The 115,343-nt window shown below is 39.1% G+C and carries 108 protein-coding genes, 5 tRNA genes and 2 pseudogenes (1 of these 115 running past the window's edge); 75 read left to right on the top strand and 40 right to left on the bottom strand.

The window, feature by feature from the left end:
* From mnmG to J2S05_RS19325, 7 genes are all read left to right on the top strand, one after another.
* Positions 1 to 1,632, top strand: partial view of a tRNA uridine-5-carboxymethylaminomethyl(34) synthesis enzyme MnmG gene (mnmG, locus tag J2S05_RS19355; protein WP_306985762.1) — the 3' portion only. 258 nt of this gene lie to the left of the window's left edge; the window shows 1,632 of its 1,890 coding nt (coding positions 259-1,890); its start codon lies off the left edge, out of view; its stop codon occupies positions 1,630 to 1,632.
* A 12-nt stretch (positions 1,633 to 1,644) separates the two neighbouring features.
* A complete protein-coding gene (gene rsmG, locus J2S05_RS19350) occupies positions 1,645 to 2,358 on the top strand; it encodes a 16S rRNA (guanine(527)-N(7))-methyltransferase RsmG (protein WP_306985760.1) in 714 nt (237 codons plus the stop codon).
* Positions 2,359 to 2,541: 183 nt separating this feature from the next.
* Positions 2,542 to 3,393 (top strand): nucleoid occlusion protein, encoded by an 852-nt coding sequence (noc, locus tag J2S05_RS19345; protein WP_306985758.1) that lies wholly within the window; start codon positions 2,542 to 2,544, stop codon positions 3,391 to 3,393.
* Between the two features lie 148 nt (positions 3,394 to 3,541).
* Positions 3,542 to 4,303, top strand: a complete 762-nt coding sequence (locus tag J2S05_RS19340) for a ParA family protein (protein WP_306985756.1) — start codon at positions 3,542 to 3,544, stop codon at positions 4,301 to 4,303.
* The gene (locus tag J2S05_RS19335) at positions 4,296 to 5,147 is read left to right on the top strand and encodes a ParB/RepB/Spo0J family partition protein (RefSeq protein WP_306985754.1); all 852 of its coding nucleotides are present in this window, start codon (positions 4,296 to 4,298) and stop codon (positions 5,145 to 5,147) included. Before J2S05_RS19340 ends, J2S05_RS19335 begins: the two co-directional genes overlap by 8 nt.
* Positions 5,148 to 5,227: 80 nt before the next feature.
* Complete coding sequence (locus J2S05_RS19330) at positions 5,228 to 6,382, top strand: aminotransferase class V-fold PLP-dependent enzyme (RefSeq protein WP_306985752.1); 1,155 nt, start codon at positions 5,228 to 5,230, stop codon at positions 6,380 to 6,382.
* A gap of 27 nt (positions 6,383 to 6,409) precedes the next feature.
* A complete protein-coding gene (locus J2S05_RS19325; protein ID WP_306985750.1) occupies positions 6,410 to 7,120 on the top strand; it encodes a DUF554 domain-containing protein in 711 nt (236 codons plus the stop codon).
* A gap of 52 nt (positions 7,121 to 7,172) precedes the next feature.
* Here the strand turns inward: J2S05_RS19325 and yyaC are convergent, their stop codons facing one another.
* A complete protein-coding gene (gene yyaC, locus J2S05_RS19320) occupies positions 7,173 to 7,814 on the bottom strand; it encodes a spore protease YyaC (protein ID WP_306985748.1) in 642 nt (213 codons plus the stop codon).
* A gap of 84 nt (positions 7,815 to 7,898) precedes the next feature.
* On the opposite strand from yyaC, the gene J2S05_RS19315 reads away from it, so the two are divergent.
* The 33 genes and pseudogenes from J2S05_RS19315 (at position 7,899) to J2S05_RS19155 (ending at position 43,174) form a co-directional block, all read left to right on the top strand.
* The gene (locus tag J2S05_RS19315) at positions 7,899 to 8,936 is read left to right on the top strand and encodes a YkvI family membrane protein (protein ID WP_306985746.1); all 1,038 of its coding nucleotides are present in this window, start codon (positions 7,899 to 7,901) and stop codon (positions 8,934 to 8,936) included.
* A gap of 68 nt (positions 8,937 to 9,004) precedes the next feature.
* Positions 9,005 to 9,208, top strand: coding sequence for a DUF951 domain-containing protein (locus J2S05_RS19310; RefSeq protein ID WP_306985744.1), 204 nt, complete (start codon positions 9,005 to 9,007; stop codon positions 9,206 to 9,208).
* Between the two features lie 80 nt (positions 9,209 to 9,288).
* Entirely contained in the window at positions 9,289 to 10,389 is a 1,101-nt protein-coding gene (ychF, locus tag J2S05_RS19305) for a redox-regulated ATPase YchF (RefSeq protein ID WP_306985742.1), read from the top strand.
* 582 nt (positions 10,390 to 10,971) lie between these two features.
* Positions 10,972 to 11,265, top strand: a complete 294-nt coding sequence (rpsF, locus tag J2S05_RS19300; protein WP_306985740.1) for a 30S ribosomal protein S6 — start codon at positions 10,972 to 10,974, stop codon at positions 11,263 to 11,265.
* 107 nt (positions 11,266 to 11,372) lie between these two features.
* Positions 11,373 to 11,852 carry a single-stranded DNA-binding protein gene (gene ssb, locus J2S05_RS19295; protein ID WP_306985738.1) on the top strand — a complete coding sequence of 160 codons (480 nt, stop codon included), beginning with the start codon at positions 11,373 to 11,375 and terminating at the stop codon, positions 11,850 to 11,852.
* A gap of 47 nt (positions 11,853 to 11,899) precedes the next feature.
* Positions 11,900 to 12,133: a 30S ribosomal protein S18 gene (rpsR, locus tag J2S05_RS19290; protein ID WP_143848023.1), complete on the top strand. Its 234-nt coding sequence runs from the start codon at positions 11,900 to 11,902 to the stop codon at positions 12,131 to 12,133.
* Positions 12,134 to 12,330: 197 nt separating this feature from the next.
* The gene (locus J2S05_RS19285) at positions 12,331 to 13,251 is read left to right on the top strand and encodes a YybS family protein (protein WP_306985733.1); all 921 of its coding nucleotides are present in this window, start codon (positions 12,331 to 12,333) and stop codon (positions 13,249 to 13,251) included.
* Between the two features lie 12 nt (positions 13,252 to 13,263).
* Positions 13,264 to 15,228: a DHH family phosphoesterase gene (locus J2S05_RS19280; protein ID WP_306985731.1), complete on the top strand. Its 1,965-nt coding sequence runs from the start codon at positions 13,264 to 13,266 to the stop codon at positions 15,226 to 15,228.
* Entirely contained in the window at positions 15,228 to 15,671 is a 444-nt protein-coding gene (gene rplI / locus J2S05_RS19275; protein ID WP_306985729.1) for a 50S ribosomal protein L9, read from the top strand. Before J2S05_RS19280 ends, rplI begins: the two co-directional genes overlap by 1 nt.
* An 86-nt stretch (positions 15,672 to 15,757) precedes the next feature.
* Complete coding sequence (gene dnaB, locus J2S05_RS19270; protein ID WP_306985727.1) at positions 15,758 to 17,122, top strand: replicative DNA helicase; 1,365 nt, start codon at positions 15,758 to 15,760, stop codon at positions 17,120 to 17,122.
* Between the two features lie 927 nt (positions 17,123 to 18,049).
* Positions 18,050 to 19,338: pseudogene (locus tag J2S05_RS19265) on the top strand (adenylosuccinate synthase).
* A 321-nt stretch (positions 19,339 to 19,659) separates the two neighbouring features.
* Positions 19,660 to 19,732, top strand: a tRNA-Lys gene (locus tag J2S05_RS19260).
* 26 nt (positions 19,733 to 19,758) lie between these two features.
* Positions 19,759 to 19,833, top strand: a tRNA-Glu gene (locus J2S05_RS19255).
* A gap of 5 nt (positions 19,834 to 19,838) precedes the next feature.
* Positions 19,839 to 19,915, top strand: a tRNA-Asp gene (locus J2S05_RS19250).
* A gap of 23 nt (positions 19,916 to 19,938) precedes the next feature.
* Positions 19,939 to 20,014 (top strand) — tRNA-Phe (locus J2S05_RS19245).
* Positions 20,015 to 20,017: 3 nt separating this feature from the next.
* Positions 20,018 to 20,090 (top strand) — tRNA-Thr (locus J2S05_RS19240).
* 191 nt (positions 20,091 to 20,281) lie between these two features.
* Positions 20,282 to 20,995 carry a response regulator YycF gene (yycF, locus tag J2S05_RS19235; protein WP_306985725.1) on the top strand — a complete coding sequence of 238 codons (714 nt, stop codon included), beginning with the start codon at positions 20,282 to 20,284 and terminating at the stop codon, positions 20,993 to 20,995.
* Positions 20,995 to 22,818 carry a cell wall metabolism sensor histidine kinase WalK gene (gene walK / locus J2S05_RS19230; protein WP_306985723.1) on the top strand — a complete coding sequence of 608 codons (1,824 nt, stop codon included), beginning with the start codon at positions 20,995 to 20,997 and terminating at the stop codon, positions 22,816 to 22,818. The genes yycF and walK overlap by 1 nt, the downstream gene beginning before the upstream one ends.
* Positions 22,815 to 24,158: a YycH family regulatory protein gene (locus J2S05_RS19225; RefSeq protein WP_306985721.1), complete on the top strand. Its 1,344-nt coding sequence runs from the start codon at positions 22,815 to 22,817 to the stop codon at positions 24,156 to 24,158. Before walK ends, J2S05_RS19225 begins: the two co-directional genes overlap by 4 nt.
* On the top strand, positions 24,145 to 25,011 hold the full coding sequence (locus tag J2S05_RS19220; protein WP_306985720.1) for a two-component system regulatory protein YycI: 867 nt from the start codon (positions 24,145 to 24,147) through the stop codon (positions 25,009 to 25,011). The genes J2S05_RS19225 and J2S05_RS19220 overlap by 14 nt, the downstream gene beginning before the upstream one ends.
* 17 nt (positions 25,012 to 25,028) lie before the next feature.
* Positions 25,029 to 25,823, top strand: a complete 795-nt coding sequence (locus J2S05_RS19215) for an MBL fold metallo-hydrolase (protein WP_306985718.1) — start codon at positions 25,029 to 25,031, stop codon at positions 25,821 to 25,823.
* 323 nt (positions 25,824 to 26,146) lie between these two features.
* Complete coding sequence (locus J2S05_RS19210) at positions 26,147 to 27,433, top strand: S1C family serine protease (RefSeq protein WP_306985717.1); 1,287 nt, start codon at positions 26,147 to 26,149, stop codon at positions 27,431 to 27,433.
* A 145-nt stretch (positions 27,434 to 27,578) separates the two neighbouring features.
* The gene (locus J2S05_RS19205; protein WP_306985715.1) at positions 27,579 to 27,737 is read left to right on the top strand and encodes a CxxH/CxxC protein; all 159 of its coding nucleotides are present in this window, start codon (positions 27,579 to 27,581) and stop codon (positions 27,735 to 27,737) included.
* Positions 27,738 to 27,806: 69 nt separating this feature from the next.
* Positions 27,807 to 28,286 (top strand): 23S rRNA (pseudouridine(1915)-N(3))-methyltransferase RlmH, encoded by a 480-nt coding sequence (gene rlmH, locus J2S05_RS19200; RefSeq protein ID WP_306985713.1) that lies wholly within the window; start codon positions 27,807 to 27,809, stop codon positions 28,284 to 28,286.
* A 45-nt stretch (positions 28,287 to 28,331) separates the two neighbouring features.
* Complete coding sequence (locus J2S05_RS19195) at positions 28,332 to 28,727, top strand: hypothetical protein (protein WP_306985711.1); 396 nt, start codon at positions 28,332 to 28,334, stop codon at positions 28,725 to 28,727.
* A 760-nt stretch (positions 28,728 to 29,487) separates the two neighbouring features.
* Entirely contained in the window at positions 29,488 to 31,155 is a 1,668-nt protein-coding gene (locus J2S05_RS19190; protein ID WP_306985710.1) for an N-6 DNA methylase, read from the top strand.
* A gap of 19 nt (positions 31,156 to 31,174) precedes the next feature.
* A complete protein-coding gene (locus J2S05_RS19185; protein WP_306985708.1) occupies positions 31,175 to 31,684 on the top strand; it encodes a hypothetical protein in 510 nt (169 codons plus the stop codon).
* Between the two features lie 502 nt (positions 31,685 to 32,186).
* Complete coding sequence (locus J2S05_RS19180) at positions 32,187 to 34,748, top strand: type I restriction-modification system subunit M (protein WP_306985707.1); 2,562 nt, start codon at positions 32,187 to 32,189, stop codon at positions 34,746 to 34,748.
* On the top strand, positions 34,745 to 35,902 hold the full coding sequence (locus tag J2S05_RS19175) for a restriction endonuclease subunit S (RefSeq protein ID WP_306985705.1): 1,158 nt from the start codon (positions 34,745 to 34,747) through the stop codon (positions 35,900 to 35,902). The genes J2S05_RS19180 and J2S05_RS19175 overlap by 4 nt, the downstream gene beginning before the upstream one ends.
* Before the next feature lie 15 nt (positions 35,903 to 35,917).
* Entirely contained in the window at positions 35,918 to 39,007 is a 3,090-nt protein-coding gene (locus J2S05_RS19170; protein ID WP_306985702.1) for a type I restriction endonuclease subunit R, read from the top strand.
* Between the two features lie 348 nt (positions 39,008 to 39,355).
* Positions 39,356 to 40,213 carry an AraC family transcriptional regulator gene (locus J2S05_RS19165; RefSeq protein ID WP_306985699.1) on the top strand — a complete coding sequence of 286 codons (858 nt, stop codon included), beginning with the start codon at positions 39,356 to 39,358 and terminating at the stop codon, positions 40,211 to 40,213.
* A gap of 247 nt (positions 40,214 to 40,460) precedes the next feature.
* The gene (locus tag J2S05_RS19160; RefSeq protein ID WP_306985696.1) at positions 40,461 to 42,185 is read left to right on the top strand and encodes a glycoside hydrolase family 35 protein; all 1,725 of its coding nucleotides are present in this window, start codon (positions 40,461 to 40,463) and stop codon (positions 42,183 to 42,185) included.
* Positions 42,186 to 42,520: 335 nt separating this feature from the next.
* Entirely contained in the window at positions 42,521 to 43,174 is a 654-nt protein-coding gene (locus J2S05_RS19155; protein WP_306985694.1) for a hypothetical protein, read from the top strand.
* 18 nt (positions 43,175 to 43,192) lie between these two features.
* On the opposite strand, the gene J2S05_RS19150 is transcribed toward J2S05_RS19155, so the two are convergent.
* Both J2S05_RS19150 and J2S05_RS19145 read right to left on the bottom strand, forming a co-directional pair.
* On the bottom strand, positions 43,193 to 43,558 hold the full coding sequence (locus J2S05_RS19150) for a DinB family protein (protein ID WP_306985692.1): 366 nt from the start codon (positions 43,556 to 43,558) through the stop codon (positions 43,193 to 43,195).
* 69 nt (positions 43,559 to 43,627) lie between these two features.
* On the bottom strand, positions 43,628 to 44,233 hold the full coding sequence (locus tag J2S05_RS19145) for a TetR/AcrR family transcriptional regulator (RefSeq protein ID WP_306985690.1): 606 nt from the start codon (positions 44,231 to 44,233) through the stop codon (positions 43,628 to 43,630).
* Positions 44,234 to 44,431: 198 nt separating this feature from the next.
* On the opposite strand from J2S05_RS19145, the gene J2S05_RS19140 reads away from it, so the two are divergent.
* From J2S05_RS19140 to J2S05_RS19130, 3 genes are all read left to right on the top strand, one after another.
* Positions 44,432 to 45,169: an SDR family NAD(P)-dependent oxidoreductase gene (locus J2S05_RS19140; RefSeq protein ID WP_306985687.1), complete on the top strand. Its 738-nt coding sequence runs from the start codon at positions 44,432 to 44,434 to the stop codon at positions 45,167 to 45,169.
* 239 nt (positions 45,170 to 45,408) lie between these two features.
* The gene (locus J2S05_RS19135; RefSeq protein WP_306985686.1) at positions 45,409 to 46,176 is read left to right on the top strand and encodes an FRG domain-containing protein; all 768 of its coding nucleotides are present in this window, start codon (positions 45,409 to 45,411) and stop codon (positions 46,174 to 46,176) included.
* Between the two features lies 1 nt (position 46,177).
* Positions 46,178 to 47,347 (top strand): DUF262 domain-containing protein, encoded by a 1,170-nt coding sequence (locus J2S05_RS19130; RefSeq protein WP_306985684.1) that lies wholly within the window; start codon positions 46,178 to 46,180, stop codon positions 47,345 to 47,347.
* A gap of 86 nt (positions 47,348 to 47,433) precedes the next feature.
* On the opposite strand, the gene J2S05_RS19125 is transcribed toward J2S05_RS19130, so the two are convergent.
* Together J2S05_RS19125 and J2S05_RS19120 are read right to left on the bottom strand one after the other, a co-directional pair.
* Positions 47,434 to 48,636, bottom strand: coding sequence for a hypothetical protein (locus J2S05_RS19125; RefSeq protein WP_306985682.1), 1,203 nt, complete (start codon positions 48,634 to 48,636; stop codon positions 47,434 to 47,436).
* A 729-nt stretch (positions 48,637 to 49,365) separates the two neighbouring features.
* Positions 49,366 to 49,908 (bottom strand): phosphotransferase, encoded by a 543-nt coding sequence (locus tag J2S05_RS19120; protein WP_306985680.1) that lies wholly within the window; start codon positions 49,906 to 49,908, stop codon positions 49,366 to 49,368.
* Between the two features lie 300 nt (positions 49,909 to 50,208).
* Here J2S05_RS19120 and J2S05_RS19115 point away from each other — a divergent pair, with 300 nt between their 5' ends.
* From J2S05_RS19115 to J2S05_RS19095, 5 genes are all read left to right on the top strand, one after another.
* Complete coding sequence (locus tag J2S05_RS19115) at positions 50,209 to 51,840, top strand: thiamine pyrophosphate-binding protein (protein ID WP_306985678.1); 1,632 nt, start codon at positions 50,209 to 50,211, stop codon at positions 51,838 to 51,840.
* Positions 51,841 to 51,856: 16 nt separating this feature from the next.
* Positions 51,857 to 52,237: a carboxymuconolactone decarboxylase family protein gene (locus J2S05_RS19110; protein WP_306985676.1), complete on the top strand. Its 381-nt coding sequence runs from the start codon at positions 51,857 to 51,859 to the stop codon at positions 52,235 to 52,237.
* Positions 52,238 to 52,240: 3 nt separating this feature from the next.
* Complete coding sequence (locus tag J2S05_RS19105; protein ID WP_306985674.1) at positions 52,241 to 52,621, top strand: hypothetical protein; 381 nt, start codon at positions 52,241 to 52,243, stop codon at positions 52,619 to 52,621.
* 14 nt (positions 52,622 to 52,635) lie between these two features.
* A complete protein-coding gene (locus tag J2S05_RS19100) occupies positions 52,636 to 53,919 on the top strand; it encodes a methyl-accepting chemotaxis protein (protein ID WP_306985672.1) in 1,284 nt (427 codons plus the stop codon).
* 226 nt (positions 53,920 to 54,145) lie between these two features.
* Entirely contained in the window at positions 54,146 to 54,598 is a 453-nt protein-coding gene (locus J2S05_RS19095; RefSeq protein ID WP_306985670.1) for a helix-turn-helix domain-containing protein, read from the top strand.
* A gap of 75 nt (positions 54,599 to 54,673) precedes the next feature.
* Here the strand turns inward: J2S05_RS19095 and J2S05_RS19090 are convergent, their stop codons facing one another.
* Complete coding sequence (locus J2S05_RS19090; protein WP_306985668.1) at positions 54,674 to 54,862, bottom strand: hypothetical protein; 189 nt, start codon at positions 54,860 to 54,862, stop codon at positions 54,674 to 54,676.
* 69 nt (positions 54,863 to 54,931) lie between these two features.
* Positions 54,932 to 55,807, bottom strand: a complete 876-nt coding sequence (locus J2S05_RS19085; RefSeq protein WP_306985666.1) for a LysR family transcriptional regulator — start codon at positions 55,805 to 55,807, stop codon at positions 54,932 to 54,934.
* Between the two features lie 120 nt (positions 55,808 to 55,927).
* On the opposite strand from J2S05_RS19085, the gene J2S05_RS19080 reads away from it, so the two are divergent.
* The 3 genes from J2S05_RS19080 (at position 55,928) to J2S05_RS19070 (ending at position 58,908) form a co-directional block, all read left to right on the top strand.
* Positions 55,928 to 57,145 (top strand): amidohydrolase, encoded by a 1,218-nt coding sequence (locus tag J2S05_RS19080; RefSeq protein ID WP_306985664.1) that lies wholly within the window; start codon positions 55,928 to 55,930, stop codon positions 57,143 to 57,145.
* 18 nt (positions 57,146 to 57,163) lie between these two features.
* Positions 57,164 to 58,375: an amidohydrolase gene (locus tag J2S05_RS19075; protein WP_306985662.1), complete on the top strand. Its 1,212-nt coding sequence runs from the start codon at positions 57,164 to 57,166 to the stop codon at positions 58,373 to 58,375.
* A 110-nt stretch (positions 58,376 to 58,485) separates the two neighbouring features.
* Entirely contained in the window at positions 58,486 to 58,908 is a 423-nt protein-coding gene (locus J2S05_RS19070) for a WapI family immunity protein (protein ID WP_306985660.1), read from the top strand.
* Here the strand turns inward: J2S05_RS19070 and J2S05_RS19065 are convergent.
* The 4 genes from J2S05_RS19065 to J2S05_RS19050 form a co-directional block, all read right to left on the bottom strand.
* A complete protein-coding gene (locus J2S05_RS19065; protein WP_306985659.1) occupies positions 58,901 to 59,290 on the bottom strand; it encodes a hypothetical protein in 390 nt (129 codons plus the stop codon). The genes J2S05_RS19070 and J2S05_RS19065 overlap by 8 nt on opposite strands.
* A 135-nt stretch (positions 59,291 to 59,425) precedes the next feature.
* Entirely contained in the window at positions 59,426 to 60,724 is a 1,299-nt protein-coding gene (locus tag J2S05_RS19060; RefSeq protein WP_306985657.1) for a helix-turn-helix domain-containing protein, read from the bottom strand.
* Positions 60,714 to 61,979 carry a M20 family metallo-hydrolase gene (locus J2S05_RS19055; RefSeq protein WP_306985655.1) on the bottom strand — a complete coding sequence of 422 codons (1,266 nt, stop codon included), beginning with the start codon at positions 61,977 to 61,979 and terminating at the stop codon, positions 60,714 to 60,716. Before J2S05_RS19055 ends, J2S05_RS19060 begins: the two co-directional genes overlap by 11 nt.
* Before the next feature lie 104 nt (positions 61,980 to 62,083).
* On the bottom strand, positions 62,084 to 63,592 hold the full coding sequence (locus J2S05_RS19050) for an AbgT family transporter (protein WP_306985788.1): 1,509 nt from the start codon (positions 63,590 to 63,592) through the stop codon (positions 62,084 to 62,086).
* A 357-nt stretch (positions 63,593 to 63,949) separates the two neighbouring features.
* Here J2S05_RS19050 and J2S05_RS19045 point away from each other — a divergent pair, with 357 nt between their 5' ends.
* Positions 63,950 to 66,598, top strand: coding sequence for a cation-transporting P-type ATPase (locus J2S05_RS19045; protein WP_306985653.1), 2,649 nt, complete (start codon positions 63,950 to 63,952; stop codon positions 66,596 to 66,598).
* Between the two features lie 48 nt (positions 66,599 to 66,646).
* Here J2S05_RS19045 and J2S05_RS19040 read toward each other — a convergent pair whose 3' ends face one another.
* Positions 66,647 to 67,342: a hypothetical protein gene (locus J2S05_RS19040; protein WP_306985651.1), complete on the bottom strand. Its 696-nt coding sequence runs from the start codon at positions 67,340 to 67,342 to the stop codon at positions 66,647 to 66,649.
* 98 nt (positions 67,343 to 67,440) lie between these two features.
* On the opposite strand from J2S05_RS19040, the gene J2S05_RS19035 reads away from it, so the two are divergent.
* The 6 genes from J2S05_RS19035 (at position 67,441) to J2S05_RS19010 (ending at position 71,241) form a co-directional block, all read left to right on the top strand.
* Positions 67,441 to 67,692 carry a hypothetical protein gene (locus J2S05_RS19035; RefSeq protein ID WP_306985649.1) on the top strand — a complete coding sequence of 84 codons (252 nt, stop codon included), beginning with the start codon at positions 67,441 to 67,443 and terminating at the stop codon, positions 67,690 to 67,692.
* Positions 67,693 to 67,826: 134 nt separating this feature from the next.
* On the top strand, positions 67,827 to 68,024 hold the full coding sequence (locus J2S05_RS19030) for a hypothetical protein (RefSeq protein ID WP_306985647.1): 198 nt from the start codon (positions 67,827 to 67,829) through the stop codon (positions 68,022 to 68,024).
* Between the two features lie 462 nt (positions 68,025 to 68,486).
* Positions 68,487 to 68,915 (top strand): hypothetical protein, encoded by a 429-nt coding sequence (locus J2S05_RS19025; RefSeq protein ID WP_306985645.1) that lies wholly within the window; start codon positions 68,487 to 68,489, stop codon positions 68,913 to 68,915.
* Complete coding sequence (locus J2S05_RS19020) at positions 68,905 to 69,789, top strand: beta-keto acid cleavage family enzyme (RefSeq protein ID WP_306985643.1); 885 nt, start codon at positions 68,905 to 68,907, stop codon at positions 69,787 to 69,789. Before J2S05_RS19025 ends, J2S05_RS19020 begins: the two co-directional genes overlap by 11 nt.
* A 16-nt stretch (positions 69,790 to 69,805) precedes the next feature.
* Entirely contained in the window at positions 69,806 to 70,765 is a 960-nt protein-coding gene (locus J2S05_RS19015) for a 3-hydroxyacyl-CoA dehydrogenase NAD-binding domain-containing protein (RefSeq protein WP_306985640.1), read from the top strand.
* Positions 70,762 to 71,241 (top strand): thioesterase family protein, encoded by a 480-nt coding sequence (locus J2S05_RS19010; protein ID WP_306985637.1) that lies wholly within the window; start codon positions 70,762 to 70,764, stop codon positions 71,239 to 71,241. Before J2S05_RS19015 ends, J2S05_RS19010 begins: the two co-directional genes overlap by 4 nt.
* Positions 71,242 to 71,280: 39 nt before the next feature.
* Here J2S05_RS19010 and J2S05_RS19005 read toward each other — a convergent pair whose 3' ends face one another.
* Positions 71,281 to 71,898 carry an SdpI family protein gene (locus tag J2S05_RS19005; RefSeq protein WP_306985635.1) on the bottom strand — a complete coding sequence of 206 codons (618 nt, stop codon included), beginning with the start codon at positions 71,896 to 71,898 and terminating at the stop codon, positions 71,281 to 71,283.
* Between the two features lie 148 nt (positions 71,899 to 72,046).
* On the opposite strand from J2S05_RS19005, the gene J2S05_RS19000 reads away from it, so the two are divergent.
* The gene (locus J2S05_RS19000) at positions 72,047 to 72,244 is read left to right on the top strand and encodes a hypothetical protein (RefSeq protein WP_306985633.1); all 198 of its coding nucleotides are present in this window, start codon (positions 72,047 to 72,049) and stop codon (positions 72,242 to 72,244) included.
* Here J2S05_RS19000 and J2S05_RS18995 read toward each other — a convergent pair.
* Positions 72,224 to 72,481, bottom strand: coding sequence for a hypothetical protein (locus tag J2S05_RS18995; protein WP_306985631.1), 258 nt, complete (start codon positions 72,479 to 72,481; stop codon positions 72,224 to 72,226). The genes J2S05_RS19000 and J2S05_RS18995 overlap by 21 nt on opposite strands.
* A 35-nt stretch (positions 72,482 to 72,516) precedes the next feature.
* Entirely contained in the window at positions 72,517 to 73,059 is a 543-nt protein-coding gene (locus J2S05_RS18990; RefSeq protein WP_306985629.1) for a hypothetical protein, read from the bottom strand.
* A gap of 326 nt (positions 73,060 to 73,385) precedes the next feature.
* Here J2S05_RS18990 and licT point away from each other — a divergent pair, with 326 nt between their 5' ends.
* From licT to J2S05_RS18975, 3 genes are all read left to right on the top strand, one after another.
* Complete coding sequence (gene licT / locus J2S05_RS18985; protein WP_306985628.1) at positions 73,386 to 74,255, top strand: BglG family transcription antiterminator LicT; 870 nt, start codon at positions 73,386 to 73,388, stop codon at positions 74,253 to 74,255.
* A 112-nt stretch (positions 74,256 to 74,367) separates the two neighbouring features.
* Positions 74,368 to 76,248 (top strand): beta-glucoside-specific PTS transporter subunit IIABC, encoded by a 1,881-nt coding sequence (locus tag J2S05_RS18980; RefSeq protein ID WP_306985626.1) that lies wholly within the window; start codon positions 74,368 to 74,370, stop codon positions 76,246 to 76,248.
* 23 nt (positions 76,249 to 76,271) lie between these two features.
* The gene (locus J2S05_RS18975; protein ID WP_306985624.1) at positions 76,272 to 77,681 is read left to right on the top strand and encodes a glycoside hydrolase family 1 protein; all 1,410 of its coding nucleotides are present in this window, start codon (positions 76,272 to 76,274) and stop codon (positions 77,679 to 77,681) included.
* Positions 77,682 to 77,851: 170 nt separating this feature from the next.
* Here J2S05_RS18975 and J2S05_RS18970 read toward each other — a convergent pair whose 3' ends face one another.
* Positions 77,852 to 78,451, bottom strand: coding sequence for an ATP-dependent DNA ligase (locus J2S05_RS18970; protein ID WP_306985623.1), 600 nt, complete (start codon positions 78,449 to 78,451; stop codon positions 77,852 to 77,854).
* A gap of 138 nt (positions 78,452 to 78,589) precedes the next feature.
* Here J2S05_RS18970 and J2S05_RS18965 point away from each other — a divergent pair, with 138 nt between their 5' ends.
* Positions 78,590 to 79,123 carry a GNAT family N-acetyltransferase gene (locus tag J2S05_RS18965; protein ID WP_306985622.1) on the top strand — a complete coding sequence of 178 codons (534 nt, stop codon included), beginning with the start codon at positions 78,590 to 78,592 and terminating at the stop codon, positions 79,121 to 79,123.
* A 133-nt stretch (positions 79,124 to 79,256) separates the two neighbouring features.
* On the opposite strand, the gene J2S05_RS18960 is transcribed toward J2S05_RS18965, so the two are convergent.
* The 5 genes from J2S05_RS18960 to J2S05_RS18945 all read right to left on the bottom strand — a co-directional run bounded on the left by J2S05_RS18960 (position 79,257) and on the right by J2S05_RS18945 (position 81,491).
* Positions 79,257 to 79,466, bottom strand: coding sequence for a hypothetical protein (locus J2S05_RS18960; protein WP_306985621.1), 210 nt, complete (start codon positions 79,464 to 79,466; stop codon positions 79,257 to 79,259).
* A gap of 40 nt (positions 79,467 to 79,506) precedes the next feature.
* Positions 79,507 to 79,989, bottom strand: coding sequence for a tyrosine-type recombinase/integrase (locus tag J2S05_RS18955; RefSeq protein WP_306985620.1), 483 nt, complete (start codon positions 79,987 to 79,989; stop codon positions 79,507 to 79,509).
* A 125-nt stretch (positions 79,990 to 80,114) separates the two neighbouring features.
* Positions 80,115 to 80,363, bottom strand: coding sequence for a serine aminopeptidase domain-containing protein (locus J2S05_RS20500; protein WP_370873663.1), 249 nt, complete (start codon positions 80,361 to 80,363; stop codon positions 80,115 to 80,117).
* The gene (locus J2S05_RS18950) at positions 80,363 to 81,124 is read right to left on the bottom strand and encodes an alpha/beta fold hydrolase (protein WP_306985619.1); all 762 of its coding nucleotides are present in this window, start codon (positions 81,122 to 81,124) and stop codon (positions 80,363 to 80,365) included. Before J2S05_RS18950 ends, J2S05_RS20500 begins: the two co-directional genes overlap by 1 nt.
* 145 nt (positions 81,125 to 81,269) lie before the next feature.
* Positions 81,270 to 81,491: a hypothetical protein gene (locus tag J2S05_RS18945; RefSeq protein ID WP_306985618.1), complete on the bottom strand. Its 222-nt coding sequence runs from the start codon at positions 81,489 to 81,491 to the stop codon at positions 81,270 to 81,272.
* A gap of 208 nt (positions 81,492 to 81,699) precedes the next feature.
* Between J2S05_RS18945 and J2S05_RS18940 the strand changes: the two genes are divergently transcribed.
* Both J2S05_RS18940 and J2S05_RS18935 read left to right on the top strand, forming a co-directional pair.
* Entirely contained in the window at positions 81,700 to 82,530 is an 831-nt protein-coding gene (locus J2S05_RS18940) for a carbonic anhydrase (protein WP_306985617.1), read from the top strand.
* Positions 82,531 to 82,850: 320 nt separating this feature from the next.
* Positions 82,851 to 83,858 (top strand): glycoside hydrolase family 5 protein, encoded by a 1,008-nt coding sequence (locus J2S05_RS18935; protein WP_306985616.1) that lies wholly within the window; start codon positions 82,851 to 82,853, stop codon positions 83,856 to 83,858.
* Between the two features lie 568 nt (positions 83,859 to 84,426).
* Here the strand turns inward: J2S05_RS18935 and J2S05_RS18930 are convergent.
* Complete coding sequence (locus tag J2S05_RS18930; RefSeq protein ID WP_306985615.1) at positions 84,427 to 86,583, bottom strand: alpha-galactosidase; 2,157 nt, start codon at positions 86,581 to 86,583, stop codon at positions 84,427 to 84,429.
* A 77-nt stretch (positions 86,584 to 86,660) separates the two neighbouring features.
* Here J2S05_RS18930 and J2S05_RS18925 point away from each other — a divergent pair, with 77 nt between their 5' ends.
* Positions 86,661 to 87,503 (top strand): AraC family transcriptional regulator, encoded by an 843-nt coding sequence (locus J2S05_RS18925; protein WP_306985613.1) that lies wholly within the window; start codon positions 86,661 to 86,663, stop codon positions 87,501 to 87,503.
* A gap of 16 nt (positions 87,504 to 87,519) precedes the next feature.
* On the opposite strand, the gene J2S05_RS18920 is transcribed toward J2S05_RS18925, so the two are convergent.
* From J2S05_RS18920 to J2S05_RS18905, 4 genes are all read right to left on the bottom strand, one after another.
* Entirely contained in the window at positions 87,520 to 88,782 is a 1,263-nt protein-coding gene (locus tag J2S05_RS18920) for an ABC transporter substrate-binding protein (RefSeq protein ID WP_306985611.1), read from the bottom strand.
* 19 nt (positions 88,783 to 88,801) lie between these two features.
* Complete coding sequence (locus J2S05_RS18915; protein WP_306985609.1) at positions 88,802 to 89,677, bottom strand: carbohydrate ABC transporter permease; 876 nt, start codon at positions 89,675 to 89,677, stop codon at positions 88,802 to 88,804.
* A gap of 17 nt (positions 89,678 to 89,694) precedes the next feature.
* Positions 89,695 to 90,591: a carbohydrate ABC transporter permease gene (locus J2S05_RS18910; protein ID WP_306985607.1), complete on the bottom strand. Its 897-nt coding sequence runs from the start codon at positions 90,589 to 90,591 to the stop codon at positions 89,695 to 89,697.
* Between the two features lie 241 nt (positions 90,592 to 90,832).
* Positions 90,833 to 91,057 carry a hypothetical protein gene (locus J2S05_RS18905; protein ID WP_306985605.1) on the bottom strand — a complete coding sequence of 75 codons (225 nt, stop codon included), beginning with the start codon at positions 91,055 to 91,057 and terminating at the stop codon, positions 90,833 to 90,835.
* Between the two features lie 22 nt (positions 91,058 to 91,079).
* Here J2S05_RS18905 and J2S05_RS18900 point away from each other — a divergent pair, with 22 nt between their 5' ends.
* The 3 genes from J2S05_RS18900 to J2S05_RS18890 all read left to right on the top strand — a co-directional run bounded on the left by J2S05_RS18900 (position 91,080) and on the right by J2S05_RS18890 (position 92,818).
* Positions 91,080 to 91,364, top strand: coding sequence for a hypothetical protein (locus tag J2S05_RS18900; protein ID WP_306985603.1), 285 nt, complete (start codon positions 91,080 to 91,082; stop codon positions 91,362 to 91,364).
* Between the two features lie 689 nt (positions 91,365 to 92,053).
* On the top strand, positions 92,054 to 92,185 hold the full coding sequence (locus J2S05_RS18895) for a hypothetical protein (RefSeq protein ID WP_306985601.1): 132 nt from the start codon (positions 92,054 to 92,056) through the stop codon (positions 92,183 to 92,185).
* Between the two features lie 507 nt (positions 92,186 to 92,692).
* Positions 92,693 to 92,818, top strand: a complete 126-nt coding sequence (locus J2S05_RS18890) for a hypothetical protein (RefSeq protein WP_306985600.1) — start codon at positions 92,693 to 92,695, stop codon at positions 92,816 to 92,818.
* A 207-nt stretch (positions 92,819 to 93,025) separates the two neighbouring features.
* Here the strand turns inward: J2S05_RS18890 and J2S05_RS18885 are convergent, their stop codons facing one another.
* The 8 genes from J2S05_RS18885 to J2S05_RS18850 form a co-directional block, all read right to left on the bottom strand.
* A complete protein-coding gene (locus tag J2S05_RS18885) occupies positions 93,026 to 94,618 on the bottom strand; it encodes a DUF262 domain-containing protein (protein ID WP_306985598.1) in 1,593 nt (530 codons plus the stop codon).
* A 384-nt stretch (positions 94,619 to 95,002) separates the two neighbouring features.
* A complete protein-coding gene (locus tag J2S05_RS18880; RefSeq protein WP_306985596.1) occupies positions 95,003 to 95,722 on the bottom strand; it encodes a hypothetical protein in 720 nt (239 codons plus the stop codon).
* 123 nt (positions 95,723 to 95,845) lie between these two features.
* Positions 95,846 to 96,403 (bottom strand): recombinase family protein, encoded by a 558-nt coding sequence (locus tag J2S05_RS18875; RefSeq protein ID WP_306985594.1) that lies wholly within the window; start codon positions 96,401 to 96,403, stop codon positions 95,846 to 95,848.
* Positions 96,404 to 96,613: 210 nt separating this feature from the next.
* A complete protein-coding gene (locus J2S05_RS18870) occupies positions 96,614 to 97,408 on the bottom strand; it encodes a hypothetical protein (RefSeq protein WP_306985592.1) in 795 nt (264 codons plus the stop codon).
* Positions 97,395 to 98,480 carry an MBL fold metallo-hydrolase gene (locus tag J2S05_RS18865; RefSeq protein WP_306985589.1) on the bottom strand — a complete coding sequence of 362 codons (1,086 nt, stop codon included), beginning with the start codon at positions 98,478 to 98,480 and terminating at the stop codon, positions 97,395 to 97,397. Before J2S05_RS18865 ends, J2S05_RS18870 begins: the two co-directional genes overlap by 14 nt.
* Entirely contained in the window at positions 98,477 to 100,132 is a 1,656-nt protein-coding gene (locus J2S05_RS18860) for an ABC transporter permease (protein ID WP_306985587.1), read from the bottom strand. The genes J2S05_RS18865 and J2S05_RS18860 overlap by 4 nt, the downstream gene beginning before the upstream one ends.
* Positions 100,133 to 100,162: 30 nt before the next feature.
* A complete protein-coding gene (locus J2S05_RS18855) occupies positions 100,163 to 101,203 on the bottom strand; it encodes an ABC transporter substrate-binding protein (RefSeq protein WP_306985585.1) in 1,041 nt (346 codons plus the stop codon).
* Between the two features lie 2 nt (positions 101,204 to 101,205).
* Positions 101,206 to 102,174, bottom strand: a complete 969-nt coding sequence (locus tag J2S05_RS18850) for an ABC transporter ATP-binding protein (protein WP_306985583.1) — start codon at positions 102,172 to 102,174, stop codon at positions 101,206 to 101,208.
* Between the two features lie 148 nt (positions 102,175 to 102,322).
* On the opposite strand from J2S05_RS18850, the gene J2S05_RS18845 reads away from it, so the two are divergent.
* The gene (locus tag J2S05_RS18845) at positions 102,323 to 103,216 is read left to right on the top strand and encodes a LysR family transcriptional regulator (RefSeq protein ID WP_306985581.1); all 894 of its coding nucleotides are present in this window, start codon (positions 102,323 to 102,325) and stop codon (positions 103,214 to 103,216) included.
* 585 nt (positions 103,217 to 103,801) lie between these two features.
* Positions 103,802 to 105,811 (top strand): methyl-accepting chemotaxis protein, encoded by a 2,010-nt coding sequence (locus J2S05_RS18840; RefSeq protein ID WP_306985579.1) that lies wholly within the window; start codon positions 103,802 to 103,804, stop codon positions 105,809 to 105,811.
* Positions 105,812 to 106,176: 365 nt separating this feature from the next.
* Here J2S05_RS18840 and J2S05_RS18835 read toward each other — a convergent pair whose 3' ends face one another.
* The 3 genes from J2S05_RS18835 to J2S05_RS18825 all read right to left on the bottom strand — a co-directional run bounded on the left by J2S05_RS18835 (position 106,177) and on the right by J2S05_RS18825 (position 108,841).
* Positions 106,177 to 106,878, bottom strand: a complete 702-nt coding sequence (locus J2S05_RS18835; RefSeq protein ID WP_306985577.1) for an ABC transporter permease — start codon at positions 106,876 to 106,878, stop codon at positions 106,177 to 106,179.
* Positions 106,878 to 107,726 (bottom strand): ABC transporter ATP-binding protein, encoded by an 849-nt coding sequence (locus J2S05_RS18830; protein WP_306985576.1) that lies wholly within the window; start codon positions 107,724 to 107,726, stop codon positions 106,878 to 106,880. The genes J2S05_RS18835 and J2S05_RS18830 overlap by 1 nt, the downstream gene beginning before the upstream one ends.
* 164 nt (positions 107,727 to 107,890) lie before the next feature.
* The gene (locus tag J2S05_RS18825; RefSeq protein WP_306985574.1) at positions 107,891 to 108,841 is read right to left on the bottom strand and encodes a response regulator transcription factor; all 951 of its coding nucleotides are present in this window, start codon (positions 108,839 to 108,841) and stop codon (positions 107,891 to 107,893) included.
* 247 nt (positions 108,842 to 109,088) lie between these two features.
* Here J2S05_RS18825 and J2S05_RS18820 point away from each other — a divergent pair, with 247 nt between their 5' ends.
* Both J2S05_RS18820 and J2S05_RS18815 read left to right on the top strand, forming a co-directional pair.
* A complete protein-coding gene (locus J2S05_RS18820; protein ID WP_306985572.1) occupies positions 109,089 to 110,282 on the top strand; it encodes a NupC/NupG family nucleoside CNT transporter in 1,194 nt (397 codons plus the stop codon).
* Between the two features lie 142 nt (positions 110,283 to 110,424).
* Positions 110,425 to 111,018 (top strand): hypothetical protein, encoded by a 594-nt coding sequence (locus tag J2S05_RS18815; protein WP_306985570.1) that lies wholly within the window; start codon positions 110,425 to 110,427, stop codon positions 111,016 to 111,018.
* 19 nt (positions 111,019 to 111,037) lie between these two features.
* On the opposite strand, the gene J2S05_RS18810 is transcribed toward J2S05_RS18815, so the two are convergent.
* The 3 genes from J2S05_RS18810 to J2S05_RS18800 all read right to left on the bottom strand — a co-directional run bounded on the left by J2S05_RS18810 (position 111,038) and on the right by J2S05_RS18800 (position 113,730).
* Positions 111,038 to 111,553 carry a GNAT family N-acetyltransferase gene (locus J2S05_RS18810; RefSeq protein ID WP_306985569.1) on the bottom strand — a complete coding sequence of 172 codons (516 nt, stop codon included), beginning with the start codon at positions 111,551 to 111,553 and terminating at the stop codon, positions 111,038 to 111,040.
* 29 nt (positions 111,554 to 111,582) lie between these two features.
* Positions 111,583 to 112,566, bottom strand: coding sequence for a glutathione S-transferase family protein (locus J2S05_RS18805; protein WP_306985567.1), 984 nt, complete (start codon positions 112,564 to 112,566; stop codon positions 111,583 to 111,585).
* 387 nt (positions 112,567 to 112,953) lie between these two features.
* Positions 112,954 to 113,730 (bottom strand): SDR family oxidoreductase, encoded by a 777-nt coding sequence (locus J2S05_RS18800; RefSeq protein WP_306985565.1) that lies wholly within the window; start codon positions 113,728 to 113,730, stop codon positions 112,954 to 112,956.
* Positions 113,731 to 113,926: 196 nt separating this feature from the next.
* Between J2S05_RS18800 and J2S05_RS18795 the strand changes: the two genes are divergently transcribed.
* The gene (locus J2S05_RS18795) at positions 113,927 to 114,781 is read left to right on the top strand and encodes a hypothetical protein (RefSeq protein WP_306985562.1); all 855 of its coding nucleotides are present in this window, start codon (positions 113,927 to 113,929) and stop codon (positions 114,779 to 114,781) included.
* A 290-nt stretch (positions 114,782 to 115,071) separates the two neighbouring features.
* Positions 115,072 to 115,343, top strand: a pseudogene (locus tag J2S05_RS18790) (copper amine oxidase); the annotation flags it as partial.

Genomic DNA, 115,343 nt, shown 5'->3' with positions numbered 1-115,343 from the left:
ACAGGAAAAGGTCCAGCTGTACGTGCTTTGCGTGCGCAGGCCGATAAGTTTATGTATCAGCATGAAATGAAGAAAACCATCGAGGAGCAAGAGAATTTACTATTGCGCCAAGGTATGGTGGAGAAGTTGATTGTAGAAGATGGTGTCTGCAAAGGTGTTATTACGAATACAGGTGCAGAGTACCGCAGTACAGCTGTGGTCATCACAACGGGTACGTATCTTCGTGGAAAGATTATTCTTGGAGAACTTGCTTATGAGAGTGGTCCTAACAACATGCAGCCATCTGTACAGTTGTCTTATCACTTGCAGGAGCTTGGTTTTGATATGGTTCGCTTCAAGACCGGAACACCTCCTCGTGTAAATGGAAATACGATTGATTATGATAAAACAGAGATCCAGCCTGGGGACGATGTTCCACGAGCTTTTTCATATGAAACAACGAAGTATATTACGGATCAGCTTCCATGCTGGCTAACGTATACATCAACAAATACGCACCTAATTATTAACGAGAACTTAACACGTTCTCCAATGTATTCAGGTATGATTGAAGGAACGGGTCCACGTTACTGCCCATCGATTGAAGATAAAATTGTCCGCTTTAATGATAAGCCAAGACATCAAATCTTCTTAGAACCAGAAGGGCGTAATACAACAGAAGTTTACGTGCAGGGGCTTTCTACAAGCCTGCCTGAAGATGTTCAGCTTAGTATGCTGAAGACTATTCCAGGGCTGGAAAACGTGAAAATGATGCGTCCTGGCTATGCCATTGAATATGATGCCATTGTGCCTACACAGCTTTGGCCAACACTAGAAACCAAAAAGGTGAACGGGTTGTTTACAGCTGGCCAAATTAATGGAACATCAGGATATGAAGAAGCCGCAGGACAAGGTGTTATGGCTGGAATTAATGCTGCATTAAAAGCTCGTGGAGAAGAAGGATTAATTCTTGATCGCTCACAAGCCTATATTGGCGTTCTCATCGATGATTTGGTGACGAAGGGTACAAATGAACCTTATAGACTTCTGACCTCTAGAGCGGAATTCAGGCTGCTTTTACGCCATGATAACGCAGATCTTAGGTTGACTGAGATTGGTCATCAGATTGGCTTAATTAAAGATGATCGTTTTAATCGTTTTCTCGAAAAGAAAGAGCAAATTATCTCGGAGAAAAAACGAATCGAAAAAATCGTCATAAAACCATCAGCGGAAGTGGATGAGATGCTGATAGAAGCAGGGTCTTCACCTTTAGCTGAGGCGATGCATGCAGCAGCCCTTTTACGTCGCCCGGAGCTGACGTATCAACACGTTGCTTCGATTATTCCTTCAGCTGATTCTCTTATCCAAGAGGGTGTAGCAGAGCAGGTAGAAATCCAAGTGAAGTATGAAGGCTATATTACGAAGCAGTTACAACAGGTTGAACGATCAAAGAAAATGGAAAACAAAAAGCTACCAGAGGACCTTGATTACATGGCCATTAATGGGCTAGCTACCGAAGCGAAACAGAAGCTTTCAGAGGTGCGTCCGATCTCATTAGGGCAGGCATCACGCGTATCTGGTGTAAACCCTGCTGATATCTCTATCTTACTTGTTTATATGGAACAAGGACGTTTAGCGAAAGTGAAGCCATAGAAAGAGGGACATATGAATAAAAGTGAATTTGTTCTATTTTTATCAAAAAAAGGAATTGAATTAAGCGAGCATCAGCAATGGCAGTTTGAACGTTATTTTGAAATTTTGGTTGAATGGAATCAAAAAATGAATCTAACAGCCTTAACGTCTGAAAGCGATGTGTATCTAAAACATTTTTATGACTCCATAAGCGCTGGCTTTTATTATTCATTTGATGAGCCAAAGCGAGTTCTGGATGTAGGTGCAGGAGCAGGATTTCCTAGCCTTCCTATGAAAATCATTTTTCCGAATATGCATGTTACGATTATTGATTCATTAAAAAAACGAATCGGATTTCTTGAACATCTTGCTACTGAATTAGGATTAAAAGGTGTGGAGTTTCATCACAATCGTGCTGAAATTGCAGGGCAGGATCCGGCATATCGTGAAAACTTTGATGTTGTTACAGCTAGAGCAGTCGCTCGACTGTCTGTTTTATCTGAGTTGTGTCTACCGTTTGCCAAAAAAGGTGGAGACTTCTTAGCAATGAAAGGTGCTGGGGCAGAAGAAGAGCTGAAGGATGCTGGAAAAGCAATTCAAACCTTAGGTGGTGCCTTTGGCGAAACCTATACGTTTACATTACCAGAAGAGCAAAGCGAACGAACAATTTATTTGCTTCACAAAGAACGAGCCACACCTAAGAAATATCCTCGAAAAGCAGGGGTTCCTGCTAAGCAGCCTCTCTAATAAGATAAGGCAGCGTTTCACGTGAAACGCTGCCCACTTGTACATAACTTGTAGTTAATCAATGCTTGACGCTTACACGTTGTTTGGATATAAAGGAGTTAGAGATAAAAAGGGATTATAGGCTCTTATGTCGAATAGATAGATAAGACATAGAGGTTTATAAACAGAAGGTGGTGTCAGGCGATGAAGCAGCCGTTTTCACGCCTATTTGGCTTTAGTGACAAACAGGATGAAACAGCAGAGATAAAAGGAAACGAAGAAGTACAACAAATTTCTCTTGAGGAAATTGTACCGAACCGTTTTCAGCCTAGGACCGTATTTGACGAAGAAAAAATTGAAGAACTTGCTCAAACCATTCGTACACACGGAGTGATTCAACCGATCGTTGTTCGCCTACGTGATGACAAATACGAAATTATTGCCGGTGAAAGACGTTGGAGAGCGGTTACTCATCTTGGATGGGATAAGATTCCTGCTCTCGTAAAGGAATTTAATGATTCACAAACTGCTTCCATTGCTCTAATTGAGAACCTTCAACGCGAAGGCTTGACCTCAATTGAAGAAGCGGTGGCGTATGCAAAGCTTATTGAGATTCATGGATTAACACAAGAAAGTCTAGCTCAACGTCTTGGAAGAGGGCAATCAACAATCGCCAATAAGTTAAGGCTGCTTCATTTACCTGAGCCAGTGCAGCAGGCTATTTTGGACAGGAAGATCTCTGAACGACATGCAAGAGCTTTGCTTAGTTTAAAGGATGCCGACAAGCAACATATCATCTTGGCCGAAATTATTGAACATCAGTTAAATGTCAAACAGACTGAAGAACGAGTGAAGAACCTGTTAGAAGCTGGTCAAGCTCCTGAAGAAAAGAAAAAGAAACCTACAAGAAAAGCCTATTCGAAGGACATGCGTATTGCGATGAATACGATTAGGCAATCTGTAGACATGGTTCTGCAAAGCGGACTTAATATAGACACAAATGAAGAAGAAAATGATGAATTCTATCAATTTACGATTCGAATTCCTAAAAAGTAATCTATCTTTTATCAGATAGGTTATTTTTTTACCAACCTTTTTAAGGGATTTTTTGATCTCACACAACTTTCTAAAATCATTTCCCTTAAACTATGATAGAATAAGAACGACTTATGTTAGTTCTTTTTGAGGGAAAGTAGGTGGCTTAGTGGCCAAGATAATTTCAATTGCCAATCAAAAAGGGGGAGTGGGTAAAACCACCACTGCCGTAAACTTAAGCGCATGTCTTGCAATTCTTGGGCATCGAGTCCTTTTGGTTGATATAGACCCGCAAGGAAATGCATCCAGTGGGGTAGGGGTAGAAAAAGGAGACGTAGACGAGTGTGTATACGATCTGCTTGTAGAAGATATTGAAACCAAGTCCGTTATACGTGAAACAACGGTTGAAAATTTATCTGTTATTCCATCTACCATTCAATTGTCTGGTGCAGAAATTGAACTTGTATCAACAATTTCCAGAGAGGTTCGTTTAAAGCGAGCTTTGTCGGAGGTTGCTGATGAGTACGAGTATATTTTTATTGATTGTCCGCCATCTCTTGGTTTGTTAACAATTAACGCATTAACAGCGTCAGATTCTGTATTAATTCCGGTACAATGTGAGTATTACGCATTAGAAGGATTAAGTCAGTTATTGAATACCGTTCGTCTTGTTCAAAAGCATTTGAATACCGATCTTGCTATTGAAGGTGTCTTACTAACGATGCTTGATGCAAGAACAAACTTAGGTATTCAAGTCATCGATGAAGTGAAAAAATACTTTAGAGAAAAGGTATTTGATACCATTATTCCTCGTAATGTTCGTCTTGGAGAGGCACCAAGTCATGGGAAACCAATCATTGTGTATGATGCAAAGTCACGTGGAGCAGAGGTTTACGTAGATTTAGCGAAGGAAGTGGTAACAAATGGCTAAAGGATTAGGTAAAGGTCTTCAAGCATTTTTTCCAGAGCACTCTGACGAAAAGCAGGATCAGATTGAAGAAATTTCGCTTAAACAAATCCGCCCAAATCCATATCAGCCACGAAAAACATTTACGGAAGAAGCGATTAGCGAACTGTCTCATTCTATTCAGACACACGGAGTTCTACAGCCGATCACGCTTCGTAAAAGCATAAAAGGGTATGAGATTGTTGTAGGTGAGCGTCGTTTTCGTGCTGCACAACATGCCAAAATGGACTCTATTCCAGCGATCATCAAGGATTATAATGAAGATGAAATGATGGAACTGGCTCTAATTGAGAATTTGCAACGTGAAGACTTAAACCCAATTGAAGAAGGGACGGCTTATCAGAAACTGATTAGTCACCTTGATGTCACCCAGGAGCAATTAGCCAAACGTCTAGGTAAAAGTCGACCGCATATTGCAAATCATATTCGTTTGTTACAGCTGCCGACCGTTGTTCAACAATTTATCTCGGATGGAAAACTCTCTATGGGCCACGGACGTGCGCTACTAGGGTTGGCTGACAAAAAGAAGCTTTCTTCTTTGTTGGAAAAGGTTCTTCATGATAAACTAAGTGTTAGAGAATTAGAATTACTCATTCAGCAATTAAATGATCGTGTTTCACGTGAAACGAAACGTCGTAAAATTAACCTGACACCATTTCTTAAGGAACGTCAGGACATCTTGCGCTCAACACTCGGAACATCGGTTGCTATTAAACCAGGTAAGAAAAAAGGGAAAATTGAGATTGACTATTTCTCTGAGGACGACTTAGAGCGTATTCTACAAATACTTTCAGTTGAAGAAAAATAATATGATTGTACATGTTTAAATTAGATAAGGTGAGGTCATCCATCAGGTGACTTCATTTTTTTAATGGAGGGAAACGCTACATGCTTTATTTTGATCATGCTGCATCCTCCTTCCCTAAGCCGAAAGAAGTAGGGGAGGCCATGAAAGAGGCTGTGGATCTATTTGCCGCAAATCCTGGTAGAGGTGGACATGCTCTATCTCAACAGGCTGCGAGTGTTGTAAAACGCACACGAGCAGAACTTGCTAGCCTATTTGAAGCCCCCGGTGAGAAGCATGTTTGGTTTTATCAGAATGCTACTATGGCATTAAACCAAGCCATTTTAGGATTTCCTTTTGAAGAAGGAGACCATATACTGAGTACAGCCTATGAACATAACTCAGTCCTGCGACCATTAAAGGTACTTGAGGATGAAGTTGGAGTTAAGATTAGCTATGTGGAACCAAACGAACAACACCAATTTGAAATACATGATGTATTAACGCATCTGACGGATAAAACGCGTATGGTGATTGTTTCACATGCATCCAATGTAACGGGTGCTCTATTTCCAATACAGGAGCTTGCAGAGAAACTCAAGAATCATTCAGCCATTTTATTAGTCGATGCATCACAAACAGCTGGCAAAGTAGATATCCAGATGCAGCGAGATGGGATTGATTTACTTGCATTTGCTGGACATAAAGGACTCATGGGACCACAGGGTACAGGGGTTTTGATAAGTGATAAAGATTATTTACTAAAACCACTTATTCACGGTGGGACGGGGACAAGCTCTGAACAAGACTATCAGCCTGAGAGTTGGCCGGAGCGTTACGAAGCAGGCACGTTAAATACACCAGGCATTGCAGGGTTACATGCTGGAGTGCAAGCAGTGAAACAAATGGGAATCACAAGCATTAGAGAGCACGAAGAAGGCTTAATGCAGCAATTCCTCGAAGGTGTTTCGGAGCTAGAGAGCGTTCATTGTTATGGTCCTGAAGCATTAGGTGATCGAGTTGCGGTGATCTCGTTTCACGTGAAACATAGTAGTAGCCATGAAGTGGCTATGATTTTAGATAGTAGTTACCAAATGGCAGTAAGAGCAGGTTTGCACTGTGCCCCAAAGACGCATCTTCATTTAGGCACAATACAAGATGGATTAGTTCGGGTTAGTTTTGGTCCATACAATACGTCAAAAGAAGTAGACGAACTAATTGGTGCTATTAAAGAAATAGAGGAAGCTTTTACAGACTAAAATATTGTCAGAATAGGAAATAGAAAAATGGTTCTTACTGGAACACTAATTAACGGAGCAGCGATTATCGTTGCCGGATGTATTGGTCTAATGATTCAGAACATCCCTGAAAAAATGAAAACAACTGTATTGCAGGCCATTGCTTTGGCCATTATCCTACTAGGTATACAAATGGGGCTGCAAACTGAACAGTTTCTATTGGTTATTGGAAGTTTAGCCGTAGGCGGCGTGATAGGGGAGTGGATTGGAATCGATTCGTATCTTAATAAATTTGGGATGTGGATTGAAACTAAGCTCAAACCAGCAAAATCAGGCGAGTCAGGCAAGGTTGCTCAAGCCTTTGTCACCACAACACTAATCTATGTCGTTGGAGCAATGGCTGTACTCGGTTCGATTGATAGTGGACTTCGAGGAGACCATTCACTTCTTTATACTAAAGCGATGTTAGATGGGCTTTCAGCGATTATTTTTGCTTCTACTCTTGGTTTTGGCGTCTTACTATCTGCTATACCGGTTGTTCTCTATCAAGGGGGGATCGCCTTGATGGCAACCTACATTGCAGCGTTTGTTCCAGATGTACTGCTGGAACAATTTATCCTTGAGATGAGCGCTGTTGGTGGAATTATGGTTGTTGCCATTGGTCTAAATATACTTGGTGTGACAAGTGTACGCGTTGCTAATTTATTACCTGCCTTACCTATTTTAGCTTTACTCATTTGGATTTTATCCATGTTTTAAAATTAAAAGGTCTCTGCCTCGTTTGGGTAGAGACCTTTTTGTGTATCTAATTCTAGACCTTATTGATATCTGTTGGGGAATAATGAACAATCGCTTGTATAGCAGAAGAAACAATCGAATGTTCAGATAATTTCTGGTCTGCTAAATAAATGGATTGGGCTATACTTTCCGCCATGGACATGACAATATGAAGCCTTGTATTTTGCAGGACATAAAATTCCATCGCACCACCGATGTTCACGGTTCCTGTGATATGGATATCTCCTACTTTCGGTAAATCCTTATGAACAGCTGCCCCAGGATGTAGTGGGCCATCTTGTAAGGTCACAGAGCCAACGTTCACTTGTTGACCAAGACAGGCATCAATCGCAATGATATACGGATTGCTGTGGTTACTCTGGACCTCGTTAAGTCGTTCTGTGAGATTCATAGCGTGTACAGGGAACTCAAGGGTGCCATAGACAGTGAATCGACCTAGAGATAGACCTTCAAGCTTAGAGCCGACTAATGGCCCGAGAGAATCACCTGTAGAGCGATCTGTTCCTACACAAAGAATGACAAGATCACGACCGTTTAGTTTCTGGCAATATGAAAGGATGTGTTCGGCGAATGGTGTATGTTCACGAATCTCTTCAAACGGAACTCGAAATGGTTGAGCTTTCTTTTTATTAAAACGCCATAGGTTTGGACTCATAACTTGTACTCCTTTGCCATAGTAGTAACAGTATAGTAGTTCAGGGACGTTTTTATACATGTGAACAAAAAGGGAGAGAGCAGGATGTGGGCAAACGGGCTGAAATGGATGTTCTTAATTGTTGGGACGTTGATAGGGGCAGGATATGCATCAGGCCGAGAGCTGTGGCAGTTCTTTGGAGCAGAAAGTAATGTGGCGATCTTCTTATTTACCGCTTTGTTTACGATAAGCTGCTTTGTCATTATGAATCTGGCATTTACGCAAAAGACTACACAGTATGTGCCTCTATTAACAACGCTTGTGGGGCCAAAGCTTGCCCGTGCGTATGATTGGATTATCCTATCTTATTTATTCTCTACTACGACCATTATGCTTGCTGGAGCAGGGGCTACTCTTGAAGTATATAATATTCCCTTTTGGTTAGGCATGACAGGAACGGCTGCGATGGTTGTTCTTTTATTTCTCAAAGATACACAAGGTATGACAACAATAAATGCCTATCTGATCCCAGTCTTAATTCTCTCGTTAGTTAGTATTCTATTAGTCTTTCAATATTCACTTGGGTTTACATTTAGCTTAGATTTGTCGCATCAACAAAATTGGCCCTCAGCGATAACCTTCACGTCTTTGAATATCTTGCCTGTTGTTGCGGTTGTATCTGCTATTGGAAATCAAATGAAGCACAAAGGAGAAATCTGGATTGCTGCAATTGGTAGTGGAGTCCTTATGGGGTCAATTTCGTATCTCTACAATGAATCCCTGCTTCAAATAGCTGGAGAAATTATGTTTTACGAGATTCCTTTGTTTGTAATTCTAAAACAATATCCCTCTATCATGGTCATAGCGATGTCCGTGTTATTATGGTTGGCTATTTATACGACAGCTGGGGCTGGAATCTTTGGTTTGATCTCAAGGTTGAGGGGTTATCTGAGAGGGGAGAGCTGGCTCATTGCGATGTTTTTACTCGCTATTATGGCCCCGCTTACAACCTTTGGATTCTCTTCAATGATCGCTGTTTTATATCCGTTATATGGAGCTGTTAATCTCTACATCTTAGTCTGCATTATTCTCTACCCATTTTTTCACCATCCCTCCTTAAATCGAAATAAAAAAGCGGACTAGACGGTTTCCCTTTTCATAGATGAATCGTGTATAATGGGAACGAGTATGCTTCAAGGAGGTCGAATTGAATGGCAGATAAGGAATTCTTCCTGAATGACATCGTGGAGATGAGGAAGCCGCATCCTTGTGGAGCCAATCAGTGGAAGATTATTCGTGTTGGGATGGATGTACGTATTAAGTGTATAGGCTGTCAGCACAGTGTGATGCTTCCACGCAAGGAATTCACCCGCAAGCTAAAAAAGATAGTAGAACATGCAAATCCCGCTGAGTAAAACAAGGTAAAGGGAGCTAGTAGCTGCTGCCTTGTTTTCTTATGCCAAAAATATAAGACTGAAAAAAGGACGTGACTTCATTGGCTTTAACAACTGGAATTGTAGGTCTGCCGAATGTCGGTAAATCTACGTTATTTAATGCAATAACACAAGCAGGAGCAGAATCGGCTAACTATCCTTTCTGTACGATTGATCCAAACGTAGGAATCGTAGAAGTACCAGATGAGCGACTACGTGTACTTACTACTTTAGTTGAACCAAAGAAAACAATCCCAACAGCATTTGAATTCACCGACATCGCCGGCATCGTAGAAGGAGCAAGCAAAGGGGAAGGACTTGGTAACAAATTCCTTTCGCATATTCGTCAAGTTGACGCGATTTCTCACGTGGTTCGTTGCTTTGCCGACGATAACATCACGCACGTTTCTGGTAGTGTGGATCCAATCCGTGATATTCAGGTCATTAACTTAGAGCTTATCCTGGCTGACTTTGAAACAGTGGACAAGCGTGTAGCACGTGTATCAAAGCTTGCTCGTACAAAAGATAAGGATGCTCTAGCAGAACTAGTTGTTCTTGAAAAGCTACGTGTTGCATTTGAAGACGAGAAGCCAGCACGAAGCATAGACTTCACTGAAGATGAAGAGAAGCTTGTTAAAGGCATGCATCTTCTAACAAGCAAACCTGTTTTATATGCAGCGAATGTTAGTGAAGATGACATCATGGACCCAGAACAAAATGAATATGTGGCAAAAGTAAAAGCCTTTGCTGATGAAGAAAACAGTAAGGTGATTGTTGTTTGTGCCAAAATTGAAGAGGAAATTGCAGAGCTTGAAGGAGACGAAAAGCAAGAGTTTCTTGATGATTTAGGCATCGCTGAATCAGGATTAGATCAATTAATTCGCGCAGCTTACGACCTACTTGGTTTGCAAACCTACTTTACAGCAGGCGTACAAGAGGTTCGTGCGTGGACATTTAAGAAGGGGATCAAGGCTCCTCAAGCAGCAGGAATTATCCATACTGACTTTGAGCGTGGCTTTATCCGTGCAGAGATCGTTTCGTATGAAGACCTTGTCGATGCCCAATCAATGGCAGTAGCCAAAGAGCGTGGAAAGGTTCGCCTTGAAGGAAAAGAATACATCGTCCTAGATGGCGATGTCATCCATTTCCGTTTTAATGTATAAGATAGTCTTTGAGTAATAGAGCTCAGTGCCACAAGGCGCTGAGCTCTATTTGTGTAAAGAGGAACCTAACGGAAGAGACGGGGCCGACTCCTAGTCGATTAAAAGGGAGGGAACTCGTACGCATTGATTTTGAAAGATTGGTGTTTTTAAACTATCTTCATTATCAATAATGAAGAATCAAAGGTAAAGGGATAGGCAACCCAAATAACGACTTAAAAAGAACGATCGTCAGTTGGTTAATCAGAAAAGTAGCGGAAGGAGAAACCGAAGACTCCAACGGAACAGAACGAGTCTGAAGACATTGAAGGGGTGCTCTTCCACTTCAAGGGCTAAGGCCGTTCCCGTGGAAAGCGTAGGTTTCTCCTGGAGCGGTGCCAATGAGCTTAGTTCAACGCCCTCCACAGGAATGCGTGCCCAGCCTCTGAAGTGGAGCCGAAGCGCCAGAGATTGAACTTAATATTCCCTTGCCTAAGCTTGGTTTATCTGTTATCATTAATTGTTGTGAGTAAAATGACTCTGTCGATGAGTTTTGCTCCTTGCTCTGTTAAACGGAGCCGCTTAGACCAAAAGGAGGTGGCCGGAATGCGTAAGTACGAAGTTATGTACATTATCGCTCCAAACCTGGAAGAATCAGCTTATAAAGAGATTGTTGAACGTTACAACAACGTTTTAACAACGAATGGTGCTGAGATCGAAAAGGTTAATGAAATGGGTAAACGTCGTTTAGCTTATGAAATCAATGATTTCACTGAAGGTTTCTATGTACTGCTAAACGTAAACGCTGCTGCTGATTCTGATGCGCTTAATGAATTTAATCGCTTAATCAAAATCAACGACAACGTTATTCGTGTCCTAGTAACAAAAGAAGCAGAATAATTTAACGAAAGATTGCTAAGAAAATGCGTGAGCGTTTAATTTCAATCTAGCTTTGGACATCCTCTCGGGGACCGTCTTAATACTTTTAGAAGCGGGAGGGATTTGGATTGCTAAATCGTGTTGTCCTAGTTGGTCGCCTAACAAAAGACCCTGAGTTACGTTATACACCAAACGGAGTGGCTGTTGCTAACTTTACACTCGCTGTGAATCGTCCATTTTCGAATCAACAGGGAGATCGTGAAGCTGACTTCATCAACTGCGTTGTATGGCGTAAACCAGCTGAAAATGTAGCTAACTTTCTTACTAAAGGCAGCTTAGCAGGCGTCGATGGCCGAGTACAAACAAGAAGCTATGACAACAATGAAGGCCGTCGCGTCTATGTGACCGAAATCGTTGCCGACAGCGTCCAGTTCCTGGAACCGCGTAATAGTCAGAACAACCAATCAAACAACAGTTCAAATTCGCAAGCTGCAGGTGGTTATGATTCTAACCAGAATTCAAACCGTCAGCAGGGTGGATACAATGATGACCCGTTTGCAAATGATGGGAAACCAATTGATATCTCAGATGATGATCTGCCGTTTTAATAGGTAACTGACACACTTATAAATCGTATGAAAGGAGTTGTTCCGTTATGGCTCGTCGTGGTCGTCCTAAACGCCGGAAGGTTTGTTTCTTCACGGTAAACAAAATTACGCACATTGACTATAAGGATACTGAGCTTCTTAAACGTTTCATCTCAGAACGTGGCAAAATCTTGCCTCGTCGTGTGACTGGAACTTCTGCTAAGTACCAACGCAAACTGACTATCGCTATCAAGCGTTCACGTCAAATTGCTTTGCTTCCTTATGTAAATGAAGTGAACTAAGAAATGATAAAATAAGTCGACGGGGAATAGGTATTCCTCGTCGATTTATTTTTTTGGAAAAAAGAGTGTACACTAAAAGCAAACCTTTAATTTTTAAAGCAATTAAGATAAAATAGACAGGTATATCTGGATTGGTAAAAGGCCTTTCATACATGAAAAAAAGGGCCATTTTGTTTCTGGTAAAAAGAGGTGACTGCGTGAATCGAAAGAGTGCTTGGAAAGACGGCATTTTCATTGTTGGTATTTATTTAATGCTACTACTAGCGGTACTTCTGGTACCAGTTCTTAACATAGTAGCGATTTGGGTCCTGCCCCTGCCGGTTGTGTACTTTGCAGTGAAACATGGTATTAAATCAACGCTTATCCTCTATTTGATCCTCTGTTTAATCGCGTGGCCAATACATGTTATTGCCCTTGTGCTAACCTTTGTATTCGCAATGGTCGGTGGTGTAATAGGTGAGCTTCATCGCAGAAAAGCAGATGGATTTGCAGTATTAATAGGCGCAAGCTTAGCGTATATCTTCCATTTACTAAGTGCGTATGTTGTTTTCACATTAGGGTTTGAGATGAGTATGCGACAGGTCATTCGCAGCCAGCATGAACAAGTGACCGAGTTATTAGAACAAACAGGCCGATCAACCGATCAAATTTCAATCTTACTTGAAGGTTTAGATATGATGGTGTACATGGTGCCATTCATGATGGTGCTTGTTGGAGCCTCTTTGGGACTACTAACCGTGTGGCTAGCTGGTATCATGTTAAGACGTTTTAACATTGAAACAAATAGACTTCCTGCATTGCGAAACTGGGGTTTTCCAAAGGCTTTTATTTGGTACTACTTAATTGCATTTGTTGTGATGTTAACTGGTCCTGAAGAAGGAAGTACACTCTTCCTAGCGATAACAAATGTTTTTATCTTAATTGAGACCATAATGACCATTCAAGGTTTATCCTTTATCTTATTCTTTTTCCATCACAAAAAACTTCCTAAGATACTTGGAATTCTAGTGGTTGTTATGTGCATCATTATAGCGCCGCTTCAACAAATTATAAGACTTGTAGGGATTGCCGACTTGGTTCTTGATTTGAAAAGCAGGCTTGGAAGTCAGAGAAAGTAGGAGTTGACAAGAATGCCGAAGTCTATAATGAAACGATGGCACGGCTATCATGTGATCACGTTGTTTGCTGTGTCTATACTTTTGAGCTCTGTGATTACCTTTTGGCATTGGCAGATGGGACTCGTAAGCTTTGCTGCCGTAATTCTTGTTGCCCTTTATTCTGTTCAAGCACAGCAAGCTTTCCAGCGAGATTTGGAAACGTATATTTCTACGCTGTCATATCGGGTGAACAAAGCAGGAGAAGGTGCTGTAGCAAACCTCCCAGTTGGAATTATCCTGTATAATGAAGACTTGAAAATCCAATGGGTGAACCCGTTTATTTTAAATAGAATAGACGGAGATCTGATTGGTAAGGATCTTTCGAACATTAGTGAAGAGCTGCTTACCATGATTGATGAAAGCAGCACATCAGAAACGATTCAGATGAACATGGCTTTCTATCATGTTGAATTTGAACGGAATGAGCGTTTAATCTATTTGACGGATGTTACTGAAAAAGAAGAAACAAAAGAGCTTTATGAGGACACACAAACGGTTGTTTCTTTAATCTATCTTGATAATTATGATGAAGTCACGCAAGGTATGGAAGATCAAGTACGAAGCCGAATGATGAGTGAGATCACCTCAACCTTAAACCACTGGGCGAACGAATATGATATCTTTCTTAGACGAACCGCATCTGATCGGTTTCTCGCCGTTATGAATTATAAATCACTTCTCCTTTTAGAAGAGAATAAATTTGCGATTGTAGATGAAATAAGAGAAGTAACAAGCAAGGAAAAAGCATCGATTACGTTGAGTATTGGTGTAGGTACTGAAGAAGCATCCTTGCGAGACCTTGGGAATGTGGCACAATCAAGCTTGGATCTTGCGCTAGGACGCGGAGGCGATCAAGTAGCAATCAAACGAAAAAATGGTCGAGTTCGTTTCTATGGCGGTAAAACCAATGCGATGGAAAAACGTACGCGTGTGCGTGCACGAGTAATTTCTCACGCATTGCGAGACTTTGTGACAGAAAGTGAACGTGTGATAGTGATGGGGCACTCGCGTCCGGATATGGATGCAATTGGAGCCTCTATCGGTGTACTGAAGATTGCAGATGTAAATGATCGGGAAGGGTATATTGTCCTTGATCAAAGTGATATGAATGCGGACGTACAGAGATTAATGGAAGAAGTTGAAACACACGATCACCTTTGGTCACAATTTATATCACCAGAAGAAGCCACTTCATTGATTGATAAAGAAACACTTCTAGTGATAGTGGACACACACAAACCATCCATGGTCATTGAGCCAAAGTTACTTGAGATGGTAGATCGAGTGGTTGTGTTGGACCATCATAGGCGTGGAGAAGAGTTTATTAGTGACCCAGTGCTTGTCTATATGGAACCTTATGCCTCATCAACAGCAGAGCTTGTAACCGAATTGCTGGAATATCAGCCTAAGCAATTGAATATGGACCGACTTGAAGCAACGGCCTTGCTTGCAGGGATCATCGTTGATACAAAAAGCTTTGCCGTACGAACAGGAGCAAGAACCTTTGATGCAGCTTCCTTTTTGCGCTCAAACGGTGCGGATACGGTCCTTGTACAAATGCTCTTAAAAGAAGACTTAGATCACTATAAGAAACGGGCGAAGCTGGTAGAATCAGCAGAGATATACCGTGATGGATATATGATTGCAACAGCCGATGACTCTGAGACCTATACACAACTGATTATCGCCCAAGCAGCCGATACACTTTTGACCATGAAAAAGGTCGTTGCTTCCTTTGTCATCTCGCTACGTGCGGATGGACTTGTAAGTATTAGTGCGAGATCGTTGGGTGAAGTCAATGTTCAGGTTATAATGGAGAGACTTAATGGCGGAGGACACTTATCCAACGCTGCTACTCAACTGGAGGATGTATCAGTTGAAGAAGCAAAAGAACAACTTCAGCAAGCCATCGATGAAGTTATTGGAGGAGAAGCATAATGGATGTTATCTTTTTAGAAGATGTAAAAGGAAAAGGAAAAAAAGGCGAACACAAAAATGTATCAGAGGGTTATGCCCGTAATTACCTACTTCCTAACAAGCTAGCGGTTGAAGCAACAAAGGGAAACCTTAAAGATCTTCAAGCAAAGCAAAAGAGTGCAGATAAGAAAAAAGAGGAAGAGCTTGAAGACGCTCAAGCCTACAAAGCTGAGTTGGAAGCTCTGACGGTTGAAATTAAGGCGAAGTCAGGTGAAGGCGGACGATTGTTTGGCGCCATTTCAACGAAACAAATTGCCGAGACTCTTAAGAAAATGAAGAAAAAAGTGGATAAACGTAAAATTGGACTAGATGAGCCAATTCGTTCCCTTGGTTTTACGGATGTTCCGATTAAGATTCATCCTGAAGTGACAGCAACCGTTAAAGTACACGTGGTTGAAGAATAAGAGAGACCTGACGAAACAGCTGTCCTCCGTGCTTTTTTGAGATTAAGCTGGAGGAGGCTGTTTTTTTGCGAAAGGAAGATTGAAGCATGAGTGAGTTGTTAACGGACCGGACCCCCCCACAAAATATTGAAGCAGAACAAGCCGTTTTAGGTGCCATCTTTTTGTCCGATACTGCCTTAATCACATCCACTGAGCGGCTTATTCCCGAAGACTTTTACCGGGCAGCCCATCAGCGGATTTATCAAGTGATGGTTGAACTGGCTGAAAAAGGTGAGCCTGTTGATTTAGTAACGGTAACCGCGGATCTTCAGGACCGTAAATGGCTTGAGGAAATTGGCGGGGTCTCCTACCTTGGGGATATCGCGAACGCTGTTCCTACAGCCGCAAACGTGGAGTATTATAGCCGCATCGTAGAAGAAAAATCCGTTTTAAGACGACTCATTCGTGTCGCCACGGATATTGCGGCAGAGGGCTATGCCAGTGAAGAAGAAGTCGACACGATTCTAAACGAAGCAGAAAAGACGATTCTTGAGGTTTCACATCGTCAGAACAGCAGCGCCTTCATATCGATAAAAGATGTTTTGGTGGAGACGTATGACCGAATCGAGATGCTTCAGAACCAGACTGGAGACATTACAGGGATAGCGACTGGCTTCTCTGAGCTCGATAAGATGACGGCTGGTTTCCAACGAAATGACCTGATTATTGTTGCAGCCCGTCCTTCCGTAGGTAAAACCGCCTTTGCCCTGAACATCGCGCAAAACGTGGCAACAAAAACAGAAGAAAATGTAGCGATCTTCAGTCTGGAGATGGGTGCCAGTCAGCTTGTCCAGCGGATGCTATGTGCAGAGGGCAACATTGACGCCCAACGTATGAGAACCGGTGCTTTAAACGACGAAGACTGGCAGAAGCTAACGATGGCGATGGGTTCCCTATCAAAAGCTGGTATCTACATTGATGATACCCCAGGCGTAAAGGTCAATGACATTCGCGCCAAATGTCGCCGCCTGAAGCAAGAGGGTGGCCTCGGCATGATTATGATTGATTATCTTCAACTGATCCAAGGAAATGGCCGGAGCGGCGAGAACCGTCAGCAAGAGGTATCAGAAATCTCTCGTACGCTAAAAGCCATTGCCAGAGAACTTGAAGTCCCAGTCATTGCGCTCTCCCAGCTATCTCGTGGTGTAGAGCAACGACAAGATAAACGACCAATGATGTCAGATATCCGGGAGTCAGGAAGTATCGAGCAGGATGCCGATATCGTCGCTTTCCTCTACCGTGATGACTACTACGATAAAGAATCAGAGAACCAAAACATCATTGAAATCATCATCGCCAAACAACGGAACGGCCCGGTCGGCACCGTCGAGCTCGCCTTTGTGAAAGAATACAACAAATTCGTGAACCTCGACAGGCGCCACGACGAACGAGATATCCCACCCGGAGCTTAATGATCAAGAGCAGAATGCATATGTGCATTCTGTTTTTTTGTGGTGGGGATTGAGGCGTGAGCAAGAGGTCAGGACTATACACCAAGAAGGATAAGGATTTAGTAAGAGGAGAAGGTCGATGTCAAGAGGGATTACGCTGTGATCAAAATAGAAGTGGAAAGACTAAGAGCGAGTGGAGGATACCAAGAGCCAGAGAGGCAGTACAAAGAGGAAAGCAGACATTATCAAGATTAAGAAGAGACCTAGGGAGATAAGGAACAAAAATGATCATTTTTATAAACCGGATTGAGTGTGTGGGCGTGAGCAAGAGGCAGGGGCAAAAAACCAAGCGGGATGAGGATTTACCAAGAGGAGAAGGTCGACATCAAGAGGGAACGCAGAATCATCAAGACAGAACAGAAAAGACTAAGAGCGAGTGGAGGATACCAAGAGCCAGAGAGGCAGTACAAAGAGGAAAGCAGACACTATCAAGATCAAGAAGAGATCTGAGGGAGATAAGGAACAAAAATGATCATTTTTATAAATCGGATTGAGTGTGTGGACGTGAGCAAGAGGCAGGGGCAAAAAACCAAGTGGAATGAGGATTTACCAAGAGGAGAAGGTCGACATCAAGAGGGAACGCAGAATCATCAAGACAGAACATGAACCACCAAGAACCACTCATCTATATCAAGAGACAGTATGTTCTTACTAAGAGGCACGAACATGATACCAAGACTCAGTCCCATTTTCAGACTGTTAACCCATGCTAAACAGAGAAAGTACATAAATAGTTAGCCTTCTTCTTGTCTGTATTCACTCAATGTTTCATTTATACGAACAAATATAGTTTCATACATTCATATTGTTCGGATTTAGTTTGACGCTGGTGGTTTTAGCTGATATACTTATCAAGGGTTTTTTAGAAGAGAGTTGGAGGTGCAACAAATGTCATCAGTTGTTGTTGTAGGAACACAGTGGGGCGACGAAGGGAAAGGGAAAATTACCGATTACCTTTCAGAAAAAGCAGAAGTTGTCGCACGTTACCAAGGTGGAAATAACGCAGGACATACAATTGTGTTTGGTGGAACGAAGTATAAGCTTCACCTCATTCCGTCCGGGATCTTCTATAAAGAGAAGGATTGTGTGATTGGCAATGGGATGGTTATTGATCCTAAGGCGCTTCTTGAAGAGCTAGCCTATCTACATGAACGTAATGTTGATACAAGCAACTTAAAAATCAGTAATCGTGCACATGTTATTCTTCCGTATCACTTAAAGCTTGATATTGTGGAAGAAGAGCGTAAAGGCGCAAATAAAATTGGGACAACCAAAAAAGGGATTGGCCCAGCATATATGGATAAAGCAGCGAGAATCGGTATTCGTATCGCTGATTTACTTGATAAAGAAACGTTTGAAGAAAAATTAGAGATGAATCTTAAAGAGAAAAACCGGATGTTTGAGAAGTTTTTTGAAACGGAAGGTTTTACTAAAGAGGAAATCTTTGAAGAGTATTACGAGTATGGTCAGCAAATCGCTAAATATGTTTGTGACACATCCGTTGTGTTAAATGATGCGCTCTTGATGATGGTCGTCGTGTGTTATTTGAAGGGGCTCAAGGGGTTATGCTTGATATTGATCAAGGTACGTACCCATTTGTAACGTCTTCAAATCCAATCGCAGGTGGAGTGACAATTGGTTCTGGTGTAGGTCCATCTAAGATTAATCATGTTGTTGGTGTGTCTAAAGCTTATACAACTCGTGTAGGGGATGGTCCATTTCCAACTGAGCTTCATGATGAGACGGGTGATTTGATCCGTGATGTAGGAAATGAGTACGGAACAACAACGGGTCGTCCACGTCGTGTGGGATGGTTTGATAGTGTTGTGGTTCGTCATGCTCGTCGTGTAAGTGGGATTACAGATCTTTCTCTTAATTCCATTGATGTACTCACTGGAATTGAGACGTTAAAGATTTGTACGTCTTACATGTATCGTGGAGAAGTAATGGAAGAGTTTCCTGCAAGCCTAAAAGTATTGGCAGAGTGTGAGCCAGTATTTGAAGAGCTTCCAGGCTGGACTGAGGATATTACGGGAGTGAAATCACTAAGTGAGCTTCCTGTGAATGCTCGTCATTATATTGAGCGTATTTCTCAGCTAACAGGTATTCCGTTAACGATTTTCTCTGTCGGTCCGGATCGTGAGCAAACGAATCTTGTCCGTGGAGTTTTTGCTTAATCTACCTAAGGATAAACAGGCAATGCAAGGGCTAAATTGCTCCTTGCATTCCTTTGTTTAATCCGATATTCTTGGTAGAGAGAAAAAAGAACAAGAAATTACAAGTTTTTTTAGAAAAACATTGCACAGGACAAGCATGTATGCTAAGATAAATCTTGTCGCAAAGACAACATGACTTAAATCATGAGCCATTAGCTCAGTTGGTAGAGACGAGCAATACATCTCTGAATGAGCATCGAGTTGTTTCGACGGACCTACTTCGAAGCGTATGCTTTTAGAGGAAGAAACACGGAAACATAGTAAGGCACCACTTATAAGCATGAGCCATTAGCTCAGTTGGTAGAGCATCTGACTTTTAATCAGAGGGTCGAAGGTTCGAATCCTTCATGGCTCACTTTTACTTTTAATTTTTACAATAATGGCCCGTTGGTCAAGCGGTTAAGACACCGCCCTTTCACGGCGGTATCACGGGTTCGATTCCCGTACGGGTCACCATTATTGGTCTGGTAGTTCAGTTGGTTAGAATGCCTGCCTGTCACGCAGGAGGTCGCGGGTTCGAGTCCCGTCCAGACCGCCATTTTTATTTGAATAAGATAGTGTGGCTTAGTAGCTCAGTTGGTAGAGCAACGGACTGAAAATCCGTGTGTCGGCAGTTCGATTCTGTCCTGAGCCACCATTTGCCGGCCTAGCTCAATTGGTAGAGCAACTGACTTGTAATCAGTAGGTTGGGGGTTCAAGTCCTCTGGCCGGCATTCATTCGATCGTAAGAACCCTCATCATGAATATCTGATTGAGGGTTCTTTTTGTACGGATGTTACTAATTTTAAAGTATAATGAGTATATATAAATGCTTTTCCCTGTGCAACGTACATACGGATGTCGTTTTGTCACAGGTTCTTTGTGTTAAACTAAAATGAGTTAGAATAGATAGGAGAGAAATGGAATGGATAAGCGAATTCTCGTTGTTGATGACGAACGTCCCATTGCAGATATCCTGAAATTTAATCTTGAAAAAGAAGGATTTGAGGTCGTCTGTGCGTATGACGGCGTAGAAGCAATGGAACAGGTGAAACAGGAAAAACCTGATTTGATATTATTAGATATCATGCTCCCCCACAAAGATGGGATGGAAGTATGTAAAGAAGTTCGTAAAAACTACGATATTCCGATCATTATGCTGACGGCAAAGGATTCGGAAATAGATAAAGTTCTTGGTCTTGAACTAGGAGCAGATGATTATGTAACGAAGCCATTTAGCACAAGAGAGCTGTTGGCTCGCGTAAAGGCAAACCTACGTAGGCAAAAAACGACGGAAGAAGCTCCGGCTCATAAGGAGCTTGTGATAGGCAATCTAGTAATCTATCCAGAAGCCTATCAAGTAAAAAGACGTGGTGAGCCCATCGAGTTAACACATAGAGAGTTTGAATTGATTCATTACTTGGCCAAGCATTTAGGACAGGTTATGACTCGAGAGCACCTTCTTCAAGCTGTGTGGGGCTATGACTATTTTGGTGATGTGCGTACAGTAGATGTAACCGTTCGCCGTCTTCGTGAGAAGGTGGAAGATAATCCAAGCTTCCCGGCATGGATTATCACTCGTCGTGGTGTTGGTTATTTCTTGAATGAACCAGAAGTTCAGGAGCAGGAGAAGTCCTAATGGATAGAAAGATTGGTTTCTTTAAGTCGATTCAGTTTAAGCTGATTATCGCCTATGTTCTACTAATCCTGGTTGCTGTTCAGGTTATTGGCGTTTATTTTACCAGGCAGCTTGAGCAGGATCTCTTAACGAATCATTTTGAGCTACTTGATGAACGCTCCAACCTGCTTCAGTCGCAATTGCCTGATGTTATGGGTGCGTCACCTGATGATCGAGACGAACTGACAGCGGAGATTAATTCATTGTTGCAGGATTTCTTTCGCATTGATAACGCGACAGCTCAGGTGATTGATAAGAATGAGGTCATTCTTGGTACCTCTAATATAGGGGATCGTAACCAAATTGGGATGCGTAATAATGAAATTCGGGTGAAGCGGGCTTTGCTTGGTTCTACGGAAGAGGGCGAAGTGCAAAACCCCCAAAATAAAGAGCGTTTTCGTGTCATGGCTGTTCCGATCACCGAAAATGATGGAACGGTTCTAGGTGTCATCTATATTCAAGCTTCTTTAGAGGAAATCTATGATCAAATACAAGAGATAAATAGTATCTTATTTAAAGGGACATCCATTGCACTTGTGATATCAGCAATCCTCGTTATTTTGCTAGCACGTACAATCATTGTTCCGATCCTTGAGATGAGAAAGCAAGCGTTACGCATGAGTCACGGTGATTTCTCGAGGCAGGTAAAGGTGTATAGTACGGATGAGATTGGCCAACTGGCTACATCTTTTAACCAGCTGACGATGAAGTTGCATGACGCAACTCTAACGCGTGATCGTGAGCAGAAGCGTCTAAGCTCGGTGCTCTCGAACATGACAGATGGTGTGATCGCGACCGACCAGAATGGACGAGTCATTCTTTTAAATAAACGAGCGGAAGAACTGCTGGGTGTCTCCAGTAAACAGGTCATGCGTCAACCACTTACCGACGTCCTTCATGTAACAGAAACCTTTGGAGTATACGATTTGTATGATCACTCTGAGTCTGTGTTGTTGGATTTCAGTAATGAGGATGGACAATACCTGCTTGAGGCGAATTTCTCAGTCATTCAAGAGGATGAGGGGCCAATTAATGGTCTAATTACAGTTCTTCATGATGTGACGGAGAAAGAGAAGATTGAACAGGAACGTCGTGAGTTTGTTGCGAATGTCTCACATGAACTACGTACACCTCTTACCACCATGAAAAGCTATTTAGAAGCACTGGAAGATGGTGTGATGCAGGATGTCGATATGGGGCCACGTTTTCTGAAGGTGACTCAAAATGAAACGGAACGAATGATTCGTTTGGTTAATGATTTGCTACAGCTTTCAAAAATCGACAGCGACGACTATCAATTTGTCCTTCAATGGATCGATTTCGGACAATTTTTGCATGAGGTATTAGATCGATTCGAAATTATTGCCCAGGAAAAGAACATTAATCTCCATCGACATATTTCGAAAAAGCCGAGTTATGTCGAAATGGATCAAGATAAACTGATTCAAGTATTAGACAATATTATTTCTAATGCGTTAAAATACTCGGCTGAAGGTGCTAATATTACAACAACCTTACTTCATCAAGGGAACCATGTTCGTGTCAGCATTGCGGATCAAGGCATGGGTATTCCCCGGGAAAGTCAGCTGCGGATTTTCGACAGATTTTATCGTGTTGACCGCGCGAGAGCCCGTAGTGTTGGTGGAACAGGATTGGGACTGGCTATTGCAAAAGAACTGGTTCAAGCTCACGGCGGAGATATTTGGGTGCACAGTGAGTATGGAGAAGGAACAACGATTTACTTCACATTACCCTATTCAGCATTTAAGGAGGGAGACGTGTGAGAGTGAGAGGTCTTTATTACGATCGAATGAAAACCTGGTTATTGGTCGTTTTGGTTATTCTCAGTTTAATTTTGACCTGGAAGCTCTGGACGTACCAGCCTGAAATCGCAGATCAAGAATCTGAAGCGGTTGAATTGAACCCGATTGGTGAAGAGAAGTCTATTCAAGACGTGATTCAACCAAGTAAAATTGTGAAGCATCAGTTTGGAGAGACCTATATGGTCCTTGAAAGTGATCCTTTATTTAAACAGATCTATGACTCGCTGTTACAGTCAGATCTTCAGGACATGACGGCGTTTGCTCCAATAGATGTAGAAACGGGTATAGAAATTATATTCCCTGATCGATTACCTATTAGTATGTTTACTAGTCTCTTTTCACAGAATCAAGAGCAGGATAACTTACCTCTTGAAGGTGTTGATCGTGTCCTTATCTATGAAGATAGTAATGGAGATGGTGTGAAGCTTCAAGTCTATTCATCTACAGAGAATAGTTCATTTGAGATTGGAATGAATTTTTCATCAAATGAATTAGAAGAATTTTTGGCTGAGGATAACGCTGTACCGGCCATGACAGTGAATGAACCGGACACGACTGAATTTATTCTTGATCAGCAAAATATCTATGTACCAACTAATTCAACGGAGTATATGCGAGGACAGTATCCAACGGAGCGTGTCCAAGCAAATGATTTTACACAGGCGTTATTTCCTGATCCTGATTCGGTAAGAAGCTATCGTCAAAGCAATGGAGAATTAACATATACAGATGGTACTCGAATCCTTAATTTAAGAGATAACGAGAACTTTATGACCTATCGTAATTCTTCATCTTCTTCGACTTCAGAGTCATCAAGTACACAGACCAATAGTATCCCGCAAAGCAGCTATGATTATATAAACGGACATTATGGCTGGACCAATGACTATATCTTAAGCTGGTGGAGAGAAACGGATGATCGAGAATTGGCAGTATATCGTCTGTACATGAATAACTTGCCCGTCTTAAACTTTAAAAACAACAAGGATAGTATGGCGTTGAGTGTCGAAAAAACAGGCACGCAAACCACAAGATATGATAGGCCACTGTTAACACTAGATAGCACACCAATTGATGAGATGTCGATGGAGCTGCAGTCAGGTACAGATTTGGTCGAGAGACTTAAAACAGCCAAACGCCTTGATTTTGATCAGGTGAGAGATGTTCGAGTGGGATATGAAATGACGGATGAGGACAATCAACGTGGATTAGTCACGCTTGAACCAGCTTGGTTTGTCCTTGCGCAAAACGGCTGGCAAAGGGTTCCGTTTACAGAGGGGGATACAAATGAATTGGAGTAGAACCAAAACGGTATTCATTATGACCTTTCTGTTCTTGAACATCTTTCTCGGCTGGCAGCTCTATAAAGTGAATGTGGAGAATCAATATAGCTTAATTAGTGGGAATACCATTCAAGATAAGCTACGACAGAATCAAATTAGTATTGATGTTGAACTACCAGAGGATATGCAAGAAGCCGAATATATTGTTGGACAAAAGCAGCGCATTACAACAGAAATGGTTGAATCTCTTTCTAACCAAACAGCTGAATTACAGGATGAAGATACCATCCTTTCTACTTTGGAAGAACCTTTTGAGCTTGGAGAGGACAATACGAATGTAACACAATTCCTTTCTACCTATGTGCTAAATGGAGAGGAATACCGTGTTGTTCGTGAGGTAGACAATATCATTTATTTGGATCAGGTATTTGCTGATAAAGTGGTGTATACCAACCATAATGAACCGTTACGAATAACGACTAATAATGAGCGCGAAATTATTAGTTATGAACAAGATTATTCTGTGTATGAAAAGCAGGGCAATCCAAAGGATACGCTGATCAACCTGCGAGCGATTGAGACTTTATTTAATCAGCAATATATCACATTGAACCAAAGCATCGTTGGCTTTGAATTAGGATATTACAGCTTCTTTAGGGAATCACACGTGTTCGCACCCATCTTTAAAATTGATGTCGACAAGGGTGATGAGCAAGTGACATACCTGGTGAATGCATTTGAAGGCATCGTTCAGGAACAAGGAATTCTGGATGATGAGGACGAGCAAGTAAGTCCTCAAATACAGGATAACCCCGTTGAAGAAGACGACGAGGACGATGAGTCAGAAGAGGATATAAGGGAAGAGGATTAGAGGAAAGGAGGCCGATCATGGCCTTACGATTTAGCGTGTTGGCAAGCGGTAGCACCGGCAATGCCATGTATGTGGAGACACCAACAAAACGTCTCTTAGTGGATGCAGGATTGAGTGGGAAAAAGATGGACGAGCTGTTTCAAGAGATTAACCGTGACCCAAAAGAACTCGATGGGATTCTGGTGACTCATGAACATAGCGATCATATCAAAGGCGTGGGAATTTTTGCTCGTCGCCACAAGCTGCCGATCTATGCCAACGAAAAAACCTGGAATGCCATGGACAAACAGCTTGGTACTATTCCTTTAGATCAGAAATTTCATTTCGATATGGAAACGGTCCGCGACTTCGGTGACCTTGAAGTGGAATCCTTTGGCGTCTCTCATGATGCTGCCCAGCCGATGTTTTACGTCTTTCGTCACAACGGTCGAAAGCTCGTCATTGCAACCGACATGGGCTACGTCAGTGACCGTATCAAAGGAACCATCAAAGACGCAGATATGTTTGTCTTTGAATCGAACCATGATTTGAACATGCTGCGTATTGGTCGCTATCCATGGAACGTCAAACGTCGTATTCTAAGTGACGTCGGTCACGTATCCAATGAAGATGCGGCGATGGCCCTAACAGATGTGATTGGAGACAATACCTCCCGCATCTACCTTGCGCACCTTAGCTTAGACAACAACATGAAGGACCTCGCCCGACTGACCGTCGAGCAAAGTCTCAAAGCGCAAGGCATGAACGTAGGCGAACAATTTCAACTCTATGACACCGATCCACTGAAACCAACGGCTATGTCCGTTGTATAAGTGAAATATGGAAACCCAGCGGATGCTGGGTTTTTTTGATGGAGCAAAGTGCATGGCTTCATCATCAACGATCTTTCTTGTTTAGGTTTAAACCTTCCACTTATGTGGGAATATGAGTATAGGTTGAAAACAATTTTAGTCCTAAAGCCCCACCACGACTTTGCGTCTATTTACATGATTTCGCGTCAATATTGTTGCAAATTATCTGATCATTATCAAAGATTTACAAAAAGCGGTCTTTCTACTAGACCACGCGTTTACAAGCGCTATAATAGGTCTTGTAAGACACTATGCTCCAAGGAGACAGAGAGGGGTAAGAACAGATGGGCTATTACGATTCTCAAGACCCAAATAACAGACCAACACAGCAAGGAAGCTATTCTAATTATCCTAGACATACAGAACCACAAGAAAGGTACAAAAAACCTAAAGGTAGAAAGCGCGCAGCAGGCTTCTCAGCATTTGGCGGAGCCATACTCGGCGGACTGATTGTGGTATTTACGACCCCTGCACTCTCAAACATTGGCTGGTTACCATATGAGATCGAGTCAAACAATCCACCAACTGAAGAAGTAGGTGGTACACAAATTGATAATAGCGATGGAAGCTCTCAAGCGATTAATCTGAATGTGAGCTCTGGTGTGACGGATGCAGTCGAAAAAGTATCCGATGCCGTGGTCGGTGTCACCAACATGCAACGATCGGACTTCCTGAGTGAAGAAGCCGCTGAAGGAACAGGCTCAGGTGTTATTTACAAGGTAGATGGCGACAAAGCTTATGTTGTTACGAATAACCATGTCATTGAAGGAGCCAATGATTTAGCGGTGACTTTAACTGACGGTACAGATGTTCCTGCACAGCTATTAGGGGCAGATGCCATTACTGACTTAGCAGTACTTGAGATTGACGCAGAGCATGTAGATACTGTCGCTACATTTGGTAACTCTGAAAATCTTCGTGCCGGTGAACCAGCTATTGCTATTGGGAATCCGCTCGGACAAAGCTTTGCCAGTTCTGTTACACAAGGCATTATCAGTGCAACAGAGCGTAGCATCCCCGTTGATATAGATGGAGACGGCCAGCCTGACTGGAATGCAGAGGTCTTGCAGACGGATGCAGCCATTAACCCAGGTAATAGTGGTGGAGCTCTTATTAATATCAATGGTGAAGTCATTGGGATTAACTCAATGAAAATTGCCCAAAGCGCTGTTGAAGGAATTGGTTTTGCCATTCCAACAGCTGTAGCAGAACCAATTATTAATGATCTAGAAACGTTCGGCGAAGTGAAACGCCCTCAGCTGGGTGTTGGTATTCGCTCGCTTAGTGAAATTCCAGCGCAGCACCGCTCAGGTACATTGAACCTACCTGAAGATGTGGAAGACGGAGTGGTGATTACCAGTGTGGCACCGAACTCTTCAGCGGACCAAGCCGGATTACAAGAGTATGATGTCATCACGTCTATAGACGGAGAAGACATTGTAGAAGGCGCAGATCTACGCAGATTCCTCTACAGTGACAAATCAATAGGTGACACAGTTACGATTACATTATACCGTAACGGAGATGAGCAAGAGATCGAAGTACAGCTCCAAGAACAACAAAGCTTCTAATCATAGACTATCCACAAAAAGCAGTGCCTCTATCAACAGGCACTGCTTTTTTCTGTGTAAAACGTTATCCACACTCATCCACAACGCGTTGGATGGGACCAAAGTCTATGGTATAATGAGGCAGTTAAGAAAGGACGGATTCTCAATGTATTACGCATGTGACGAGCATATTGAGCTCGCATTAGATGTGGTTGTCGATGAAAATGAGGTGTTTCCGGTAATGGAAAAGCTTACATCGGAACAAGCCTTATCCACAACCTGCAGCTTCTGCAAAAAGCAACCCATTTACTCTGTGACGAAATAATCAGATACCCACAATGTTGATATGTGGATAAGTTCTGTGGATAACATTTAAAAAGGAGTTCTACACACTGTGAATATCTCCATCGTAACCGTTGGCAAGCTAAAAGAAAAATACCTCAAACAAGGCATCGACGAATATACCAAACGTCTCGGTGCCTACGCCAAAATCACCATCACCGAAGTCCCCGACGAAAAAGCACCCGAGAACCTCAGCCCAGAAGACATGCGCATCATCAAAGAAAAAGAAGGCGACCGCATCCTCGCCAAAATCCCACAAGACGCTCACGTCATCGCCCTTGCGATAAATGGGAAGATGCAAACCTCCGAGGAACTAGCAGCAAACTTGAACCAGCTTGCATTGCATGGGAAGAGTAAGATTTGTTATGTCATTGGAGGATCGTTAGGATTGTCCGATAAAGTATTAGAGAGAGCAAATGAGAAGTTATCGTTTTCTAAGATGACGTTTCCTCATCAATTGATGCGGTTGATATTGGTGGAGCAGGTGTATCGGGGGTTTAGGATTATGAGGGGGGAACCTTATCATAAGTAAATGAGGTTAAAGGGTAATAAAAAAATGTGACAGGTGGTCTTAAGTTTGAAAGAAACAAATATGAATATTAACATTGAATTTTTTCAGGGAAATTTAATAAAGGCGATTGGTTCTGGAGTATATGAAATTAGTGTGGAAAAGAACAACAAAATTAAGGCACTATACATAGGCGAATCAGTTTTTGTATTAGTTAGGTGTGCAGCACATTTGTTTGAACTATATAAGAATCCAAAATACTTTGGATTCTATAAAGAACAAATTGAAGATTCAAGCGTAACGTTGAGATTTAGTCTAATTGAGAGCAATGACGATAAAGTTTCAAGGAAAAAACGAGAACTTGAACTAATCAAGCAGAAGGAACCTTTGAGTCAAAGTGGGATAAGTGATAATCAAAAAAAAATAGAAGATAAAATTTCAGCACTTAAGAATTTTTTAAATTAAATACTTAAGATGGTACTTTATCAACGATGCGAGTGCAAGAAGCGGATTTCAAGAGTTATATTAGCTAGTAAAAGTTGAAAGAGTTGTTTATTCTTATCTCTAGTTGATTGTTGGTATACTTGCACAATCTTTTCTAATAAGTGTCTTATAACATCTGGTGGAATGACTTTCTAATTTAATGAACTTAGATTATTGCTGAGTTCATTTTTCTTTTGTTCTAAGTTGCTCTTCCGTTTAGATACTTTCTGTAATCGTTCCTGAAGAATGGAAACTGGAAAGAGGTTTTGTTCAACTGCTTCCATATATGAAATTAACTTCTTTAAGCTCTATTTCAATGCTATCTATCTGTAGTTTTAGTTGTACATTTAATTTAAACGTGTCTTAATTAATATTTTCTATAGTCTGATTAAAGCAAACCCTATCTTAAGAATTCTATTAAATATTTGAGTACAGCGTCTTCTGCATCGTAAGCTTTAATTGAATTCGTAATCTGGCATGAGAGGCTATTCCCATCTTAAAGGGAATAGCCTCTTTTCTTTAGGGCATGTAATTGCATGATGTTAAACTTATATAATTTTCTGTTATCGCTTAAAATTGGTGATCATTATTTAATTTATGTAACAATATTTTAGAACAATAAATATCTTAAAAATACCGATATCGTATTTTGGTATATATAAACCATTGGCGAAAACAAGCGAATATGGTATATTTAAACCAAGATTAAATGTGGTATGTAAAAATCATGGAGGTGTTTTTGTTGGAGAACAAAATCAATGATTTATTAAGAGTAGTTAGTGAAACAAGAGGAGATGGCAAACAGGAACCTTACTCACAGTTTATTGCTTTATATTTAAGTCAAAAGTTGCGAAAAACGGGATTCGAGGAGATACTCACGAATATTGAAGATGAAAAAGTAAAATGGGCCTTAAAAGATTTTTATGAGGATAATCGTAATCTAATAGAAAAATTCAAACAGATATCAATATTATCAGATAAGGAATGGCTAGAGATTGTAGAACAAACATCAATATTTGATAATAGTGAGAACACTATACAAAAAACGCCTATCAGTATTATAAAATTAGTAGATCGACTACTTGATATTCATAATAAAGATTCAGTACTTGATATTTGCTCAGGATTAGGTTTTACATTGGCGCAATTGTCGATGGAAAAAGATGTAGCACTAATGGGTGTAGAAATTAATCCACAGGCGTATATTCATTCAAAACTATTACTAGACATGCTGAATAAAGATACATCAAATATTATTTTAGGTAATGCACTCAAAACTGATATCAGTGTATTCGAAGCAAACAAGGTATTTATAAATGGACCACTCGGACTTAGGGTGTCAAAAGATATATATGATGAGGTACTTAATAAAAAATTTTGTGGGACAGCATACGAAGAATTAATTCCTAATTATGATAGTGCTTGGTTATTCGTATTAGATGCGGTTTTACATTCAAACTTTGAAAAAGTAGTAGTTGTAATGAATGAAGCTCCAATGGTTAATAATCGTGATGTCCAAATTCGAAAACAATTATTGAAAGATGGTTTAATTGAAGCAGTCATAGATCTCCCAGGGGGTTTATTGGATTATTCAGGCATACCAGTAAGTTTGCTTGTTTTAAGTAAAAATAATTCGAGTGTTTCATTTGTCGATGCGACAAAAATGGGCACTAAAACAGGATATAAAACAGTTTTAAAAGATGATGATATTAAAAAAATCATCAAAGCAATTGAGGTTATTGGACCATTAAGTAAAAATTGTAAATTTGAAGTTATAGAAAACGAAGATTTCATATTATCTTCAAAACGCTATTTATTTCCAGATATACCTTATGAAAATACAGTACAATTAAAAGATGTTGTCAAAACAATTAATCGTGGTGCAATGATTTCTAATAATAATTTAAAGGAAATAGAGTCGGAAATACCTACTCTATACCAATATTTAGCTTTGAACAGTTTTACAAATGGTATAGTGGATAAAATGTTGCCATTTATAAAGAAAATTGGTCCATCATTAGAAAAACATGTAATAAAAAACGATTCATTAATTATATCTAAAATGTCTCCATTTAAAGTGACATCTATTGAACAAAAAGAAAAACAAATATTAGTTAACGGTAACTTATACTTTTTAGAAATTGATGAAAATAAAATCAATACAAAGTACCTTGAAGCTTATTTACAAAGTGAATTAGGTATGAGAGAACTACAGAAATACGAAAAAGGAACCGTGATGAAGACTTTAAGTATTAGAGATATAGAAAAAATTATGATTCCAGTGCTGACAGAAGAGGAACAAAACAAAATTGGAAAAGCATATGATTTATTGAAGAGAGAACAAAAAGTTACTTTAGAGAGAATTAAGCGAATTGAAGAAGAAAAGAATAATATTATGGAGGTGAGGTAGGACGCAAGTAGACCAAGAGTTGCTATTTGACATCGCTACTGAAGCCTCATCTATTTTAACTCGAAAAATTATACAAGCTACTGACGAAAGAACGTTAAGAATAACGTTAAATGAGTATAATTTAATTGATTTGCTAACAGAACAAGAAAACAGCTTTACTTATCCAAACGGAAATATACTTCTTTTTGGAGAGAGTAATGTTAAAGAACATGTTATCTATCAGATATTTAAAAATCAAGGAATTGACAAAGATAGAATGAAACTGCATTTAGGATTTAATGAATATAAAAAATTTTATTTTAAACGATTAAGTCATAGACCAGAGAATAGACTTATTCTATTTGGTCCAATTCCACACTCAACTCGTGATAAAGGGAATTACTCGAGTGTTATTAATATGATGGGAAATGAAGACGGCTTTCCTAAAGTAGTTAGGTTAACAGCAAATCAAAGCTTGAAAATAACAAGAAACAGTTTAACAGAAGTGATTGAGGAAGAAGTTAAAACAGGATTTTTAAAAGTAGATTAAACTGCTATCTTATAGGGACGCAGGGACACGAATAATGGGCCGGCAAGTATGTATTTGGCTATGTGGGACAAGGTTCCTGTTCCTAAGTTTCTAAATAGTTAAAGGGTCTAGTAAATCTTCTAAATAAAAAACTTGGACAAGTGATTGATGTTGAACTGCTAACAAGAATGTCGTAGCCTAGATTATAAAAGAAATGATTGTTACAAACGACTGCTATTTTCAATAATAGCTAAGAGATGAAAAACAATTAAATGAAATCATCACGTTTATGGATAGCCTAAGATATAATTGTCAATTATAAATCGGGATAAAAGTCTTAGTTTATAAATTAAGAAAAACCATAACCACCGATTATTTACAAAAGCGAGTAACTTTTTGGAAGCATGACGATAGGGATGCGTTGAGATGGTATATCACTTTAAAAAGTATTGTATGAAATTGTAAAATACTTCCTTATCGGGTGGTCTGATTGAAAAATAAATATAATTGAGGGAGAAAGAACATGATTACATCAGATGATATTAAAAGAAGACTATGGGACGGTGCAAATGACCTTCGTGGTTCTATGGATGCGAGTCGTTATAAAGATTATATGTTAGGGTTAATGTTCTATAAGTTCCTTAGTGATAAAACACTTGAAACTTTTGTCAAAACAAGTGGTGCTAAAGGGAATGAGGGAGACATTGTCCAAGCTTATGAAGAGGCTTATGCAAGTTATGGGAACAATCTCATCAATATGATTCAAAATGTCCTTGGATATTATGTTTTACCTAAACACTTATACCAGACATGGTTAAAAGATATTCGTGAAGGCACATTTGAATTAGAGAAGGTAACAGAGAGCTTACAAAGTTTTGAACGTACGGTAGCTACAACTGGAGATATCGATGATTTTAAAGGCCTTTTTTCTAGTTCTACTATTGATCTAACAGACACTGCTTTAGGAAGTAACTTGAACGCTCGAAGTAAAAATATCCGTAAATTAATTGAATTATTCGCCGATCTAAATATGGTTGCACTTCAAAAAGGTGATGTGTTAGGAGATGCTTACGAATATTTAATCGGTCAGTTTGCGATGGAATCGGGAAAAAAAGCTGGAGAGTTCTATACGCCACGTCAAGTAAGTGAAGTCATGGCACAAATTGTTGCCAAAACGACGGAAGTAAAATCGATTTATGACCCTACTGTTGGTTCGGGTTCATTACTTTTAACGGTTAGTCGATATTTAACAGAAGATAACCGAAAAGATCTCCATTATTATGGGCAAGAAAAAAATACGGCTACATATAACTTAACACGAATGAATCTATTATTACATGGAGTTCGACCAGAAAAAATGACGGTGAAAAATGGCGATACACTAGGGCAAAATTGGCCTGAAGATCCAGAACGCCCAAATGAAGGTGTTCAGTTTGAGGCGGTTGTGATGAACCCACCATATTCAGTTAAAAATTGGAATCAAGAAGACTTAAAAGTAACAGACCCGCGATTTGAAGTTGCAGGAGTGTTACCACCAGATTCTAAAGGTGATTATGCCTTTTTATTACACGGTTTATTCCATTTAGGTCAAGAAGGTACGATGGCAATTGTACTTCCACATGGTGTATTATTCCGTGGAGGGGCAGAAGGGGAAATTCGTAAACGACTATTAGAGAAAAACTATATTGATACAGTCATTGGCTTGCCAGATAAACTGTTTACCAATACAGGCATTCCTGTAACGGTGATGATTTTGAAAAAGAACCGAAAGTTAGATGACCCTGTTCTTATGATTGATGCTTCTAAATCGTTTGTAAAAGAAGGAAAGCAACACGTCTTACAAGAGAAGGATATCGCTAAAATTGTTGATACATATATCGAACGGACGAGTGAACCAGGGTATAGTTATCTTGCAACAAAAAAAGACATCATAGAAAATGAATATAACTTAAATATCCCACGTTATATTGAAGCGGTCGAAGAAGATATTGCCCATGATGTAGATGCACATTTGTATGGCGGTATTCCATTAAGCCAGATTAAAAAACTAACTATGCTAAACGAGATGACAAAAGATGTTTTATATAATGCACTAACTGAAGTACGTCCAGGCTATATGGAATTAACACAATCCGTTCAAGATTTAACAGAAGAAGTGTTAACAAATGAAAATGTACAAAAACAAATCAACGCATTAACAGAAGTAACGAAAGTCTATATGGATACATATTGGGAAAAGTTAAAAACTGTGGCTGATGTGAATTATATTGAACCGTTAAAAGAAGAAATGTTATCGGAAATTAAACAGCTATTAAAACAATTTAATCACGTTAGCACGTATGATAGTTATCAAATTATTGCAGAGTTATGGGAATATGTAATATCCCAAGATATAGAAAAAATTGCGATAAGTGACTTTTATACAGTAGGAAAAACACATGAAGTGAATATGGTTAAAAAAGGTTCTGGTAAAATGAAGCGAACAGAACAAGATGGTTGGGTTGGAGCAATTGTACCGAATGAACTTATATTAAAGGAACTCTATACAGAAGAACTACTTGCTGTGGAAACACAAAAAGAAACTTTAGCAGCTATTAATGATGAAATAAATAAACTCGTTGAAGCAGCAAAAGAAGAAGAAAGTGAAGAAGCGCAAATCTTAGAAGATGCATTGAATGCTAGAGAAGACGACTTTACTTTATCAGCGGTAAAAGCAGAATTAAAGAAAGTTGCAAATGATACGGATGAATATGCTTTATTAGACAAGGTTAGAAAACTATTAGACGAAAGATCATCTTTAACCAAAGCTATTAGACAAAAAGAGAAAACATTAACTGAACAAGTGGAAGAAAGAATTGAAAATTTAACGAATGAAGAAATTGATCAACTCATGTATAAAAAGTGGTTTGGTCAATTAACAGGTGACATCACAAAACTTGTAGAAGTACCTCTTGAAAATGAACTGGATACATTGAAGGATTTAAAGGAAAGATATGCTGATACGTTGGAAACCATTGAAGCAGAAAGTAAATCACTAAAAGAACAATTTGAGGCAATGCTGGAAGAATTGGTGGTGACGGAATGAAAGAAAAGAAGTTAGTGCCGAAGCGAAGATTTAGAGAGTTTGGTGGTCGTTGGAATCCAAAAAGGATTGAAGATTTTTTGGAAGTTAAATCTGGAAGAGACTACAAACATTTACAAAAAGGGAGTATTCCTGTTTATGGAACAGGTGGATATATGCTGTCAGTAAATGATCAACTTTCTAAGGAAGACGGAATTGGTATTGGTAGGAAAGGTACCATTGATAAACCACAATATTTAAAAGCTCCATTTTGGACTGTTGATACTTTGTTTTATATGGTCCCGAAGGAAAATATTGACTTATATTATTTTTATTCAAAAAGTAAGAATATAAAATGGAAATATTTGGATGAGTCAACAGGAGTACCGAGTTTATCGAAAAAAACCATTTATAATATTAGTTTATATATGCCAACATATCAAGAACAACACAAAATCGGCGAGTTTTTTAAGGTTTTAGATGAAAGAATTGCAAATCAGGAACGGAAGATTGCTAAAGTAAAAGCATTAAAGTCTGCTTATTTAACCGAAATGTTTCCACAAGAAGGCGAAACTGTGCCAAGAAGAAGATTTATAGGGTTTGAAGGGGAATGGAAAAAGGGGAAAATATCCAATGTCGCAAACTATCGGCGAGGATCTTTTCCTCAGCCGTATGGGGAAGATAAGTGGTACGACGAAATATATGGAATGCCATTTGTTCAAGTTGTAGATGTAGCCAATAATTTAAAACTAGTTAATAATACAAAACAGAAGATAAGTAAGTTAGCTCAACCCAGTAGTGTTTATGTTGAAAAAGGGAAAGTATTAGTTACCTTACAGGGAAGTATTGGTAGAGTTGCTATTACGCAGTATTCATCTTATGTAGATAGGACTTTGCTTATTTTTGAAAGCTATAAATTTAAGGTTGATACTTATTATTTTGCGTATATTATTCAGTTATTATTTGATATTGAGAAACAAAAAGCACCTGGTGGGACAATTAAAACGATAACTAAAGAGGCATTAAGTGAATTCATAGTTAAGATTCCATGTTATAAAGAACAACAAAAAATCGGAGAATTTTTCAAGAACTTAGATGACCAAATCACTACTGAAGAAAAAAAGCTGGAAAAGCTAAAGAAAATGAAAGAGGCTTATTTAGAAGAAATGCTTGTCTAGAGAGGAGGCTATTCAATGAGTAATGGGCGAAAAAATGTGGCAGAGAAAGCTTTTCAAGATAAGTTCGTTGCAAAACTAAAACAATATAAATGGAAAGCACTAGATTTTCTTAATGGAAATAAACAAAAGGTTACTGTAAAAGATTTAGTCAATAATTGGCGCAAGGAACTAAACCGAATGAATGCGGATGTCTTGGAAAGTGTTCCTTTAACGGATAATGAATTTGCACAAGTGATGGCAAAAGTATCGCAAATTGAAAACAGCTATGAAGCAGCAAAGTTATTAGCAATGGAACAATCGACTGGGAAAATTGATGGCATTTATCGAGATTCTCATCCAGACATTACACGCGAACAAATTACATTAACTATCTTTAAAAAGGCACAAGTGCGCGGTGGAGATTCAAGCTATACTATCGCAAGAGAAGTAGAAACACCGAATGGAAATCGTTTTGATATTGTTTTACTCATTAATGGTCTACCACTCATTAACATTGAACAAAAGCGTACAGATAAGTCGTTAGACGAAGCATTTAATCAGTTTAAACGGTATTATGCTGATGGTGAATATGTGAACAATTTCATGGCGTTTTCTCAAATGATGGTGATGACTTCGGAAGTAGCTACACGTTACTTTGCAACACCAAAGTCCATTAAAGTCTTTAATCTAAGTTTTGTATTTCATTGGGCAGACAAATATAATAAACCGATTAATCATTGGGAAGATGTCATTGGTCATTTCTTAATGATTCCGATGGCACACCAAATGGTTGGCGATTATTTAGTCATTGATGAAGCAAGAGAAGAGGAAAACCGTAAACATATGTTATTACGGTCTTATCAAGTACATGCCTTGCAAGCTGTCGAAGGTGCTGCCCTAGGGTGGGATAATGATGATAAAATTCCTCATGGGGGATTTGTTTGGCATACAACAGGTTCTGGTAAAACGATTACGAGTTTTAAAACAGCTTTATTTTTATCAACTAGAGCAGGATTTGATAACGTTGTATTTTTAGTAGACCGGAAGGAACTCGACAGTCGTACGAGTGATAATTTCAAAGCGTATGCACAATATGAGTCAGTAACCGTTGATGATACAGCGCACACTTTTCAACTACGTAAACTTTTATCATCTGCTAGTACTGGTATCGTTGTAACGACCACGTTTAAGTTAAATAATCTTGTAAAAGATTTAGTTGAAGCGAAGGATGAAAGTTTAGCAATTAAGAAAATCGTCTTCATTATTGATGAAGCTCATCGAACGACAATGGGTGAAATGATGGTAACCATTAAAAATTACTTCCTAAAAAATGGTCTGTTCTATGGTTTTACTGGTACACCCTTATTTGATGAGAATAAGATTAAAGGAATGATCAATGAGAAGAGTGAACTCATCGATACAACAGAAAAGCTGTTCGGACTACTATTGCATCAATATACGATAGATGAAGCAATTGCAGATAAAAACGTTTTAGGATTTCATGTTGACTACATAAATACTGGAGAATTTGAAAGTTACGATACATTACGCGAGCAAATTGTGGCATATAAACTGGAGGAGCAACCTGACACACCTAAAAGAAAACTCGAACGAGAAGTATATGAATTTTCTGAGTTAGAAGTAGAAAAGGAAGCAAAAAAACGGAAAATATTATTCTATCATGATGAGACTCATATTCCAAGAGTGGTAGAGGAAATATTAAAACATTGGGAAGAACAGTCACAACATAAGGTTTTCAATGCCATTTTAACGGTGGCATTTAAACATCGAGTAATAGCATATTATGGAGAGTTTAAAAAGCAATTAGCTGAACGAGATGATATTGCTATTAACGTAGCAATGACATTTAGTTTTGGAACAGATGCAGATAAAGAAACTACCGATCCAGAATTAATTAAAACGATGTTCAAAGATTATGCAGCTATCACTGGGATTGAATATGCATACGGTGATAAACGACGAGGAGAAGATGCATATTATGAAGATGTCGTTGAACGAGCAACACGCGGTGGAAGTGGCCGGAATCCGAAAAACATTGACCTTGTTATTGTTGCAGATCAGTTACTAACAGGTTATGATTCTAAATTTATTAACACGTTATATGTGGATCGTGCACTTGCACTACAAGGATTAATTCAAGCCTATTCACGAACAAACCGAATTTATGGGAAGGAAAAGGAATTTGGTACAATTGTCAACTTCCAGTACCCAAGAATAACGGAAGAAACAGTAAATGACGCATTAATTTTATATGGAAGTGGTGGAAAGAGTAGTAAAGCAATTGTAGAACCTTATCCTGTAGCAGTAGAGGAATTTGTAAAATACTCACAAGAAGTGATGGGGATTTTACAAGATCCAACGGGATGGCAAGCCTTAGAAAGAGATGAAGAGGCAAAGGAAATCTTCGTAAAAGCTTTTAAAAAGGCAAACAGTCAACTAAATACGATTCAGCAATATTATGAATTTGCTTGGGTAGATGAAGCATTCGGTATAACAGAACATGAGTGGATGCGTTATGTCGGTGCATATCGTAACGTAACGAGAGATGATAATCAGGACGACGATCCAGAAGATTTACCTGTATTACCTTTAGGTGAAGCAAAGCTAGCTGGTACACAAAAAATAGATGCATATTATATAATTCAATTAATCGGAGATAAAGCCACATCGACGAATGGAAAACAAACAGTGGATGCAGAGACATTACGTATTATTTATCAACATATTGAAGAATTAAGTAATATGGGTGATTTTGATCAAGCAGAGCTACTGAAGCAATTTGTTGAAGTGGAATTAGAACCTGGGAATGTAGCAAGTGATGTTAACTTTGATGAAGCATATGAAGAATGGAAGCGGAACAAATTAAAAGATGAAATTTATAAAGTGTCCCGAGAGTGGGGACTTAATGAAATAATTTTTGAAAAATCGGTAGAAGCTTATTCAACAGCAAATCCAAAGGAAATTCCTTATATCGATGAATTAACAAGTAATATTGTTCATGATTCGATTAATAACCAAAAAACTAGTAACCTATTGGAACATAATATGGAGCTCTTGAAAGCATTACCGGAGATTGTACCGAAAATTAAAAGGAAGTATAAATAGAGAGAGCTATATAGCCGTAAACCCAAATTAAACACTTTCTGCTCATTAACGCTCAACACTTTTAGTCCTTAAAAACCTTATGCAGAAGATAAATGAGGTTGTTTAAAAAATATTAAACAAAACCTCATTTAGATGCACCACGGAGAGGCTTATAATAAATAGTATGTTAACTAACGCAAGGTTAACATTCTGCTAAAGTCATTAAATAAATAAACTAGAATGAGATAAACAGCGCAATACTCTTATCCCTCTTAGGGAAGCTTTGTCTTACCGAGCGTGGTACTATTTATTTATAAAGGTTTTCCAAGCAAGCAGTATATAAGCTAAATATGGAGAAAGGGCTAAAATATGCATGATGAAAAGATGCGGTATACGTATACGACGATTGTCGATACGTTTCCATTGTATATTGAGAGTGTAGGGTATAATCCGCGGGAGCATGATTGGTCGCGGCCGGATGGATATCCGCACTATCATTGGCTGCAGACCATTGAAGGAGAAGGAACGTTTTCATTTAATGGGCAGGAGCATAGGTTGACTCGTGGGCGTGGTGTGTTGTTAAAGCCGTATACACCACATGAGTATATTACCATGGGGAAGAAGTGGTCTACGGTTTATGTGACGTTTGGGGGAACATCGGTTGTTTCCATTCTAGATGCGTTAAAGCTAAATGATTCCTCCCTGTATACAGATTTGGAGAACCAGCGATTTGCTTCAATGATTGCGGAGATGCTCGAGAAGATTAAAGAGGATGCGGAGTTTTCGAAGTTAGATTTATCTAGTTATTTATACAACTTTCTTATTCATTTACGGAAATATGGGAAGGTCAATAATCAGCCCTCGTTGTCAAATTATTACGACAAGCTTCGCCCTATGGTGGAGTGGCTTGAGTGGGCCTATGCGGAGGATATTGGACTGAACGATATGGCCGCTTATTTGAATGTGAGTTCGCAACATTTGAATCGGTTATTTCATCATTCGTTTAATATGAGTCCCTATTCCTTTTTGATTCAACTTCGTATTCGGAAAGCGAAAGAAATTTTGATTCAGAATGCGGATGTCCCGTTAAAAAATATTGCTTTCCTTGTGGGCTTTAATGATGTGAGTAATTTTGTTGCTACCTTTAAAAAGCTCGAAGGTATGACACCGAAAAACTACCGCAATCGCTATCTTCTTAAAACAGGAAGACTGCCGAGTGAAGGATAGATAGAAGCTCAGGATGTTCATATTTTCATATAAATGTGGAAGATATTAATATAAATAATATATGAAAGCGGTTAAAATGAAGCCGTGTAATCACTTCTGAAGTCAGAATAAGTGGATTCTCTTACGCTATGAATGTTGATTTATTTAAATATGACAATTGAAAAAGGTCAGACTCCTGTTAAGTGGTGAGTCTGACTCTTTTCTTAAAAGCGATATGTTGAGAGGTATATAGGAGGTTATTGTAACGATGTTAAAAGCAGAAAACGGAGAATTTCTATTAGATGGCAAGCCTTTTCAAGTGTTGTCCGGTGCCATTCATTACTTTAGGACGGTGCCAGAATATTGGGAGGACCGTCTTCGAAAGTTAAAGGCACTCGGCCTAAATACGGTGGAAACTTATGTGCCATGGAATGTCCATGAGCCAAAAAAAGGGGAATTTCATTTTTCAGATCTCGCAGATATTGAGACATTTATTAAAAAGGCTCAGATGCTGGATTTATACGTCATTGTGCGCCCCGCTCCGTATATTTGTGCAGAGTGGGAAATGGGCGGGTTACCTGCGTGGCTATTAGCAGAACAGGATATGGTGCTTCGATCAAGCCATCCGGGGTTTTTACGTCATATTTCAGATTACTTTGACGTACTGCTTCCGAAAATTGAGAAATATTTAAGTAAGCATGGCGGACCGATTATTGCCATGCAAATTGAAAATGAGTATGGTGCGTATGGCAATGATCATGCTTACCTAGAATTATTCAAAGAGCAATATCAAAAGCATGGGATCGATACGTTTCTGTTCACTTCGGATGGGCCTGATTTTATTGAACAAGGCTCGTTACCAAATGTGACAACGACACTGAATTTTGGATCCCGCGTTGAGGAAGCTTTTGGGAAGCTGGAAGAGTATAAGCCTGGCTCTCCGAAGATGGTCGCTGAATTTTGGATTGGCTGGTTTGACCACTGGGGAGGCGAGCATCATACGAGAGATCCGAAAGATGTTGCGAATGTGTTCGAAGATTTATTGAAGATTAATGCCTCATTGAATGTGTACATGTTCCATGGCGGTACGAATTTTGGCTTTATGAATGGTGCTAATCATTATGACGAATATTATCCAACCATCACAAGCTATGATTATGACAGTTTGTTGTCGGAGAGCGGGGAAATTACCCAAAAGTACAGAGAAGTGAAAAACGTTTTACGGAGATATGTGGATGTTCCAGAAGACGTAGAGCATGAGATTCCAACGAAAACCTATGGCTCCGTAAAGCTGGAGGAATCGGTCAGTTTATTTGATACCTTGCAGGAAATTAGTACTGTGAAGGAGAATTTAGTTCCGCTATCCATGGAGGACGCTGGACAGGCGTACGGGTTTATTTTATATAGCACAGAAGTGAACCGGAAAGGGGAACTCAATCTAGACACAGAGCCTTTCCGTGATCGTGCCTATGTGTATGTAAATGGAAAACTTGAGAAAACGATTTATATTAACGATCAAGAAAAAACGGTACAGATCAACTTTCCTGATGATGTGAACACATTAGAGATCCTTGTTGAAAATATGGGACGAGCCAATTACGGTCAGCACTTGACGGACAAAAAAGGGTTAATTCGTAACATTTGGTTAGGGGAGCAATATTGGTTTCATTGGACGATGAATCTAATTGAACTCAATGTGCTGCCAAGTGATTATGCTGGAGGGAAAGAAGAGCGCTTTCCAAAGTTTTTTCAAGGAACCTTTGATGCGAATGAATGTCATGACACGTTCGTGGACACAAAAGGGTTTAGAAAAGGAAATGTGTTCATTAACGGGTTCAACTTAGGAAGGTATTGGAATGAGATGGGGCCGCAGCGAACATTATACTTACCAGGTCCGTTACTAAAGGAAAAAGGCAATACGATCACTGTATTAGAGCTGGAAGGAACAACGACGGAGGATATTACATTAGTCGATCGACCGAACCTAGGATAATACCAAAACTTACGGGATATAAATCAGAGGTGTAGGCTGGGGTTTACCTGCAACGAGAAAGAAAATATTCTCACTAAGACATTCTAAACCAGACAGGGAAACATTTATCCTGTCTGGTTTTTGTCTCTTAAATAACTACAATACGGAAAATGTAATCCTTGTTATTGTTTAGAAAGTTGGTTTGCTTTAAGTTTTTTGAAGAATGAAAGGATACGAAGCTTATATACATATTTTCTCAAATAGTATACAAATCTAATAAGGTTTAATGATAAAATAAGGTTATGTACTTATTAGGTATGACCTTTTCTATTTAATATTTTGTTGGGAGGATGACAATGAAGTTTATTGTTAATAAACTATTATTAATTGGATCTTTAGGAGTGGTGCTGGGTGCTTGTTCTGCAGCAACTGACACGGAAGGGAGCTTAGAGAATACAGCAGAAGAGGACGTAGAAGAGGCCTTAGAAGAGGCCTTAGAAGCAGTTGAAGAAAGAAGTATTGTAGCCGATGAAATGACAACAACCTTCTATCCAGAAGTAACTAAATTAAGAGATCTTACCGAAGAAGACCTTGAGTGGTACGATCTAATTATGACAAGATTAAATGATATAGATGATTTCTTAGGTGATAAGGAAACTGTATACGAGATAGCTGAAGAATATGGAGAAGATCCTGAAGAGCTATGGTTTGATTGGTTAGAAATTGTTGACGCAAGATGGTACGGAGATAATGGTGATTATGCTATTTTGCCAGATGCATTTAACAAATTAAATGATGAAATTCTTGAGAAAAATATTGTAGGAGAGAAGATAGAACAATCTAGTAGCGAATCTAATTTTGTCGAGAAGAATTTGACTACCTTTTTACGTCACCAATTGCATGTAGACGGTGAACCTTACGAAGTTAGTTACTTAATTGAACATAGAGATGATTATAAAATTGCTGAAATCATTGAGTTTAGTGTTAACGGGGAAAAAGTAGAGTTATAGATATAATTTTAATTTAATCTACTCAAACAATTGTACGTTAGGCTCCCGCTTTAATACGTGAACAAGCTCAGCTTCTTGTAATCTCCCTATGCCCTCTTTAAGATAAGAGTAATTGCAAATAAGGGAATCTTTAATTGCCTCTCGATTGGCATCTGGCTCAGCTTCTTCATAGAAGTGGTCTAAATCTGCCTCAGATGCTCCAGCTCCAATAAGAAAATCCGCTTTACATAGAACTGACATGTGTGAGAGCAATTCACCAACTGCCCATTTTCCTTCTGTCGGCCTGCTTTTCAGGTCTTCTTCGCTCAAGGTGTTTATTAGTTTAATAATAGAGTCCACTGCTAAATCCATTTCTTTGAAAACACCAGTACAATAAACGTTCATATCTTCACCTTCTCTTTATTGAAATGATTGTACCTTATTTTATGTAATTGTTATGAAAAAACGCACCCTTCAAATACGATCTCCCCCAACATACCTCACCGAATGCATATGCGTCCTCGACAACTCAATTACTTCCTTTATAAAAACCTCCGGACTCTCCTTAAAATCATCTCGAATCCAATACTTCAACAACCCATAAAATCCATAAGCCGTATACTTCTTAAAGTAATCCATGTTCACAGGCGCATGATCAATCGTCTCAAATTCAAATTGCTCCTGATAGATCTTCAGAATGGTTTGTGGAAAACGAGTGTGTAAGCCGGGTAAGGTGTCCTCGTATTTAATTAACGTGAAGAAGTCTCGATTGGTATAGATGTAGGAAACGATGTTAAAGGATGGGCTTTTTAAGTTAGCTGTGTACACTTTTTGTCCTGGTATATAAGGATTGCCCACTGACTGTTCGAGTCCTCCAAGCATAGTAATGAGTGTATCCTCAGCTAAATCCATTTTATCTTTGTAGTGAATATAGAACGTACTACGATTATAGGCAGCATAATCGACGATATCTTTCACCGACACGTGATGGTAGCCCATTTTTTTTGTGAGTTCGATTAAAGCATGTCTGAAGTGTGTTTTGGTTCGATTTTGTCGTTGGGTGGTATGTTCATGATTCATAAAAAATCTCCTTCAATCTAGACAGTTTTCGTCTAAGTGTCTATGTAGTAGACATTTGGAGAAAACCTACTGATTGTTAATTGTGAACAAAATAGTACAATTTAAATGCATGAGTAGGGCACAAGTAATAGTTTAGATAGTTTCTATTATACATGTCTAAAAAGTGCTAATAAAGTTTTGATCTCAGGGGGAATTATGATGGGGAAATTACAAGATAAAGTAGCAGTGATTACTGGTGGTGCATCTGGTATTGGTGCAGCAACGGCGAAATTATTCGTTTCTGAAGGAGCCAAAGTGGTTCTAGTTGATTTAAATGAAGAGAAGGGCAAAGCTTTTGAAGAAGAATTGAAAACGCTTAATGCAGAAGCTCTTTTTATAAAAGCAAATATTACAAGTGAAGAAGACGTTGCCAATGTCTTCAAACAAACAGTTGAAACGTTTGGCACGGTTGATGTCGTGTTCAACAATGCGGGAATCGGACGTGTTCATCCAACGCACGAATTAGAATACTCCGAGTGGCGCAACACGGTTAATGTTGATTTAGATGGTGTCTTCTTAGTTGCTCGTGAATCGATCCGTGAAATGATGAAGTCAGGTGGCGGTTCGATTGTGAACACGGCTTCTATGTACGGTTGGGTTGGATCACCTGGTTCAGCAGCATACAACGCAGCAAAAGGTGGGGTTGTTAATTTAACTCGTTCTCTTGCTCTTGAGTATGCAGATCAAAACATTCGTGTGAACGCACTATGCCCAGGCTTTATTGATACACCAATTATTCCAGAAGAAAACAAACAAGTTTTATCTGAAATGACACCTATGAAACGTCTTGGTCAAGCTGAAGAAATGGCAAAAGCCGTATTATTCATGGCTTCTGATGATTCTTCTTATATGACTGGGAATAGTTTGATTGTTGATGGCGGGTATACAGCGCAGTAATTGAATATCATTTTTTCAAAGATCTGTCCTTGGACAGGTCTTTTTTGTGTTTCAATGAACTATATGAGTGAACACAGGCCATTACATCACAATTAACTGCTTCTAAATTTATCAAATGTAGGATAGTTTTTTTTCCTAATCATAATTGAGTAAATAAGATTTTTATTTATGTATATTTATATTTGGAAAATATGGTATATTTCTAGTGTGCTATATAACAGGTGGTGAAAGGAACTTATATGAATACTACTGAACCCATAGAGAAGTTAAGTCAATTTACTGAATTCGTTGAGTCATTACCAAATGAATTTATGTTATCAAGGGGACAAGGCGGTGAATATGAATTACTACCAAGTTCTCTTAGATTAGATAAAAGTAATATAAGAAAATTTTCCAGAACAGCGATACAATATTTTTTAAATGAATTTAAAATAAGCTCTCATAACTATATGAAATTCCCTACGGATTTAAATAGTGATTATGAGTGGATGGTCTATGCACAACACTATGGTATACCTACAAGGTTATTAGATTTCACTTTTTCTCATGTTGTATCCTTAATGTTTGCAGTAGAAAATGCATTTGAAGATGAAGAGAACAAAAATGCAGAAGTATGGTTTTTAAATCCAATAAAGTTAAATAATAAGTTTGCTCATCGTTCAGAAATATTAAATATTGCAAATGGTGAAAGTCTAAACTTGGAATCATATGAAGGACCTGTAGCGATTAAATCAAGAAAGTTAAATGAAAGAATTAATGCTCAAAATGGTTTGTTTGTTTATTTTCAAGATATAATTGACCCCTTAAAATCTCCTCTCAATAAAATTGTAGATGATAATATATTAAGAAGGTTAGTTATTAAAGGTGAATATAAACGAGATATTCTTTCTTCTTTATATTCCATGGGAATAGGATTTACTACTCTATATCCAGAGTTACAATCTGTGTCAAAAGATATAATAATGAAACAAAGTATTTTAGAATATTTGAGAGCAGGTGATGAATAAGATGGAAGAGTTTTCTGCAGCAACTCATAAACCACAGAATATAGCTATAAAAGATATAATAAAACAAATCTCTAATGGTTTTACATTACAAAACGTGGAAGACATAACGTTATTGGAAGAGGAATTAAAGTTAGAGCTATCGGATTCGATAATTATAGCACCAGATTATCAAAGAGATTATAGATCGTCTATTATAGATGAGAGCTCATTAATAGAATCATTATTAGTGGGTATACCTATCCCTCCAGTTTTTTTAGCAAATGATCGATTTGAGGGATTACAAGTTTTAAATGTAGTAGATGGACAACACAGGCTAAGGGCTTTTTATAGATTTAAGGAAAATAAATTCAGCTTGTCTGGCCTGAAACTGTTAAATAGTTTGAATGGAAGTAAATTTAATGACTTAGATTTTGACACAAAACAAAAAATATTAACACATAAACTTGCAGCGATTGTATTCACTGACTTTCCGGGACTTGATTTTGAGCTAGAGATATTTAATAGATACAACAAAGGGACTAAACCATTAACACCTCAAGAAATTAGACATGCAGTTTATAATTCTAATCTAAACAACTATGTTAATAAATTCGCAAAAGACATGGTTGATAATAAAACTTCTAAAGAGCTTCAGAATGCTTATAATGCAACTAAAGATAGATATCAAAAAAAGAAAGTGCAAGAGAGTATCTTTGTACTAATGAATATCCTTGAGAGCGGTATTAATGAGAGTTATTCTAAATCTTCTATATATGCAGAGGAGTACATGAAGCAAAAATCTCAATTGGAAAAAAATGAATCGATTTATGCACATGACAATTTCTTATTTGTAAAAGACAGCTTTGAAAATTTTAATAAAATAATTGAATTAATAGGAAAGAGAGTAGAATTTCCATTTTCTAAAGAAATTTACGGTATATCTAGCAGAAATTATAAATTCCAGGTATCAATCGGTATGTTATTGGCAGGGATTTTCCATAGAATGATTTCTTACGGGATTTCATTAGAGGTTCTTGATGACGAATTTGCCTTAGAAAAATTTCTTGATTACGTGTCAAATCTATTTAAGCATTCATATCTCGAAGATCCCGAATACAATGCATCTTCAACCAATCCAAAAAAAATGAGAGAATTGATCAACATAATTGATTTAGAAGAGTTATTTAATTAATCTTTTTTTACAAATTGACTGCGAATTGTATATACATTAAATAAAAGACCACTATTTATGATAAGTGGTCTTTTTTAAAATATAAATTAGATACTAACATCTATAATTTTTGTTTCTTCTCTATTTACTATCAATTCATTTTTATTTACTAGTGTAGTATATCCTTCAAATATTCTTTTTCTAGTATCAATCAAGTTTTGCTTTATATAGGGATTAGTAATGTTTTGTATTTGATCTAGACCTTCTTTTTTAAGAAGAAGCTCCATCTTACTTTGTACTTCTAATTGTTTATTAAGTTTTTCAAGTTCTAATGTTTGTAATTCAATATTAGTTTTTTTCCTCTCCCACTCATGTTTTTCTTTTTCTAGCTTTAACCTTTCTTGTTCAATGGACAGTTGACCAAGCCCGAGTCCTGCTTCAAATAACGCTGATAGGGGGCTGTTATGAGTTATGGACTTTGTGTCAAAGAACAACTCGTCTTGTATTTTTTTGTTTATATGAGATTTACCAATAATTTTGATTTTTCTTTCTTCTTCTAAATGTATGCCTACAACTGGTCTTGAAACTTTAGAGAAATAGTATAAGAATTTATTGAAATATTTGTTTTTAAGTACCTCGAAATTTTTAGATTCGATTTTAATATCTGAGTCACTCATTAGGTATTCGGTTAATGAGTTGATATTAATTTTATTTGATTCATAATCATTAAAAGTATTAAGATATCCAGAGATTATTTTTGATATTTGATTTAATTTTGTTTCACATAGGTTTTTGTCTTGTATAGTTTTATGAGGAACTTTATAGAGTAAATCCTTTGTTTGCAAAAAAATAAATTTAGTAACGTTCTTAAAATCTTGATCGTAACTTTTAAATATTTCTATCATGATATTGTTATGTAATCTTAATCTAGGTTTATTATTATATAATGTTTTATTTATAGTTCTAACCATATTAAAGAGAAGATTTAAAGTAAATAGTTCTCTATTTGGAAAAAGGCTAATAGGATCACCAATATAGTAAAGCTGAAGCAAATCATCGGGAATATTTAGTATATCAATCTTTTCATATGTCTTATTTAGACTAAAAGATTCACTTAAAATAAAGATATTTTCAGCAGATATATTATTATTTAATGCATGTGAAATAGCATTAATTAGCTCATTTTTATAATAATAACTTGTCAACTGATTAATGAAATTAGAGATTTCCCAAGAGTTTAAAGGGGTTTCAGAATCTCTATCTAATTTTAATTGAAATCTTTTAGTATACATTGGGTTTTCTTCAATCATGTTTACACCCCTGAATTTTAGATATTTAGGTCGGTCAATTAATATTATATAACAAAAATCATTATTTTACATAAAGTATTTAATTTAACTATTTCTCTTTATATAAAAGGTTCATCATAAAATAAAATATAATTTGATATAGAATTAGGACAATAAATAGTAAAAAATACTTAAGTTGTAATGATTTTGTTCTTTATGATTAGTTGTGGCGGGTTAACTAATTATATCCTATTGATAATGGTACTTTTAAGGGGGAGAAATCAAATAATGATAAGAAGAGCTTTATGACAAATTAAGTTGTAGAACAAAGATATTTTTTAATCAATCCACCCTTAATAAGAGTTTGTAATGCTAATTTAACTTTTATCTACCTAGAACTACTTTATTATGATAAAATCTTTGAGCCAATCCCCCAAAACAATCATTTTCATATTTTTAAAACTCCCCTTATTTCATACCTATACACATGAATTCTTCTATTTCTCCATAAATCCTATATTGCGAACGTTCTCTTGCACTTAATATAGAATAATACTAGAAAGATTAAGAACAAATGCCGATAAAAAAGAAGATTCATCATGAAATATTGATGACAAGTGGCTAAGATTGCCATGCATTTTGAATAATGGAGGACAACAATGCCAAAAGTTTCATCAATGATAGTTCAATTTATAAAAGAAAAAGGATGTACCAAGGTTTTTTGTATTCCTGGTAAGCCCATTTCCCCGCTTATTTTAGCGACGGTAATTCGGACTTTTGCAAAAGAGTTTGTGTGTGTATATATTTCTTCAACTCTCCCTCTAAAAAAGCCACATCTATCGTTGAATCTACTTTTTTTGAGTGACTACTAATTTTCTCGATATGTTCTTCTACTTCTTCAGTATTGAAATCAAACACATCATACATGGGTAAGTTAAACTCATTTTCTTTTGGAGATAAGGAATGAATACGTCCTAATAGCTCACCAGATTGTTTTAACGAAAGTAAACTTGGCTCATAATCGGATCCGGCTATGAATGGATATACGACATAGCTTTTTCCTTCAATAGATTGTGGGTTCTCTACATGTAAGTTCACTGGAGTGACAATCGGAACATGATGTTCCTTTAGATAGGTTGTATAGTTCATCAAATTAAGTGCTTTTTGAAGGGGTGATTGCGTTCGTTTTATTATGTAATGACCTACTTTATATACGGGAGAATATTCGTAAATACTTTCTACATCTTGATTTAGATTAAATCCAAATGTATTAATGATATCTTTACTACCCATTAGCAGAGCCCCCAATTGTGTAAAGTGAATTCTGAAACATTATTTTACATTATATACTACTTTATATGTATTTTTATCCCTCTTTTTAATCTTTTCCTATCAACCTATCTCTTATTGTCAAACTCCCCTTCATTAATACCTACACAAATGCCGATATAAAGATCATTACATCTATTATAAAACCAAAATAATACATACTCCTACTAAATCCCTATAAAAAACTAGAAACTTTCTTCCTGCCTGCCGATATATAAAAAGGAAGTTTTATTAGGATTAAGAAAAAAAGCAAGGAGGGCTATAATGCCAAAGGTTTCGACTATATTGGTTCAATTTATAAAAGAAAAAGGATGTACCAAGGTTTTTGGTATTCCTGGTAAGCCCATTTCCCCGCTTATTTTAGCGATGGAAGCAGAGGGTGTTGACTTTGTCCTTGCACGTCATGAGGGTGGAGCTGGATATATGGCGACAGGCTATGCGATGCAAAATCAATCGCTTGGTGTAGCTATTGGGACATCGGGTCCTGGTGGAACGAACATGATCACGGCTGCGGCTCAGGCTGCTGCGTTTCATGCTCCTGTGTTGTTCATTACGGGACATCCGCCACTTGCAATGTCTGGGAAGGCGCTTGGTCAGGATTCAAGTATGTTTGGTACGGATCTGGTTGAGTTGTTTAAGCCGGTGACGAAGTTTAGTGCGAAGGTTGAGAGCAAAGAGATGTTAAGGCAGCTTCTGCAACATGCGGAGGAGCAGGCGTTAACAGGATCCAAAGGACCTGTGCATCTCTCAATTCCATTAGATATTTTAATGAGTGAGGTTGAGCCGTTTGAGTTTGCTGTTCCTGCTCATGATGATGTGATTTCTGGTAACATCGGCCGCGCGATTGAAGCGTTAGATGAGGCAGAGAGACCACTTATGCTACTTGGAAAAGGGGCTCACCTATCTCAAAGCTATGATTCGATTCAAGAGCTTGCTGAGCGCTGGCAGATTCCTGTTATAACAACGCCAGGAGGAAAAGCAGCGTTTGTTGAGACACACCCGCTTTCTTTAGGAGCACTTGGATTAGGTGGGACTGAAGCGTCTGCTGCCTATGTGAAAGACAGAGAAAGTGACCTGTTGGTTGTCGTTGGCTCAAAGCTAAGTGATATGTCGACAGTTGGATTAACGGCAGGTGGAGAACCGAGAAAAGTCATTCATTTTGACTGGCATGCAGATTTTGTCGGAAAAACACTTGAAAGTGACACAATTTTTGTGCAGGGAGATGCGAAGGTAAACTTGAAGTATCTCTTAGAGCAAGCGAACCACCCGGAGGTTCCTGCTCTTGATTTACGTGCGTATACCGAAAAGGAAACGGCCCAGCCAGCTGAGCCAGAGCCTGGTCGATTATCGGCCGTACGTACAGTAAAAGTTTTGCGTGATCTTTTGCCTCATGAGGCGGTTGTGTATGGAGACGATGGCAGTCACTCCTTTTATACCATTAAGCACTTCACCACGCATGTGGCTGGAACGTTCCGATTTGATGATGTGTTTGGAGCAATGGGTAATGGAATTGGTCTTGCGATTGGTGCGAAAGTGGCGCGACCAGATGAGTCCATTGTTTGTTTCACAGGGGACGGATGTCTCTTTATGCATGGGACAGAGATAGGCACAGCTGTAGACGAAGGGGCGAACATGCTCTTTGTTGTCTTTAACAATGAAATGCTCGACATGGTCGATAAAGGGATGAAGAATAACCTAGGTTTCTCCGCTGGATCTCGTTATACAAAAGGGGTCAATGTCACTCAGTTTGCTGAGTCGATGGGAGCCACTGGCTTCTGTTGTTCGACTGAAGCAGAGATTGCAGAGGCGTACGCTGCATCTAAAAAGGTAACAGGACCTGTTGTCATTGAAGTGTTAGTGAACAAAGAAGAATGGCCACCTACGATTGGACGTTAGGTGAGAGGAGGATCTTATGAGTGAGAAAGCAGCAGCAGGTTGGAAGATGATTGATGAGTTAGCTGGTGAGCGAGGCATTCAAGCGATGAAGACAGTGGAGGAATTCTCTCCAAGACTTGCTAAGCTTGCTCTGGAGTTTGGGTATGGCGATGTGTATCTTGACGATGCGCTTGATAAAAAGCAACGTGCCCTTATTACGCTCTCTTCATTAATTACGCAAGGTGATAATGGTAGAGGTTTAACGTACCATTTTAATGCAGCGCTACGCGTTGGTGTGTCAAAGGAAGAAATTTTAGAGTTAATTAATCACTGTAGTGCGTATGCTGGGTTTCCAAAAGCGATCCATGCCGTACACGTGTTTAAAGATTTTTTAGAAAACCAACAACAGGGGGAATAGAAAATGGCAAATTATGAATACAAAATCGAAGGTGACGTGTTTTACTTTAAATATCTAGAAATGGCTACTACGCCGGCAGAAGCTCAAGAGCAGGCTGACTTTGTTCGTAGCCAAATTAGTAAACCAGGCATCAAGAAATTTCTGAATGACAACCGTAATGTGACAACTGTTGCATCACCTGAAGTGAGTGCTGTGTGGGGAGAACTAATGGGATGGCTATCTACTAGAATTGAGAAGAATGCAACGATTACTCCAAGTGCTTCACTAAAAATGCAGTTAAACCGTCTATCTAAAACATCGGGTTCGTATGACAGTGTACGTGCGTTCACAGACATTAATCAGGCGCTTGAATTTGTGGATTTAACGAACGCAAAGATTAGCTAGGAGGAATGTTCGGTTTGAAAAGACTTCATAAAAAACTACAAAATAGTATGTTTATAGCAGTTATTAGTGTCATGCTCATCTCTCTTGGAACCGTGCTTCTTGGCGGAGGACTTGATGGAAACATCACTTTATGGGTTGGACTTGCACTCATTTGGGCGCTAGTAGGAACGGTTGCCTTTCTTTTTAACAGCAAGCTCATTCATGCATTACGAGAAGCTGAAGAAGGTCTAGAGGCAGAGGATGACATTCTTATAAGTGAAGAAGACACGCAGAATAATAGGTTTGCCCAGTTTTTGAATGCTCTCTATACTAAATCGAGCGCACATCAAGTTGAGTCGCCGACTAGTCATGATCATCAACAAGAAGATTGGAAAGTTCAATCTGCAGAAGCTGCGAATCATCTACAAGTATCGGCAAGCGAAACAAGTGCTGGAGTAGAGGATATTGCAAAAATGATGCAGGAATTGGCGTCCAATAATAATGATCAAGTCGATGCGATTAAATCAATTGATGAGACGGTTTCATTTATTTTCTTTAACTTAAAAGAGATAAGTGAAAGTACACAATTCGTTGCTGAAGCATCAAGTACAACCTATACAAATGCAAAAAAAGGGAATACATCGGTTCAACAATCGATCGAGCAAATGAATTTAATTGGACAAGATGTGGAATCTTCTAAAGAACGAATTGAAGCACTTGGACAAAAAACAGCAGAAATCGAAAAGATCTTAATGCTGATTACAGGCATCTCTAACCAAACGAACCTACTTGCATTAAATGCTGCGATTGAAGCAGCGCGAGCAGGGGAGCACGGTCGTGGCTTCTCCATTGTGGCCGATGAAGTCCGCAAGCTTGCTGAACAAACAAATGAAGCAACAGCGAACATTCAAAAGCTTATTGTTGAAGTGCAAGAAGGAAGCCAAGATGCAATTAAAGCGATTCAGCAAGGTGCTGATTCAGTTGAAGTTGGTATTGGCTTAAATCGCGAAATGGGAACTGTTTTTCATACCATCAATGAGAACGCGCAAGAAGTCGATGAGTTTATTCAAGACTTATCAGAATCAATTGGCGAACTGACGGAGAGCATGGAAGACGTTTCAAATACCATGAAGGAAGTATCATCAGTAGCCGTTCAATCAAACGGAGCTGTACAAAACGCAGCGGCCGTTACAGAAGAACTAAGTGCCTCTATGGAAGAGATTTCTGCTTCAGCTGAAACATTGGCTGGAGTGACAAATGCGCAGTTGAAAGATGCACATCTTTCAAGCGAAGACGAAGAAGAGAAAGTCTCTGCGTGACCGAGCCATCTATAACCATAAAAAGCATCGCCATCTGGCGGTGCTTTTTAATTTGTAGAATCCAAGCTGAAAATCGGATAAATGGAAAAATGCTGAATGATAGCGATAGTAATGGGGCATTTTATGGTGGCAACTAGAGGTTGCGCCTTGATGCGCCTAGAACTAGCTTTACGTGAACAGCTCGATTCTTTCATACTGATAGTGTAATGGAAAGGCGATGAGATACATGATTTTTAGTGAACGACTGAAACAAGAAAGAGAAAAGAAGGGCTGGTCCCAAGCAGAGCTTGCTGAAAAAATGCATGTAAGTCGTCAGTCTGTGTCTAAATGGGAGACCGGAAAAAACTATCCAAACATCGAAGTGATTATGAGTTTGAGTGATTTATTTGGGATTACGATAGATGAATTGTTGAGGAGTGATGAAGAGTTGAAAGAGAAAGTGATTCAAGATAGTAAGCAACTGGCCTACCCAAAGTGGAAGGTTTTCTTTGATACAGTCTTTCTATTAGGTGTCTTTTTATTGATATCAAAACTAATCATTTTTGCTTTAAATTATTTCTTCCATACAAACATTCTTATCTTAGAAGGACGATCGAATCTTATCATTAACTTTCTGCCACTCTTTATGATGGCGTTTGGTGGCTTTGGCAGTGATCAACTAAAGGAGAAGTATAGATAAGTAAGTTTAATCCAACTAAAAAAAGGAGCTAAATGGCTCCTTTTTTCTTCTACTTATTCCATCTAGTTAATTCCGTCACAGATCAAATACCTCTTCAATTAAATCCTCCACAAAGTCGGACTCTTTTTTATAGATCTGAAACATAAAATAAAAAAGCGATAGGATCGGTAAGTAGAAGTCTTGATTGGCTTCATTAAAAACATCGATTTTTGCGCCTTTTCTAATAGAGTATTGTCCTTTTTTTATCATTGAAAAAAAAGCCATTAGCTAGTCGCCTCTCTATTGTGTGTGATAGATCTTTATACGACATGAAGGGAACGTTGGTTTCTTATGCTAAATCAATCCCCTTAACTCATCCAAAAACCTCTCTGCTGGCTTTGATAGGTTATGATTCTTTAACCAAATCAATCCTACAGGTGAGATAAAAGGTTCTTCGTCTACTATTCGTACTGCTTTTATAGATGGATGGGTGTTCTGCTTCACAAAGGCTTCTGGAACAATGGCGTTTGTCATATTCTGAGCAACCATTTGGGTAAGCAACTGAATGTCGGAGCATTCTCCTACGAGTGTAGATTCTATTCCTCGTTTGGCCAGACGTTCACGGATCAATGAGTATACGCCAAGTCCCTCTGAACTTGGTAGCATTAACGGATACTCGTTTATGTGCGGCCACGTGATGGTATGGTTTAATGGCGTTTGATTAGAAGTTACATAATAAAAGGGTTCATCCTTTACATGAAGTACTTCAAACTCACTTAGGTGTAGAGGGAGTCTAATTAGAGCCATTTCAATGGTGCGATCCTTTACTAACTGACAAAGGTGACTGGATTCATTCTGCTGAATCTTTAGATGAACGTTTGGATATAGCTCATAAAATTGTTGAATGCTAGTCAGTAATTCAGTCGATGAAAATGTGTTAATACCAACGCTTAATGTGCCTGTTAACCCCGCTCCTATATCTTTTACGTTCTGTTTGGCCTCTTCTGTCAGCTGCAGAATTTCTAAGGTGTATTGATAGAGAGAACGTCCAGCTTCTGTTAATTCAAGTTTTCGCCCGTGTCGATGAAATAGTAGTGTATCTAGTTCCTGTTCCAACGAACGTAATTGCTGGCTCAGTGGAGGCTGTGACATATATAGCTTCTCAGCTGCAGCCGAGATGTTTCCTTGCTCGACAATCTCTTTGAAGTAGCGTAATTGCTTAATATCCATCCGTATTCATCCTCTACCATGGTTACTATATGATAAACCTTACTTTACTCCATTTTATTCATATAATGAAATCTCTATAGGGTGTGCTACCATTTGATAAAGGCAATATAGGAGGGAAAAATGAATACGTCTACATTTTGGATCTTTAATGTTTCACTTGAAACAGGTTTTATCTATCAAGGTGATGAAGTCGTTGGCACTGAGACAAAGCATTACTTTCTTCAAATTGAATCAGGATCTATTGTGACGATTCAAGAAGAACAACCAGAAGAGAATGTGCCCTATATTGATGCAAAAGGTTTATTACTCATGCCGTCTTTTAGAGATATGCACATTCATTTAGATAAGACGTTTTATGGTGGTCCATGGAAGGCACCTTCAAGCGCGCCAGGTGGGATTTTTACTCGGTTACAGGAAGAAGAACGATTACTGCCAGAATTGAGACCCTATACAAAGGATCGTGCTGAAAAGCTCATAGATTTATTGACCCAGTCAGGAACAACAACCATTCGTACTCACTGTAATGTCGGATCGATTGAAGGGCTTCATCAGTTAGAAGCAACGGTTGAGGCGAGAGAGACGTACAAAGATAAAGCGGATATTGAGATTGTCGCCTTCCCGCAGCAAGGCTTGATTAGAGGACAAGCACGAAGTTATGTGCAGGAAGCATTAAAAAATGGAGCTTCATTCGTCGGTGGTGTGGACCCCGCAACCATCGATACAGACATTGAACATTCCTTGCAGACCATGATGGAATTAGCTGTGCAGGCGGATGCAGGGATCGACTTACACCTTCATGATAGCGGTCATCTAGGTTTGTTTACTATGAAGCGTCTGGCTGCTCTAACAGAAGAAGCAAAGATGCAAGGACGCGTGACCATTAGTCACGCTCTAGCACTAGCAGATAGTCGCGAGGGGGAGCTGACTGAGATGGCTCAGATATTACATGAACAGAAAATAGACATCACCTCTACCGTCTCTCTTGGTAAAACGATCCCGATCCCTTTTCTTCACAAACAGGGAGTGAGGGTCTCATTAGGTGCAGATAGCATTACTGATCATTGGTCTCCATTTGGCACTGGCGATAGCTTGGACAAGGCGACTGTATACGCTGAACGGTTTGGAAAAAAGGATGAGGTCTCTTTACACCAGGCTCTTGCGTTTATTACGGGACATATCACGCCTCTTGATCAGGAAGGAAAGAGAGTCTGGCCAACACTTGGTTCACCAGCTGATTTTGTATTAGTTGATGCGACTTGTAGTGCACAGGCTGTGGCAAGACGAGCAGAAAGAAGAGCTGTGTTTTATAAAGGGAAGATGATCGTCAATAAGCTGTAAGTAAAGGAGGGCATACCAATGACCGATTCATATTGGCTCAAAAATGTAAGAATCGAAACAGGGTTTCATCAGGAGGAAGGACAATACGTTGGAACAAAGACGGACTCCATCCACGTGAAGATCGTCGATGGGTTGGTGGAAGAGGTGCTTCCGACTAGCGATCATCTGGATGAGGCAGAGACACAGATGGAAGGAAAAGGACTGCTTTTATTACCTTCCTTAGTTGAAAAGCACTGTCATCTTGATAAGACCTTACTTGGAGAGAAATGGCGCCCGGTGAAAAAAGTGACGTCTATTTTTGAGCGCTTTGAAATGGAGAAGAGCATCCTCCCACAGTTGGACACAACAACACAGGAACGAGCAGAACGACTGCTTGAAATGTATGCTCAAGATGGTGTGACTCATGTAAGATCACATGTTGATATTTATCCAGAGGTCGGACTATCTAATCTAGAGGAAGTCATAAAAGCGACCCAAACGTTTGAGCATAAACTAGACGTAGAAATCGTGGCCTTTCCTCAGCATGGACTCTTAAAAGACGAAACCATCGAGCTTTTACGGAAAGCTTTGGCATATAATCAGGTTCGCTATATAGGTGGTGTGGATCCAGCCTCTGTAGACGGTGACATCGAAAAATCGTTGCAGACCATGGTCCAATTGGCAAAGGAATTTCAAGTAGGGATCGATCTGCATTTACATGATGCTGATTATTTGGGAACCTTCACGATGAAACGCCTTGCTCAACTAGTAATAGAAGCGGACCTGAAGCAGGATGTATTCATTAGTCATGCCTTTGGTTTAGCAGATATTCCACTAAACCAACTTAAGGAGACAACCAATTGGTTAGCAAAAGCAGGAATCACGATTATCACAAGTGTGCCGATCAGTAGGCCATTTCCTCCTGTAGCGTTTCTGGAAGAGCAAGGAGTAAAGGTTTCGGTTGGTTGTGATAACATCTTTGACCTATGGTCCCCATTTGGTAACGGTGATCTCATCGAAAGAGTGAGCCGTCTAGCAGAAGCTTCTAGATGGAGTGATGAATGGGAGTTAGCCCAAAGCCTAAACTACATTACACGTCGCAAGGCATCCATCACAAAAGCAGGAAGGCAAGAGTGGTTGATAAAAGGAGAGGAAGCCAGCTTCATACTCGTTCATGCTGAGTCTTCTGCTGAAGTAGTAGCGAGGCGTATTAAGCCAGAGAAGACGGTGTTTAAAGGGCGAATGGTCTAACAAGCTGCATAGATAATGACGATAAATAAAGGAAGTTCTGAAGCGAACAAATTCGGAACTTCTATTTTAGGTTGATTACCTGTGAAAGAGTAGGAGGTTCAGAATTAGACATGCATACATTTAAAATAGGCGATAGCCCATACTTTATAGAGATGCGCTTTGCTCCTCATGAGAGAGACATAGGAGATGATTTTGATGAGATTGAGAGTGAAATAACCATTCAAAGTGGGAAGTATAGTGTACGTGATGCAGAAGTTTGGATTTCAACCAATCAATTGTATCAACTATTCCAGGGGCTTACTGAGGGCTATCAAAAGCTAAAGGGCAAGGTCATTTTCTCAAATCGTGAGGACTCAATCTATATTGAAATGACCCTACACTCACTCGGACAACTGGATGTGAAAGGGCATATTCAAGACATACCAAGTGAGACCAATACATTAGACTTCGAATTTCAATTAGATCAAAGCTACTTGCCGAAAACGATCGATCAATTAAAAGAGATCATGCAACAGCTTGGAAAGCTTAAGTAAGTCGTTTAAAAGGACGTAATATGAATGTTCTTAGTTTGTGTGGACCCTTTTTATCTAGTATCCGAAGTAATTCATCTGTTAGAAAGAAAATGAAAAAGACAATCATCGAATAGAAAAAAAGAAAGAATAAGAAAAAAATAGTTAGAAATCCGAAAAGGATATGCAAGTAAAATGATAACGCGAATCGAGCAAAACTAGCTTTGCGTGTTATCCATTCAATCAAGAATGTGACCGGCAACAGATAGAATAAAACACCCCATAAAACAATTAATCCGCTAACGCGTAAGTCCTCTATTAGATTAGGTGTAGGAGATATTAATGCAATACAAAGTGTAGACAGTATAAACGTGATCAAAGCGGCAATTAATTTTCTTTTTAACAATGGTGTCACCTCTTTAAGAAGATGTTTTTTATTATAAGGCTATAGATCTATCTATGCATCTTCAGGAAAAATAACTTTACACATAATTAAAGCTAGAGGCCATGTTCGCTTCTAGCTTTTTTCGCTTGCTCAGTTTTATTGAATCTCCAACCGATACACTCTCCTTGGCCTTCCCCTTTGCCCGGATTGCTCTCCGCCTGTTTGGGTGGCGAGGTTCATTTCCTCTAGCTTGGCGAGGATGCGGTTGGCGTTGCGCAGGGAGCTATTAAGCCAATTGGAGATGTCTTGGGCGGTGACGAGGTCTTGGCCGTAGTGTCGACTAAGGGATTGGACCTTATTGATGATGGCTGGGCTGAGTGACGTTTCAGTAGAGCCATCTTGGCCGATTCTCCTTGTGTCATAGGATAGGGATTGTTCATTTGGTTGATGTTCGGTTCTTCGTTTGTCTTCGTCTACGTAGATGATGACACTGTTGGTTTTGTCCTGGGCTTCTTTTAGGGCGCTTCGTGCATTGCCCTCTGCTTCTAAGGCTGTTCTGCCATAGCCTACAACAACATTGGTTTGTAGGGTGGTTTGGGCTTCGGCGTCTTTCATGAACTGGAACCATAGCTTGTCCCCATGCCATTCGAGTTCGCCTCTTGTGGTGTAAATAAAGAAGGTGCCATCGCCGATCTGCATGTAAGAGCCGCCTACCTTTTCGGCATAGTGCAGAAGCCATCGTTTTAGATCAAGCTCTTGGTATTTTCTTTTCATTGAATAGGAGCTAGTATCCTTTTTTTCGTTATAGTTTCGGATTTCAATCGCAACGATCGCAATCTGCGCCTTTTTGTAGAGCTGAGATTGCGCACGTTCCTTGATATACTTTAATGCTTGTTGAATAGATAGCTTGGTCGGAGTGACTCGATAACAAGGAATCCCTTGCTTTTTTAACTCGCTGTATACTTCTCGTATGCAGGTAAAAGCTGCGTCAATTTGCTTCTGTTTGTAGAGCTCTTTATGGAACGCGATAATTTCTTCGGCAGGCTTATACCCTGGATAGAAAAGCGTGTGAATAGTGAGCTCTGGGGGTAAAAAGGCCTGTTTCACTTCATCTAATTCTTTTTCTTGGATGGTATCAAGGCTAACAGATTGAAATAGCTTGCCTTCTTGATATTGACCTTGGACGAGACGACCAAGCAGACTAGCCCCATATAACGGAGGATAGACTGCGTTGCGACTGTCTACTAATTGATTAGAGACAGCTACATCATAGGGCGCCTGACCAGAAAACAACCAGTATGCGATCTCGGTTTGGTCTTTGCTGATGAGCTCTTTTAGTTCATTTGTTTGTTTATAGCAAAATGGTACCGCTTCAAATTCTTCATATTTTTTAACTTCTTCCATTAGAAGTTCCACGGAATCCTCTGGTCCTACGGTGCCGATCTTAATCTTCAAGGCTGGATCCGCCTGCTTCTTTTTTGGCGTAATGTGTCATAATTGTTACTCCCTTTTCTAAATCCTCAATGCTTGCATGTTCAGATGGGTGATGACTGACTCCGTCTCTGCATGGAATGAATATAAGACCCGAAGGCCATTTTGATGCCATGTTCATGATATCATGTCCTGCGCCGCTGTTCATAGAATAAGAAAGGTAGCCTGCTTCTTCTATTGATTCCAGGAGTGATTGGTGAACGTCAGTGTCCAGTAAAACGGAGGGGTTATTAACTAGCTCTTGGACCTTGGTTGTTACACCGAATTCCTGCTCTACACTGATCAGTTCATCCCGAATGGCATGTGCCATTTTTTCTTTTGATGTATCATCTACACTTCTAATATCAATGCCTAGCTCTATCCTTCCAGGGATGACAGTTATGGCATTTGGTGAACAATCTATTGAGCTAACGGTTGCTACTAAAGGAACGCCTGCTTCATCTGCTAATTCAATTGCTTTAGCAGAAGTGAAGCTAATAATGGGGGCAGCTGCTAGCAAAGCGTCCTGTCTATTATGCATAGGAGTTGTACCGGTGTGACCGCTTTTTCCATCAATTGTTACGATTAAACGAACTGGGCAAGCTATGGCCTGAACAGCTGCCGCTTCTTTGCCGGCTACTTCAATTTGTGTTCCTTGTTCAATATGCAATTCTATGACTCTGTGATAGCTAGTTTTGCTTTTCTCTGCTTGATCAAAATGATCCCAGCTTAGCCCTGTCGACTCTACAGCTTCCCGGATCGACACTCCATTTTTATCTATTAAACTGGCTAGAGATTCTTTTAGGTCGTTTTTAATTTTTCCCGCTACCGCTTTACTTCCAAGAGTAGAAACGCCAAACCGATCAGACTCTTCTGAAGCAAAACAGATGATGGAAATTGGCCTTACAGGCTTAAACTTTTCGTCCTGTAGACGTTTGATTACCCCCAGACCACAGAGAATACCAGCCAATCCGTCGTATCCGCCTCCATTTGTTACTGTGTCGAGATGTGAAACAAACGCTAAAGGTGATTTGTCACTTCCTGCGGGGTTCCATACTGCATGAATGTTTCCAGCCTCATCGCGCTCAGTGGTCATATTAAGAGACTTAGCAATGTTTTGAAATGCCTGCATAGCCTTTACTTCATCCTGCGAATAGCCCAATCGTGTAAATCCCTCTAGTTGATTCATCGTTTCTGTTGTATTTAATTGAAGTAAATGTTGATACAACCATTCTTTCATAAATTAACGCCCCGTTTCTCTATATTTGAGTAAGTGTTTAAAGGCTTTAGACATGCTCTAACAGTGGTCTAAAGCCTTTATTTTGCTCAATAATTCCTATAAGTTTATGAGTTTAAATACATGTCTACTCCCGGACCAATTGGTAATCCAATTAACGTCCATATGATGAAAATGGCTATCCAAATTCCTAAAAAGATTAATGCGTAAGGGAGCATAATCGAGAATAATGTTCCAAAACCTGAACGAGAATCATATCGCTTCATTAATGCTAGAACCATTGGAACATAGGGATTTAACGGTGTAATAACATTAGTTGATGAATCGGCAATTCTATATGCTAGCTGTACAAATGCAGGATTGTAATCCAAATACATAAACATTGGTATAAAGATAGGGGCCATTAATGCCCATTGCGCAGAGCCACTGAAAATAAACAGATTTAGTACGGCAGCTAAAAGAATAAATCCTACAAGAACGGGTAAGCCTGTAAAGTCGGCAGAGATTAGAGTTTCCGCTCCTGCCACGGCCAGAAAGGAAGATAAATTGGTCCATCCAAAATAAGAAATAAACTGTGAGGCTGCAAAGATTAGAACAATATATCCGGCCATATCCTTCATCGCTGAGGCCATAAAGTCTGGAACATCACCGGGCTTTTTGATAGCCTTTACCGTTACACCATAGGCAATGGCTACGGTTATGAAAAAGAATAAGATGATAGGTATTATATTGCTAAGAAAAGGTGAATTTAGAACACCACCATCTTCTCCTCTTAAAATTCCGTTGCTAGGGACAATTAAAATAGCTGCTATAGCCGCATAGATCAGACCGAATATTCCGGCATTTCTAAGTGCTCTATTTTTTTCAGGTGTGATTTTCTCGACTGTTTCTGTTGTAACGGAACTATCTCCAAGCTTAGGGTCATATGTGCCTAATCTAGGTTCAATAATACGCTCTGTGATCCAGGCCCCAATTATCATAAGCATTAACACAGAGAACAGCATAAAATACCAATTATCAACGGGAGAAACAGTGATGTCCGGATTAACGGTTTGGGCAACCTCCGTTGAGATTCCTGAGAGCAATGCATCTGTTCCAGTTATCATCACATTCGCTGTAAAGCCCGCACCTACACCTGCAAACCCAGCAGCAATTCCCACAAGTGGATGCCTGCCTAGCGCATAAAAGACCATCGCAGCCAATGGAGGAATAATTACAAATGCCGCATCTGAAGCCAGGTTTCCAAGGATACCAGTGCCGATGACTGCGTATGTGACAAATCGTTTTGGAGCCTGAAGGATGGTTTTCTTCATAAAGGTCTCCATTAAACCTACCTTTTGAGCTAGACCAATTCCAAACATCATAACTAAGACAAGTCCAAGCGGCGCAAAGCCGGTGAAATTATCAAGCATCGATGAAAGTATATATTCTAGACCAGATACAGATAGCAAAGGTCGAATAGCAACCGTTTCTCCAGATTGCGGGTCCTCAAAGCTCACACCAAACCAACCTATGATGGAGGATATCAGGATGACCGCTAGTGCTAAATAGACAAAAAGCATAAAAGGGTGGGGGAGCTTGTTTCCCATCTTTTCGATCCAGTCCAATATCTTCATAAAAAACGTTGATTTTCTTGTATCTTCACTATTATTCAAATCACACACCTCTTTTTCCGCAAATGTCTTTAATTGTTCTTTAAATAAAGGTAGCATAACTAATCGCGGTTTCCAATTGAAAAATCTAATAATTTAAAATTTTATAAGTAGATTTTCTGACATAACTTCTCGCATTATAGTTCTTATAAAAATTCAGTTTTTAGAAATACACCTTAGAGATGATAAGCAAATGTATCTAAATATCAGAAATCTTAGTAAGAGTATGGATAAATGCATTATCAAACTTTTCTCTGTGTATAATAGAAACTGATTGAACTGTGAAACGGGGTGAGCGATCTGGACAGAAAGTGGTTTAACATGGATGTGAATGAAACGGAAGAAGCGTTGAATACGCATAAAGAGTCAGGGTTAACCACTGAGGAAGCACAGCAGCGTTTAGAAAAGGACGGGCGCAATGAACTTCCCGAGAAACAAGCAGAATCCAAAATCAAGAAATTCCTAAGCCATTTTAATGATGTCCTTATTTATGTACTACTTGGGGCAGCTGTAATTACTGCTCTGTTAGGTCATTACATAGATACTAGCGTTATCTTGCTCGTAACCATAATTAATGCGTTTATTGGCTATTTCCAAGAGAATCAAGCGGAAAAAGCGTTAAATGGGATCAAAGCGCTACTTAGTATAACGGCAAATGTGAGAAGAAATAATGAACGTCTGGAAGTTGATGCAGCCGAAGTGGTTGTTGGAGATGTGGTTATTTTGAGTGCCGGCGACAAGGTACCGGCTGATCTAAGGCTTGTAGATGCTCATAACTTACGGGTTGAAGAATCCGCACTCACTGGAGAATCAACGGCTGTAGACAAAGAACTGAACGTGCTTGAACCAGATACAGTCTTAAATGATCGACTTAACATGGTGTTCTCAGGAACATCGATCGCCGCGGGTAGTGGCGTCGGTATTGTGACAGCGATCGGGGCAGATACAGAGCTCGGCAAGATAAACCAAGCCATCACAGATGTAGAGGATATGCAGACACCATTGTTACGACAGATTGGTGCATTTGGAAAAACAATCGCTCTCTTTGTCGTCGGTGTTGCAGTCCTCATGTTTTTATTCGGTTACTTTATCCGGGACTTCCCAGCAGGCGAACTACTGCTTTCTGTTATCGCGTTAGCAGTGGCTGCTATTCCAGAGGGACTACCGGCTGTTCTCTCAATTATTCTTGCTGTGGGTGTACAACGCATGGCGAAACGTAATGCCATTATTCGTAGTTTACCGTCTGTCGAAACACTTGGTTCAGTTTCAGTGATTTGCTCCGATAAAACAGGAACACTGACAAAAAATGAGATGACGGTGACCAATGTCGAGACAACAGCCGCGCAATATGATGTTTCTGGCACCGGTTATGCTCCTGATGGTGACATTACGTTAAAAGGTGACCAGCGTACGGAAGATGCAGATGAAGTGCTGAGGCGCTTCCTGGCCAGCGTTCAGATATGTAATGATGCCAATTTACGTCAGAATGAAGCAGGGCATTGGACAATCGATGGCGACCCGACAGATGGCTGCTTTTTAACACTTGCCCGCAAGTCTGATATGGAGCTACCTAGCTACAAAATCATATCTAAGATTCCATTTGATTCTGAGTATAAGTACATGGCTGTGCTCGCCGAAGTAGATCAGGAACGTTTTCTCTTTGTGAAAGGGGCTCCTGACCGCGTTTTTGAAATGGTTCAGAAAAACACACAAGCCGATTTCAACCTTTCTTATTGGGAAGGTCAGATGTCCCTTCGAGCAAAAGAAGGAGAGCGGGTCATTGGTGCCGCCTTCAAAAAGGTTTCTGCAGAGATGGATTCCATTGGTCATCATGATCTAGATGAAGGCATGAACTTCCTTGGTATCGCAGGAATTATTGATCCACCTAGGGAAGAAGCCATGCAAGCTGTTAAGACGTGTACAAAAGCAGGTATTCAAGTAAAAATGATTACCGGGGACCATGCAGATACGGCTAAAGCCATTGGGAAGCAACTAGGCATTGGTGATGGAAAACGCGCATTAACTGGTCGCGAATTAGATAAAATGACCGACGAAGAGCTAGAGGTAGCTGCAGAGTCTACCCATATCTTTGCAAGAACCAGCCCAGAGAATAAGCTGCGCCTCGTAAAAGCGTTGCAGAAGCTAGGTCACATTTGTGCGATGACAGGAGATGGCGTGAATGATGCCGCTGCTCTTAAGCGTGCAGACATTGGGGTAGCGATGGGTATTAAAGGAACAGAGGTAACTAAGGATGCTGCGAAGATGGTTTTGGCCGATGATAACTTCCAAACAATTGTTCATGCGGTGGAGGAAGGTAGAAGGGTCTATGATAATGTAAAGAAAACGATCCTCTTTATCCTGCCAACAAATGGTGCGGGAGGTATTCTCATTATCGCAAGTATCTTTTTAGGAATGACGATGCCGCTTACTCCCGTTCAAATTCTATGGGTGAACATGGTTGTGGCCATTACCGTCTCCCTCGGACTTGCCTTTGAACATCTGGAAAAAGGCTCTATGGACCGGCCGCCTCGTGATCCTAAATCATCATTACTGTCAAAATATTATTTGTTTAGAATCTCATACGTTTCCATCATGATCGGTATCGGAACGTTGTGGATGAACACCTTTATGCAAAACCAAGGCTACAGCGGCAGTGACCTGCAAACAGTTATCTTACAAATGTTTGTGATGGCACAACTGTTTTATTTGTTTAACTGCCGAAGTGAACTCGGTTTTGCCTTCAACAAGGATTTCTTTAAGAATAAAGCGGTGTTCTTAGTTGCAGGTATTCTCATTGTGCTGCAGCTGGGACTCACGTACATTCCATTTATGAATACGGTGTTCCAAACGACGCCACTAGCACTGACACAATGGACGATTCCCTTACTGATGGGGCTGATTGTTTTTGTCATTGTAGAGATTGAGAAGCTACTAACTAAAAACATTCTGAAGAGACGTGTGGCGAGCTAAGTGTCATCAATACAAAAATGGAACTAGACGAGGTTGTCTAGTTCCATTTTAGTATGCGCTCCTTTTTCTCCAAAGAATTAGAGAAAACAAAACCGCTACCCCTATACCAACTGAAGAATAGAGCACGATTGATTGCGATTGGTGTTGAGCGGGTTCACTTCCACCAAGTCCGTTACTTTCTTTTAAAATTAACTGAAATTCTTCTACGGATATCCCTTCAACTAGTTCATCATCCGGTTGCGCCGCTCTAACCTCTTCTTCTAGAAGTCTAAGGCTGTTACTCTCAGGATTAAACGCATAATAATATCCAGTTGGAAACTCATACATGAGTACTTCACTTTCATTAAGTTCTGCAACGTCAGCAGCCAATGTTATTGGATAGCCAAAGCCAGATACGTTTAATGTCCCATCAGGATACTCTCTAAGTTTTAATCCATTTATCGGAATCTCGTTCTCATAAATAATAGAGATCCACTCTTCGATATCTTCCTGGAGTAATGTATCGCTTTCTCCAAAAGCAAAGGATGGATTGAGGTTATAAATCGCAACAGGCTCACCAAAAGACAGCTGATTACGATCTTCCGTGGTAAAACCATATTCAGTATAATCATCAGCTCCGAAAAACTCGTCTAGATAATCCCGTAATTCCTTTTCATCAAAGTCAGGATTTGAAGCAGCTGCAATAGCTGAAGAATAGACTGTACATAAAACCAGTAAGACGATGAAACCAGACACCTTTTTCACTCATTTCACCCCTACTTATGGCTATCGTTTTATACGGTTATTTATTCAATAACAATATATAAAAGTCCTTCTTATGAAGTCCCTTAGCAGTCATAGCTATGGATGTAGATGGAAGTACTGATATAAGATCAGCTGTCCCAAATGGAATTGAACGTGTAGACACTTCATTTGAAGATGACATTGCAACCGTTCAATTTACGATTGATGAAGAATTTTACTCTGAGGAAAACCACATTGTATTTGAACGTGGCATGCAGCTACTTGCGCTTGATTTCAAGGCAGATGAACTGCATTTAGTGAATGAAACGGAAAAGGTCAGGTCGGTTTTTCCGTTGTTGGGTGAAGGGTAAGAGTATTTGCTACCTCTAGTATTAGTGAGCAAACTAATACCACTAAAGATATCGCTGTACTTTCAGGTTGATGGTGCTTTAAATACAGTGTTAAAATAGTTTAATTACTTGTAAGTATTTGGAGAGGTGATTAGATGAACAAGATTTTGGCTGCCACAATTTTAGGAATGGGTTTAACTGGTGCCATTTTAATAAGCTCGATTCCAATGTTATTTGAATCTCCAATAGGAAATGTGTGGAAGATAGTTACCGTTTCTTCAGCAGGAGCTTTTGGTGTGCTCGCTGTCTTAGCTTTTGTATTTCGTAGGCGATTAAATGAAAAAAGTGAGTAATGAATTACACTCTTAATCTTCATTAAATATCAGAAAAGCCGGATCTTCTTAATGTATAGGAATTCGGCTTTTTTTTGTTCATCAGTATATATTTGAAATTTACTGACGACAAAGTTTAACCCAAAAAGCTTGTTCATCAAGCTTTTTGGGTTATTTGTTTAAATACTATTTTCATTCTTATCAATGGAATCTATCGCTTCTGTCCAGATAGATAGTTTCGAATTCTTTCACGCTCAGAGGTAAAAGGATCAAGTCTAGGTTCAGATCATTGCTCTGTAAATGATAAAAGTTGAAAAATAGAGAGCAATTTGATAAAATCTGTGCAATAATAACTTTACAAACTGCATGGATTTTTTATTGTGCGTTACGACTATTTCCTCTCTTAAATAGCTAGATTTGAATTAGATCAATGTAATGTCAAGGTAAGGAATAGCTATTGCTCTTGTGGAGAGGAGATGCTTTTTGAACTCGAAATCAAATGAGCAAGTTTTGGAAAGAATAAAGCAGATAGAAAAAGAAATGGCTAATCGCACGTCAGATGGTATGGAAACATCTGAATTTTCGTCAGGCGGTCATAAGCAACATGATGTACAAACCTTTCTTTCTCTTTTTACAACTAGTTGGAAAGAGGTCGCAGAGAAAAATGTGACCCTCGAACGTGAGTTACGTGAGCGTATAAGGGGGCTGGAACAGTCAATTGATGCTGAACCGACTCCTGATGTGCAGGAGAAAATCGATTCATTAAATCAACAGCTAGATGATTGTGTTGCCTATTACAATTGGGTCTGGAGTTTGGTTGATTTTTTTGATAGTGGTGAAGTGTTAAAGGTAGTTCCTTTTAAAGAAACAAATTTGGATAATGACGCAGGGGGTAAACATAATGAAAAATAAACGAATGATCACAGCAGCGGTCACAGGGGCCGGAGATACAACCGCAAAAAGCTCGCACGTGCCAGTCACACCAAAGGAAATAGCAGAGGCGGCTATTGAGTCTGCAAAGGCAGGAGCAGCGATTGCACATATTCATGTCCGTGATCCAAAGACAGGTATTGTCAGTCACGATCTCGCGTTGTTTCGTGAAGTAGTGGAACGCATCCGAGAACATGAAACAGACGTCATTATTAATATCACAGCAGGTGGTGGAGGAGACTTCGTACCTGATTCAGAGAATCCGTATCAAGCAGGAGAAGGTAGTGATATTCAGACCCCTGCAGAGAGGCATGAACCTGTAGGAACCTTACTTCCTGAGATCTGTACATTGGACTGTGGGAGCTTAAACTTCGGCGACCAAATTTATCTTGGGCCAGCAGGTTGGTTACGTGAGCATGCGAAACTAATTCAACAAAGCGGAGTGAAGCCTGAGTTGGAGATCTTTGATACGGGCCAAATTCGATTAGCAGAGCAGTTAATTAATGAAGGACTTATTGATGGGAATCCTATGTACCAATTCTGCTTAGGTATTCCTTGGGGTGCAGCAGCAGATGCTGAAACGATCGAGTATATGAGAAATCGAATCGTAGAAGGTGCTTCATGGTCTGCGTTTGGTATTGGACGGATGCAGCTACCAATTGTGACTGAAGCCGCAAAGCTTGACGGGAATGTTCGTGTTGGTCTAGAGGATAACCTATATCTTGAAAAAGGTGTACTTGGAACCAATGCTCAGCTAGTAGATAAGGCTGTCGGTGCTCTTAAAGAGGTAGATCTTGAGCCAATGACTCCTCAAGAAGCACGTGAAGTACTAAATCTTAAAAAGTTTAATCAATAGAAAGAGGTTTCCTACTATGACACAAAAAACAATGGCGGTTATTGGTACCGGCGTGATCGGAAACGGGTGGATTGCGCGATTCCTAGCTAACGGGCATAAAGTGCGCGCATTTGATCCAGCTCCCGGTGCAGAAGAAAAGACAATCGAGTATTTGACCGGGGTGTGGGATAGCTTAACTGACTACGGCATGGCAGATAACGCCTCAATGGATAACGTTACGTTTGTCGAGACGCTGGAAGAAGCAGTGCAGGACGCGGATCTTGTTCAAGAAAACGTACCTGAACGAGAAGAGCTAAAGAAACAAGTGCTCTCTTTGGCAGACGAGCATGCGCCAGCAACGGCCATAATTGCCTCTAGTACATCGGGTTATATGCCGTCAGTCCTGCAAGAAAACTGTCACCATCATCCTGAGAGAATCATCGTAGCGCATCCGTTTAACCCAGTTTATCTGATCCCTCTAGTTGAATTAGCGGGGGGCAAAAAGACAGTTCGCTCAGTATTAGAAAAAGCGCGTGAGATCTATGATGGTATGAAGATGAAACCACTTGTCATGTCTGGTGAAATCGATGGTCATATCGGTGATCGACTAATGGAAGCCATATGGAGAGAGGCTCTTCATATCGTCAATGACGGTGTAGCCACAACAGAAGAAGTGGATGCGGCGATAGTATACGGACCAGGACTTCGTTGGGCTCTCATGGGGCCTTTCTTAACGCTGCATTTGGCCGGTGGAGAAAAAGGCATGGCGCATATGCTTGAACAATTCGGACCTGCTTTGAAGCTTCCATGGACAAGACTCGTTGCTCCTGAACTTACGGAAGAATTAAGAGGTAAGGTCATTGAAGGCACTGCCACACAAAGTGGAGACAGCAATATTCAAGAGCTAGAAGAGCGCAGAGATCGCTTCTTAATTAAATTAATGGGACTCCTTGATGAAGAAGGCTTCTGGCCTTCTGAAAAGTTGGTGCGCAAATGAGTAACATGAGTGAGCTAAACGTGTGGACAGGCAACGTCCAAAAAGAATGGGTCGATTACAATGGACATATGAATGATGCCGCTTATGCAAAAGTATTCAGTCTCTCTCTCGATGCCCTCATGGAGCACATCGGATTGGACGAGGCAGGTAGAGCCGAACTGGCATACACCATATTCACACTAGAGGCTCATCTAAAATATGTGTCAGAAGTACATGAGAGTCAAACCCTACACGTCGCCATCAAACTCCTGGATGCCGATGCCAAACGCATGCATCTTTGGTTTGAGATGAAAGAAGGCGAAGGAAACACCGTGGCTACAAGCGAGCAAATGGTCATGGGTATGGATGAAAGCATAGGACGTCCAGCACCATTCCCAACAACGGTTCATGAGAAGATATCGAAGCTTCCGTTGCTAGAGAAGGAAGAATGGCCAGAGGGTGCAAATCAGCCGATGGGGATTCGACGGAAGAAATGAATGAAATAGAAGCACCAACCATGGATGTGGTTGGTGCTTCTATTTTTTCGTTTTGCCTTCACCAGTAACCTCTTGATAAACGTGATATGTATAAATGAGGGAGACAACGACATGAATCACCATCAAAACAAAGGAACTGAGAAGCACGATTTCTGTTATGGAACTAGAACGATAAAGCATGGTGACAATGAGGCTTGCAGCGATCGTTAAAAGACCTACAAAGACGAAGCCTATTCCTGCAAACAGATTGGCTCTTCGCCAAACTTCCTCATTCCGTAACGTCCAGCTCACCCGTAATCCAAATCCAGCGTTTTGCTTTACAAAAGTAGAAAGGTAGCCAAGCCACACATAAAGAAAACCCATTCCGAAAGATACAAATAGAAAAATATTTGTATCAAGATCAAGCTCTCCAGAGATCGAGCGGTACAAAAGGACCCAATGCACTAATGCTAGAACCGTTATGATTAGAATCATTAACCGATTTAGACGCCAAAGACAAAGCACAGCTAGGCTGAAGGGTAGAAAAAATAACACTATCCACTTCGATACAAATCCGATCAAAGGCAAACGTACTTCATTCGGGAGATTTGAATAAAACCACAAACTAATCAAAAAGGCAGTAAAAGTTATCGAACCGGACAACCACTTTCTACTCATAGGCAATATTCCCTTTATAATTTTGTCGTGAACGCAAAAAAATGTAGCCTCACTTTGATAAAATACATTGAACCATAGCATTAAGCTTCTGGTACAGTTAAAATACAGGATGAAGTGGATTCAAATGAATGTAAGAGGAGGGACTTCATTGATAAATGTATTAGGAAAACAGTTCCGATTAGACAAAATAATCTTCTCTATTCTATTTCTATTGAGTATAGGCATTATCTGTTTAAATCTTGTTTATGCTCTCGCTTTTGGGACGGAAATAGTGAATATGAACATGGGCATTGGTGTCGCTCTAATTATTTATTCTGGCTTTAATTTATTTAAAAGACAGGATTAATGATAAAGACTCGGGTAAATAATGCTTATACATCTCAATAGCATTCGTATGATTTTCTAATACAGCTAACGTTTTAGGATGCGGTCTTGGATAGATAATGGAATACTCTTTTTCACCACATTCCTCTTGTACGTGAAAAGCCAATGGTTCTTTATCTGTATAAAACTGTGAATCAATTTCTTCTTTATTCCCTCGCGCATCTAACCTGACCCAGCTAGTAAGTTCTTTTAAATACACGGCATTTAAAGCATGGATTTCGTAATGCCATGGAGTTAAGCAAACCCAATATACAAATACATCCCAACATAACTTAGCAATAGACCCAGGATAAATAAAACCGTTTTAATAGGCGCAAATTGAAAGGCGGCACTCGTATCTCCAACCGGAATTCGTTTCCACATGTAGATAATTAAATCCGCAAAAATATAAATAAGATTAAAAACAAAGGACCCACCTATCACAAAATTAGCGAGTACAGTACTTCCTATTACAGCGTACATAAAAAAAGCAAGACAGAGTAAAACAATCGTTTGTAGAAGAAACCCACCCATGACGAATAAAAAGGACTTCTTTCCCTCTGGATCATAGGTGAAATAGGCTCGAACGTAGTGACCTTCTTTATCACCAGGTATGAGCCATTGGTTATCTTGATCTCTTAAAGCCACGTGGGGTGGATTATGAAAAATTCGTATTTTCAAATTTTCTTTCGGAATATGTACAAAAAGTCTTCCTACTGTATAGTGACCTAGTTCATGGAAGCTAATGTGAATAAGGAGTAAGAGGTAACCGTATGACACCCATATTAAGATATCCATGCTATCCCTCCTTTGGTTTTGTCTGTATATATCATATCAAACATGCGATTTATGTATAGGGATGTGGGTGAATCGTTTGAATTAATATATTATTTTTTCTTTATTTGAACCTATTTCCACCCTGCCGTGTAAGCCCTCAACAAGTATAATTTTACCATCACAAAAAGGTTTGACAAATAAAATTGTAGCGTTTACAATTACCTCAAATAATAGATTAGGATTGTAACTGCATCGAGCAGGCAACACCTAGGTAGCCGTATGTAAAAGTATTTTTTCTGAGATACTTCTATGGTTATTTGGGTGTTTTTTATTTAGGAGGGGGCATCGTGCGTATAAAAAAAGTCTTTAACAATAATGTTATTTTGGCTCACGATGAAAAGTTTGTAGAGAAAGTGTTACTTGGCAGAGGCCTTGCCTTTGGAAAGAAAGAGGGAGATGAGGTAGACCAAGATAAAGTAGACAAGATCTTCACCTTAGAATCGAAAGAACTAGTGGATAGCTTTGTTCACCTGGTAGGAGAGATTCCAATTAATCATTTGGAGTTAACTAATAGCATTGTGAAGGAAGCGGAGAAGGAACTGGAGATTACCTTTAATGATAGTATCTATATTGGCTTAACCGACCACATTAATTATGCGCTCCATCGTCATAGACAAGGAGAACTTATGAGAAATGCATTCTTATGGGAGATTAAAAAGTTCTACCCCAGAGAATTTAAGGTTGCATTAAAAGCACTGGATACGATTTATTATTATGAGAAAGTCAGGTTAACAGAGGATGAGGCTAGCTTTATTGCACTTCATTTTGTGAACGGACAAAATCTCGATTCCACTTTAGATATGAAAGCAAATAGTGAAAATGCAGTGATTCTCGACATCCTAAATATTATTAAGTTTCATTTTAACATTGAGATCGAAGAAGATTCGATTAACTATAGTCGTTTTGTAACGCATGTCCGATACTTCTTGCAGCGAATACATGGACAAGTTCGTTATGATTCTGAAGACGATAACCAGCTATTCCTTCAAGTGAAAACGAAATATGCAAAAACCTATCAATGTATTTTAAAAATAGATGCGTACTTTACGTCGAAGATGAATGTATCGATGACATCGGAAGAGCAATTATATTTTATTCTTCATATTAATCGTTTAACAATGAGAGAAAACCAAATAAGATCTGATCATGGATTGTAACTGTTAGGCAGGCAACACCTAGATGATCTGTATGGATTAGCATTTTGTAATGCTTCTTCATGCATGATTATATAGGTGTTTTTTTTATACCAATTATTCTGGAGGGAAGACCATGAAGTATACAGAACTCGCAAAAAAGATACTTGAGCAAGTGGGTGGGGAGAAGAACGTATCGAACTTAAGCCACTGTGTCACGCGTCTACGATTTAACTTAAGAAACGATAGCTTAGCTGATATTGAGAAAATAAAGCAATTGGACGGTGTTGTTGGGTGCGTACAAAAGGGAGGACAAACTCAGGTCATCGTGGGTCCTCACGTAAAAGACGTGTTCGATGAAGTGAATAAGCTAGGCAACATGACAAGTGATGAGAAACCAGAGAAAGACGATAAGAATGCCTTTGCTAAGCTCCTTGATGTGATTGCAGCGATTTTTATCCCGATTGTCGGTGCTTTAGCTGGTTCTGGGATGGTTAAAGCGATTCTCGCGTTAAGCACAAACTTTGGATGGATGTCTACAGAGTCTCAGACCTACTATATTCTGAATCTGATGGGCGACGCCGTCTTTTACTTTCTACCATTCTTAATAGCTACCACGGCAGCGAAGAAATTTAACACAAGTCCTTTGCTTGCTCTAGTGTTTGCAGGGATTCTTCTTCACCCTGACCTAACAGCACTTAGAACGGAAGGTATGGAAGCGGCATTTCTAGGAATACCCATTAAATTAGCTGTATACTCATCATCTGTTATCCCGATTATTTTAATTGTATTGCTTCAGTCTTATGTGGAGAGATTCATGCAAAAGATTACTCCAAACGTTGTCAAAATCTTTGTGGTACCAATGATTGTTATTCTTGTTGTCGGACCAATCGGATTAATTGTACTTGGACCAATCGGTGCTGTTATTGGGGAGTATCTAGCTCAAGGCTTTACGTTCTTAGATGAAAGAGCAAGCTGGTTAGTACCATTTTTAGTTGCAACCTTTGCACCATTCCTAGTTATGACTGGAATGCATTATAGTCTTGGTGCCGTTCAAGCAACACAACGTGCAGCTGTAGGGTATGGTTCCATTCTTACACCTGCCACACTTTCATATAACATGGCTCAAGGTGGAGCGGTAATCGCATTTGCTGTTAGAACGAAGAATAAAAAGTTAAAAACACTTGCAACATCAACAGGCCTATCTTGTTTCATGGGAGTTACCGAACCTGCGTTATACGGAATTACCTTGCAACATAAAAGAACACTAGCCGCTACCATGATTGGGGCTGGGGTTGCTGGACTATACGCTGGTATTACAGGAATCAAAACGTACTCAGCTGGTACTTCAAATATTTTCTCACTCCCAATTTATATGGGTGGAGAGACAATGTGGAACTTCTACAACGCAGTGATTACACTAATTATCGCGATTATTGTTGGATTTATTGCTTCTCTTATCTTATTTAAAGAGGATTCACAAAAAGCAAAGCAAGATGGAGACGATCAAGTAAAGAAAGCAGACGAGAAACCAAGCGTGACTATTAACGATAAAATGAATCAAAGAACAGTGGTATTCAGCCCATTAAACGGTAGTGTAATTCAACTGTCAGATGTGAATGATGATGCCTTTGCAACAGAAGCCATGGGTAAAGGGATTGCGATCCTTCCGACTGAAGGGAAAGTAGTCGCTCCATTTGATGGAGAAGTCGCGATGGTCTTTAAAACAAAACATGCGATTGGTTTAGTTAGCGAGGACGGGTTAGAAATTTTAATTCATGTTGGAATTGACACAGTTAAGCTAGATGGACAGTTCTATACAGCCTTTGTCAAAGAAGGAGATCAAGTGAAAAAAGGAGAGACGCTTCTTACGTTTGAAGCGGACAAGATCGCAAAAGCCGGCTACGAACTGACGACTCCTATTATCGTAACAAATACCGGTCAATATCTTGATGTAGTTGAAGGACAAACGAATGAAGCAACAAATGATACGGTCATTTTAACAGCTGTAAAATAATAGTATGAAGGGGTTTGAGAAGCATGAGTGTATTTCCAAAAGACTTCTTATGGGGCGGCGCAACAGCCGCCAACCAATGTGAAGGGGCTTATAACGTGGACGGGAAAGGATTATCCGTCCAGGATGTCCTACCAAAAGGCATATTTGGTCCAGTCACAGACGGACCAACAGAAGACAACCTGAAACTAGAAGGAATTGACTTCTATAACCGGTACGAAGAGGATATCAAGCTCATGGCTGAAATGGGTTTTAAGGTCTTTCGGATGTCGATTGCGTGGACACGCATCTACCCAACAGGAGAAGAAGATGCTCCAAATGAAGCAGGTCTTGCATTCTATGACCGTGTCTTTGATACGTGTCATAAGTACAATATCGAGCCGTTGGTTACCCTCTCACACTATGAGTCACCGTTACATCTGAGTAAAGCCTATGATGGTTGGAGAAGTAGAAGGCTCATTGACTTGTTTGCGAAATACGCGGAAACGGTATTCAGACGTTACAAGGACAAAGTGACATACTGGGTGACGTTCAACGAAATCAATGTCACCTCTCACGTGCCTTTACTTGGTGGAGGTGTGCTCACACCAAGGGACCAACTAAGCAAGCAAGACATGTACCAAGCCGCTCACCATCAGCTCGTCGCAAGCGGCTTAGTGACAAAAATTGCACGGGACATCAACCCAAACTTCAAAATCGGATGTATGGTTGCATCGGCACCACGCTATCCAATGACGTGTCATCCGGATGATGTAACGTATGCAATGGAAGAACAACAGGAGCTCACACTCTTTGTACACGTACATGCCAAAGGAGAGTATCCGTACTATACAAAACGCCTATTCGATCGTGACAACATCAAGCTAGAGATAACAGAAGATGATAAGCAAAGCTTAACGCACACAGTCGACTTTATCTCATTCAGCTACTACAATAGCAAAACAGTAGCTAAGGATCCAACTAAATACGAGTTAGCTCAAGGAAACCTCTATCGTGGATTGAAAAATCCATACCTTGAGTACTCAGAATGGAACTACCCAATCGATCCACAAGGATTGAGGTACATCCTGAACTTCTATTATGAGCGCTATGAGCTCCCAATGTTCGTCTCTGAAAATGGCATGGGTGCACTGGACCATCCAATCGAAGAAAACGGAACACTAACGATTAATGACGACTACCGAATTGATTTTCATAAAGGCCATTTAAGAGAAGTTGGTCGTGCGATTGAAGACGGAGTCGATGTATTCGGCTACACTTCTTGGGGATGCATTGATTTAATTAGTGCTGCTTCGGCTCAAATGGAAAAACGCTATGGCTTTGTCTATGTAGACCGTGATAAGGACGGGAACGGCACGCTTGAGCGGTACCGGAAGAAGTCGTTTTATTGGTATAAGGATGTCATAGGGAGTAACGGGGAATCGCTTTTTGAGTAAGGAAATTGTTCATAATAATTAAACCCTCACAGATTTAACTGTGGGGGTTTAGGTTTTAAAAGGGTAGAAAGTATTCGATTCGATTTATTCACTTTGAGGTGTATTGTTTCCCTTCTTAGGTCAAGGTCGGTAAAAACGAATATATCTGTGGCCACTAATCCAACCTTTTTTCATATCTTCTTCACCGAGGCATCACGGTACGAATAGTTAATGATTTTATGCCATGCCTTACTTCTTGTATTGATTTTATAGACCGAATTAGGGTCCTTTACAACAATACCTTCCAAGTCCATTTCTTTCACTAATTGAAAGTAATTTTGAGCTTGTCCAATGACAAAGTTATGAGCGACAAGGGTTGGCTGATTTTGAGGAAGAGATACGCCCACTTTTTCTTTGCGTTCATGCAGTGGTTTAGAGGTAATGCGTTTATGCTGGTGGTAAAGACTATCAAACGCAACAAATTGAAGGGGTACTTGATCAATCAATTTCTTTGATCGGGAGCGCAGCTGCAACGCTTCAAAGTCCGGCTTCCCTTCATCATCCAGGGCAACGAGTTCCCCATCGAGCATGGTTCCCTCTTCAATCTCATGTTCTAGGAGTTCCGGGTACATCGTTGAAACCTCGTTTCGATGCCTGGTGAAAAGTCTTGTTTTTCCTTCAAAGCGGCTCATGATCATTCTATGGCCATCGAGCTTTAATTCTGTGATGCACTCTATATCGTTATCCGGTGGTTCCGGTAAGGATTGTAATAGCATAGGAGATTTAAACAATGATTTTCACCTTCCTTCATATATTATATAATAAATACATAAGAAGAACGGTTGTAAGTAATTCCATTTAAAGAGTAGAAAGTAGAAAGTTTATAATGGTGATGTGAAGATTATTAATAACTTAGGGGTGAAATGACCTTGGAAATAGAAACAGCAAGATTAATAATAAGACCTCCAAGTATAGAAGATTTTGACGAGTATTGGGAGATGAATAACAATCCAGAGGCAAAGAAATATACAGGAGGTGTTATTACATTAAGTTACGATGAAGCATTATTTACTCATAAACAAGCGTGCGGTAAGTTTGAATCAAGTGATAATAAAGTTTTTTCTGTCATCGAAAAGTCAACAGGTAAGTATCTCGGGTATTGTGGATTTAAGTATTGTGAAATACTCACCGGCACTGAAATTTGTTACGGATATACCCAAAGTGCGTGGGGAAAAGGTTATGGGCAAGAAGCAGCAAGGGCTACTTTACCATATGCCTTTGAGAAACTGAAACTTAAAACACTTGTTTCTGCGGTAAATCCTAAGAACATTGCATCCGAAAGAATTTTACAAAAAATTGGTATGCAATACGATGGACAAATTGAATGGAAAGAACAAGGTTTGGTAAACAAATATAGTTTGACATCAGATAAATATTTCAACATAGTTGCCAGCTCCCTTTAAGTAATAGAATGTTAAGAGTATATAGAGTGAATAAATTTGGTTTATATTAATAGATTGCGGGAACATAAAACTTACCCTCTGTACATTGATATAGATAAGCCACTCGAATTTAATAGCGAGTGGCCTTTTTATCTTATTCAAACTGTCGGCTTCTTGAAATCTTCCTATAAAGCGCAATTATTTTTTTATTTTTTCTCTCCCACTCTTCATTACGTTGCATCGGAATAGAGAAAGCCCCTTCCATGTAAGTCATTAACATAGAAAGCTGATTTGTTTTAATTTCCTCCGGCCGATTTGAATGGATAATTTCTTCATATCTATTGTTAAGTTCCTTTAAATCCATTGTAACTCCCCTTTTTCTTCTATTTACAACATGAATGATTTTAAATTGTTTCAACCTCTTCTTCCAGGATACCGATATAGGTCAGTGTTACTTTCGGGTGAGAATGATTAAAGATCATTTGCAGCTCGGCCACATCTTTAAATTGCTTATAATGCCAATAGCCAAACGTCTTTCTCATCGTGTGAGTGCCAATGCCTTCCGGAATGTCGGCCATATCCCCGGCTTTAATGAGTTGCCGATACGCTTGGACCCTTGAAATCGGGTTCTCCCCTTTTCGACTAGGGAACAACCAGGAAGAATCCGGAAGAGACTCAACATACATAGCCAACTCGTCATACACATTCGATAAATAGATCGTTCGTTGCTTTCTCGTTTTTCCTTCCCGGATAACAACCTTTTGTTTTCCTCGAACGTCGGCCACTTTTAACCGCAGTAAGTCCCCCACTCGTAAACCCGTATTAATGCCTAAAAGGAAAAGGATATAATTAGGCTCTGAACAGTGGCTCTTAAGCGACTTTTTCAATAATTAGAATGTATGAAAGAAGATAAACTTTAAATAATCAGTTATATGTATAAGAATTAATTAATACTGTTCAGTATTAATTAATCCTTATACAAAAGGACAATGAAATACATATTTCATTAAGACTATTGCGGGTTAATTTGATTAAGAAAATGCTGCTTTTCAACCTCTACCGGTATCTTCCTCAACTCTTGAAGGAACCTCTCTTGCTCATCAATAAAAGGACAATGTGATGAATCCTCAAATGTAACGAACGCTTTATGGGGAGCTTTGACATGATCATAAAATGTAAGTGCTTGATGATGTGATGTTAGGTGGTCATGTTTTCCTTGGAGTATATACACAGGTGTGTCTATGTAATGGATACTGTCCATTAAGTTGGATTTGCCATTGTTTCACCAAGTGCTTGATAAGAGTAAAATGCACCTCTGAGAATGTTTATTCTTTCCTTTAGTGTATATAGTGGTGTTCTTAAAATATCTTTCAAGCTTTCAAAATTTGAGTACCCATCTCTCAAGAAACCCGCTCCGAATTTTTCTGTATACTTACTTCGTATGGTATTGTATTTCTGATTTTTATAATATTGATCATCAAAAGGATAACCTTCAATTTCTGTGATCCACTTCTTATTCCCAACCTCTTTAGCCTTTGCTAAAACATAATTAAATGTTTCTCTTTCTGACTCTTGAGGTGTCCCCACTTGACCTATTCCAATGTATGCATGAAACAAATGTGGCTCGACCTTAGCGGCTAGGCTTGCTACTATGGTTCCCCATGAATGCCCTAATAAGTATAGTTTATCTACATCAAACTTATTAATTATGTACTTACTAATTTCTATGGAATCACTAACGACTTGTTCAATATTTAAACTGCCGTCTGACACATACGACATTCCGGTCCCACGTTGATCATAATAACAAACAGTAAAATACTTATAGAATTCTACATTTTTGGCTTTTGCTATGGGGTATAAAGGAAATCCAGGTCCTCCATGAACCACTAAAAGAACGGGCAAGGAATCATCTATTGTTTCTCTAATTAGTCCGTGTTTAACACCATTTATCTCAACGTAATCCTTAGTAGATACTAACTTAGTACCGCTTTTAGCACCCGAATGACTATTAGTAGACACTCTCTCAACTCCTAAATTTTAATGATATACCATCAAATATGAAGAAAACTAACTATAAATAAATCATACTACAATAAACATATTATTCCATCAAAGAAGCACTTGCTGCAGGCAAGTGCTTCTTTGATTTTGATTCATTCACTTATTAGGTAGTTACAAATGCTTTTAAAACAGTTTCTATCTTTTCAAATAATCCTATGTTATCTATAATTTTTACTTCCTCTCCATAAATCAATTCATGATCTAGTTTAGGAAAACCACTTTCGTCTATGGTAAATTGAAAACGTACATTTGGTAACCCACTTAAATAGAAAGTTCCCCAGTTCTTCTTTTGTTTAATCTTCAACTCTGTTATAAACATATCCATGATGTTCATCCACCTAACCGGTTAATAGAGTATATTAAAATTATAGCAGATATGAGAAAAAAATTAATTTCGGTCATAGTATTTTTTAAGTGAGTATCTATACATGTCGAACGATTGTTAGTTGGGAAATAGAATGATCTACTAGTTTTCAAATCATTTTCTCATATAATTAAAAGTAGAAACTATTACATTAATTGGAGTGATGATGATGAAAAAACCAAACGTTCTACTTAAATCCACTATGATTACGACACTATTACTATCAAGTACGCTACTAGTAACCACTCCGATCTATGCACACACTGAAAATCAGCAACTATCCTACAAGACTCTTAATGATTTGCTAACGGATGATGGGCACAGCGGATGGTCTTATTCCGGTCTAACCGGTCCTGAGTATTGGGGAGAGTTAAGTAAAGACTACAAGGCCTGCTCTAAAGGGGAGGAACAGTCCCCTATCGCTTTACACAATGAAGATACCTCAAATGAAAAGTGGTCTTTCGATCTGGACTATGAAGAAACCGAGTTTTCAATTGAAAACAATGGCCATACCATTCAAGCGAATGTAGAAGGGTCATCATCTAATACATTACATTTAAATAATACTGAATATAACCTTGTCCAATTTCATTTCCATTCACCAAGCGAACACACCTTAGATGACGAATACTTTGAGATGGAAGTTCATTTGGTACACCAAGACCATAATGCAAATTTAGCTGTCCTAGGTGTTTTAATTGAAGAAGGCGAACAGAATGAAACGCTTGCAGGTATGTGGGACTTAATGCCGGAGGATCAAGGAGAAGCAACTGAAACGATTACTCTTAACCCATCTGAATTAGTACCTAGTGATTTATCAACGTTCCAATATGATGGTTCTCTTACTACTCCACCTTGCTCAGAAGATGTGAAATGGAGTGTGAGTGATTCTACAATTAGTCTATCTTCTGAACAACTTCAGGCTTTTCAAGATCTATACCCAAATAACTATCGTCCGATTCAAGACTTAGGTAATAGAGAAGTTGGATTTCACTATTAAGATATGAAAAAGACCAGCAGACATAGCGTTTGGTGGTTTTATTTGTTGTGAAATTAAAGCGGGGCGCTTAATATTCACTCGTCTAGAAATTGCTACACCGTAATGGGTAAATCCAAATAATATTAATACATTTAGTTATGGAAATACACAGCCGCTTGAAAAAATTTCTGAACTTCATCCCCAAAAATTCAAATAATCGTATTGGGAAATTGACTAAATTCGACCAAAAACAAAGTAGTGCTGTTATCATGATTGTAAGCGTTATCTTAAAATGGTTTTGTTTTTAAAAAGATTTATAAAACGAATAGGAGAGTGATTGTATGACTGTTTTAAAGAAGTCGTCAATATTATTGTTAAGCTTTGTCTTGTTAGTCTTAACGTATTTAGTATTTGCTAGTTCCGAAGCGAAAGCAGCTAATGGATTTCAAGTGAGTGGTAACACTCTTTATGATGCGACAGGTAATGAATTTGTTATGCGTGGAATTAATCACGGTCACTCTTGGTTTAAGGATGATTCAGCTACAGCGATTCCAGCTATTGCTGAAACAGGAGCTAATACCATCAGAATTGTTCTTTCAGATGGAAGTGAATCTACAATAGATGATATCACTTCAGTAAGCAATGTTATTTCGTTAGCTGAAAGTAATAACCTGATTACTGTTCTAGAAGTCCACGATGCAACGGGTAAGGATGATCTTGAATCTTTGAATAGCGCTGTGAATTATTGGATTGATATTAAAGAAGCTTTAATTGGTAAAGAAGATACGGTTATTATTAATATCGCTAACGAGTGGTATGGATCTTGGGATAGTGTTCCGTGGGCAGATGGATATAAACAGGCTATACCTAAGCTCAGGGAAGCAGGACTTGAACATACGATAATGGTTGATGCTGCTGGTTGGGGGCAGTATCCAGCATCCATTCATAATTATGGAAAAGAAGTTTTTGATTCAGACCCAGCCAAAAATACGATGTTTTCTATTCACATGTATGAATATGCGGGAGGGGACGCTGAAACAATTAGAGCAAACATTGATGGTGTTTTGGATGAAGGATTAGCGGTAGTCGTAGGAGAGTTTGGACATCGCCATCACGACGGGGATGTAGATGAAGAAACAATCATGAGTTATTCGGAAGAAAAACGAGTCGGATGGTTAGCGTGGTCTTGGAAAGGAAACAGTCAAGATGTTGAATATTTGGATCTATCCTATGATTGGGCGGGTAATAATTTGACAAATTGGGGAGATACCATCATTAACGGGCGAAATGGAATTAAAGAAACGTCTGAACCAAGTGGAATCTATTCATTCTCTAATTTGGTCAAGTGAACTCCATAGAAGGCCTTTCTGAACTTAAAGGGTTATGTCCTAGGATCTTGCTTAGAAAACAGATACAACCGTTAACAAAGGTTATGTTGGATTGTTACTTATGTAAGATTCACTTGAACAAATTCATTTATATGTACAGAAAAAAGAGGCTTAAATAGCCTTTTTTTCTTGATCATCATATTAATTCCACGTACCTTACTATGTTAACTAAAACAACATTTAGGTATTAGGATTAGTAGGGGCTTGCTGCGGTTAAAGGTCGGTGTAAAAGGAAAGAAAACGAGAGCCAATTACAATCTACTTAACCAATGTCTATTAAGTTGGTGCCCTGATTTTTGCTCGTGTGAACTTCTAATAATCCAATTAGAAAGAGGCTTAGGGTATAGAGAAGTTGGATCTCACTATTAAGATATGAAAAAAGACCAGCAGACAAAGCATTTGCTGATCTTTTTCTTATTTTGAGTTAGCTCTGTAATAATGAGTGTGAATATAGTGATAAAAAGATGGCTAGATTAAGTAAATGTTCATAAGAGCTAGAGTTAGAGATTTCCTTCATTTTTATTGTTGGTTATGCCTTTGCTTTTAATGAATAGATCACACTGACAAAATCACCTTTCATTACAGGTATATCCAATCCAATTTGTTCGAGGCGATCTCCATAATCAAATCGATTTTGTTCTTTAATAAAATACTGCCAGTTACGGTTCAATCCATTTAATTTAATTCGTTTTTTAATTGGGACAGGTTCTGCTAATACTCTAAAGAAAAAAACAATGGCTTCCTTCTTATCTTTAGACACAAACATCCAACTCGTTTCATTTTCATTAAATGGGCTTTTTAAGCGGTAAAAATCTCCATATTGAATGAGCGGTCGGATTTCTTTGTAAGTAGTAACTTGTTCTTTGACACTTTGTTTCTCTTCATTCGTAAGCTTTGTCAAATCAAGTTCATAACCAAATGTACCAGACATTGCAACATCTCCTCGTATATCAAGAGGTGTTAATCGGTGAACCTGATGATTTGGAACCGTAGAAACATGAGCACCTATGCTACTAATTGGATAGACTAAGCTTATTCCGTATTGAATCTTTAATCGTTCAATAGCGTCTGTATTATCACTTGTCCATGTTTGCGGCATGTAATGGAGCATACCTGGGTCGAATCTTCCCCCACCACTTGAGCAGCTTTCAAATAGAATATTAGGAAACTCAGATGTAATTCGCTCTAGTAAACTATACAGGCCCAGTACATAGCGGTGTGCTGTTTCTGCCTGATTTTCACATAGTAAGTTGGCTGAGCCTATCTCTGTAAGACTACGATTCATATCCCATTTCACGTAACGGATGGGTGCCGATTGAAACAAGTCTTTTAGAGTAGAATACAAATACTCCCGAACATCCTCTCTCGTTAAGTCCAGAACGAGCTGACTTCTATGTTCTGATCTTCTTCGTCCTTCTACATGGATACACCAATCTGGGTGTTCTCTGTAAAGGTTACTTTTAGGTGATATCATCTCTGGTTCAACCCATAGCCCAAAGTCCATACCCTTTTTGTTAATACTCTCACCCAAATGTTTTAAACCATTAGGAAGCTTTCTATGATCAACAGACCAATCACCTAAAGATGTGGTATCGTCGTCTCTTTTCCCAAACCAGCCATCATCTAACACAAATAATTCAATTCCAGCTTCCTTTCCTTCTTCAGCAATCGCATGTAGCTTTTCTTCATCAAAGTTAAAGTAGGTCGCTTCCCAGTTATTCACCAAAATTGGTCGCTCTTTATCACGGAAATTTCCTCTACATAAACGTTCTCGGTATAATGAGTGAAATGTTCGCGACATTTGACCGATTCCGTTTTGCGAGAATACCATCACGGACTCAGGAGTCTGAAACTCAGAGCCTTCCTTTAGCACCCAGTTAAAATCAAATGGATTAATTCCTAGAGACAGTCTTACCGATTGAAAAGAATTGACCTCTGCTTCAATTTTAAAACCACCACTATAAACTAAGCTAAATCCGAATGCCTCACCCCGGTCCTCATCGGTCATGGGCTTAACCAATGCCATAAAAGGATTAAGTTGATGACTACTCATTCCTCTACGACTTTCAATAATGGTACTACCAGAACTTAAGGCACGCCGTTCAATATTTCCTTCCCGTGCCCAAGCACCTGATAAATAAACCGATTCAAATAAATCTCCCTCAGGAAAATCAATACTTGCACTTAATGCACTCCAAAGGCGTAATAATTGCGTACCCTTGTTCTCAAATCTAGTATTTCTGCATATAACAGACCGATCATGAAAAATGGTATACGATAAATAGATACTAAGACTAGCGTATGAATCATAGAGTTCAATCTCTAACGTTTCTGCTTCACTTTCTTTCTCAGTATATACAGATGGAAGACCCGCTAATGGAGTTTTCCCCTTAATAATACGATGACCTTTATAAAGAGCTTCAGTAACCCTTGTTCCATCTTCAAGCTGAACTAAATATGCGGGATGTCTAAAATCCCCCGTACCATATTGAGGGTATTCTTGTGGTAATCGATCTAACCCGTATTTTTCATCATCTTGTACAATATCTACTAGATTCTGATTATCATGTAACCGCGCCCCCCAATATAGATGAACAGGGTAACCTTCGTTAATGGACAATACGTAACTCATCTCTTTTGATTGGAGATGAAACAACCCTTCTTCTTTGTGTGAATAAATAACCATACATAACCTCCGATACTTTTTTAATAGTAAGTAATACGGTAAAATATTTAATAAGACAACTAGGAGGAGCTAACTCTATGTCTCAAAAAATGGTTTATGTTCCTAAGGATATTCATTTTCTTGATTTGTATCTGCATAATTTCGGTGAAGAAAAATGCACACCTTATCATTCATATGGGCCTGCTATTAGAGAGTACCATCTTATACATTATGTTCTTAAAGGAAAAGGAAGTTATAAGATTGACAATCAACTGTTTGAGCTTTCAGCTGGTCAAGGTTTTTTAATTCCTCCAGATGTTGTATCTTTTTATCAAGCAGATGCAGAATACCCATGGCAATACTGTTGGGTAGGTTTTCATGGCCTTCAAGCAAAGCACTTTATTAATCAGACCTCATTAACAAAAAAACAACCGATTTTTCAAGATGAAGACGCCTCATTTGCTACTCACATTACACAAATGCTTGAAGCGAACTCTGTATTAAGACAAACTGCCTTTTTATATCTATTACTTGATGACCTGACGAAATCAAATCCTCGTCAAGTTCAGTTTGATCTAACGGATTCCAAACAAGAGAACTATGTTAAAATGGTCATTGATTTTATCGATATGCACTTTTCTGGTAAACTTACAGTCTTTCAAATTGCTAGATTTGTTGGTCTTGACAGAAGCTATCTCACATCTCTCTTCAAAACATATATTGGTCTAAGTATTCAGGAATATCTCGTTAATTATCGATTATCGAAGGCTTGTCTTCTCTTGAAAAATTCTGACCATGCAATTGGGGACATTTCACGTTCAGTCGGCTATCCAGACTCATTGTTATTTTCCAAGTTATTTAAAAAGAAAATGGGAATCTCCCCTAAAAATTATAGAGTGGAACAAAAGCATAATAGGGAAGAAAAGGAGGAGGCCCAATAAAAGGGCTTCCTGATTTTTATTTTTTATCATATTCCGTTCGTAGCTTATCACCCAACTTCTTAAGTTCATCTTCAACATCTAAATCTTTATTATTGATCTGATCAATGACCGGCTGAACATTTGTAAGAGCTTCGGATTTTTCAGGGAAAAAGCTCTGTACAACCGTGTTTTCTTCCATAGCTTTTGCTACAATTGCGATATTATCAGGTGCATAATGACTTGTTCCAAATGTATCAGCAGCTCTAATGACAGAAGGATAAGCACCAACGATATCGGCTTGAATCTCTTGACCTTTTCCATGAGTTAGAAACTCAAGTAATTTCCAAGCTTCTTCAGGGTGTTCGGTTTGTGAACCAATGGCAACTGGAAGTCCTAGCAGCTGAGACTTATTACCTTCCTTCCCTCCAGGCATTTCTTGAATATCCCATTCAAAATTCCCGTCTTCTGCATATGCACGCCAATGCCACGGACCAGCTATACCCATCGCTGCTCTACCAGCTAAAAATAGATCGCCTAAGCCTTCAGATTCAGTAGCCGTTGGTGAAACTTTATGCAAGTTAGATAGATCACGAATCCATGAAATGGCTTCAACAGACTCAGGAGTATCAATTAGAACTTCTGTTCCATCCATACTGAATACTTCTCCACCATTTTGAAGTAATGCTTCCATCCAATAGTATCCACTAGTTCCAAATTGGGTTATTTTTCCGTTCTCCTCTATAGTTAAGTCTTTTGCCTTCTCTAAAAAGTCATCCCATGTCCAACCTTCTTCAGGGTAGTCGACACCCGCTTCATCAAACATATCCTTGTTATATACAATATGATGAGTAATTAAATCCCGAGGTAGGGCATACACATTCTCCTCGTATCTCCCCATCTCCCACGCTCCAGGAAGCCACTCATCTTCACTTAATCCTGCTTCTGCCAGCAACTCATCTAATTCCATTAATAGATTCTGACTAGCAAAGCTTTGCAAGGCTGTATCTCGAACCCAAGTCACGTCAGGCTGATCTCCCCCCGCAGACATGGTTACAAATTTCTCGTTCACATTATCGTAAGGTACATGGATTAGTTCAACCTTTATTCCTGGATTCTCCTCCTCAAATACATCCAAAATTTCTTTGTCGCCTTCAAGCTCTGCAGGCCCATTTCCCCATGCAAGCATTCTTAACGTAACGGATTTATTATCGGAGGCATCCCCATCTGACTCACTTCCGCATCCAACCAAACCGGTAATTAGCATTATTCCTGCTAGACCCATTAGCCATTTCCTCTTCATAAGAACTCCCCCTAATTTATTATCCTTTTATACCTGATAAAGCAATTCCTTCAATAAAGTGCTTTTGTGCAAAGAAAAAGATAAGAACAAGAGGCAATATTACCATCGTACTAGCAGCCATCATAGGGCCCCATTGCATGTTGAGTTGACCATTAAATAGTTGAATACCTAAAGCGAGAGTATATTTACTTGTATCATTTAGATAGATTAATGGTGTTAAAAAATCATTCCAGCTCCCCATAAATGATAGAATTCCGACAGTCAATAAAGCGGGCTTAGATAGCGGAACAACAATTCGCCAAAACACTCCAAATGTCGAGCACCCATCAATGATTGCGGATTCTTCCAGCTCCTTTGGAATGGCTTTAAAGAATTGTCTTAATAAGAATATAAAGAAAGCGTTACCAAAGAATGCTGGGATGATTAAAGGTAAAAAGGTATTTACCCAACCTAAATTAGAGAAGATAAGGTAAACGGGAATCATTGTCACTTGAGGTGGAAGCATCATAGTGCTTAGCAAAATAACAAACCAAAAGTTCCGTCCTCTCCCCTTAATCCTTGCAAAAGCATAACCTACTATTGAACTTGAAACGATTGTCCCAAGGACTGTGAATCCAGTAACGATAATTGTATTCATGTAAAACCTTAAAAATGGTACAAGTTCGAAAACCTCTTTGTAATTGCCCCAATCAAATGGAGAAGGCAAAATGGATGGTGGGTATGTTATCGCTTGAGACTCTGTCTTTAATGAGGTACTAACTAACCAAATAAACGGTAGTATAAATAAGATTGAAAAACCGATTAAAAGCGCGTAGATCATTATTCTGTCAATCGTTCTACTCTTCTTGTAACTTTTATGTGTTTTCATATTGGGATTTATTATTGCTTTCTCCACTCTACTCACCCCCTCTATTAATCATCGTACTCATAGTAGACCTTCTTACCAAAGAATTTAAACTGTAGAAGTGTAAATACGAGTATAATTAAGAACAATATCCACGCTAATGCAGAAGCATAACCCATCTTAAAGAATTGGAATGCATTCTGATAGAGATAGAGAACATAAAATAATGATGCGTAGTTAGGTCCACCATTACTCATTACATATGCTTGAGTGAAAACTTGAAACGATCCAATTATCCCCATTATGAGATTAAAGAAAATAACGTGCGAAGTCATAGGAACGGTTACATTCCAAAACTTTCTGAACTTACCAGCTCCATCAATTTCAGCAGCTTCATATAGGCTTGGAGGTACTCCTTGCAGACCGGCTAAATAAATAACCATTCCTCCACCTACACCCCATAACCCCATGATAATTAAAGCTGGTTTAACCATTGATTCACTAAGTATCCAATTAGAAGTAGGTAGATTTAAAAAATTAAGAACCGCATTGGCTAAACCAAATTCTGGCTGAAAAATGAGAAGCCATAATAAAGAGCTTGCTACAGCTGGAACAATAGAAGGTAGATAAAAAATCGTCCGAAACACTCCCATAAATTTCACTTTTTGATTTAATAAGACAGCTAGTAAGTATCCAAATACTAAACTTAGTGGTACTCCAAAAAAAGTAAAATAAAAAGTATTCCAGAGCGTTTTCCAGAATAGCGGGTCATTAAAGAGTAAATTCTCATAGTTTTCTAAACCTATCCATTCAGCCCCACCAAAGATCTGCCAATCAGTAAATGACATGTATAAAGAATAAATCATTGGCCCGGCCGCTAGCACTAAAAAACCAAACAACCAAGGTGAAATAAACAAATAGAATATCAGCGTCTGATTATTTCTTCTTTTCTTTCTACCAGTCAATACCCACCCCTCCTTATAAAACCAGCTAAATTGTATGCGCTTTCATTAGTGGTATTTTATCTTATTATCTCGCATATAAGATATGGATTTATACGTTGAGAATATGGTTAAATGCTTGTTATTATATAATCTCTAAAACATCAAGCGAATCATAGTAAAATAAGCCAGGTAAAAATCATATGATTTTTACCTGGCTTATTTCTATTCTTTTTCTCTTAATACTTAAGCGTAGAATGCATCATTACACAGCTTTGACCTTTGTAAGTATCATAACTCCATAAGGCCCACTCTGCTGTTCGAATATAGCAAACTGACTACTAATATCTCTTACGGTACTAAGGTTCCAGCTCCATTTGCGATCAAAAAGCGGATCCTCGCCGCCTTCTGGAAAGACAAATCCAAAGTTAGGATACGAATCATACGCATAAAAATCGAGTAACTCATTTGTTAATTGATGATGATTCAAATGACCAAACTTTTGATGAGGATTGTCTGATTCAGCTGGAGTCACTCTTGGTAAAAAGACCTGTTCCCAGTCAGAGGTAGAGAAGGGTATAGGAGAGTATTGGTTTGATAAAGAAACGTTCTTTGAAGTTAAGAGTGAAATTAGTATGAGTTCCGAGTCAGAAGAGCAAAACCTTGATTCAGCAGTAACAGCTGGAGATACTGTATTTGAATATGAATTAAATCCTGACTTTGATGAAACATTATTTCAAGTACCTGAAGACCTAGAAGTAGTAGATAGTGAGGTAGGAGATACGATTGGAGAATAAAATTTTTATTTTCGTTTAATTAAAAAGACGTTATGTAATTGGCAATTACATAACGTCTTTTTAATTCTTCAGATAAATAAAAGATATATCTATCTAATGAGACAGTGGAGTCTGCCTTTTGTGTCTTCTTTATTTCCTATTATATTAGTAAACATATAGTTAACCCTCTTACATTAGATTAACGTTAGTAACTCGGTTCTTTAGTAACTTCAACTTTTGTTTTACTCTTTAAGCATTAATAGACGTAGGCCGTTCGCTGTCACAAGCAGAGTGGTACCCATATCAGCGGTAAATGCAATTCATTACACCGACTCTCGAAAAAACAATGAGACATCTTTTCTAAGTTTTACTCAAAGGTAGCTTTGCAATCCTTACGATCTACTAGCGATTGTGGTGATAAGCGCAACAATCAGTAGCATCATCACCCTCATCTTTTTTATAAAAATAAATCCATTAATCCATTAATATAGACAGTATGGAGTGTGGTCTATTTGTCACGAGGTGGGAATTAATTGTGTAAGAGGCTTGTTTGGCCACTTTGTCATTAATTTCACTTACCATACTATTCTACAAATATGATAAGTCTATTACACTCATTATGAATCTATTCATTTATGCTATAATTAGCATAAAGATAAAATAGAACAGCTCGAAGGGCGGCGACACCTCTATGAAAGGAGGTGTTTGCCTTGACGATTTATGAAGCGCATTCTTTGGCCAATCAACAACTGGCCAACTTTATAGCAATAGCCGGTGTTTTTGTTGCCGTTATAGCTATTGCTGTGACTGTCGTGCTTTATATCGTTAGAAACACCAAATAGCCCTTAGAGCTGAAGACTCGAATAAGGGCTATTGTAAAAATACATGCGCCAACCTTTGAGTTGAATACTTATTTTACGCCTGTCTCTGTGTTAGTAGCACATGGACAGGTCTTTTTAAGTATTCCTGAATACCTTTAGTTTATACTCTATATCTAAATTTATCAATCATAATATACAAATACACACGTGCACTTATAAATCTAATAATTATCGATCTCCTCGTAAATACTGATCACTTGGATATTCTACATACATGCTTTCACTTATCTATTTCCTTTTTGGATATTGGATTTGATTTAACGTAACCCCAAAATAATTAAACTTCCCCCTTGATATAAGTAATCAGGGTTAACAACTCAAATCTCAATTCCACTTTCTTGCGAGTGACCGAAAGGCTTTGAAAAAATTAATCGAATTCAACGAAATCAATTATTTAAATAATCTGATTAATTGGGTATAATGGGAATGAACGTTCTATTCTATTTAGATAGTAGAGGAGGTGCCCTAATGACAAAGCATTCTGGAGGAAAAGTAGGTGCCGCAGGCAAAGCATTATCAAATCCCAAAACTAGTTCCAAACAGAAAAGCAAAGCAGCAAAAACATTGAACAACCACAAAACTAAGAATCATTGAATTGGTCTATTTAATAAAACCGGCGTTCTTTAGTTCATCGGTTTTATTAATTAGTTGTAAAAGTTAATTTTGCGCTTCAATATAAACTTATCCACTATTAAAGTTCAATGATTAGTTTAATTTTTACTGTTCAGTATTAAGTAATACTTAACTATATTAATAAATTAAAGGACAATGAAATACATATTTCATTGTCCTTCAATAAATCTAAACTCTATCACCCACTAATCCTTTAGCTTTAGTTATTAATAGTTGCTTTCTAATCTTAATAAATTCATTGTAATCCTCTGATATTGCTGCATTATAAGCTTCTTCATTAATAAAGTTACTATCAAGAACTTCAGTAAACTTGTTACCTAAAATTCCTCTTAGATTTTTTAGATATATAGAGGGTCTGGAATCAGATATTGTTCGATTATTACCCATATTCAAAAGACATATATTTGCGTGTGTATCCATTTCTTTAATACCTGAACTTTTTAAGAAAGCTTTGGGAAAGATGTGATGATATTCATGACGGTTTACAACTGCCAGAGCTTTATTAGTATTTATTCTACTTCCATCAAGTAAGCTCAAAGGTTGATTATGTGCTAAAAGTAATCCAAATGTTTTACTACTTGCTTTATTTAACCTAAAGTTCTCACTACTGAAATTTTTATAATCTACAGGTTTAGTGATAGTAAGTTGATTAATTTTGTTTAAACCAAAATCTCTTATATTCTTTAGATCTAATGTGATTTGAGCTGTATTAAACGAAGCAAAATATTTACTTAAAGCCACTTTCCAAAACCATTTTTTTAATTCTTCACGCTGCATTATTGTTGGATTTGGACAGACATTAAAAAATTCAACTAAAAAAGTTAACTGCAGTGAATATGGAAGGTATACACTAGATGTAATTGGCAACTCTCTAGTCATAAAATCTACAGCTCTTTCATAAGCTAATTTACACATTTTAGAAGATTCTTCGAGTGTTTTTGAATCTAAGTTCCTTAATTTGTTAATATCATCTCTATTCATGCCATATCCATTAACTGTAGAGATATTTCTTAAAATTTCTATTTCTGGAACGCCCTCGAAATTCTTAGTTGAAAGAGATTCTCTAATAGTATCAATACTATTACTAAGATCGAATTCACCACTCCATGTCGCTGCTCTCATCAAATCAACCATAGTAAGCCTTCTACCTGTGCTATTAATACGTTCAAATATGGGTGCGACTTCATTTACAGACATATTACCTATAATAACTGCAGCAACTTTATAATTTTTTATAGCTTCTAATAATCTTCCAGCATTTTTTTCGTATTTTTCCTTTTTATCGTGTCCTTCGAATTTTTTTAATTGATTAATAAAATCGAAAGTACCTAGCAGTTTATTTAGAGGAAAATATTCGAATTTATCCTCACCATCAGGATATAAAAAGGTTTCTTTATCTAGATCGAAAGATATATTCCACATACTTTTTTGATTAACCCCATCCCAATATAGAGCACCACATAGAGTAGACAATCTTTGTTGACCATCTAGTAAATAATTGGTGGGATATTCTTCAGGCCTTTCATTTATTTCTAAATCTCCAATTCTTCTTTCACTTGCCAACTTTTCTTTAGTTAACCAAAGTAAAATGCTCCCTATAGGATATCGGTTATAAATGCTATCCAATAAAGCCAATATATTTTCTTTTTTCCATACAAAAGGTCTTTGAAACTTAGGTAATTTAATATCTCCACTTTTAACGTTTATTACTAATTCTTCGATTCTTAGTACTTCTGGTTTAGGATCATTTTTATAACTCATTACAACCTCCATTAAATAGAACATTTAGACCTAATTATATACCTAATAAAGTAATTTAAATAGTATTTTTAATATTTACTAGAAACTTTACTACTGTTAATTTCCCAGTGGGTAATCCTAATTTTCACTACAGACCGTAAATATCAATTTGTGGACGATTGTTTCTCAATTACGAAAGAGTAGGAGTTAGTCTTGGTAGAATTATATTATTGTGCTAATCAGGTGTTTAAAAAGATTAATAGTCCTAATTAACAAATAAGAGTAGTTTCTGCAGTTTAAAACATAAAGTTTTTAATCACTCTATAAAAAAATAAAACCAACGAAGTATCTTACGTCAGTTTTATTTAAGATCTAATTATTAATTAGCAAGTGAATCTCTTGATATCAGTCATCAGTTGAATATTTTATTAGATTTCCCTTTTTAACTTCTTCGATCATTTCATTTACTCGACCTTCAAATCGTCCCAAAATTTGCTCATTTTCTTCACTTAAGAATAATACGCCTATGTCACACTCTTCACTTACAAATTTTGATTCATCTTTTATTTCTCTAAAAAGTAATAACATATATAAAATAGTATCGACTAAACTATGTTCATACCCTATTTCTAGGTTAAACTTCTCTTCAAATACAAAGACCTTTTCTTTGTCATCTAGAAATTCTCCAGGATAAAAAATAATTATATTTCCATGGTTAGCAAGAAACAATTTATTTTCTCCTATATCGTAACAAAAACCACCTAATCGCATTAAAATTTCTCCGTTCTCATTACCACCAACCCAAGAGGACATTAATGAGCTTCTATTTATATGTTTTTTCATATTCGGCTCAGAAAAAACAGATTTATTATATGCTTCTTGATACACGTTTATCATATCATCGGTATCTCTAATATTAGTATAATTAAGGTTATCTTGAAAAAGATCTATAAAGTCAGCATATCCAGCTCCTGACGTCCATCCTCCTGAATTATAAGGAACAAGCTTAGTTTTTGAATCATCATACCCATATTCTTGATTTTCCCCGAAATTAAGTCTACGATCTGATAGAATAATTGAAAATTGATTAGTAGCATACCCTAATATAACTGTAATAACTATCATCTCTCCTAACTTAATAAATTTTTATAACTGAATTTCTATATATAGTAATATTACTATGAAATATACATAGACGCTGCCAATTTAAAATAATAATTCATATTGATTTATTAAGGTTCTTATCTATCATTCTAATAATTCATTCTTTCTTCTAATTAAAGTTCGCTTTTGAATTCCGGTCATCTCTTCAACCTGCTTATATGTACATGTCTCCAACAATTTCAAAGCATGAAGCACTTGATGCTTTGAATGCTTCCTTGGTCGCCCCTCCCGAAAATCCGGCCGCTGCCTTGCAATTATTTTTCCTTCCTGGGTCCGTTCCACGATCATATCTCTTTCGAACTCAGCAAATGAACTCATGATATTAAAAATCAGTCTTCCAGTAACTGTATCCTCAACAATCCCCATATTTAGGATATGAACTCGTACACCCTTATCAAAAAGTGTCCGAACAGTTTGAATTGCGTCAACAGTCGATCGAGCAAAACGATCTAACTTTGTAACGACCATTGTATCTCCTTCTTTTAACTCTTCAAGAAGTTTCAGGAATTCCGGTCGTTCTTTTTTCGTTCCTGTAAATTTTTCGGAATAAATCTTCTCGCAGCCTTCTTCTTTTAATCGATTCAGTTGCACTTCCAAATCTTGAGAGACTGTACTCACTCGGGCATATCCATATTTAGTCAATTTCACACCTCAAAATCACTCTATTTATGTCACTAAGTTTAGACACCTTATAAACCTTAATTCTATGCGAGTGAATTGTCGGTGTCAATTCTTAATAGTTTTGACACCGGAGATGATCATATATCTAATTTGCAAATAGGAGTAATCAAAAAACTATAATAGGATGCTAAAAAAAGAAGGTGTCTCTATAAGGAGACACCATTCTTAATATTACTTATCCATCACAAACCCCGTCTTCGAAACCTGCTCCTCACTCAACCACTCAGCTTCTATTAATCCATTCAACCAGCTCTCTTCAATCGAATCAGCTAGTTCCTTCTCATTAACCTTTGTTGAGATCTCGGCAATCGTATCCCCTTTGTATGTCCAGATTTCTACATCTGCATCGATGCCTAAGTACTGGCCTTCATATGTTTGCGCTAGAGCAGGACCATATGGAATGGTTTGACTTAATGTGTTTTGGTACCAGTCTTCATTGTCCCAATTTCTATATTTCTTAGGAGCTTCATCTTTGAAAAGGTTGACCGCGTAGTCGACATTAATGCCATCAAAGGTTAGTTTTTTGTTCTGTTTAAATGTTTCTTTACGGCTGATGGAGAAGGTATCGGTGCCTTCTTTGCGGTCGTTTTCGAATTTGTAGTTGGACATGTCATTGTGAAAGCCTTTGGCTGTTGCTTCTGCGATGGCGTCTTCTACGGATACGCCTGGGAAGACCTTTTTATAGGTGATGTTTGTTTTCTTATCACTTGCGTAGACGCGTAGGCGGTGAATGTATCCTTGATCACGGAAGGTTTGGTCGGCTGTATCAAAGTAATAGACTTTTACGTCTTCATCATGTGTGGCGTCAAATGCGTTAACGATGTCCTCGTGATCGGAGAAGGCATCAAGATCGAGGTTGAATTTCACTTCATAGCCTGGGTCAATTGGACTTTCGGCTTGAGCGGGATGGGCTGTACTTGTAAGAAAAGCAAATGTTAAGGCGGCTACAATACTAGTTTTTTTCATGAGATACGTCCTCCAAGGGTTGGTTTTTTAGAATGAGTTCTAAATCTCGTTCTTTGCTGTGGAAGAAAATCGTGTTTCTAGCATCGATCTGTCGGACAAGTACTTGGAGATCTTCGCGATCCGGGTGAGATTTGTAAAAGGGAGAGTGTTCATTTTTATAGATCCCTGTTTGAATGACTGTACCGTCGGATGCTTTTCCTTTTAATAGATAAATACCTGGTTGCTTCTTGTTTTTAGCTATCTGCAGGCGATCACTGCTCAGCATAGCTTCTAGTTCCAGAATTCGCTCATGACGTAGGTTTTCGGGATGCTGCAGGTAGCTGTACAGATGCTCGTGTAACGGTCGATCGATAAAAAAAGTACGATCAGGAAGTAGCTGATACAGAGTGAATAAGAGATCACAGGCTTTTCCAGAGATCGTGATTGGAATGAGATATTTTTCTAATGGGTCAGCGAGTAGAGCTAGGATGTTTTTGATACTTTTTTTGTAGGGCATGGTGTAAGTCGCATGCCCGCTATCAATCAACGCCAGGTCAAAGGAACGTATGACAGGTGTGTCCGTGACCAAAAGGGGAGAGGTCAGCGCTAGATCTCCAGAGAAGAAGATATCTTGCTGGTTCACATGAATGATGTACCAAATGCTTCCTAGCATATGTCCGCTATAGCCCCAGGTGATGCTTAGGTTTTTGGTGATGACAAGTCGCTTGGCACGTGTCTGCTTAGCAAAAGATCGAAACTGCAAATGATCCAATGGAGCGACTGGATACTTCTGACGCCAGAGTGGTAGGATCGTAGCTAGTTGCTGGATACTTGCTTCAGACATCCAGACATCTCCTTTGAAGCCTTTTTCCACGAGCAAGGGCAAAGCTCCAATATGATCATTATGTGTATGAGAGATAAAGACGGCTTGAATTGATTGAGCGATGTCTTCGGTGATATCTGGATAGACTTCAGGTGTTCCATTGCGTACGCCGCAGTCGAGCATAATGCGTGTGTTGGTTGTGCGGTCGGTTAGGATAAAGCAATTCCGACCGTATTCTTTTACGCCTCCGAGAATGGTTACATCGATCATGTCTTAGTTCGTAAGGCTCTTCGTTGCAAGGTTTCAATGATGAAGATACATAGAATGGTTAAGAGCACCGTGACAACGGCCATGGCCATTCCTTTTGCGACATCTCCTTGTTCAAACTGGCTATAAATGAATGTTGCACTTGTTTCAACGGACGGCGGAAGAATAAGTAAGGAACCAACAAGTTCACGCATGGAAATAATGAATGTCATAACCCAACCAGCTAAGATGCCTTGACCTAATAGGGGCAACCAGACTCTGATGAGAATGAGCCACTCATTCTGGGCAAAGACCGCATTCGATTGATGAATGGACGAATGAAGCTGGGACAGGGCAGACTTTGTATACTGCACGGAGTACGGCAGGAACAAGACAATGTACGTTAGAATCGGCATCCAGGTTGTGTTGTAGATCGTCGTTGGAAACCACGGTGTATTCCAGAACAGGATCAGACCAACAACAAAGACAATACCCGGAATGATATTAGATAGAATACTAGTGAAATCGACAAGCTGTTGTGATTTCTTTTGCCCCGCGCGTATAAAGAGTGCGGCACTGAAACCGATCACCGCAGCGATTGTTGAGGCGATAAAGGCAAAGTTAATGCTATTCATCAATGCCGTGAAGCTGGATGAGCCGATGGTAAACAAATCGGCGTAGTGACTGAATGTCAGGTTAGTTAGATTTAACCCGTCTCCTCGTATTTTAAGTAGAGACGTGACAATAATCGAGAAGTACGGTACACCAATCGACAGGCCGAGAATGATGAACACATAACCACTGGAGAGCACTCGAATGAGTAGAGAATCGTTTGGATTCACTGTGGATCCTGACTTCCCAGAATGTATGCCATACGAATATTTTCGACTGATGATATTTTGCAGATACCAAATCACCATACAAATACTAAGTAAAACTAAGGATAAGCTCGTAGCCGCAGAGATATTGATCGGCCAGCGTGAGAGATACGCATGAATGTCCGTAGTTAACACGTCATAGCCAATTCGTTTTCCAAATGTGGCAGGTGTGCCAAATTCACCTAATGTCTTAATGAAGACGAGAAGACTTGCTATGACATAGCTTGAGATGAGTAATGGTAATACGACACGAATCCAGTTTAAGACGGGATTGCCTCCATAGATTAAGGTTGCATCCAGGAAAGAGCCGTTGATTCTCATCAAGGCATTCTTCAGCATCAGATACAAAAATGGATAGAGATGCATACTCATGACGAATACCATGCCAGCGACATTAAAGAAGGTGAAGGGAGCTTTTCCCCCAAAGATCTGCTCATAATAGCCGTTGTTTTGCATAAATAAAATCCACCCCATGGAACCGATATATGGAGGGGTCATAAAAGGAATAACAAAGACAATATCCAGCCAATTGCTTTTAACTAGAGCGGTTTTTGTTCGGATGATGGCGAGTGGCAGGGCAATACAAGTGGTAGCTGCGATCACATAGACGCCAAGTAATAGAGAGTTCTGCATCGTTTGAATGATGCTATTAGTTGAAAGAACAAAACGCATCGATTCAAATGATAGGGAGCCCTCGTCCACAAATGTGTAGATGAGGACTGAAATAAGTGGTGCTACTGCTAAGAGACTCAATATTAGAAGCAGCACTGTAAATGGGGCATGCCTGCGTACAATCACATGTATTCCTCCAATAGGTTTCTTAACGCATTAATCCATTGATAAAAAGGTATTTAACGTTTCAATTTGCTTATCTTCAATTCCGTCAAATTCAAATGGAAGAGTTGGGATATCAGCAAGAGCTGCACGGTTACTTAATTCAATATCCTCGTTACCTGGAAGAATGTATGCATCAGCAACAAGCTCTTGAGCTGTATCAGATAGTAGGAAATCCATATACGCTTTGGCTGCATCAATGTTACTAGAGTCAGCTACAATACCTGCTGCGCGTGGACTAATTACTGTACCGCTTTCTGGATAATAAATATCAACAGGTTCGCCACTTTCTTTCGCTTTGTAGGTCATGTAATCAACGGCAGCGACTACAACGTCTTTATCTCCTGTGATCACGGCATCTAATGACTCCTTGTTTGCTCCGGCAATCAACAAATCATTGTCCATCCAGCCTTGGATGATGTCCCAGCCTTTCTCATCAGCATCGGTTAGGCCATAAAGAAAGTCGACCGCTGATCCAGAAGAAGTAGGATCAGGCATGGTTACACGGCCTTGCCATTCGGATTCAGCAAATTCATTCCAATCAGCATTTAGGGAATCCACTTGATTGGTGTTATAGGCAACACCAAGAGCAGAGGCACTATATCCGTAGTAATAATGATCGGAATCATTCCACTCGGGGTTCATACTATCGGCATTTTCCGGCTCATAAGGTTGTAATTTCTCTTCTGATTTCAAGCCTTCCATAGATGGAATGGATGCAAGAACAACAACATCAGCGATGGGATTATTGGATTCTGCTTCTAAGCGAGAGAGAATTTTTCCTGTGGTACTTTGGAACATCTCGACCTTAATGCCTGTCTCTTCTTCAAACGCTTCTTGAATATTTTCAGCTAGTCCTTCTGGGCCCGCAGAGTATACAGTTAAGGTCTCTGGTGTTGCAGGTGTTTCAGATGATGTTGTCTCGGTTTTAGTATTTGTTGTGTTTTCAGTCGCACCAGCATCAGCTCCACAAGCACCTAGTAGTAAGATAGATGCCGAAACACCTGCGACGGTTAATAGATTCATTTTTTTCATGATTATGCCTCCCGTTTCATTAGTGAATGTATGTGATTTTCCTCTATATAAAGCTTGATTGTAGATCCCTCTTGATGGGGTTTGTTGTCATAAAACTTCCACAGCTGTTCATGCGTATTAACAAAAATGACGTAACGATCTCCTTCATACATACTTTTTACGACAACTCCAGAGCGGAGGGTCGTGTGTTTACGCGGATGCATCGACACGTTCTCTGGGCGAATCATTTTTTCTTGGCCCTCTAGCCAATTCGTTTTGCCAATAAAGTTTGCAACAAACGAATTAGCAGGCGTGTGATAAATGTCTTCGGGTGAGCCGGTTTGAACAACCTCTCCTGAATCCATCACAATCATGCTGTCAGACATAGCCATGGCCTCTGTCTGATCGTGTGTAACAAAGATCCCTTGTGCTCCAATTGATTGAACGATCGTTAGAATCTCTTCGCGCATTTGATCCCGCAAGACAGCATCCAGTGCACTAAGTGCTTCATCGAAGAGAATGAGCTTTGGCTGAACGGCGATGGCTCGAGCCAACGCAACACGCTGTTGCTGGCCACCAGACAAATCACCGGGCTTCATGTTCGCTTTTGCTTCCAGCTTCACTTTTGTTAGAGCCTCACGTGCCAAATCGGCTCGTTCACTCCTTGATACTTTTCCGCGAAGACCGAATGCAATATTCTCAAAGACACTCATGTGTGGCCACAATCCAAAATCCTGAAACACCATCGCAATCTCTCGTTTGTTTGGTTTAACGTTAATCTTCTTTTCCTTTGAAAAAATCACCCGGTCATCAAAATAGATGTCTCCAGCTGTTGGTTCCGATAGCCCTGCTAGCATTTTCAATAAAGTAGTTTTCCCACAACCAGATTGACCGAGTATCGTGACAAAGGTGTCTTTAATGGTGAGATTGATTGGTTTCACAGCTTGTACCTGACCAAATGTCTTCTCAATGCCTTCTAAGCGAATGATCATGTTACCCTCTCCTCGTTTTTCTCTTCGTCTCTAAGTGTAGGGAATTAGTATTTAGAAAGGATTAACGAACTGTTAACAATTCGTTAAAAAGAATCTGATAAGATCAACCTATCGTTAGAATTTATCTAAAGTACTTCAGGAGGATAAAGTGAATCTACAAAAATTACACGTCTTTCTCTCATTAGTTGAAACAAGAAAAATGACCCAAACAGCAAAGAGCCTAGGACTATCAACGCCGACTGTTTCCTTTCACATTAAATCGCTGGAAGACGACTATGGGGTGAAGCTTTTTCGGACAAATGCAGGAGGGTACAGACTAACGGATGTCGGAGAAATGCTCTATCACTATGCGAAGCAGCTTAGTCAAGTGAATCATGCGTTAATCAAAAGCGTGGAAGATTACAAAAATGGAGAGCACGGATCCATCAATCTAGGAGCAAGTGGCGTACCAGCTCAATTATTTATGCCAAAGCTGATTCATCAGCTGGCTGAGCGTTACCCGAGGATCAAAGTTTCACTAGACGTACAAACTGCCCCGGAAATAGAAAAAAGACTCCTTTTACAGGAGCTTGATTGTGGTCTATTAATGGAAACAGGAAAGAAAGAAGAAGAGCTAGTATATGAACCCATCACCAGTGACAAAATCGTATTAGCCTATAGCCGATCACACCCATTCGCGAGTGCACCTTCTTTTGAAAAGGTAGACCTCTCCGAGCAAATATTGCTTGTGCACAGACTCTCAAGCTCAACTGGTCATTTCTCAGAATCATGGCTTAGAGAACAAACGCTACAGATGGAGATGATTCAACTAGATTCAGTCTCCACGATCATTAAGATGCTATCGTACGGAAAAGCAGTAGCACTAATCTCTAAAAAACTAATCGAAAATGAAGACCATCTAGCCTACATTGAGTTCGAAAAAAAAGAGCTCGAACGTCAGATTTATTTTGTGTATCACCGAAATCTTTGGATGGGAGCACCTTTTAGGCATTTTCAGGGATTGGTGGAAGGGTTGAAGGAAGTACAAGTAAATAGGGTGTGATCACACTTAAGGGGGGAGTAACTCGAAATGGTTTGAGTTAATAGATCCTTTTTTGATGCAGTTGTTTATTATCCCTCTAGTCGTCATTGGATTGGGTATTCTAGTATCTATCCCTTACTAGAAGAGTACTTGTTGCGCCTTTCATTACTTTATTGTTAAACATTTTATATGAAACATGGTATATGAACCGTAATTATCCTCAGACCAATAATCAAAAGATACCTAAAACACATAATGAGTAAGAACAAGCGCCATAAGCTTCCCTAGAAACAATGCTGCAAGCAGTTTCTTATAGGGTGGCTTTTTGGTTTTTTTTATAGCTTCATTTTCATGAGGGTGCATAATAATCACTCCTACTTTTTAAGTTTTTTATACCTTAAGTAATCTTAATAAAACCACTTTTTGTTAAATGAACCCTATAAAGTTAAAAGAAAGCGCCCCCAAAAAATTTATGTGTCCGATCGGCTCACACACCATTCACAAAGGGTGTGAGCTATCCGATAGATAGTTATAATAGTTATAATACTATGTCTGACTAAAGTAGACAGAATGATTTGATAAATTAAAGATAGGGGAAAACATCACATGAACAACATCAGGCGTCGTAACAATTTTTCATTTCTGGAGACTTCTTTAAAAACAAAGCTCATTCTCTCCTTTTTACTCATTTTGATAGTACCTAGTCTTATGATTGCCAGCATATCTTTTTTTAGTGCTAGTCAAAACGTAGATCAGCAGCTTGAGAGTGCAGCTGAAGAGAGTCTGGCCATTATTGATCATACAATTGATAATTTTATAATGACTCAACAGGAGAACATACACTATCTAGCTGATACTAGTGATGTGTCTACCTTTTTGGAGGGAGATGCGCCAGGTCAACGAGTTTTATTAGATGATTTTCAGGACTCTAGATCTAACGTAGAACTAACATTTGTGGGGACAGAGGAAGGTCATTTTATGCAGTCACCAGTCAATCCACCAGCAGATCCTGGATATGATCCTCGGGTACGTCCTTGGTATCAATTAGCACAAGAACAAAGCGGACAGATTGTCATTACGCCACCTTATGTATCCGCTTCTACTGACTCGGTCGTAACAACGATTGCAAAGACAACAGAGGATGGACTTGGAGTGGCGGGAATTGATATTACGTTAAATGCCATTACAGATATGCTTTCTACAATTACGATCGGTAATGAGGGTTTTGTCTTTTTACTTGATGCAGAGAACCATTATATCTCTCACCCTACTGAAACGATTGGAGAATTGGCGAGTGAGGAGTTTCTTACTTTTCAAGAGACTGAAAAGGGCAGACTTGGATATACGTACAATGGTGATGCTACAACGCTAAACTATGTGACGAATGCAGAAACAGGCTGGAAGATTGTTGCTGTTTCTTTAGATAAAGAGGTTGGGGAAGCCACGCATCCTATTCTTGTCACGTCAGCAATTGTTACCTTAGCTTCTATTCTAATTGGAATGGTCATCGTAATTCTGCTATTACGTTCAATTACTAGACCATTAGAAAAATTAACGTCGTCAGCTGAACGAATGAGCGAGGGAGACTTAAGTGTGACGTTTGAAGCGTCTTCCAATCAAAAGAATGAAATCAATCGGTTAAGTGGCGCGTTTGAGACAATGAGGCATTCATTATCGACGATGATTTCCCATGTGCAGGATAAATCTCAGTACGTTGCATCTTCATCAGAGGAGCTCGCTGCAAGTGCGGACGAAAATACAAAAGCAACAGAGCAAATATCTGAGGATGTACAAGAGATGGCTCAAAAAGTAGATAGACAGAAGGATCTTATTCATCGAGGAAATATGGCGACGGAAAAGATGAAAGAAAGTGTCTCATCCGTCACTCAACGATCACAAACTGTACTGAAAAATACAATTCAAGCGACACACGCTGTTGAGGATGGACATACAGCCATTTCGAGTAGTATTCAGCAAATGCACCAAGTAAAACAAACTGTTGAAGAGCTCTCAACAAGTGTGACGGGTCTTGGACATAGAGCCACAGAAGTCAATAAAGTCATAGATGAAATAACCGGTATAGCAGAACAAACCAATCTATTAGCCCTAAATGCAGCAATTGAAGCCGCTCGAGCGGGTGAGCAAGGAAAAGGCTTTGCTGTTGTGGCAGAGCAAGTTCGAAAACTTGCTGAACAATCAGCAGAGTCTACTAAAGTGATTAAAACGATCCTTCACTCTATTCAACAAGAAACAAATCAGACCACTCACAAAATGCAGGAAAGTACGGAGCAAGTTCAAAAAGGAATTGAAGTAGTAAATAACGCAGGAGATACTTTTAGTGTGGTCAAACAATTTATACAAAGCGTATCTCAAGAAGTGAATGACGTATACGAAGAAACAAAGCATTTAGATTCAGGAACAAATCAATTCATTAAGACATTCGAAGAAATTGCAACCATTGCGGAGTTAACAGCAGCAAACTCAGAAAACGTGACAGCCTCAACTGAAGAACAACTTGCATCTATGCAAGAAATATCCGCATCAGTCACCATTCTATCTAACTTAGCAGAAGAATTACAGGAATTGGCCCTTCAATTTGAACTGAATAAAGAGTAAGGATTGAATCAGTATCAAGAAAAACACACTTCGCATAGCTGGAGTGTGTTTTTCTTTTATTATCTAGATTGTACCAGCGGAATCGTATCATTTGCGAAAGGTAATAGATACGAGTCTATGAGTCTCTCCTTTTCAATTTTTTCATCATTAGTGTGCTGTTTATTTTACTTCCCTTTTTAATGAAGAGGCAGTGCGATGGGTCAAATATGTTTCTCTGGCTGTTGGAATACTCATCATCTTTCTTTCAGTAGCTATCTTACTTAGTGAAGATGGACAGGGATTGCCGAGGTTATTTATTTAACAGTTATTAGGATAAAATCAATCCGCCACCCAGCAAGCGGGTGGCGGATTGAAAGAGGGTATTCTTAATCATCTGTAGTCGTTTTCTTAAAGCAAATATATACAAAAATTGCAGAAGCCAATACCCAGATGGAGATAATCCCAAGTGGTAGCCATGAATTGGTATCATGGGCTTCTATGGCTTGGATGATAGGAATGTACTCAATAATGGTAGCGGCGATTTCGTTATTAACAAAGAAATCTAAGTTTAAAAGCATTGGTGTAAAACCGAACAAAAACATAATCGGCATAAGGTACACGTACGTTGAAGCTACGCTTTTAGCAATCAGTCCAACTCCAATACCAAGCAAGAGAAAGAATATAAATAGTAAGAGGACTCCAATGATGGCCTTAACGTTTAGTAACGGTTCTAATCCTGTAATCATTAGTGAGATAGCAAGAGCTACAAACGTGACAATGGTGGTAACTAGACTTTTTCCAATAATGATATCGATAAAAGAAGCGGGAGATTGGATTAAACCACGTAATGTTTTCTTCTCATTTTCTTCAGCCATCATGGTCAGGATCATACCAGACGTTACGGCTGAAAATGTAATTCCAACAATCATATAAATCAGAAAGACTAGTGCTTCACCGTCACTGTCACCTACCTGGCTATAAAGCAAAGCCATAAAAATAGGGAGGGCGGCCGTGATGAGCAACACCGTATTTTTCATAAAATCCTTATAATCCTTTTCAAAAATAGCAGCTATACGTTGAGTGTTCATTAGATTAGCTCCTTTCCTGTAACTTTTAAGAAGATTTGACCAAGGGTCGGGTTATCCGTGTGTATGAATTTAATTTGGTTGTTGGTCATTAATTCGTTAATTTGACCTGCATTCTCTGGCTTATTTTGAATAACTAATTGTTCACCATTGACGGTTTCTACATGAAACGCATGTGTAGAGTATTTGAATCGAAGGGCAGAGGGACTGTCTACCTCCTGCAGCTCACCATTGTGAAGAAAAGCAACGCGATCACATAACTCTGTGGCTTCCTCCATATTATGAGTGGTTAAAAAGATGGTGGTTCCGGCTTCGTTTAATCTCTGCAACGCACGGTGGATATGTACAATGTTACCTGGGTCTAGGGCTGATGTAGGTTCGTCTAAAAAAACGAGATCTGGCTTGTGGATGAGTGCCTTCGCTAACAATACGCGTTGTTTCATCCCTTTGGATAATTTCGAGACGGTTTGAGACCGTGCATCCTGTAGATTGACTTCTTTAAGGATAACGTCTATTTGCTTAACGGGTGCATCATATAATTTGCAAAATAATTTTAAATTGTCATACACAGTCAGTCGATCGTACAAGGAGCTGTTATCAGATAAGATACCAATTTTTGATTTGAACTCTGAAGTCCCAAACTTTGTTGCATCCATTCCAAGCACTTTCACGTCACCAGAAGTTGCTGATAACTCCCCCGTCAAAATTTTATTCGTGGTTGTTTTTCCAGATCCACTTGGACCAAGTAAGCCAAAAACTTCTCCTTTTTTAATCGTAAGAGTGACATCCTTAATGGCCGTCTGCGATCCAAATACTTTTTTCATTCCGGTTACTTCGATTGCATTTGTCATTTGATTACCTCCATCGGTTGATTGCTTTCATCATAGCCTGTAGGAGTTTGTGAAGCAGTCGATTTCAACCGAAATGTACCCAATTAAGAGTGAACGGTACCAAACATATATTAAAAAATGACGAAAATAAGCTTAATGTACCAACTGTTTACGCTGAACTGTACCTATTTTAGGCTGAATTTCTCCTGGATCTCTTGGATTTTGGTTCGAGACAATGGAATGGTTGATTGTACGCTGTTATCGATTCTTAGCGAGTAGGCATTTTTTGACCATGTAATGATCTCCCGTACTTTTTGCAGGTTCACAATGTAAGAACGATGGCATCGATAGAATCCATAGACATTTAATTTTTGCTCAATTTCTGCGAGCGTTGAATCCATAAGATAGGACTCATCATTAATGACAATTTTTCCTTTTCCATCTTCGCTTTCTATGTAATCAATCTCAAGCGGATCAAATAAAATAATTTTGTCATCGACCTTCGCTGGAATTTTGAATAAATGATCAAATGTAGTAGAAGGAGGTGTCTCCTCTTCTACAATCTCCTCATTCTCCTCAGCAATCTCGATTTTATTTAGACCGTTTTTCTGAAGTTTATATGGGACGTCCCCAAGTAATAAAGCATGTTCCATATTAGATACTAGAATGAGTACAGAGATGGGCTGATCTTTCATTTTATCGAGCATTTTGATAAAGGTCTGAGTTGTCTTAATATCAACGCCGTGAATGGGCTCGATAAAAACCATTGAGTTTGGCGCGCTCATAAAGTACTTGGCAAAATACACTCGACGCATTTCCGAATCAGAGCATGTATGTAGTGGTTTGTTTGCGCAGCTATGTAGTTCAAACTGCACCAGAATTTCGGGCAGTGTTGTTTGATGTCCGAACCATTTATGAAAGAAAGCAACATTATCCTGGACTGTAAGACGCGTGTATAAGCCGTCTTTTTGATCGAACATAGGAATACTGGTATTTGCGTGGAGGTTCTTGGCCAGCTCAGTTTGCATTTCTGTATCGCTGTAAACGGTCGTCACACACGAATCGCTGATAGTAAGAGAAAATGCTGGAAGCGACTCAAAGTTGATATTCTCTTGATCAATGGTGAAAGTGGCCATGATGTTACTCCTTTTTTGACGAATAGAATGGTAGTACAATTATAAGGTTACAATATTAATCACTTCTGTCAATTACTTTTAATACAAGGGCCAAAGAGCTTAGTCCTTTACTTGTAATTACTATCGATTACTTGAACCTATGGATAGCCTACGATATAGTCTAACGAGGATACGCATTATGGTTCTTTCTTTGTAAAAGGTATCTGTTTCCTTGATTGCTTAAATACTTATTAAAAGGGGTTTATCCATGTCTATCTTAATTGGGGTGTTAGGGATATTAGTCTTTTTAGGACTAGCTTTTCTACTATCTAACAGAAAGAAAGCGATCAATTATAAGTCCGTGGGCATCATGCTAGGCATGCAGTTTATCATTGCCTTACTAATGTTCAGAACAGACGTAGGTCTTTTTATCATAGAGACGATTTCAGGAGGCTTTGCTACCGTTATTTCTTATGGAAATGAAGGGGTAAACTTTGTTCTTGGTGATTTGATGGTTGTTGAGGGAGGATCGGTCTTTTTCCTCGATGTCTTAATGATTATTATTTTCACGTCCGCCTTACTATCGATTTTGACGTATACAGGTGTCTTACCAATTGCTATCAAATATGTAGGTGGTTTGATGGCTAAGATTACAGGGTTGCCCAAGGTAGAAACCTTTAATGCTGTAAACAGCGTCTTTTTTGGTCAATCTGAAGCGCTACTCGCTATCAAAAGTCAGCTACCAACGATGACCAAAAACCGTGTATTCATTGTTACCACATCAGCCATGGCATCAGTATCCGCCTCTATTATCGGCGCATACTTCACCATGCTTGAGCCTCGGTATGTGCTCGTGGCGATGCTATTAAATATGTTTAATGGGTTGATTGTCGCTTCAATTATTGCACCTGTAGAAAAAAATGAAGTGGATGAACAAGTGGAAGTAGATACTAAGGTATTGCGCGACCAATCAGGTTCCTCGTTATTTGATGCCATCAGTCGTGGGGCACTCGATGGCGGGAAAGTGGCATTAATCGTTGCCGCGATGTTAGTGGCATTTATCGGCTTGATTGCGATGCTAAACGGTTTGTTTGCAGCGACAATTGGTCTGACATTGCAGGAGCTGTTGGGCTACATATTCGCACCGTTTGCATGGTTAATGGGCATTCCAGCTGTTGACTTATTACAAGCAGGGAACCTTATGGGAACCAAGCTAGTTGCCAATGAATTTGTTGCTATGCTAGATTTTGTAGACATGGATTTAACCTCTAGAGCGACCGGTATTATTTCTGTGTTCCTTACATCGTTTGCTGCCGTTGGATCTGTAGGTATTGTTGCAGGAACAGCACAAGCCATTAACGATAAAACAGGTAAGCAGGTAGCTTCCTTTGGTCTAAAGCTCTTAGCTGCGGCCACTTTGGTTAGTTTGTTGTCAGGTACAGTAGTAGGGTTGTTTATTTAAATAAGAGATATAAGAGAGAAATGCGGTGCTTTATGGCCGCATTTTTTTATTGGGCTAACGTGTACTTATTTACAGATAATAGGGTTAAAACTCAATTATAGGGTATTGGTTTACAGTAACAGAGCATCGAGGGGGAGATTTTTTGAAGTATTTTTGTTTATTAGTCATATGTTCAATCTTCATCGTGGGATGTAGTCAGGAAAAAAGTGTAGAGGAATTAGAAGAGGAGTATTCGATTGAGCTACAGGTTCAGGATATAGGAGAACGCGATCCTGAGCGTATTGCTCAATTTGATCAAGCTCAAGTTGAAGGATTGCTTAATCACATGAATGCGTTCTCGCAAAGTGAGCATGGGCTATCGTCTGATTATGAAATAGAGTCGCATACAAATGGTGATGAAAATCAAATCTATAGAATTCATTTATTGGACTTAGTAGATGAGATTGAAGGCAGCCAATATGATTTAACAAGGTCAATGACATTCGAGCTACTTCACAATGATAGCCAGTTTGAACCTAAAGAAATATCTTCAGGGTTTAATGGCGGAGGAGGAGTTGAATGGGTAACAAACGTAGACCCCATCGTTGATCTCTCAGAAAATCAAGCAAAAATTGAAATAATGGGAGAGTGGGAAGGGACGTTTCTATACAATGGGGATCTGGTTACATTTAACGAACCAAATACATGGTATCTGATGTTACGTTCAAGTGATTTGCCGAAGTATGAGGCTCCATAAAAAAAGCACAGACTTATGTCTATGCTTCATCTATTTTTAATTGATATGCCCTCACGTTAATTCCATCATCGGCGGGCTCGAAATCAAACTTTGGTATGCGTTCAAATCCAAATCCCTCATAGAGTCGAATCGCATCCGTCATAAATTCTCCGGTATGCAGTCCGATTGCTTGAAAGCCTTTTGCTTTTGAGCGATGTATACACTCTTTAACAAGTGAAGAGGCTATGCCTTGGCCTTGAGTTTCTTTTGAGACAGCTAGCATACGAATTTCAGGATAATCTAACTCGTCGATGAATTCATAGGCACTCGTTTTAGCTGGAAAGAGGACGACACTTCCTACCAAAGTTTCATTTAGGATGGCAACAATCAACTCAACGCCTTCTTGTTCAGCTGAATTTGAAGAAAGCGTTTGTTCTAACGCCTTCCAATGATCCTCTGGTAGTTTATCCTTATATACGCGGTAAGCTTCAATCCGTTGCTCCTTAATGGAAGGATACATTTCCCTTGATGCATCTTGAATCTCTAGTTTTACCATGCTGTGATCATCTACCAATCTTTTGAGTATTAGTGAATGAGAAACTTTTCTACCTGCCCGCTAAATGCCTCGCGATGGTGCTCTGAATTCCAAACAGTTAGGTCAGGACCTTTTGGTAAAATGGTTGGTTCTGTTTTGTCCGGTGAAATTGTAATCGACAAGTGGTAATGTCTCTTAATTGCATCAAAATCTGTAGTATCGCCAAATCCACCTGTTTGATAAAGGTCGCGTACATAACCCCATAGATGTTCGTATTCACGAATGAGGTTCCGATTGGTATTAAAGGCTGTATAGTAAGCAGCATCAAAACGGACGAGAGTGCTGTAGAGCCTGACATCTGAATCAGTAATGAAGTCTCCATGCAAAAATCTCTGACTCGCGAGGCGCTTTTCGAATTCATCCAATCTATTAAACAACGTCTCATAAGCAGCCTCATACGACTCCTGTGAGTGCGCAAAACCACATTTATATACACCATTGTTCACTTCATTAAAAATAATATCGTTGAGTGCATCGATCTCTTCACGCAGAGGCTCGGGATACAAATCTGGAGCGTTTTCCTTATGGAGTGGCCTCCAATCCGTTTCTAGATAATTGGTGAGCCTAAAGTAATCATTGTTTACAACCTTCTTAGACGGTATATCTACAATGGCTGGTACGGTCGGTCGGCCAGAATAATCCGAATCAGAGTTCTGATAGATTTCACTAATGTAGCGGGCTCCAAGCACAGGATCTACTCCATCTGTATCTAAGGAAAACTCCCAATCCACACGCCCAATTCTCGGCCGCATAGGACTGACCATTCCTAAACTAATTGCATCATCTAATCCAAGTATCTTACGCACAATCACCGAGCGATGCGCCCACGGACAAGCGGCAGACCAAAGTAAACGGTACCGACCAGCTTCGACTGGCAGTTCATCAGACTTGTCTCCAAAAGGAGTAGTAAACTGATTGACTTGACGCTTAAAGGACCCATCCTTACTAATTTCTGCTGGTTTTTGTTGACCCATTGATAAAACATCCTTCCTAGTAAAAGTCGAGTTATCTTTATACTCATCATAACAGATTTGATTAGTAGAGATTAAATTTTAGAATTGCTTTTTGAATTTTATTATATGGGGGCCTTATCAAGAGGATTTAATATGGAACCAAGAAGGATAAAAATTGAGCAAGAGGTAGAGGGAGTTACCAAGAAAGATCGTCGTCCTATCAAGACGAATTCAGCTATTAACAAGGAGCAAAGGCGGATAGTCAGAACTACAGATCTTCTATCAAGAAGAAGGTCAACTTTAGTAACGGAGATACTCTATCATTTATGCAGGAGCCTATAGTCTAGTAGTTATGCCATCAAAAACAGCTACCAAATGTAATAGGTAGCTGTTTTTCCTCATTTCTTGCTATATCCCTGTAAACGCCCCATCCACCACAAAGTCAGACCCTGTAGTAAAGGAGCTGGCATCTCCTGCGAGATAAACGGCAATAGCTTGCAGCTCTTCTGGTTTTCCGATACGACCAAGGGGCGACATGCTTTCCCATTCTTTAATTAAGGGCTTAAGGTCAGGTGAATTCAGCGTTAATTCTGTACCAATGTATCCTGGGCTTATTGTATTCACGCGAATTCCTTTTTTGGCCCATTCAATGGCGAGTGATTTGCTTAATTGGATGACGCCTGCTTTTGATGCGTTATAAGAGACCTGAGGCTGCGGAAAGTTAACGATGTGAGCGGACATGGATGCAGTGTTGATAATAGATCCGCTGCCTTGTTTAAGCATGACTTTGCCTACTGCTTGAGAGGTGAGGAACACACCTGTGAGGTTAATGTCTATGACTTTTTGCCATTGCTCTAAAGTCATGTCTTCAGCTGGAACATTGATGCAAATACCGGCGTTATTAAAGGCAATGTCAATGGTGCCGAATTGCTCAACTATAGTGTCAATCATCTGATTCACGTCATCGGCTTTAGTAACATCGGTCTCAACGGCTATCGTATGGACACCAGTTGCTTTCTTAATTGAGGAAGCAGCCTGTTTAGCCTCATTTAGATCAAGATCAACAATAGCAACATCTGCGCCAGCTTCTGCTAAGGCTGTAGCAATGCTTTTCCCTATTCCTCTAGCGCCTCCTGTCACATAGGCCTTTTTTCCAGTTAGTTTAAATTTATCTATAATGCTCACTTGATTCACTCCTCATTTTGTTTACTGACGTTAAGCGTTTACAGATGTGTATAACCTTTTTATAAAAAAATAAGCCTAAAAGTTTTTACCTAGACCTAAAGGTAAAAAACGGATGATCATACAATTTAAAGTTTAGTTTCTAGAAGGTTGGTGAATAGGGTGTTAGAAGGAAAAATAATGTAGGGGGAATGTTACTATGAAAAAAGCAGCAGTACTGACCATATCAGGTGCCGTCTTTTTGGCTGCCTGTAGTAATGAAGAGCCAATGCAATCAGAAACAGCGGATGCTAGTGAAGAAGTCGAACAAAATGATATGAATCAGGATGATACTGAATCCACAGATGAAGAACCACCATCACCTGAAGAGATCGTAGAACAAGCAATTGCTTTTTACGATGATCTACATAGTCTTTATCTGGTTGCTGAAGGAGAAAATCATATGGATCTAGATGCTGAGCAGGAAAATGTACCAGAGGGTAATATCTCTATGTTTATAAGAGAAGAACAGTGGAATTTTATTGAAGATGGAAAGCTATATACGAGGTTAGAAATGGAATCCTATTCAGAAGGGGATGAGGATGGCGAGTCATTCTCAGAAGAAATGCCAAACAGTATCCAATTTAGTGACTTAGATGATCCGGCCTTTACGATCACCTATGATGAAGGCGACGATGAAGCAATTCGCTATGAACCGGGAGTTGATCCTGAGCAAGCGGACTTAACAGATTGGGCTAGCCCGTACGAAAACATGCTCGAGAATGCAGAGCTAACGTACATTGGGGAAGAGGAAGTAAATGGATACCAAACTTATCATATCGAATCAGATCTGGATGGTGAGGTAACAGAGTACTGGTTTGACCAAGAAACATATTATGAGATTATGATGGAACGAGCGACATCAGCTGATGAGGAGCATTCTGCTGGAGATCTCGATAGTAGTAATGGAGTGATTGACTTTGAAGTGAACCCAGACTTCGATGAATCCTTATTCCAAGCTCCAGACGATATTGAGGTTGTAGATGGGGAGCTTGAGGATACGATCGGCAGTTAAAATGGCTCTTTACTAAAAAAAACGGATATGACTTAAAGACCTGTATGTTTTTTTAGAAGCACATTCTGTTGTAAAAGAGGGTAAGTAGATGATTCGGAATATATTCTTATACTTAGCTGTATTTGGGATTGTTTATCTTATAGGTTCTCAATTTCTTTAATCTTCTAGTGGTTATGAACAATAGTCAGTGTGAGTGATTTAATAAAATTTTTTTTTGAATTAGTGATCCGCCCATTCAATGTTCTCGTTACCTAAGTAGATTAACCACATTGAAAAGGGGAGAACAAATCATGTTTAAAAAATTCACAGCCGTTGCACTTGGTGCAGCACTCGTAGTACCATCATTTGCACAAGCCGCAGACGGAGGAGAAAGCCAATTCTCAGGAGCGTCTGATTTACGAGCCGATCTTGATCATCTACTTTCGGAGCACTTTGTTCTAGCCGTTTCATCCATGCAAAAAGCATATGATGAATCACCAGATTGGGAAGAAGTCGAATGGGCACTTGATGAAAATGTTCAGGACATGGGGACAGCCCTTGAGCCCTTATATGGTGAAGAAGG

Origin of the sequence: Alkalicoccobacillus murimartini (assembly GCF_030813245.1) — a bacterium.
In the GTDB taxonomy this organism is placed as follows: domain Bacteria; phylum Bacillota; class Bacilli; order Bacillales; family Bacillaceae_D; genus Alkalicoccobacillus; species Alkalicoccobacillus murimartini.
The sequence above is the reverse complement of the archived record's forward strand: the minus strand, read 5'-3'. Positions and strand labels throughout refer to the sequence as shown.

Coding starts and splice junctions, on each gene's coding strand:
- rsmG (WP_306985760.1), top strand. CDS start 1,645: ATGAATAAAAGTGAATTTGTTCTATTTTTATCAAAAAAAGGAATTGAA.
- noc (WP_306985758.1), top strand. CDS start 2,542: ATGAAGCAGCCGTTTTCACGCCTATTTGGCTTTAGTGACAAACAGGAT.
- J2S05_RS19335 (WP_306985754.1), top strand. CDS start 4,296: ATGGCTAAAGGATTAGGTAAAGGTCTTCAAGCATTTTTTCCAGAGCAC.
- J2S05_RS19330 (WP_306985752.1), top strand. CDS start 5,228: ATGCTTTATTTTGATCATGCTGCATCCTCCTTCCCTAAGCCGAAAGAA.
- J2S05_RS19325 (WP_306985750.1), top strand. CDS start 6,410: ATGGTTCTTACTGGAACACTAATTAACGGAGCAGCGATTATCGTTGCC.
- yyaC (WP_306985748.1), bottom strand. CDS start 7,814: ATGAGTCCAAACCTATGGCGTTTTAATAAAAAGAAAGCTCAACCATTT.
- J2S05_RS19315 (WP_306985746.1), top strand. CDS start 7,899: ATGTGGGCAAACGGGCTGAAATGGATGTTCTTAATTGTTGGGACGTTG.
- J2S05_RS19310 (WP_306985744.1), top strand. CDS start 9,005: ATGGCAGATAAGGAATTCTTCCTGAATGACATCGTGGAGATGAGGAAG.
- rpsF (WP_306985740.1), top strand. CDS start 10,972: ATGCGTAAGTACGAAGTTATGTACATTATCGCTCCAAACCTGGAAGAA.
- rpsR (WP_143848023.1), top strand. CDS start 11,900: ATGGCTCGTCGTGGTCGTCCTAAACGCCGGAAGGTTTGTTTCTTCACG.
- J2S05_RS19280 (WP_306985731.1), top strand. CDS start 13,264: ATGCCGAAGTCTATAATGAAACGATGGCACGGCTATCATGTGATCACG.
- rplI (WP_306985729.1), top strand. CDS start 15,228: ATGGATGTTATCTTTTTAGAAGATGTAAAAGGAAAAGGAAAAAAAGGC.
- dnaB (WP_306985727.1), top strand. CDS start 15,758: ATGAGTGAGTTGTTAACGGACCGGACCCCCCCACAAAATATTGAAGCA.
- yycF (WP_306985725.1), top strand. CDS start 20,282: ATGGATAAGCGAATTCTCGTTGTTGATGACGAACGTCCCATTGCAGAT.
- walK (WP_306985723.1), top strand. CDS start 20,995: ATGGATAGAAAGATTGGTTTCTTTAAGTCGATTCAGTTTAAGCTGATT.
- J2S05_RS19220 (WP_306985720.1), top strand. CDS start 24,145: ATGAATTGGAGTAGAACCAAAACGGTATTCATTATGACCTTTCTGTTC.
- J2S05_RS19215 (WP_306985718.1), top strand. CDS start 25,029: ATGGCCTTACGATTTAGCGTGTTGGCAAGCGGTAGCACCGGCAATGCC.
- J2S05_RS19210 (WP_306985717.1), top strand. CDS start 26,147: ATGGGCTATTACGATTCTCAAGACCCAAATAACAGACCAACACAGCAA.
- J2S05_RS19205 (WP_306985715.1), top strand. CDS start 27,579: ATGTATTACGCATGTGACGAGCATATTGAGCTCGCATTAGATGTGGTT.
- J2S05_RS19180 (WP_306985707.1), top strand. CDS start 32,187: ATGATTACATCAGATGATATTAAAAGAAGACTATGGGACGGTGCAAAT.
- J2S05_RS19175 (WP_306985705.1), top strand. CDS start 34,745: ATGAAAGAAAAGAAGTTAGTGCCGAAGCGAAGATTTAGAGAGTTTGGT.
- J2S05_RS19170 (WP_306985702.1), top strand. CDS start 35,918: ATGAGTAATGGGCGAAAAAATGTGGCAGAGAAAGCTTTTCAAGATAAG.
- J2S05_RS19165 (WP_306985699.1), top strand. CDS start 39,356: ATGCATGATGAAAAGATGCGGTATACGTATACGACGATTGTCGATACG.
- J2S05_RS19160 (WP_306985696.1), top strand. CDS start 40,461: ATGTTAAAAGCAGAAAACGGAGAATTTCTATTAGATGGCAAGCCTTTT.
- J2S05_RS19155 (WP_306985694.1), top strand. CDS start 42,521: ATGAAGTTTATTGTTAATAAACTATTATTAATTGGATCTTTAGGAGTG.
- J2S05_RS19150 (WP_306985692.1), bottom strand. CDS start 43,558: ATGAACGTTTATTGTACTGGTGTTTTCAAAGAAATGGATTTAGCAGTG.
- J2S05_RS19145 (WP_306985690.1), bottom strand. CDS start 44,233: ATGAATCATGAACATACCACCCAACGACAAAATCGAACCAAAACACAC.
- J2S05_RS19140 (WP_306985687.1), top strand. CDS start 44,432: ATGGGGAAATTACAAGATAAAGTAGCAGTGATTACTGGTGGTGCATCT.
- J2S05_RS19135 (WP_306985686.1), top strand. CDS start 45,409: ATGAATACTACTGAACCCATAGAGAAGTTAAGTCAATTTACTGAATTC.
- J2S05_RS19130 (WP_306985684.1), top strand. CDS start 46,178: ATGGAAGAGTTTTCTGCAGCAACTCATAAACCACAGAATATAGCTATA.
- J2S05_RS19125 (WP_306985682.1), bottom strand. CDS start 48,636: ATGATTGAAGAAAACCCAATGTATACTAAAAGATTTCAATTAAAATTA.
- J2S05_RS19120 (WP_306985680.1), bottom strand. CDS start 49,908: ATGGGTAGTAAAGATATCATTAATACATTTGGATTTAATCTAAATCAA.
- J2S05_RS19115 (WP_306985678.1), top strand. CDS start 50,209: ATGCCAAAGGTTTCGACTATATTGGTTCAATTTATAAAAGAAAAAGGA.
- J2S05_RS19110 (WP_306985676.1), top strand. CDS start 51,857: ATGAGTGAGAAAGCAGCAGCAGGTTGGAAGATGATTGATGAGTTAGCT.
- J2S05_RS19105 (WP_306985674.1), top strand. CDS start 52,241: ATGGCAAATTATGAATACAAAATCGAAGGTGACGTGTTTTACTTTAAA.
- J2S05_RS19095 (WP_306985670.1), top strand. CDS start 54,146: ATGATTTTTAGTGAACGACTGAAACAAGAAAGAGAAAAGAAGGGCTGG.
- J2S05_RS19090 (WP_306985668.1), bottom strand. CDS start 54,862: ATGGCTTTTTTTTCAATGATAAAAAAAGGACAATACTCTATTAGAAAA.
- J2S05_RS19085 (WP_306985666.1), bottom strand. CDS start 55,807: ATGGATATTAAGCAATTACGCTACTTCAAAGAGATTGTCGAGCAAGGA.
- J2S05_RS19080 (WP_306985664.1), top strand. CDS start 55,928: ATGAATACGTCTACATTTTGGATCTTTAATGTTTCACTTGAAACAGGT.
- J2S05_RS19075 (WP_306985662.1), top strand. CDS start 57,164: ATGACCGATTCATATTGGCTCAAAAATGTAAGAATCGAAACAGGGTTT.
- J2S05_RS19070 (WP_306985660.1), top strand. CDS start 58,486: ATGCATACATTTAAAATAGGCGATAGCCCATACTTTATAGAGATGCGC.
- J2S05_RS19055 (WP_306985655.1), bottom strand. CDS start 61,979: ATGAAAGAATGGTTGTATCAACATTTACTTCAATTAAATACAACAGAA.
- J2S05_RS19050 (WP_306985788.1), bottom strand. CDS start 63,592: ATGAAGATATTGGACTGGATCGAAAAGATGGGAAACAAGCTCCCCCAC.
- J2S05_RS19045 (WP_306985653.1), top strand. CDS start 63,950: ATGGATGTGAATGAAACGGAAGAAGCGTTGAATACGCATAAAGAGTCA.
- J2S05_RS19035 (WP_306985649.1), top strand. CDS start 67,441: ATGGATGTAGATGGAAGTACTGATATAAGATCAGCTGTCCCAAATGGA.
- J2S05_RS19030 (WP_306985647.1), top strand. CDS start 67,827: ATGAACAAGATTTTGGCTGCCACAATTTTAGGAATGGGTTTAACTGGT.
- J2S05_RS19020 (WP_306985643.1), top strand. CDS start 68,905: ATGAAAAATAAACGAATGATCACAGCAGCGGTCACAGGGGCCGGAGAT.
- J2S05_RS19015 (WP_306985640.1), top strand. CDS start 69,806: ATGACACAAAAAACAATGGCGGTTATTGGTACCGGCGTGATCGGAAAC.
- J2S05_RS19010 (WP_306985637.1), top strand. CDS start 70,762: ATGAGTAACATGAGTGAGCTAAACGTGTGGACAGGCAACGTCCAAAAA.
- J2S05_RS19005 (WP_306985635.1), bottom strand. CDS start 71,898: ATGAGTAGAAAGTGGTTGTCCGGTTCGATAACTTTTACTGCCTTTTTG.
- J2S05_RS18990 (WP_306985629.1), bottom strand. CDS start 73,059: ATGGATATCTTAATATGGGTGTCATACGGTTACCTCTTACTCCTTATT.
- J2S05_RS18980 (WP_306985626.1), top strand. CDS start 74,368: ATGAAGTATACAGAACTCGCAAAAAAGATACTTGAGCAAGTGGGTGGG.
- J2S05_RS18975 (WP_306985624.1), top strand. CDS start 76,272: ATGAGTGTATTTCCAAAAGACTTCTTATGGGGCGGCGCAACAGCCGCC.
- J2S05_RS18960 (WP_306985621.1), bottom strand. CDS start 79,466: ATGGATTTAAAGGAACTTAACAATAGATATGAAGAAATTATCCATTCA.
- J2S05_RS20500 (WP_370873663.1), bottom strand. CDS start 80,363: ATGGACAGTATCCATTACATAGACACACCTGTGTATATACTCCAAGGA.
- J2S05_RS18945 (WP_306985618.1), bottom strand. CDS start 81,491: ATGGATATGTTTATAACAGAGTTGAAGATTAAACAAAAGAAGAACTGG.
- J2S05_RS18940 (WP_306985617.1), top strand. CDS start 81,700: ATGAAAAAACCAAACGTTCTACTTAAATCCACTATGATTACGACACTA.
- J2S05_RS18935 (WP_306985616.1), top strand. CDS start 82,851: ATGACTGTTTTAAAGAAGTCGTCAATATTATTGTTAAGCTTTGTCTTG.
- J2S05_RS18930 (WP_306985615.1), bottom strand. CDS start 86,583: ATGGTTATTTATTCACACAAAGAAGAAGGGTTGTTTCATCTCCAATCA.
- J2S05_RS18925 (WP_306985613.1), top strand. CDS start 86,661: ATGTCTCAAAAAATGGTTTATGTTCCTAAGGATATTCATTTTCTTGAT.
- J2S05_RS18920 (WP_306985611.1), bottom strand. CDS start 88,782: ATGAAGAGGAAATGGCTAATGGGTCTAGCAGGAATAATGCTAATTACC.
- J2S05_RS18890 (WP_306985600.1), top strand. CDS start 92,693: ATGACAAAGCATTCTGGAGGAAAAGTAGGTGCCGCAGGCAAAGCATTA.
- J2S05_RS18885 (WP_306985598.1), bottom strand. CDS start 94,618: ATGAGTTATAAAAATGATCCTAAACCAGAAGTACTAAGAATCGAAGAA.
- J2S05_RS18880 (WP_306985596.1), bottom strand. CDS start 95,722: ATGATAGTTATTACAGTTATATTAGGGTATGCTACTAATCAATTTTCA.
- J2S05_RS18870 (WP_306985592.1), bottom strand. CDS start 97,408: ATGAAAAAAACTAGTATTGTAGCCGCCTTAACATTTGCTTTTCTTACA.
- J2S05_RS18865 (WP_306985589.1), bottom strand. CDS start 98,480: ATGATCGATGTAACCATTCTCGGAGGCGTAAAAGAATACGGTCGGAAT.
- J2S05_RS18855 (WP_306985585.1), bottom strand. CDS start 101,203: ATGAAAAAAATGAATCTATTAACCGTCGCAGGTGTTTCGGCATCTATC.
- J2S05_RS18850 (WP_306985583.1), bottom strand. CDS start 102,174: ATGATCATTCGCTTAGAAGGCATTGAGAAGACATTTGGTCAGGTACAA.
- J2S05_RS18840 (WP_306985579.1), top strand. CDS start 103,802: ATGAACAACATCAGGCGTCGTAACAATTTTTCATTTCTGGAGACTTCT.
- J2S05_RS18835 (WP_306985577.1), bottom strand. CDS start 106,878: ATGAACACTCAACGTATAGCTGCTATTTTTGAAAAGGATTATAAGGAT.
- J2S05_RS18830 (WP_306985576.1), bottom strand. CDS start 107,726: ATGACAAATGCAATCGAAGTAACCGGAATGAAAAAAGTATTTGGATCG.
- J2S05_RS18825 (WP_306985574.1), bottom strand. CDS start 108,841: ATGGCCACTTTCACCATTGATCAAGAGAATATCAACTTTGAGTCGCTT.
- J2S05_RS18820 (WP_306985572.1), top strand. CDS start 109,089: ATGTCTATCTTAATTGGGGTGTTAGGGATATTAGTCTTTTTAGGACTA.
- J2S05_RS18810 (WP_306985569.1), bottom strand. CDS start 111,553: ATGGTAAAACTAGAGATTCAAGATGCATCAAGGGAAATGTATCCTTCC.
- J2S05_RS18805 (WP_306985567.1), bottom strand. CDS start 112,566: ATGGGTCAACAAAAACCAGCAGAAATTAGTAAGGATGGGTCCTTTAAG.
- J2S05_RS18795 (WP_306985562.1), top strand. CDS start 113,927: ATGAAAAAAGCAGCAGTACTGACCATATCAGGTGCCGTCTTTTTGGCT.